General features: G+C 59.5%; 111 protein-coding genes and 2 riboswitches (1 of these 113 only partly in view). Of the genes, 63 read left to right on the forward strand and 48 right to left on the reverse strand.

The genetic code is table 11. The features are described from left to right. Window positions 1–646: 646 nt before the first annotated feature. Window positions 647–3514: an RNA polymerase-associated protein RapA gene (rapA, locus tag CF137_RS12260; RefSeq protein WP_139719302.1), complete on the forward strand. Its 2868-nt coding sequence runs from the start codon at window positions 647–649 to the stop codon at window positions 3512–3514. A 115-nt stretch (window positions 3515–3629) separates the two neighbouring features. Then, entirely contained in the window at window positions 3630–4286 is a 657-nt protein-coding gene (rluA, locus tag CF137_RS12265) for a bifunctional tRNA pseudouridine(32) synthase/23S rRNA pseudouridine(746) synthase RluA (protein ID WP_101326371.1), read from the forward strand. Between the two features lie 72 nt (window positions 4287–4358). Here the strand turns inward: rluA and CF137_RS12270 are convergent, their stop codons facing one another. Continuing rightward, on the reverse strand, window positions 4359–4547 hold the full coding sequence (locus tag CF137_RS12270) for a hypothetical protein (protein WP_005336040.1): 189 nt from the start codon (window positions 4545–4547) through the stop codon (window positions 4359–4361). Window positions 4548–4883: 336 nt separating this feature from the next. Here CF137_RS12270 and dhaK point away from each other — a divergent pair, with 336 nt between their 5' ends. From dhaK to CF137_RS12290, 4 genes are all read left to right on the forward strand, one after another. After that, window positions 4884–5954, forward strand: coding sequence for a dihydroxyacetone kinase subunit DhaK (dhaK, locus tag CF137_RS12275; protein ID WP_139719304.1), 1071 nt, complete (start codon window positions 4884–4886; stop codon window positions 5952–5954). Window positions 5955–5969: 15 nt separating this feature from the next. Beyond that, window positions 5970–6599, forward strand: coding sequence for a dihydroxyacetone kinase subunit DhaL (gene dhaL / locus CF137_RS12280; protein ID WP_068979379.1), 630 nt, complete (start codon window positions 5970–5972; stop codon window positions 6597–6599). 1 nt (window position 6600) lies between these two features. Then, window positions 6601–7317 carry a dihydroxyacetone kinase phosphoryl donor subunit DhaM gene (gene dhaM / locus CF137_RS12285; protein WP_139719307.1) on the forward strand — a complete coding sequence of 239 codons (717 nt, stop codon included), beginning with the start codon at window positions 6601–6603 and terminating at the stop codon, window positions 7315–7317. Between the two features lie 159 nt (window positions 7318–7476). Continuing rightward, window positions 7477–8559, forward strand: a complete 1083-nt coding sequence (locus tag CF137_RS12290; RefSeq protein ID WP_139719309.1) for a glycerol dehydrogenase — start codon at window positions 7477–7479, stop codon at window positions 8557–8559. 94 nt (window positions 8560–8653) lie between these two features. Here the strand turns inward: CF137_RS12290 and dhaR are convergent, their stop codons facing one another. Continuing rightward, a complete protein-coding gene (gene dhaR, locus CF137_RS12295) occupies window positions 8654–10555 on the reverse strand; it encodes a dihydroxyacetone kinase operon transcriptional regulator DhaR (RefSeq protein WP_139719508.1) in 1902 nt (633 codons plus the stop codon). A 478-nt stretch (window positions 10556–11033) separates the two neighbouring features. Between dhaR and CF137_RS12300 the strand changes: the two genes are divergently transcribed. Then, the gene (locus tag CF137_RS12300) at window positions 11034–11921 is read left to right on the forward strand and encodes a bacteriophage abortive infection AbiH family protein (protein WP_139719311.1); all 888 of its coding nucleotides are present in this window, start codon (window positions 11034–11036) and stop codon (window positions 11919–11921) included. A gap of 131 nt (window positions 11922–12052) precedes the next feature. After that, window positions 12053–12991 carry a hypothetical protein gene (locus CF137_RS12305; protein ID WP_139719313.1) on the forward strand — a complete coding sequence of 313 codons (939 nt, stop codon included), beginning with the start codon at window positions 12053–12055 and terminating at the stop codon, window positions 12989–12991. Between the two features lie 484 nt (window positions 12992–13475). Here CF137_RS12305 and ydiK read toward each other — a convergent pair whose 3' ends face one another. Both ydiK and CF137_RS12315 read right to left on the reverse strand, forming a co-directional pair. After that, a complete protein-coding gene (gene ydiK, locus CF137_RS12310; RefSeq protein WP_162515925.1) occupies window positions 13476–14561 on the reverse strand; it encodes an AI-2E family transporter YdiK in 1086 nt (361 codons plus the stop codon). Next, window positions 14558–16000 carry a bifunctional NUDIX hydrolase/phosphatase PAP2 family protein gene (locus CF137_RS12315; RefSeq protein WP_139719315.1) on the reverse strand — a complete coding sequence of 481 codons (1443 nt, stop codon included), beginning with the start codon at window positions 15998–16000 and terminating at the stop codon, window positions 14558–14560. The genes ydiK and CF137_RS12315 overlap by 4 nt, the downstream gene beginning before the upstream one ends. A gap of 185 nt (window positions 16001–16185) precedes the next feature. On the opposite strand from CF137_RS12315, the gene CF137_RS12320 reads away from it, so the two are divergent. From CF137_RS12320 to CF137_RS12360, 9 genes are all read left to right on the forward strand, one after another. Further along, window positions 16186–16566 carry a hypothetical protein gene (locus CF137_RS12320; protein ID WP_101320613.1) on the forward strand — a complete coding sequence of 127 codons (381 nt, stop codon included), beginning with the start codon at window positions 16186–16188 and terminating at the stop codon, window positions 16564–16566. Window positions 16567–16826: 260 nt separating this feature from the next. After that, window positions 16827–17225 carry a ribosome-associated heat shock protein Hsp15 gene (gene hslR / locus CF137_RS12325; protein WP_101320617.1) on the forward strand — a complete coding sequence of 133 codons (399 nt, stop codon included), beginning with the start codon at window positions 16827–16829 and terminating at the stop codon, window positions 17223–17225. Window positions 17226–17315: 90 nt separating this feature from the next. Next, on the forward strand, window positions 17316–18200 hold the full coding sequence (gene hslO, locus CF137_RS12330) for an Hsp33 family molecular chaperone HslO (protein ID WP_162515926.1): 885 nt from the start codon (window positions 17316–17318) through the stop codon (window positions 18198–18200). A 149-nt stretch (window positions 18201–18349) separates the two neighbouring features. Next, window positions 18350–19975, forward strand: coding sequence for a phosphoenolpyruvate carboxykinase (ATP) (gene pckA, locus CF137_RS12335; protein WP_068979391.1), 1626 nt, complete (start codon window positions 18350–18352; stop codon window positions 19973–19975). A 204-nt stretch (window positions 19976–20179) separates the two neighbouring features. Further along, window positions 20180–20845 (forward strand): GntR family transcriptional regulator, encoded by a 666-nt coding sequence (locus CF137_RS12340; protein ID WP_101320621.1) that lies wholly within the window; start codon window positions 20180–20182, stop codon window positions 20843–20845. Window positions 20846–20878: 33 nt separating this feature from the next. After that, complete coding sequence (locus CF137_RS12345) at window positions 20879–22681, forward strand: aminopeptidase P family protein (protein WP_101326355.1); 1803 nt, start codon at window positions 20879–20881, stop codon at window positions 22679–22681. Window positions 22682–22767: 86 nt separating this feature from the next. Next, on the forward strand, window positions 22768–23172 hold the full coding sequence (locus CF137_RS12350) for a nitrous oxide-stimulated promoter family protein (protein WP_139719317.1): 405 nt from the start codon (window positions 22768–22770) through the stop codon (window positions 23170–23172). Window positions 23173–23285: 113 nt separating this feature from the next. Beyond that, window positions 23286–23750 (forward strand): GNAT family N-acetyltransferase, encoded by a 465-nt coding sequence (locus CF137_RS12355; protein WP_139719319.1) that lies wholly within the window; start codon window positions 23286–23288, stop codon window positions 23748–23750. Window positions 23751–23881: 131 nt separating this feature from the next. Further along, complete coding sequence (locus tag CF137_RS12360) at window positions 23882–24349, forward strand: outer membrane lipoprotein (protein ID WP_139719321.1); 468 nt, start codon at window positions 23882–23884, stop codon at window positions 24347–24349. An 83-nt stretch (window positions 24350–24432) separates the two neighbouring features. On the opposite strand, the gene amt is transcribed toward CF137_RS12360, so the two are convergent. Continuing rightward, the gene (gene amt / locus CF137_RS12365; RefSeq protein WP_139719323.1) at window positions 24433–25860 is read right to left on the reverse strand and encodes an ammonium transporter; all 1428 of its coding nucleotides are present in this window, start codon (window positions 25858–25860) and stop codon (window positions 24433–24435) included. A 505-nt stretch (window positions 25861–26365) separates the two neighbouring features. On the opposite strand from amt, the gene CF137_RS12370 reads away from it, so the two are divergent. Further along, a complete protein-coding gene (locus tag CF137_RS12370; RefSeq protein WP_139719325.1) occupies window positions 26366–27289 on the forward strand; it encodes a GGDEF domain-containing protein in 924 nt (307 codons plus the stop codon). Window positions 27290–27379: 90 nt separating this feature from the next. On the opposite strand, the gene CF137_RS12375 is transcribed toward CF137_RS12370, so the two are convergent. After that, entirely contained in the window at window positions 27380–28003 is a 624-nt protein-coding gene (locus tag CF137_RS12375; RefSeq protein WP_139719510.1) for an outer membrane beta-barrel protein, read from the reverse strand. A gap of 251 nt (window positions 28004–28254) precedes the next feature. Between CF137_RS12375 and CF137_RS12380 the strand changes: the two genes are divergently transcribed. After that, complete coding sequence (locus tag CF137_RS12380; RefSeq protein WP_162515927.1) at window positions 28255–28893, forward strand: exopolysaccharide biosynthesis protein; 639 nt, start codon at window positions 28255–28257, stop codon at window positions 28891–28893. 66 nt (window positions 28894–28959) lie between these two features. Here CF137_RS12380 and CF137_RS12385 read toward each other — a convergent pair whose 3' ends face one another. Further along, a complete protein-coding gene (locus tag CF137_RS12385) occupies window positions 28960–30234 on the reverse strand; it encodes an amino acid permease (RefSeq protein WP_139719329.1) in 1275 nt (424 codons plus the stop codon). A gap of 757 nt (window positions 30235–30991) precedes the next feature. Between CF137_RS12385 and CF137_RS12390 the strand changes: the two genes are divergently transcribed. Both CF137_RS12390 and CF137_RS12395 read left to right on the forward strand, forming a co-directional pair. Beyond that, window positions 30992–31309, forward strand: a complete 318-nt coding sequence (locus tag CF137_RS12390) for a DUF6968 family protein (protein WP_139719331.1) — start codon at window positions 30992–30994, stop codon at window positions 31307–31309. 25 nt (window positions 31310–31334) lie between these two features. Further along, on the forward strand, window positions 31335–31970 hold the full coding sequence (locus CF137_RS12395) for a Vat family streptogramin A O-acetyltransferase (protein WP_139719333.1): 636 nt from the start codon (window positions 31335–31337) through the stop codon (window positions 31968–31970). An 89-nt stretch (window positions 31971–32059) separates the two neighbouring features. Here CF137_RS12395 and CF137_RS12400 read toward each other — a convergent pair whose 3' ends face one another. Continuing rightward, on the reverse strand, window positions 32060–32641 hold the full coding sequence (locus tag CF137_RS12400; RefSeq protein WP_139719335.1) for a penicillin-binding protein activator LpoB: 582 nt from the start codon (window positions 32639–32641) through the stop codon (window positions 32060–32062). Between the two features lie 465 nt (window positions 32642–33106). Here CF137_RS12400 and CF137_RS12405 point away from each other — a divergent pair, with 465 nt between their 5' ends. After that, window positions 33107–35719, forward strand: coding sequence for an AAA family ATPase (locus CF137_RS12405; RefSeq protein WP_139719336.1), 2613 nt, complete (start codon window positions 33107–33109; stop codon window positions 35717–35719). 247 nt (window positions 35720–35966) lie between these two features. Here the strand turns inward: CF137_RS12405 and thiH are convergent, their stop codons facing one another. From thiH to CF137_RS12450, 10 genes are all read right to left on the reverse strand, one after another. Further along, window positions 35967–37196, reverse strand: coding sequence for a 2-iminoacetate synthase ThiH (gene thiH / locus CF137_RS12410; protein ID WP_139719512.1), 1230 nt, complete (start codon window positions 37194–37196; stop codon window positions 35967–35969). 17 nt (window positions 37197–37213) lie between these two features. Further along, window positions 37214–37981, reverse strand: a complete 768-nt coding sequence (locus tag CF137_RS12415) for a thiazole synthase (RefSeq protein ID WP_139719338.1) — start codon at window positions 37979–37981, stop codon at window positions 37214–37216. Window positions 37982–38066: 85 nt separating this feature from the next. Beyond that, complete coding sequence (gene thiS, locus CF137_RS12420; RefSeq protein WP_139719340.1) at window positions 38067–38273, reverse strand: sulfur carrier protein ThiS; 207 nt, start codon at window positions 38271–38273, stop codon at window positions 38067–38069. Further along, window positions 38270–39046, reverse strand: a complete 777-nt coding sequence (locus tag CF137_RS12425) for a HesA/MoeB/ThiF family protein (RefSeq protein ID WP_139719342.1) — start codon at window positions 39044–39046, stop codon at window positions 38270–38272. Before CF137_RS12425 ends, thiS begins: the two co-directional genes overlap by 4 nt. Before the next feature lie 62 nt (window positions 39047–39108). Next, window positions 39109–40737, reverse strand: a complete 1629-nt coding sequence (thiE, locus tag CF137_RS12430; protein ID WP_139719345.1) for a thiamine phosphate synthase — start codon at window positions 40735–40737, stop codon at window positions 39109–39111. Then, the gene (thiC, locus tag CF137_RS12435) at window positions 40734–42815 is read right to left on the reverse strand and encodes a phosphomethylpyrimidine synthase ThiC (RefSeq protein WP_139719347.1); all 2082 of its coding nucleotides are present in this window, start codon (window positions 42813–42815) and stop codon (window positions 40734–40736) included. Before thiC ends, thiE begins: the two co-directional genes overlap by 4 nt. A 291-nt stretch (window positions 42816–43106) precedes the next feature. Continuing rightward, window positions 43107–43220: riboswitch (TPP riboswitch) on the reverse strand. A 77-nt stretch (window positions 43221–43297) separates the two neighbouring features. Continuing rightward, complete coding sequence (locus tag CF137_RS22190; RefSeq protein WP_204787371.1) at window positions 43298–43480, reverse strand: MerR family transcriptional regulator; 183 nt, start codon at window positions 43478–43480, stop codon at window positions 43298–43300. After that, entirely contained in the window at window positions 43474–43659 is a 186-nt protein-coding gene (locus tag CF137_RS22195; RefSeq protein WP_204787372.1) for a MerR family DNA-binding transcriptional regulator, read from the reverse strand. Before CF137_RS22195 ends, CF137_RS22190 begins: the two co-directional genes overlap by 7 nt. A gap of 56 nt (window positions 43660–43715) precedes the next feature. After that, window positions 43716–44201, reverse strand: a complete 486-nt coding sequence (locus CF137_RS12445) for a hypothetical protein (protein WP_139719350.1) — start codon at window positions 44199–44201, stop codon at window positions 43716–43718. An 87-nt stretch (window positions 44202–44288) separates the two neighbouring features. Further along, window positions 44289–44711: a hypothetical protein gene (locus CF137_RS12450; protein ID WP_139719352.1), complete on the reverse strand. Its 423-nt coding sequence runs from the start codon at window positions 44709–44711 to the stop codon at window positions 44289–44291. Window positions 44712–44799: 88 nt separating this feature from the next. Between CF137_RS12450 and CF137_RS12455 the strand changes: the two genes are divergently transcribed. Then, a complete protein-coding gene (locus CF137_RS12455; protein ID WP_139719354.1) occupies window positions 44800–45468 on the forward strand; it encodes a response regulator transcription factor in 669 nt (222 codons plus the stop codon). Continuing rightward, entirely contained in the window at window positions 45465–46682 is a 1218-nt protein-coding gene (locus CF137_RS12460; RefSeq protein WP_139719357.1) for a sensor histidine kinase, read from the forward strand. Before CF137_RS12455 ends, CF137_RS12460 begins: the two co-directional genes overlap by 4 nt. 122 nt (window positions 46683–46804) lie before the next feature. Here the strand turns inward: CF137_RS12460 and rimK are convergent, their stop codons facing one another. Beyond that, complete coding sequence (rimK, locus tag CF137_RS12465; protein WP_042024591.1) at window positions 46805–47701, reverse strand: 30S ribosomal protein S6--L-glutamate ligase; 897 nt, start codon at window positions 47699–47701, stop codon at window positions 46805–46807. Window positions 47702–47940: 239 nt separating this feature from the next. Then, on the reverse strand, window positions 47941–51657 hold the full coding sequence (metH, locus tag CF137_RS12470; RefSeq protein WP_139719359.1) for a methionine synthase: 3717 nt from the start codon (window positions 51655–51657) through the stop codon (window positions 47941–47943). A gap of 182 nt (window positions 51658–51839) precedes the next feature. Between metH and CF137_RS12475 the strand changes: the two genes are divergently transcribed. Both CF137_RS12475 and CF137_RS22100 read left to right on the forward strand, forming a co-directional pair. Then, window positions 51840–53117: a cation:proton antiporter gene (locus CF137_RS12475; protein ID WP_139719362.1), complete on the forward strand. Its 1278-nt coding sequence runs from the start codon at window positions 51840–51842 to the stop codon at window positions 53115–53117. A gap of 486 nt (window positions 53118–53603) precedes the next feature. Next, on the forward strand, window positions 53604–53780 hold the full coding sequence (locus CF137_RS22100) for a hypothetical protein (protein ID WP_098980954.1): 177 nt from the start codon (window positions 53604–53606) through the stop codon (window positions 53778–53780). 160 nt (window positions 53781–53940) lie between these two features. Here CF137_RS22100 and CF137_RS12485 read toward each other — a convergent pair whose 3' ends face one another. The 8 genes from CF137_RS12485 to lptM all read right to left on the reverse strand — a co-directional run bounded on the left by CF137_RS12485 (window position 53941) and on the right by lptM (window position 60510). Next, the gene (locus CF137_RS12485; RefSeq protein ID WP_139719365.1) at window positions 53941–54438 is read right to left on the reverse strand and encodes a GNAT family N-acetyltransferase; all 498 of its coding nucleotides are present in this window, start codon (window positions 54436–54438) and stop codon (window positions 53941–53943) included. A gap of 128 nt (window positions 54439–54566) precedes the next feature. Further along, a complete protein-coding gene (locus tag CF137_RS12490; protein WP_101320688.1) occupies window positions 54567–55388 on the reverse strand; it encodes an HDOD domain-containing protein in 822 nt (273 codons plus the stop codon). A gap of 109 nt (window positions 55389–55497) precedes the next feature. Beyond that, window positions 55498–56208, reverse strand: coding sequence for an HAD-IA family hydrolase (locus CF137_RS12495; protein WP_139719367.1), 711 nt, complete (start codon window positions 56206–56208; stop codon window positions 55498–55500). Window positions 56209–56241: 33 nt separating this feature from the next. Beyond that, the gene (gene xerC, locus CF137_RS12500) at window positions 56242–57207 is read right to left on the reverse strand and encodes a tyrosine recombinase XerC (protein WP_139719369.1); all 966 of its coding nucleotides are present in this window, start codon (window positions 57205–57207) and stop codon (window positions 56242–56244) included. Continuing rightward, window positions 57200–57880, reverse strand: coding sequence for a DUF484 family protein (locus CF137_RS12505; RefSeq protein WP_162515508.1), 681 nt, complete (start codon window positions 57878–57880; stop codon window positions 57200–57202). The genes xerC and CF137_RS12505 overlap by 8 nt, the downstream gene beginning before the upstream one ends. A gap of 76 nt (window positions 57881–57956) precedes the next feature. After that, window positions 57957–58787: a diaminopimelate epimerase gene (gene dapF / locus CF137_RS12510; protein ID WP_042024577.1), complete on the reverse strand. Its 831-nt coding sequence runs from the start codon at window positions 58785–58787 to the stop codon at window positions 57957–57959. Between the two features lie 263 nt (window positions 58788–59050). Then, window positions 59051–60301 (reverse strand): diaminopimelate decarboxylase, encoded by a 1251-nt coding sequence (gene lysA / locus CF137_RS12515; RefSeq protein ID WP_139719372.1) that lies wholly within the window; start codon window positions 60299–60301, stop codon window positions 59051–59053. A gap of 32 nt (window positions 60302–60333) precedes the next feature. Then, window positions 60334–60510, reverse strand: coding sequence for an LPS translocon maturation chaperone LptM (gene lptM / locus CF137_RS12520; RefSeq protein WP_139245159.1), 177 nt, complete (start codon window positions 60508–60510; stop codon window positions 60334–60336). Window positions 60511–60583: 73 nt separating this feature from the next. On the opposite strand from lptM, the gene cyaY reads away from it, so the two are divergent. Continuing rightward, a complete protein-coding gene (gene cyaY / locus CF137_RS12525; protein WP_042024573.1) occupies window positions 60584–60898 on the forward strand; it encodes an iron donor protein CyaY in 315 nt (104 codons plus the stop codon). Then, window positions 60895–61548, forward strand: a complete 654-nt coding sequence (locus CF137_RS12530) for an alpha/beta hydrolase (RefSeq protein WP_139719374.1) — start codon at window positions 60895–60897, stop codon at window positions 61546–61548. Before cyaY ends, CF137_RS12530 begins: the two co-directional genes overlap by 4 nt. A 64-nt stretch (window positions 61549–61612) precedes the next feature. On the opposite strand, the gene CF137_RS12535 is transcribed toward CF137_RS12530, so the two are convergent. Continuing rightward, window positions 61613–64132, reverse strand: a complete 2520-nt coding sequence (locus CF137_RS12535; protein ID WP_139719376.1) for a class I adenylate cyclase — start codon at window positions 64130–64132, stop codon at window positions 61613–61615. A gap of 323 nt (window positions 64133–64455) precedes the next feature. On the opposite strand from CF137_RS12535, the gene hemC reads away from it, so the two are divergent. Genes hemC through CF137_RS12555 form a run of 4 tightly spaced genes read left to right on the forward strand, consistent with a single transcriptional unit; the run spans window position 64456 to window position 68336 of the window. Continuing rightward, a complete protein-coding gene (hemC, locus tag CF137_RS12540; protein WP_139719514.1) occupies window positions 64456–65385 on the forward strand; it encodes a hydroxymethylbilane synthase in 930 nt (309 codons plus the stop codon). Beyond that, window positions 65382–66116, forward strand: a complete 735-nt coding sequence (locus CF137_RS12545) for a uroporphyrinogen-III synthase (RefSeq protein WP_139719378.1) — start codon at window positions 65382–65384, stop codon at window positions 66114–66116. Before hemC ends, CF137_RS12545 begins: the two co-directional genes overlap by 4 nt. After that, window positions 66113–67162, forward strand: a complete 1050-nt coding sequence (locus tag CF137_RS12550; RefSeq protein ID WP_139719380.1) for a uroporphyrinogen-III C-methyltransferase — start codon at window positions 66113–66115, stop codon at window positions 67160–67162. Before CF137_RS12545 ends, CF137_RS12550 begins: the two co-directional genes overlap by 4 nt. A gap of 10 nt (window positions 67163–67172) precedes the next feature. Continuing rightward, a complete protein-coding gene (locus CF137_RS12555) occupies window positions 67173–68336 on the forward strand; it encodes a heme biosynthesis HemY N-terminal domain-containing protein (protein ID WP_139719382.1) in 1164 nt (387 codons plus the stop codon). Between the two features lie 80 nt (window positions 68337–68416). Here the strand turns inward: CF137_RS12555 and CF137_RS12560 are convergent, their stop codons facing one another. Both CF137_RS12560 and glpX read right to left on the reverse strand, forming a co-directional pair. After that, window positions 68417–68668: a YkgJ family cysteine cluster protein gene (locus CF137_RS12560; RefSeq protein ID WP_042024562.1), complete on the reverse strand. Its 252-nt coding sequence runs from the start codon at window positions 68666–68668 to the stop codon at window positions 68417–68419. A gap of 141 nt (window positions 68669–68809) precedes the next feature. Then, on the reverse strand, window positions 68810–69820 hold the full coding sequence (gene glpX / locus CF137_RS12565; RefSeq protein ID WP_139719385.1) for a class II fructose-bisphosphatase: 1011 nt from the start codon (window positions 69818–69820) through the stop codon (window positions 68810–68812). 218 nt (window positions 69821–70038) lie between these two features. On the opposite strand from glpX, the gene CF137_RS12570 reads away from it, so the two are divergent. The 16 genes from CF137_RS12570 (at window position 70039) to CF137_RS12645 (ending at window position 87680) form a co-directional block, all read left to right on the forward strand. Next, entirely contained in the window at window positions 70039–71139 is a 1101-nt protein-coding gene (locus CF137_RS12570; RefSeq protein ID WP_139719387.1) for a porin, read from the forward strand. Window positions 71140–71261: 122 nt separating this feature from the next. Further along, complete coding sequence (locus CF137_RS12575) at window positions 71262–72146, forward strand: ABC transporter substrate-binding protein (protein WP_139719389.1); 885 nt, start codon at window positions 71262–71264, stop codon at window positions 72144–72146. A gap of 33 nt (window positions 72147–72179) precedes the next feature. After that, entirely contained in the window at window positions 72180–73055 is an 876-nt protein-coding gene (locus CF137_RS12580) for a DMT family transporter (RefSeq protein ID WP_139719391.1), read from the forward strand. A gap of 419 nt (window positions 73056–73474) precedes the next feature. Continuing rightward, window positions 73475–74941, forward strand: a complete 1467-nt coding sequence (gene yjeM, locus CF137_RS12585) for a glutamate/gamma-aminobutyrate family transporter YjeM (RefSeq protein ID WP_139719393.1) — start codon at window positions 73475–73477, stop codon at window positions 74939–74941. A 259-nt stretch (window positions 74942–75200) separates the two neighbouring features. Next, window positions 75201–76088: a D-alanyl-D-alanine endopeptidase gene (gene pbpG / locus CF137_RS12590; RefSeq protein ID WP_139719395.1), complete on the forward strand. Its 888-nt coding sequence runs from the start codon at window positions 75201–75203 to the stop codon at window positions 76086–76088. A gap of 243 nt (window positions 76089–76331) precedes the next feature. Then, a complete protein-coding gene (locus CF137_RS12595) occupies window positions 76332–77369 on the forward strand; it encodes an acyltransferase (RefSeq protein WP_139719397.1) in 1038 nt (345 codons plus the stop codon). Window positions 77370–77663: 294 nt separating this feature from the next. Next, a complete protein-coding gene (locus tag CF137_RS12600; protein WP_139719399.1) occupies window positions 77664–79712 on the forward strand; it encodes a TonB-dependent receptor in 2049 nt (682 codons plus the stop codon). Between the two features lie 403 nt (window positions 79713–80115). Next, entirely contained in the window at window positions 80116–80475 is a 360-nt protein-coding gene (locus tag CF137_RS12605) for a transcriptional regulator (RefSeq protein WP_139691144.1), read from the forward strand. Window positions 80476–80492: 17 nt separating this feature from the next. Beyond that, complete coding sequence (locus tag CF137_RS12610) at window positions 80493–80858, forward strand: glycine-rich SFCGS family protein (RefSeq protein WP_139719401.1); 366 nt, start codon at window positions 80493–80495, stop codon at window positions 80856–80858. After that, on the forward strand, window positions 80858–81154 hold the full coding sequence (locus tag CF137_RS12615) for a DUF4312 family protein (protein ID WP_101320724.1): 297 nt from the start codon (window positions 80858–80860) through the stop codon (window positions 81152–81154). The genes CF137_RS12610 and CF137_RS12615 overlap by 1 nt, the downstream gene beginning before the upstream one ends. A gap of 39 nt (window positions 81155–81193) precedes the next feature. Continuing rightward, on the forward strand, window positions 81194–81970 hold the full coding sequence (locus CF137_RS12620) for a DUF4311 domain-containing protein (protein WP_101346092.1): 777 nt from the start codon (window positions 81194–81196) through the stop codon (window positions 81968–81970). A gap of 11 nt (window positions 81971–81981) precedes the next feature. Next, the gene (locus CF137_RS12625) at window positions 81982–82632 is read left to right on the forward strand and encodes a DUF4310 family protein (protein WP_042024540.1); all 651 of its coding nucleotides are present in this window, start codon (window positions 81982–81984) and stop codon (window positions 82630–82632) included. Window positions 82633–82674: 42 nt separating this feature from the next. Continuing rightward, window positions 82675–83814 carry an amidohydrolase/deacetylase family metallohydrolase gene (locus CF137_RS12630; RefSeq protein ID WP_139719403.1) on the forward strand — a complete coding sequence of 380 codons (1140 nt, stop codon included), beginning with the start codon at window positions 82675–82677 and terminating at the stop codon, window positions 83812–83814. Continuing rightward, window positions 83798–84913, forward strand: coding sequence for a DgaE family pyridoxal phosphate-dependent ammonia lyase (locus tag CF137_RS12635; protein ID WP_139719405.1), 1116 nt, complete (start codon window positions 83798–83800; stop codon window positions 84911–84913). The genes CF137_RS12630 and CF137_RS12635 overlap by 17 nt, the downstream gene beginning before the upstream one ends. After that, entirely contained in the window at window positions 84913–85656 is a 744-nt protein-coding gene (gene dagF / locus CF137_RS12640) for a 2-dehydro-3-deoxy-phosphogluconate aldolase (protein ID WP_139719408.1), read from the forward strand. The genes CF137_RS12635 and dagF overlap by 1 nt, the downstream gene beginning before the upstream one ends. Window positions 85657–85775: 119 nt before the next feature. After that, window positions 85776–87680 (forward strand): BglG family transcription antiterminator, encoded by a 1905-nt coding sequence (locus CF137_RS12645; RefSeq protein WP_139719410.1) that lies wholly within the window; start codon window positions 85776–85778, stop codon window positions 87678–87680. A gap of 17 nt (window positions 87681–87697) precedes the next feature. Here the strand turns inward: CF137_RS12645 and npr are convergent, their stop codons facing one another. The 10 genes from npr to CF137_RS12695 form a co-directional block, all read right to left on the reverse strand. Next, window positions 87698–87970 carry a PTS phosphocarrier protein NPr gene (npr, locus tag CF137_RS12650; RefSeq protein ID WP_042024530.1) on the reverse strand — a complete coding sequence of 91 codons (273 nt, stop codon included), beginning with the start codon at window positions 87968–87970 and terminating at the stop codon, window positions 87698–87700. Window positions 87971–87990: 20 nt separating this feature from the next. After that, a complete protein-coding gene (gene rapZ, locus CF137_RS12655; protein ID WP_101320736.1) occupies window positions 87991–88857 on the reverse strand; it encodes an RNase adapter RapZ in 867 nt (288 codons plus the stop codon). A gap of 46 nt (window positions 88858–88903) precedes the next feature. Further along, entirely contained in the window at window positions 88904–89350 is a 447-nt protein-coding gene (ptsN, locus tag CF137_RS12660) for a PTS IIA-like nitrogen regulatory protein PtsN (RefSeq protein ID WP_042024527.1), read from the reverse strand. A gap of 2 nt (window positions 89351–89352) precedes the next feature. Further along, window positions 89353–89640: a ribosome hibernation promoting factor gene (gene hpf, locus CF137_RS12665; RefSeq protein WP_042024526.1), complete on the reverse strand. Its 288-nt coding sequence runs from the start codon at window positions 89638–89640 to the stop codon at window positions 89353–89355. A 21-nt stretch (window positions 89641–89661) separates the two neighbouring features. After that, window positions 89662–91101, reverse strand: coding sequence for an RNA polymerase factor sigma-54 (locus tag CF137_RS12670; RefSeq protein ID WP_042024524.1), 1440 nt, complete (start codon window positions 91099–91101; stop codon window positions 89662–89664). Window positions 91102–91166: 65 nt separating this feature from the next. Further along, window positions 91167–91892, reverse strand: coding sequence for an LPS export ABC transporter ATP-binding protein (lptB, locus tag CF137_RS12675; RefSeq protein WP_005336333.1), 726 nt, complete (start codon window positions 91890–91892; stop codon window positions 91167–91169). Window positions 91893–91895: 3 nt separating this feature from the next. Beyond that, entirely contained in the window at window positions 91896–92423 is a 528-nt protein-coding gene (lptA, locus tag CF137_RS12680) for a lipopolysaccharide transport periplasmic protein LptA (RefSeq protein ID WP_042024523.1), read from the reverse strand. After that, a complete protein-coding gene (gene lptC, locus CF137_RS12685; RefSeq protein ID WP_098971859.1) occupies window positions 92410–92970 on the reverse strand; it encodes an LPS export ABC transporter periplasmic protein LptC in 561 nt (186 codons plus the stop codon). The genes lptA and lptC overlap by 14 nt, the downstream gene beginning before the upstream one ends. Further along, window positions 92967–93521, reverse strand: a complete 555-nt coding sequence (kdsC, locus tag CF137_RS12690; RefSeq protein ID WP_139719413.1) for a 3-deoxy-manno-octulosonate-8-phosphatase KdsC — start codon at window positions 93519–93521, stop codon at window positions 92967–92969. The genes lptC and kdsC overlap by 4 nt, the downstream gene beginning before the upstream one ends. Next, window positions 93521–94516: a KpsF/GutQ family sugar-phosphate isomerase gene (locus CF137_RS12695; RefSeq protein WP_042024520.1), complete on the reverse strand. Its 996-nt coding sequence runs from the start codon at window positions 94514–94516 to the stop codon at window positions 93521–93523. The genes kdsC and CF137_RS12695 overlap by 1 nt, the downstream gene beginning before the upstream one ends. Before the next feature lie 207 nt (window positions 94517–94723). Here CF137_RS12695 and mlaF point away from each other — a divergent pair, with 207 nt between their 5' ends. Genes mlaF through murA form a run of 7 tightly spaced genes read left to right on the forward strand, consistent with a single transcriptional unit; the run spans window position 94724 to window position 99247 of the window. Continuing rightward, the gene (gene mlaF, locus CF137_RS12700; RefSeq protein WP_042024519.1) at window positions 94724–95524 is read left to right on the forward strand and encodes a phospholipid ABC transporter ATP-binding protein MlaF; all 801 of its coding nucleotides are present in this window, start codon (window positions 94724–94726) and stop codon (window positions 95522–95524) included. Beyond that, window positions 95524–96303, forward strand: a complete 780-nt coding sequence (gene mlaE / locus CF137_RS12705; RefSeq protein ID WP_068978662.1) for a lipid asymmetry maintenance ABC transporter permease subunit MlaE — start codon at window positions 95524–95526, stop codon at window positions 96301–96303. The genes mlaF and mlaE overlap by 1 nt, the downstream gene beginning before the upstream one ends. A gap of 7 nt (window positions 96304–96310) precedes the next feature. Then, window positions 96311–96808 carry an outer membrane lipid asymmetry maintenance protein MlaD gene (mlaD, locus tag CF137_RS12710; protein WP_101346083.1) on the forward strand — a complete coding sequence of 166 codons (498 nt, stop codon included), beginning with the start codon at window positions 96311–96313 and terminating at the stop codon, window positions 96806–96808. 2 nt (window positions 96809–96810) lie between these two features. Continuing rightward, window positions 96811–97446 carry a phospholipid-binding protein MlaC gene (mlaC, locus tag CF137_RS12715; RefSeq protein ID WP_139691136.1) on the forward strand — a complete coding sequence of 212 codons (636 nt, stop codon included), beginning with the start codon at window positions 96811–96813 and terminating at the stop codon, window positions 97444–97446. After that, window positions 97443–97715, forward strand: a complete 273-nt coding sequence (locus CF137_RS12720; RefSeq protein WP_101320746.1) for an STAS domain-containing protein — start codon at window positions 97443–97445, stop codon at window positions 97713–97715. The genes mlaC and CF137_RS12720 overlap by 4 nt, the downstream gene beginning before the upstream one ends. Further along, complete coding sequence (gene ibaG / locus CF137_RS12725; protein ID WP_005306001.1) at window positions 97715–97972, forward strand: BolA family iron metabolism protein IbaG; 258 nt, start codon at window positions 97715–97717, stop codon at window positions 97970–97972. Before CF137_RS12720 ends, ibaG begins: the two co-directional genes overlap by 1 nt. An 18-nt stretch (window positions 97973–97990) precedes the next feature. Next, window positions 97991–99247 (forward strand): UDP-N-acetylglucosamine 1-carboxyvinyltransferase, encoded by a 1257-nt coding sequence (gene murA, locus CF137_RS12730; protein ID WP_042024513.1) that lies wholly within the window; start codon window positions 97991–97993, stop codon window positions 99245–99247. Window positions 99248–99357: 110 nt separating this feature from the next. Here murA and pmbA read toward each other — a convergent pair whose 3' ends face one another. After that, a complete protein-coding gene (gene pmbA, locus CF137_RS12735; RefSeq protein WP_139719415.1) occupies window positions 99358–100701 on the reverse strand; it encodes a metalloprotease PmbA in 1344 nt (447 codons plus the stop codon). Between the two features lie 114 nt (window positions 100702–100815). On the opposite strand from pmbA, the gene yjgA reads away from it, so the two are divergent. Further along, entirely contained in the window at window positions 100816–101340 is a 525-nt protein-coding gene (gene yjgA / locus CF137_RS12740; RefSeq protein ID WP_101320752.1) for a ribosome biogenesis factor YjgA, read from the forward strand. A 395-nt stretch (window positions 101341–101735) separates the two neighbouring features. Further along, window positions 101736–102518, forward strand: a complete 783-nt coding sequence (locus tag CF137_RS12745) for a gamma-glutamyl-gamma-aminobutyrate hydrolase family protein (RefSeq protein ID WP_139719417.1) — start codon at window positions 101736–101738, stop codon at window positions 102516–102518. Window positions 102519–102529: 11 nt separating this feature from the next. On the opposite strand, the gene CF137_RS12750 is transcribed toward CF137_RS12745, so the two are convergent. After that, window positions 102530–102943 (reverse strand): hypothetical protein, encoded by a 414-nt coding sequence (locus CF137_RS12750; protein WP_139719419.1) that lies wholly within the window; start codon window positions 102941–102943, stop codon window positions 102530–102532. Between the two features lie 114 nt (window positions 102944–103057). Between CF137_RS12750 and CF137_RS12755 the strand changes: the two genes are divergently transcribed. The 3 genes from CF137_RS12755 to CF137_RS12765 all read left to right on the forward strand — a co-directional run bounded on the left by CF137_RS12755 (window position 103058) and on the right by CF137_RS12765 (window position 105389). Then, window positions 103058–104584, forward strand: coding sequence for a mechanosensitive ion channel family protein (locus CF137_RS12755; protein WP_139719421.1), 1527 nt, complete (start codon window positions 103058–103060; stop codon window positions 104582–104584). Window positions 104585–104630: 46 nt separating this feature from the next. Beyond that, window positions 104631–105029, forward strand: coding sequence for an STY0301 family protein (locus CF137_RS12760; RefSeq protein WP_139719423.1), 399 nt, complete (start codon window positions 104631–104633; stop codon window positions 105027–105029). Between the two features lie 96 nt (window positions 105030–105125). Further along, entirely contained in the window at window positions 105126–105389 is a 264-nt protein-coding gene (locus CF137_RS12765) for a hypothetical protein (protein WP_042024501.1), read from the forward strand. 100 nt (window positions 105390–105489) lie between these two features. Here CF137_RS12765 and aphA read toward each other — a convergent pair whose 3' ends face one another. Together aphA and CF137_RS12775 are read right to left on the reverse strand one after the other, a co-directional pair. Then, complete coding sequence (gene aphA, locus CF137_RS12770; RefSeq protein WP_162515928.1) at window positions 105490–106209, reverse strand: acid phosphatase AphA; 720 nt, start codon at window positions 106207–106209, stop codon at window positions 105490–105492. A gap of 106 nt (window positions 106210–106315) precedes the next feature. After that, window positions 106316–106990: a Dph6-related ATP pyrophosphatase gene (locus tag CF137_RS12775; RefSeq protein WP_139719518.1), complete on the reverse strand. Its 675-nt coding sequence runs from the start codon at window positions 106988–106990 to the stop codon at window positions 106316–106318. A gap of 166 nt (window positions 106991–107156) precedes the next feature. Between CF137_RS12775 and CF137_RS12780 the strand changes: the two genes are divergently transcribed. Next, the gene (locus CF137_RS12780) at window positions 107157–108473 is read left to right on the forward strand and encodes an MFS transporter (RefSeq protein WP_139719425.1); all 1317 of its coding nucleotides are present in this window, start codon (window positions 107157–107159) and stop codon (window positions 108471–108473) included. Window positions 108474–108614: 141 nt separating this feature from the next. On the opposite strand, the gene CF137_RS12785 is transcribed toward CF137_RS12780, so the two are convergent. Next, a complete protein-coding gene (locus CF137_RS12785; protein WP_139719428.1) occupies window positions 108615–109601 on the reverse strand; it encodes a sodium:calcium antiporter in 987 nt (328 codons plus the stop codon). Between the two features lie 87 nt (window positions 109602–109688). Continuing rightward, a riboswitch (yybP-ykoY riboswitch) is annotated at window positions 109689–109796 on the reverse strand. Window positions 109797–109966: 170 nt separating this feature from the next. Between CF137_RS12785 and CF137_RS12790 the strand changes: the two genes are divergently transcribed. Beyond that, the gene (locus CF137_RS12790; protein ID WP_101323428.1) at window positions 109967–110554 is read left to right on the forward strand and encodes a superinfection exclusion B family protein; all 588 of its coding nucleotides are present in this window, start codon (window positions 109967–109969) and stop codon (window positions 110552–110554) included. A 97-nt stretch (window positions 110555–110651) separates the two neighbouring features. Here the strand turns inward: CF137_RS12790 and CF137_RS12795 are convergent, their stop codons facing one another. Continuing rightward, a complete protein-coding gene (locus CF137_RS12795; protein WP_139719520.1) occupies window positions 110652–111506 on the reverse strand; it encodes an AraC family transcriptional regulator in 855 nt (284 codons plus the stop codon). Window positions 111507–111510: 4 nt separating this feature from the next. Then, window positions 111511–112008: a GNAT family N-acetyltransferase gene (locus tag CF137_RS12800; RefSeq protein ID WP_139719430.1), complete on the reverse strand. Its 498-nt coding sequence runs from the start codon at window positions 112006–112008 to the stop codon at window positions 111511–111513. Window positions 112009–112169: 161 nt separating this feature from the next. Between CF137_RS12800 and CF137_RS12805 the strand changes: the two genes are divergently transcribed. Next, window positions 112170–113574 carry the 5' portion of a catalase gene (locus CF137_RS12805; protein WP_139719434.1) on the forward strand. The gene runs 44 nt beyond the window's last position, so the window shows 1405 of its 1449 coding nt (coding positions 1–1405); its start codon is at window positions 112170–112172; its stop codon lies beyond the right edge, outside the window.

The following is a 113574-nucleotide window of genomic DNA, read 5'->3' on the forward strand; positions in this document are numbered from 1 at the left end:
CGCCAGCGTTCAATCTGAGCCATGATCAAACTCTTCAATTTAAGTTTGGTTTGCGTCGTGTCATTACCGAAGTAACAACATTCAGCGGCTCAATGAATTGCTGAAATAAACTGTTCGACTTCTTATTGCTAAGAAATCGTCTTGGTCACTTCACCAGACATTGAAAATCAAAAATTAATTTTGATGCTCGATGCTGTGAGTGCCCACACAGATTGCTTGATTCAAATTGTTAAAGAGCGGCGCAACAGTTCGTTGCTGCGGGAGTGGAATTCTACTCAACCGCCTTCTCGAGTCAAGCCTTATTTTCAAAGGCTTTTCGAGGTTACCGACCGGGCTGTTTGCGTTGCCGCTTGCCCTGTCGATGTGGCGCATTATAGGGATCTGGATCACGCTTGCAAGAGGCATTTAGAATTAAATTCGAGTTTTTAGCTCAACCGTTCACTAATTACCCAAAAAGTCGATTTATCCTGCAACAACACGCTCATTTGACAACGCAGACCTATTATCAGTCGGCACTGGCAGGCCGTAGATCAAGGTTATGGCGATTAGGTATCACCACTTCTATATGCATGGTGATCGAGATCACGGCTTCGGGTAACATAGCGCCCCTTTGCGATTCACACACTCTTGGGCTTTGGAGAGTTTAATGCCTTTTGCACTTGGCCAGCGTTGGATTAGTGATACAGAGACGGATCTGGGGTTAGGGACTGTCGTTGCTGTTGAAGGACGCATGGTTACCCTGTTGTTTCCGGCGACCGGTGAAAACCGTATGTATGCCAAAGAAGAGGCGCCGGTAACCCGGGTCAGCTTCAATGTGGGCGACCAGATCGCCACTCACGAAGACTGGACCATGACGGTCGAAGAAGTGCAGGAGAAAGATGGCCTGCTTATATATGTAGGTGTTCGCACCGACAATGATGAGCCCGTTGCCCTCAAGGAAGTGTTCCTCAGCAACTTTATCAAATTCAACAAACCGCAGGAGCGCCTGTTCGCCGGTCAGATTGATCGGATGTCTCGCTTTACCCTGCGCTATGAAGCGTTGATCCATCAGCACAAGCGTCGCCTTAATCCGACCCGTGGGCTGGCCGGTGGCCGGGTCAGCCTGATCCCGCACCAGATCTATATCGCCCATGAAGTGGGTCACCGCTATGCCCCGCGCGTACTGCTGGCAGATGAAGTGGGTCTGGGCAAGACCATCGAAGCAGGCATGATCATTCATCAGCAGCTGCTCTCCGGTCGCGCCCATCGGGTGCTGATCCTGCTGCCCGAAACCCTGCAGCACCAATGGCTGGTCGAGATGCTGCGTCGCTTCAACCTGCACTTCTCCCTGTTTGACGAGGAGCGCTGCATCGAGGCATTCGCCGATGCGGAGAACCCCTTCGAGACTGAACAGCTGGTGATCTGCAGCCTCGACTTCCTGCGCAAGAAGCGTCGTCGCTTCGAGCAGGTGCTGGAAGCCGAGTGGGATCTGCTGGTTGTCGACGAAGCGCACCATCTGGGGTGGAGCGAAGATGCCCCCAGCCGCGCCTACGAAATGGTGGAAGCGCTGGCCGAACAGGTGCCGGGCGTGCTGCTGCTGACCGCTACCCCGGATCAGCTGGGCCACCAGAGCCACTTTGCCCGTCTGCGCCTGCTCGATCCCGAGCGTTTCTACGACTACGAGGCCTTCCTCGCCGAAGAGCAGGCTTATGGCCAGGTCGCCAGCGCAGCGCAAGAGCTGCTCGATGGCGAAACCCTGAGCGATGAAGCCAGGCAGATCCTCGCCAGCCAGCTGGAAGGACTGGATCTCGGCGATGCCGCTGCCCGTCAGCAGGCGGTCGCCAAGCTGCTGGATCAGCATGGCACCGGCCGGGTGCTGTTCCGTAACAGCCGCGCCAACATTCAGGGCTTCCCCGAGCGTCACCTCAACGTCTACCCCATGCCGCTGCCGGAGCAGTACAAGACCGCCATCAAGGTGATGGGCATGATGGGTGGCAACGGTGGCGATCTGCAGACCCGCGCCTTGCGCTACCTCTACCCCGAGAAGATCTTCCAGCAGTTTGAAGGCGACAACGCCACCTGGACCCAGTTCGACCCCCGCGTCGAGTGGCTGCTGGGGCTGCTGCTCTCTGCTCGCCAGCAGAAGGTGCTGGTGATCTGCTCCGAAGCGGCCACCGCCATTGCGCTGGAAGAGGCGCTGCGTACCCGTGAAGGGATCCGTGGTGCCGTGTTCCACGAAGGGATGACCATTCTGGAGCGGGATAAGGCCTCTGCCTATTTCGCCCAGCAAGAGAGTGGCGCTCAGGTGCTGCTCTGCTCCGAGATCGGTTCAGAAGGTCGCAACTTCCAGTTTGCCAGCCATCTGGTGCTGTTCGATCTGCCGCTCAATCCGGATCTGCTGGAGCAGCGTATCGGCCGTCTGGATCGTATTGGCCAGCAGAACATCGTCGAGATCCACGTCCCTTATCTGGAAGGCACCGCCCAGCGCGCCCTGCAGCTCTGGTATCACGATGGTCTGGATGCCTTCGAGCAGACCTGCCCGACCGCCCGCCCGGTGTTTGAAGCGGTGCGTGACGAGCTGTTTGAGCTGCTGGCCGCCAACACTGGCGATCAGGCGACCCTCGATGCCCTGCTGGTCAAGACCCGCGAACTGCATGAGCCGCTCAAGGCCCGGCTGGAACAGGGTCGCGATCGCCTGCTGGAGATCCACTCCAGCGGTGGCGCCGCCGCCCAGCAGCTGGTCGACAAGCTGGCTGCCGAAGACGGCGACACCGGCATGATCTCCTTCGCCCTCAAGATGTTCGACGAGATCGGCGTCAATCAGGATGACCGTGGCGAGAACGCGCTGGTGCTGACCCCGGGGGATCACATGCTGGTCTCCAGCTTCCCGGGCCTGCCGCAGGATGGCATGACCATCACCTTCGATCGCCCGACGGCATTGTCGCGGGATGACATGGCGCTGCTCTGCTGGGATCACCCCATGATGCGCGGCGGTATCGACCTGATCCTGGGCTCCGAGATCGGTGCAACCTCAGTGGCACTGCTTAAGAACAAGGCGCTGCCCATCGGCTCCATTCTGCTTGAGCTGATCTTCGTCGCCGAGTCTGCGGCTCACCCCCAGCTCTACCGCTTCATGCCGCCAACGCCGATCCGGCTGCTGATGGACAAGAATGGCCAGAATCTGGGCGAAAAGGTGGCGTTCGATGCCTTCAACCGCCAGCTGACCCCGGTCAACCGCCATCTTGGCAGCAAGCTCGTGACTGCATCCCAGCCGGTTATTCACGGTCTGATAGGCAAGGGGCAGCCGATTGCCGAAGAGTTGAAAGCCGTGATTGTCGACAAGGCCCGTGCCCAGATGGCGCAGACCCTGCAGCAGGATCTCGATCGTCTGGAAGCGCTCAAGGCGGTCAATCCAAGCGTGCGCGACAGCGAACTGGATTACCTTCGTGATCTGCAGGCAGAATTGCACCACCTGATCGACCAGACCCAACTCAAGCTGGATGCCATCCGCTTTATCGTGGTCACCCATAACTGACGCGATATTGAGAAGGCATGCGCTGATCCGGCTCACGCTGGATGCCATGCCCTTTATGATTGTGGTTACCCATAACTGATGGGGGCTTGCCCCCACCTTCTGATGCGAGACATTTATGTTTGAATACTCACCGCCGCTGGAACCCTGGCTCGAGATCCTGTTCAAGGACAAGGACATCATGGTGGTCAACAAGCCCACTGGCCTGCTGAGCGTCCCCGGGCGCGGCCCCGAGAATGAAGACAGCGTCCTGCATCGGGTGAAACAGCAGCACCCCAAGGCGGCGGCAGCCCATCGTCTCGACATGTCTACCACTGGCGTCATTGTCATTCCTCTCAACCCCAATTCTCATCGGGAGCTGAGCCGACAATTCCGCGAGCGGGAGACCGAGAAGCACTACCTCGCCTGGGTGTGGGGTGAGCCAGAGGCAGAGTCAGGTCAGGTTGACCTGCCGCTCTGCGTCGACTGGCCCAACCGCCCGAAACAGAAGGTGGACCACGAGGAGGGGCGTCATGCCCTGACTCTGTGGGAAAAACTGAAGGTGGAGAACGGCAACAGCCTGATCAAGCTGACCCCCATCACAGGTCGCTCGCACCAGCTGCGCGTTCATATGCTGGAGCTGGGGCACCCGATTCTGGGTGACAACCTCTATGCCCATCCGGATGCGCTGGCTGCGGCCCCCCATCTCTACCTGCATGCAGCGATGCTGACCATCAGCCATCCCCGCAGCGGCGAACGGATGACCTTCGAAGCACCGGCCCCCTTCCCGCTCTGATCCGAATGGATGCGAAGCAAATCGCAGATATAAAAAAGCCCCCATCGCGAGATGGGGGCTTTTTCATTAGGGTCAGACACGAATATCGATCTTGCTTCCCAATGAAGCGCTGGCCGATGTCGGTGCAACCGGCGCTGATTGCGCTGCGTTTTGCAGCAGCTTCAGCGCAGCTTCGCCCTCTTGAGTCTGCTGTTTTTTAGCCAGACTGGCCGTCATCAACGCAGAACCAAACGACGCATTTGCAGAACTTGATATATCCATAGGGTTCCTCCTGCACTCAACAGTATCGGCCAACCAGCGCAGAACATAAGTACTGAATGCAAAACAATCTGAAAATGGCTTTTCTATCAACCAGATTGATTTAGCACACAGTGGGTAATCTATGGCTCTAACCCAGCCAGCCCTTTTCATGGCTGTGAGGTCGCTAACAGTTTCCCGCCCGTTTGCCCCGCACCGTTTCAGATTGAAACGCCGATCCCCTCTCTGCTGTTTCAAATCCGAACCGAACAGGCCGTCATTTTTCTCCCGATTTATCCCGTTAGACTGGGTCCATCAACCATTTGCCCACCCGTGCGGTGGCAAGCCAAGGAGTGAGCTATGAAGAAACTGATCAATGCCGTCGATGCCGTGGTCCGTGAACAACTGATGGGGATGGCAGCCGCCCACCCCGAGCTCAAGGTCCGTATCGAACCCCACTACATCACCCGCGCCGACTCCCCCGTGATGGGCAAGGTCGCGCTGGTCTCCGGCGGTGGCAGCGGCCACGAGCCGATGCACGGCGGTCTGGTGGGCAAAGGGATGCTGGATGGCGCCTGCCCTGGCGAGATCTTTACCTCCCCGACCCCGGATCAGATGTACGAGTGTGGTCAGGCCGTTGATGGCGGCGCGGGCGTGCTGTTTCTGGTGAAGAACTACACCGGTGACGTGCTCAACTTCGAGACCGCGGTCGAGCTGCTGCACGGCGACGGGGTCAAGGTCGGCTTCTCGCTGATCGATGACGACGTGGCGGTGAAAGACAGCCTCTATACCGCCGGTCGCCGTGGCGTTGCCACTACCGTGCTGTGCGAGAAACTGGTAGGGGCCGCTGCCGAGGCGGGCTATGACCTGACCCGCTGTGAAGCGCTGGCCCGCCGCATCAACAACCAGAGCCGCACCATTGGCGTTGCCATGCATGCCTGCACCGTGCCTGCCGCTGGCAAGCCCTCCTTCACTCTCGCCGACAACGAGATGGAGTTCGGCGTGGGCATCCACGGTGAGCCGGGCATAGCGCGTCGCCCCTTCACCGACCTTAATACCCTAGTGGACGACATGTTCAGCGAGCTGGCTGACAACACCCCCTATGGCCGCACCCTGCGCCACTGGGACAGAGCCTCCGGCAGTTGGCAGGAAGAGCACACCTTTATCGAAACGCTGAATGCGGGCGATCGGGTCATCGCGCTGGTCAACAGCCTCGGCGGCACCCCCATCTCCGAGCTCTATGGCGTCTATGGTCGCCTCGCCACCCTGTGCGAAGAGGCGGGCATCCATCTGGTACGCAACCTGATCGGCCCCTACTGTACCGCCCTCGACATGACCGGCATCTCCATCACATTGCTCAAGGTGGATGATGAGCTGATGACCCTGTGGGATGCCCCCGTTCACACCCCCGCCCTGCGTCGCGGTTGCTAAGGAGCCTTTACTCTCATGCTAAGCAAACATCACATCGTCAACTGGCTGCTCGACTGCGAGCACATCTTTACCGAGCAGCGTGACTACCTCACGGCGCTGGATACCGATATCGGCGACGGCGACCACGGCCTCAACATGCAGCGCGGCTTTACCAAGGTGGCCGAAAAGCTGCCTGCGGTGGCAGACAAAGACATAGGTCAGGTGCTGAAAACCACCGGCATGACCTTGCTCTCCTCGGTCGGCGGCGCCAGCGGCCCGCTCTACGGCACCTTCTTTATCCGGGCGGCGGCCAGTACCGATGCCTGCCAGAGCCTGAGCCTCAGTCAGCTGTGCAAAATGCTGAGCGATGGGGTCGAGGGGATCGTCTCCCGCGGCCGCGCCGAACCGGGTGACAAGACCATGTGCGACGCCTGGTGGCCAGCACTGGCCGCCCTGCAACAGGCGCAGCAGCAAGAGTTGCCGCTCAACGATGCGCTGGATAAGGCGGTGGCTGCCGCCGCAGCCGGAACCGAGGCCACCATCCAGATGCAGGCTCGCAAGGGGCGCGCCAGCTATCTTGGCGAGCGCAGCATCGGCCATCAGGATGCCGGGGCCACCTCGACCCTGTTGCTGCTGACCGCCCTGCGTGACAGAGCGAGGTTGTAGCATGATCGGAATCGTAGTTGTCTCTCACAGCGCCATGCTGGCGGCCGGTTTGAAAGCACTGGCCGACCAGCTCGGCAGCCCGGCCAAACTGCTGCTGGCGGCCGGGGTCGATGACCCCGACCACCCCATAGGCACCGATGCCATCGCGGTGATGAGTGCGATAGAAGAGGCGGATGACGGCAGCGGCGTACTGGTACTGATGGATCTGGGCAGCGCTCTGCTTAGCGCCGAGACCGCCCTCGAACTGTTGCCCCCCGAGTTAAGCGCCCGGGTGCGACTCTGCCCCGCCCCGCTGGTCGAGGGCACCCTGGCCGCCGTGGTGGCGGCCGGTTCCGGCATGACGCTGGATGAGGTAGCCACCGAGGCGCTCGGCGCGCTGGGCCCGAAACAGGCGATGCTGCCTGCCAGCGCGGCGCAGACCGCCACTGAGACCGCCCCCGTTACCGACGACGGCTGGCTGCGCTGCGAGGTGCTGGTGGATAACCCCCACGGCCTGCATGTGCGCCCCGCCGCCCGACTGGTGGCTGCCCTCAAGCCCTTTGCCGCTGAACTCAAGCTGCAAAAGGGGGATAAAGAGGCCAACCCCCGCAGCCTGACCCGGCTCACCATGCTCAACGTGCGTCAGGGCGACACGCTCACCCTGCTGGCGCACGGGGAGGATGCCAGCGCCGCATTGGCCTGCTTCCAGCAGCTGGCAGCCGAGCGTTTCGGCGACTGACGCCGCACGCCAACCCGTTTCCAGGCGCGGCACCGACCGAATGGGCCAGCTGCCGCGCCACTGTAATACAAGTAAAGACGAAGGACTCCCCGGCACTGCCGCCCCTTCGCCCCTGTTAGTTTCAAAAGAAGTCTTATGAACTAGAGAGAGGGATAAAAAATGGACCGCATTATCATCAGCCCCAGCAAATACGTGCAAGGCAACGGGGCCCTCGCCAATATCGGCAACTACGTCAAGGCGCTCGGCGCCAAGCCGCTTATTCTGGCCGACGCCTTCGTCACCAAGCTGGTGGGCGATACCGTGGCCACCAGCTTCCACAGTGTGGGCATCAAACCCGAGTTCGACTGCTTCAACGGCGAGTGCTCCCGCCCCGAGATCGACCGCCTGCTGGCGCGCTGCAACCAGACCCCGTTTGACGTCATCATCGGCATCGGCGGCGGCAAAACGCTGGATACCGCCAAGTCGGTCGCCTTCTACCAGAAGGTGCCGGTGGTCATAGTGCCCACCATCGCCTCCACCGATGCCCCCACCAGCGCACTGGCGGTCATCTACACCCCGGAGGGGCAGTTCAGCGAATACCTGATGATCCCGACCAACCCCAACATGGTCATCATGGATACCGGCGTGGTCTCCCGCGCCCCGGTGCGGCTGCTGGTCTCCGGCATGGGGGATGCGCTCTCCACCTACTTCGAGGCGCGCGCCAACAAGGTCTCCGGTTGCCAGACCATGGCCGGTGGCGCCTCTACGCTGGCGGCGCAGGCCATCGCCGAGCTCTGCTACAAGACTCTGCTGGCCGACGGCTACAAGGCCAAGCTGGCGGTGGAGCAGGGGCTCTGCACCAAGGCGGTGGAGAACATCATCGAGGCCAACACCTATCTGAGCGGTATCGGCTTCGAGAGCAGCGGGCTGGCCGCCGCCCACGCCATACACAACGGCCTGACCCAGCTCACCGAGTGTCACCACCTCTATCACGGTGAAAAAGTGGCGTTCGGTACTCTGGTTCAACTGGTGCTGGAGAATGCGCCGATGACGGAGATCGAGACAGTGCTGGCCTTCTGCCGCTCGATCGGCCTGCCGACCAACCTTCATATGATGGGGGTCAAGGAGCTGGATATGGCGCGCCTGATGGCGGTGGCAAAAGCCTCCACCGCCGAAGGGGAGACCATCCACAACATGCCGTTCAAGGTCACTGCCGAGGATGTGCTGGCGGCCATCGTCACCGCCCACCAGTTGGGGCTGTAACCGCACCACGGCTGACCTTGCCAGATAACACGGCCCCGCAACTGCGGGGCCGTTTCATTTTCAGCGGGCCGGTTCGCAACGGCCTGAATAACCGTCAACCGTGATAGTCGGCGGGATCGATCTCGAGCAGTTTGAGCCGCCGCCACAGGGTGGTGCGACTGATGCCAAGATGCTGGGCCATCTGGCTCACCTGCCCCTTGCAGGCGTGGGCGCAGCGCAAAATGGCTTGCCGCTCCAGCTCTGCCAAGGTGAGCAGCGGTTGCCCCACCACCTCATCCGCCACCTGCTGATAGCCGTGGCGGATGGCGGCGGGCAGCGCCTCGGACGGGATCAGCCCCTGACCGGAGTGAAGCAACGCATGCTCGACGGCGCTGCGCAGCTCCCCGAGATTGCCGGGCCAGGGATAGGCGAGCAGACAATCGAGGGCTGCCGGACTGAACTGGCGCACTGGCTCGCGCCCCTGCGCCGCCAACTGCTGGCTGATCAGGCCCGGCAGATCCGCCGCGCGCTCCCGCAAGCCCGGCAGCCACAGCTCGCACGCCTGCAAGGCATAGAGCAGCTGGCGACCAAACAGCCCCTCCTGCACCAGCTGCTCCAGCGGGGCGCTGCTGGTGGCGACGATCCGCACCTTGAGCGGCAGAATGCGGGCCGAATCGAAGCGCTGGATGCGGCCAGTCTTGAGCAGCTGCAGCAGCGCCGCCTGCATGGGAGCAGAGAGGCACTCCACCTGCTCCAGCACCAGCGTGCCGCCGTGGGCCAGCTCGAACTTGCCCGCCCGCTCCTGCCCCGCCTCGTCGGAGCCCATCAGCTCCAGCGCCATCCGCTCGCTCGGCAGCGCCTTGCAGTTGAGGGTAATGAGCGGCCCGGCAGCCCGTTCGCTGCCAAAGTGGATCGCCTCGGCAAGCTGGGCCTTGCCCACCTCCTCCTCACCGCGCAGCAAGATCGGCCCCTGACTCTGGGCCGCCTGCCGGGCGTAGCGAAGCAGCTTGCGCATGGCGCTCGACTCCCCCACCAGCGCCGACAACTCGGGCACCGTCTGCCGTAGCTGGTGAATGGCCCGCAGCCGATCGACCGGATGCAGCAAGGCGATAAAGCTGACCCCCTCCGGCCCCGGCAGCGGCTTGAGGCTCACCAGCGCATTGATAAACTCCCCCTGCTGAGCGCCGAGCCGCTCCAGCGTCACCTCCACATGACTAAGCGGCGTCTGCCCCTTGATGGCCAGCTGCAACCGCTGGGGTAGCAGCAGATGTTGCTCCAGCGGCTGACCGAGACAGAGCGCCGGATCGAGCCGCAGCCGGTGGGCCGCCAGCGCATTGAGGTAGCGCAGTCGGCCCTGTGGATCCCAGGCCAGCACGCCGTCATCCATGCCATCGAGCAGGGCGTAAAGCTCGCTCAGGTGGTGCTGGGACTCCTGCATCAGAGTCTCCATCTGCAGCAGATGGGCCAGCTCGCGCCCGGCGCTGACGGCGAGCGCCAGATCGCCGGCGCTCGCCTCTTCCACCTTGCAGATCAAGGCGATGATGGCGACCTGACGGCCATTGCTGTTGTAAACCGGACTGGCACAGCTGTGCCAGGGGTGCAGGGTCTGGTTGAAGTGCTGGGGGCCGCTGACGCAGAGCGGCACTCCCTCCAGCGCCGCCAGATTGATGGCATTGGTGCCGATGCGCCCCTCGCTGAAAAAGGCGCCGGGGCCAAACCCCAGCGCCGCCAGCTCCGCCAGCGTGTCGGGGTGGCCGGTGCGGGCCAGCAGACAGCCGCTCTCGTCGGTGAGCAGCAGGGCGCAGGGGCGCCCCTCCATAAATTCGTAGAGATCTTCGAGGGCCATCTCGCCGGTGGTGAGCAGGTCCCGCTTGCGCTGGCGCAGGCTCTGCAAGGTCTGCCCCTTGGCGCTGTGGGGCGGATGCCAGAGGGTTGCGCTGGTCTGGTGGGCGCAGCGCAGCCAGGAGGCCTGCAGATAGTCAGGCCAGGGCTGCAGGTGCTGGTGGTCAGATGGCATGGTCACAGCAATATCCGGCAAAAAAGATAAGCTGCCATTTAACCATGCCCTCCCCGCAGATTCAGTGACCTGCCTCAGAGGGTGGCAACCCCGCCCTCCTACCGGTCGGGTTTGCCCCGGCAAATTGCTGGCCGAGCCTGTGGCAGAAGGCGCAGCACTCCTTCGCTCTCTTGATATATCGCCCCAATCACACTCCTGACTTGTTTATGAACAGGAGGTCGAATGGCGCTTTCCATTGCCGCCCCTTACGTGTATTTTTGCTCAGTGACAAAAAGTAGAGCCAAAAGAGGATGTTGATCGAGTACGTTCAGCACTATAGGCTGGTCGGGAAAATTCTGATTTAAAATGATTTTTTCGTGGAATCGATCATGGCGAACCTGAGTTATATGGAAGGATCTATTAACGGATTAGTACCGCCTTTCATCTAATCACTGTTATATGCACGTCAAGATATTACCAATAGTAGATGGAGGTGTAAGTGTCTACTTTATTTATAATAGGAAACGGGTTTGATATCTGGAATCGGTTGCCGACCAGTTATTGGTACTTTCATCAGAAATACAAAGATCGTCTAGATGAACATATTCATTACTTTGATGATTTCTGTGACGTTGACTCTGAGTGGGCTAACTTTGAAGAGTCACTGGGCTCATTTAATCAAGATGAATTTCACGATAATGCTGCAATGCAGCCATCTTTAGAAGAGTTGGGTGACGATCCTAAGTTACTATATGGCTTTGAGGATGAAATCGCGATAAAGAAAGAAGAGCTTGTTGATGACATAACAAGTGCTTTCAATGCTTGGATTCGTTCGGTAGACGTAAATGAAGCGCAAAAGCTAATACACTTCAACCTACCTGCATATTTTGTAAACTTTAACTATACGACTACTTTGCAAGATGTTTATAGCATTCCTGAGCACAACGTACTTCACATACACGGAAAGGTAGGCAGAGAAATAATATTTGGTCATGGTCGCAATCTTATATCACCTGCTATTAACGAGGAACGTGATGAGCCGTGGTTTCACGAATCAGCGAAAGCTGTAGCACAAGTGTACGGTGTTTTTCATAAGCCGGTCGATGAAATTTTAGATCGTCACCGTCAAACTCTTAATAATTATGATGATATTGAGAATGTTGTAGTGATCGGACATTCAGTTAATGCTATTGACGCGCCATACTTTCAATGTATCTTGGACGCTTACCCTACAGCTAATTGGCAAAATTATAACTATGAAAATCTATACGATGGCATTGATGAAGTATCGGAAACACACGATAGACTTCTAGCTCTTGGAGTCCCAGCTGATAAGTTGAGTTCATTCTCATCAGATAAATTAAAAGAACTTTACCCATTGCTATAGTGTGCATATAACAAGGTATTTAAGAGTGATTCCCAACACTTGGCATTTTTCATTCCGTCGTTGGGTTTCATGTTTACGGTGGTATGGTTAAGTATCGTGGTAGCGTTGCTCACACCTTAATGAGGCGTTAAATGCTAGGAGGTAAAAAGTTGGTTCGTCATGAAATGTGGAGAAATGAATATAGATCTCACAGATATATGGATTTTTTATCGAAAAGTGAGCTGGAAGACCGGACAAAGCAAATTATTTCCAATATGACAATTCTTTCCGCTGAAGGAAAGATTGGCTTACATGGTACTAACGAACATGGCATATACTGGCTTCAAGTGTGGACTCATGTTTTGGAAGAGTTTTTTATTAGGTACGGACCTTATCCAAATGGTTTTGCAGATGGGTCAATGTCAAATGCAGAAATCGTCAAAGCATCTTTTCCCGAACCTCCAAAAGCTGCAACAGCTTTAGAACAATCTGGAGGGTTTAGTGAAGGGGCTATTTGTAAGTTTGGTAAGTATGAACATTTAGATGGGATGTTCAATAAGGGACATATTCGCATTGCTCCGGCTTCATATTATAAAGACCCATCATTAAATAATGCAATCCGCGATGATGAACTATCCTTTGAAGTTCAAACAAGAGCTGATGGGCTAGTTTTTGAGGACGTACAAGGCGTTAAAATACCTGCCTTTGGTCAAGTTAAATTTAAATTAGAAAGCAACACAAACTATTACGTTCATTGCTTTGCTTCTAAATATACGTTTAGGGAGTATGATGATTTTGATGCTGATTGCTGTATTATCATCGATAAGCCGCGGGAACTATTTCAAAAGATGATGAAAGCTGTGAAAAAGGTTAAGTCTGATTTTAAAGGCTTTGCAGCACCAGTAAAATACCTTGATCCATTAAATGTAAGCCCTGATGATGTAAATGTATTTTTAGCTAAACATTTTAAATATAGCTATCAAAATGAAGTTAGGACTATATGGTTGCCAGAAGAACCTCAAATGCAACTGGAACCTTTCTTCATAAACGTAGGCTCTATGGCTTCGTACGCTCGGATGGTGCGTATTTAACAAACGCTTCAAGAGGGAAAGCCCCACGTCGTAATACTTGGCGCAGGCGCTAGTTATGCGGCGCTCCCTGGTGGCGACAAGCACGGGAGAAAGCTCCCGTTAATGAATAATCTCATTGAGACGCTTGGTCTCTAGGATTTGATTGCCAGCCCGTAGGTTCGATTAGCCGTAAGGCGTAATCGGACCTTCGCGTAACTGGGTTCTCCCGCTATAACGGCCAGCCGCATTTTCGCTCTGGCAGGTGCCGCTGACCCACAAAGACAACCGGGGCAGCGGCATCTCGATCGTCCGATTACGCTTCGCTAATCGAACCTACATGAGGCGGTAATATGTGGTGAATGCCGGTTGGTGCGGATCAGCCAATCTGACGCCATCGCCATAAACCACGATAGCCAAAAACAGAAGAGCCGCCCGATGGGCGGCTCTTTGCATCAGCGATGGTGACTGATTCGTCTTGTTACCGAATCGTCTTTTTACTGAATCGTTATTGGGCCTTGGGCGCTTCAACCGCAGCGGCTGCCGGTTGGTCATCTTCCTTGATCCAGGCATCCAGCAGGGTGTAGCCCACCGCCAACACTACTGGACCGATAAACAGACCGATGATCCCCATGGTCAGCAAGCCGCCGATAACACCCACCAGAATAAGGATAAGCGGCAGGTCGGCGCCACGCTTGATCAGGAAGGGGCGCAGGAAGTTGTCCATGGTGCCCGCAATCAGTGACCACACCAGCAGGAAGGTGCCCCAGGTGGTGTCACCGCTCCAGTAGAGATAGCCAACGCTGGCCATCAGCACCGGGAAGGGGCCAATCTGGGCGACGATCAGCAGGAACATCACCACCACCAGCACCATGGTGTAGGGGATGCCGGCAATCAGCAGACCAACACCGGCCACCGAGGATTGCACCAGCGCAGTCACCACCACTCCCATCGCCACGGCACGGATCGCCTGTGAAGCGAGCACTGTGGCATTGTCACCCCGCTCGCCCGCCAGTCGGTGGGCGAAGCGGCGAATACCGGTCGCCACCATTTCACCGGAGTGATAGAGCACACCGCAGATACCGACCGTCAGCAGGAAGTGGACGAACAGCAGCCCCAGATTGCCAGCCTGGGAGGCCAACCAACGGGCGGTCTGGCCAAAGTAGGGGGTCAGCTTGGCAAACAGCACCTGACCACCGCTCGCCAGGATCTGCTGCCAGAACTCATACAACTTGGTACCTACCAGCGGGATCTGCTGCAACCAGAGCAGCTCGGGGGGCGGTGACTGGCTGATAGTGGTGCCCAGCTCGATCAGCATGGGGGCTTTCTCCGCCACATTGGCCAGAGTCATAAAGAGCGGGATAACAAATATCAGCAGCAGCACCAGCGTCATAAACAGCGCGGCCAGCGAACGCTTGCCCCACAGCAGCCGCTGCATCATCAACATCAGTGGCCAGGTGGCGATGGTGATCATGGTGGCCCACACCAGCGCAGGCAGGAAAGGTTGCAACACCATGAAGCAAGAGATAATGAGGATACTGATAAACAGCACCCCCAGGGTTATCTTGGCCAAATCCACTTTTTTCACATTCATAAAATTCCCTTGTTCGGGCATTTGCCCTTGGGTCGTGTGTTGTTTTTCAAGAAAGAGAGTATCCACCAGAGGCCAGCGCTCAACCAGAGCCCCAGCCCGAAAAAGAGCAATAACTGGCCGAGCAGGATAGTGAGCGAACTGCTGGTCAGCAGCGGCAACCCCCACAGCATGGCACCGATCACGGCGCCACCCGCCAGCGTCACACCACCGGTCAACAGCGGCGAATAACCGTCACGGGGCAAGGGCGCCAGCCCACCGAGCCAGAGGCCGACTGCTGCCAGCCCAATCCCGGCCAGATGGGCCGATTGGGCCCAGCCTGCGATCAGCAGGCTGGTTGCAATCAGTAGCAGCCAGCCTGCCACACCCCCATCCAGTCGCCAGCAGGGGCGAGCAGCCAGCAGCAAGCCGCCTATCAGCAGCCCAACCGCCACATCGGAGATAAAGTGCACCCCAAGCCAGATCCGCGCCAGACCGGTGACCAGCGCCAGCAGCAGAGCCAGCGAGATCGCCCGCCAGCGGTGGGTCGGCCACAGCCAGCCAAGCAACGCGCCCCAGAACAGCAGGGCCGAGGCGGTATGGCCGCTCGGCATGCCAAAGCCCTGGGCACTGTGGGCAGCCAGCAGCGGTTGCAGATGGAAGGGGCGCGGCCAGCCGATCCCCTCCTTGCCCGCTTGCACCAGCAGCCCAAGCCACAGCATGGCGAACAGCAACTGGCGCAACCGTGGCCACCCCAGCAGCGGGAGCAGCAAAGGTATCAGGGCAAGCTGAAAGCCGCCTGAACCAAACAGATTGCTGACCGACAGCCACCAGACATCGGGCCCCAACCACTGCTGTAAATCCATCATTAGCGGGATCTCGGCCTGATGCAGCGCGCTGCCCTGGGCCACGAAATCGGCATGCCAGCGCACCTCGCTCTCGGGCACCTGATCCAGCCGGGATTGCAGCCAGTCGAGCTGATCCGGGAAGCGGCGCTGCTCGCGGGGGAGCTGGTCGATGGCGATCAGCCGGGCGTTGAGGATCTCCCCACCCAGATTGGGAGCCTGCAGGATGGAGACAAAACCTGCACCCTGCTGGGCGGCTGAGTTTCGCTGCGCGGCTGGATCTCGCTGGGCAGCTGTATTTCGCTGCGCGAGAATGGGCTCAAGGGTGCGGCAGGCGAAGATAACCGCCCGTTGCCAGCGGCCCAGCTCCTGCCCCACCTCCCCCTGCAAACCGGTCTCTTCATAGAGCTCGCGCAGCGCCGCCTGCTGCGGACTCTCGCCGCCATCGATATAGCCACCGCTCAGGCTGTAGCGGGAGGAGATACGATCCTGCACCAGCAACAACTGATCCTGATGACGGATGGCACAGGCGGCCGCCGTAGGGGCCGCAGGCTCGGCACTCAAGGCTGGCGCAGCGGCAATCAGCGTCAGCAACAGTAAAAAGAGGGTTCTCGACATCAATTTGCTTTCCCTATGCTCAATGGCGACAAGCCTCCCAGAAATCAGATAGTTGGGCAATGGTAGCGGCCGGATCGCCGCAGTTCCCACGGCGATGGCGGTGCACGGAAGATTGCGATGAAGCAGAGCACTCCCTACTATTGGCGCCTATCTTCAATTTCATGCAGCAAACGCTGGAGCCCTCCATGAGACAGTTCGGCTTTTTCATCGGCATCGCCATCGGTGTCATTTTGATACTGTTCGGCAGCATCGTCATCTTCCAGGCACTCCCTGCCGCACTGGATGTACTGGAGATGCCAAGCCGCATCCCGTTTGTGCGCGAGGTTTACACCTGGCTGATGACCAGCGCCAACGGCCTCACCGCCCAGCTGGAGCAAAACTTCCTGGAAGCCTTCCAGACCGTGCTCAAGCTGATCCTGCTCATTACCTTCATGTGGGTCTGCGTCAAGCTGGTCAACATGGGGGTGTTGCTGATCCGCGCCGGGGTTGATCTGATCCGCACCGCCATCGCCCACAGCGAAGGCCCGCACGACCAGAAGAAAGCGGATCAGCAGGATCACTTCTAATCCCGCCCGTGGTCGATTGATGTGAGAGATGCCGCGCCAAACAGGGGCGGCATCTTTTATACACTATATAAGCAGCCCCCACCGACAACCCGGTGCAGACGCCCCCAGTCACCGACTTTTCCTTGTGAATCAGTACACTGCCCATATGTTGCAGCACATAGGCATAAGTTGCCCACCCGCGCGGCTGCCGCCCGGTTGCTATCCCGGCCCCGGCCTCTGATATAATCGATAGCCACTTTTCCCCGTTATGGAGCCTGTTCATGCCCAATCATCCAGAAAGTACCCTTGAGGTTCGTCTCGACAAGTGGCTGTGGGCAGCCCGTTTCTACAAGACCCGCTCCGTGGCGCGGGATCAGATCGACGGGGGCAAGGTGCACTACAATGGTCAGCGCAGCAAACCGGGCAAACAGGTGGAAGTGGGGGCACTGATCCGCCTCTGGCAGGGTCAGGATGAACGGACAGTGCGGGTGCTGGCCATTAGCGAGCAACGCAAATCGGCTCCGCTCGCCCAGCTAATGTATGAAGAGACCGCCGAGAGCCTGAAAAAGCGGGCAGAAAACAGTGAAGCCCGCCGTTTCAACAGCCAGTTTGCCCCCAGCCCCGAGCGTCGCCCCGACAAGCAGGAGCGACGCCAGCTGATCAAGGTCAAGCAGTACTGACCGACCCCGTTAACACAAGGCTGATGAGGCACCCTGCGGTCACTCGCCAGCCGAACCGATTTACCTCACCGAACAATCCAGGAATCAATGATGAGTAACCAAGATCTGCTGTATCGCTATCTGTTTGAAGAGTACGAAGTGCGTGGCGAGCTGGTCCAGCTGGATCACACCTACCGCCATGTGGTGGAAGCCCAGAGCTACCCGGTACAGGTACAAAAACTGCTGGGCGAGCTGCTGGTAGCCACCAGCCTGCTGACCGCCACCCTCAAATTTGAAGGCTCCATCACGGTGCAACTGCAGGGCGATGGCCCGGTGCGTCTGGCCGTTATCAACGGTGACAACAACCAGCAACTGCGCGGCGTAGCCCGTTATGAAGGCGATCTGCCGAGCGATGGCAAGCTGCAGAGCCTGATCGGCAACGGCCAACTGGTCATCACCATCACCCCGGAGCAGGGCGAGCGTTATCAGGGCATCATAGCGCTGGACGCCGACACCCTGGCAGGCTGCCTGGAGCGCTACTTCGAGCAATCCGAACAGCTGGCCACCAAGTTGTGGATCCGCACTGGCTATCATGAGGGTGAACCCCGCGCAGCCGGTATCCTGCTACAAGCCTTGCCTGCCCAGAACGAAGACCACAGCCATGATTTCGAGCACCTGACCCAGCTCACCAGCACCATCAAGGATGAAGAGCTGTTTGGTCTGGAAGCGGAGGAGATCCTCTACCGTCTCTACCATCAGGACAAGGTACGGGTATTTGACCCGCAGGCGGTCGAGTTCCGTTGCACCTGCTCCCGCGAGCGCTGTGAAGGAGCTCTGCTGCAGATCGAAAAGGAAGAGGCGATGGCGATGGTGCAGGAGCTCGGCAACATCGATATGCACTGTGACTACTGTGGTGCCCAGTACCAATTTAATGGGATCGATGTCGAAACCCTGTTCAGTAGCACTCCTGGTAATGATGCAAACAAGTTACACTAATTAAAGGCGGGCAAAACCCGCCTTTAACTTTAATAACAAAAATAAGCCATATTTTATAAACTTTGATGGTGATCGCTAAACTCTACCACCTAAGTGATAGGATGGCTCTCAGATAGAACCCTACACACCTCTGAACCCAGGAGAATACAATGACAATCGTGGCAGAACCCACCCTGGCCCAACAATTAGGACTGGACCAGTACGGCATCAAAAACAGCCAAGAAATCGTTCGCAACCCCTCTTACGACCAGCTTTTCGCCGAAGAGACACGTTCTGACCTGGAAGGGTTCGAGCGCGGTGTCGTCACCGAGATGGGCGCAGTCAACGTGAACACCGGGATCTTCACCGGTCGCTCACCAAAAGATAAATATATCGTCAAAGATGCCACTACCCAGGATACCGTGTGGTGGTCTGACCAGGGTAAGAATGATAACAAAGCCATTAGCCCGGCGGTGTGGTCAGATCTGAAAGCCCTGGTGACCCAGCAGCTCTCCGGCAAGCGGCTGTTTGTGATCGACGGTTTCTGCGGCGCCAACCCGGATACCCGGCTGGCGGTGCGTATCATCACCGAGGTGGCCTGGCAGGCACACTTCGTGAAAAACATGTTCATTCGCCCGAGCGATGACGAGCTGAAAACCTTCAAGCCCGACTTCGTGGTGATGAACGGTGCCAAGTGCACCAACCCGAACTGGAAGGAGCAGGGTCTCAACTCCGAGAACTTTGTTGCCTTCAACATGACCGAGAAAATGCAGCTCATCGGTGGCACCTGGTACGGTGGCGAGATGAAGAAGGGCATGTTCTCGATGATGAACTACTTCCTGCCCCTGCGCGGCATTGCCTCCATGCACTGCTCTGCCAACGTGGGTCAGGACGGCGACGTTGCCATCTTCTTCGGCCTCTCCGGCACCGGTAAAACCACCCTGTCTACCGATCCCAAGCGTGCGCTTATCGGTGATGACGAGCACGGCTGGGATGACCACGGCGTGTTCAACTTCGAGGGTGGCTGCTACGCCAAGACCATCAAGCTGTCTGAAGAGGCAGAGCCGGACATCTACCACGCCATCCGTCGTGATGCGCTGCTGGAGAACGTGACCGTTGCTGCCGATGGCACCATCGACTTTGATGATGGCTCCAAGACCGAGAACACTCGGGTCTCCTACCCCATCTATCACATCGAGAACATCGTCAAGCCGGTCTCCAAGGCGGGTCATGCCAACAAGGTGATCTTCCTGACTGCCGACGCCTTCGGCGTGCTGCCCCCGGTCTCCAAGCTGACCAAGGAGCAGACCAAGTACCACTTCCTGTCTGGCTTCACCGCCAAACTGGCCGGTACCGAGCGTGGCATCACAGAGCCGACGCCGACCTTCTCCTCCTGCTTCGGCGCAGCCTTCCTCTCCCTGCACCCGACCAAGTACGGTCAGGAGCTGGTGAAGCGGATGGAAGCGGCAGGGGCAGATGCCTATCTGGTCAACACTGGCTGGAATGGCACCGGCAAGCGCATCTCCATCAAGGATACCCGCGCCATCATCGACGCCATCCTGGATGGTTCCATCGAGAAGGCCGAGACCAAGGTGCTGCCCATCTTCAATCTGGCAGTGCCAACCGCGCTGCACGATGTGAACCCGGCCATCCTTGACCCGCGCGACACTTACGCCAACAAGGCCGAGTGGGATGCCAAGGCACAGGATCTGGCAGGACGCTTTATCAAGAACTTCGAGCGTTTCACCGATAACGACGAAGGCAAGCGTCTGATCGCCGCCGGTCCGCAGTTGTAACAGACTCGCTTCGCGTAAGTTCGCGTAAGAGAGACGATGCCGGTCAGCCTTGCTGACCGGCATTTTTGTTATGGTGCCCCGCTATTTTCGTGACCAAGCCCCGACCGGCCGCGCCACCAACCTTGCCTTGCCACACCGGGCGGGGTAGATTCAGCCAAACTCGCTCCTATCGACCATGTTGCAACGCCCAATCGTGACCCGACCATGACCCCCCCGTACCAGACTCGCACCCAGATGGTGATGGAAAACCTCCGCGGCCGGATCCTCCGTGGTGAGTTCCCCGCCGGCGCCCCGCTGCGACAAGATGCCATTGCCAAAGAGCTGGCGGTGAGCCGCATTCCGGTGCGCGAAGCCCTGATGCAGCTGGAGGCACAGGGGCTGGTCAAGTTCGAGGCCCATCGCGGCGCCGTGGTCACCATGCTGGACGCCTCGGCCATCGACGAGCTCTTTTATTTGCGAGCACTGCTGGAAGCCGATACCCTGTTTCACGCCGTCGACAAGATGACGGAAGCCACCTTCGCCCAAGCGGAGACGATCCTCAGCCAATTTGATCACGCCCTGGAGTCAGGCACCCAGATCGAACATTGGGCCGAGTTGAACCACAGCTTTCACGCCACCCTCTATCAGGCAGCCGGTCGCCCCCAGGCACTTGAACTGATCGCCCAGATCAATCTGAGCTGTGACCGCTATGTCCGCTTCGAGCTACTGTTTGCCCAGGGCGGAGTGGACAAGGCGGAGCGTGAACACGCCCAACTGCTGGAGTTGTGCCGCGCCCGGCGCAAGCATGAGGCGGTGGTACTGCTCAAACAACATATCGAAGCCGCAGGCCAGTCGATCAAACGGATCCTGGATAGCGGCCATAAAAACTGAACACTCATATAGCAACCATCTGGCACTAACGACATGATTAATTTCGAGATAATTGAAACCCGCGTCGCCCAAGTCAGGGCCGAGCTGGCCATGCAGGAGTTGGACGCATTTATTGTCCCCCACGATGATGAGCACCTCGGCGAGTACATCCCCGCCTATGCCGAGCGACTTGACTGGATCACCGGTTTCAACGGCTCTGCCGGGGTGGCCATCATCATGGCGCAGCGGGCCGCCCTCTTTGTCGATGGTCGCTATACGGTACAGGCGCGGATGCAGACCCCCGCCGAGCTATTCGAATTCCTCCACCTGAACAACGATCCCCATGTGCAGTGGCTGGCCGAACAGCTGCCGTCAGGCTCCCGGGTTGGCTTCGATGCCCGCCTGCACAGCCTGACCTGGTACAACAACGCCAAAGCCGTGCTGGCCGAACGCGGCATCGAGCTGATCCGTATCGAGCAGAACCCCATCGATCTGCACTGGTGCGATCGCCCCGAGCCGACCAAAACTCCGGTCATCCTCTACAGCGAGGCGCTGGCAGGGCAATCGAGCCAGGCCAAACGGGAGTTGCTGGCAGCAGATCTGCGCAAGCGCGGGCTGGATGCGGTGCTATTGACCCAGGCCGAGCCCATCAACTGGCTGCTCAACCTGCGTGGCCGTGACATCGAACGGCTGCCGGTGGTGCTGGGTTTTGCGGTGCTCTACGCCAACACCACCATGGATTTTTTCGTCGATGCCGACAAGATCGACTGCTTCGCCTTCAGTCAGCACGTGGGGCAGGATGTCTCGGTTTACCCCATCGACAAGCTGGGCGATGTGTTGCGACGTATCGGTGAAGATCAGCAGAAGGTGCTGGCCGATCCCGACAGCGCCAACGCCTGGACCCAGCTCATCATGGAAGAGGCGGGCGCCATTCTGGTAGCGGGCCAAGACCCGACCATGCTGCCGAAAGCGTGCAAGAACGAGGTTGAGCTGACCGGCATGCGCGCCGCCCATCTGCGCGATGGCGTCGCCATGACCCGCTTCCTCGCCTGGCTGGATCGACTGATCGCCTCCGGCGAGTTCGAGGGGGTGGATGAAGGCACCCTGGCCGATCAGGTGGAAGCGTTCCGCCGCGAGCAGGAGCACTACGTCGAGCCGAGCTTCGACACCATCTCGGCGCTCGGCCCCAACGCCGCCATGTGCCACTACCACCACACCAACGGCACCCCCCGTGCATTTGGTCAGGACAGCCTCTATCTGCTCGACTCCGGCGCCCAATATATGGATGGCACCACCGACATCACCCGCACCATCAAGGTGGGTGAGGTGAGCGACGAGCAGAAAGCGATGTTTACCCGGGTACTGCAGGGCCATATCGCCCTGGATCAGGCCCGCTTCCCCCGTGGCACCGCCGGTATCCAGCTCGACGTGCTGGCCCGCATGCCGCTGTGGCAAGCCGGTTACAACTATGACCACGGCACCGGTCACGGCGTCGGCCACTTCCTGAGTGTCCATGAAGGGCCCCAGCGCATCGCGCCGAAAGGGAACATGGTTGCCCTGCAGCCGGGCATGGTGCTCTCCAACGAGCCGGGCTACTACCGGGAAGATGGTTTTGGCATCCGCTGCGAAAATCTGGTGATAGTGGCCGAGCTGGAACAGGTGGGCGAGCTGCCGATGCTGGGCTTCGAGCGACTGACCTACGTGCCGTTCGACACTCGCCTGATCGACCGCAGCTTGCTGAGTCAGGCAGAGTTTCGCTGGATCAACGATTACCATATCGAGGTGTTCCGCCGCCTGAGCCCGCTGCTCGAGGGCGAGGATCTCGCCTGGCTGGAACAAGCGACCAGTCTCATCTGATAACACAGGGCCTGCGGGCCCTGTTTTTTGTCCCCCTTTTGACCTGTATCAACACCCCAAACGAACAGGTCAGGACAATGGCGGCCATGAAAAGTCATCATGTCAGCCCAGCAAGGGGCCCACACGCCGCAATCAGCAAAAAGGCGAGTGACCACCCCAGACTCATGCGCGAGAAGAAGACCGTCAGCGCCATGATCCGCCTCTACTGCCAGCACCATCATCAGGATCCCCACTGCCGCCACTGTCGTCAGTTGCGGGAGTTCGCCCATCAGCGGCTCAATCGCTGTCGTTACGGCCACGGCCATAAACCCACCTGCGCCAACTGCAATATCCACTGCTACGCCCCGGCGATGCGCAAACAGATCCAGCAGGTGATGAAGTGGAGCGGCCCGCGCATGTTGCTGCGCCACCCCTGGCTCGCCATCCGCCACCTGCTCGATGGCTGGCGCAAGGCCGCCAAACTGCCCCAGAGCCGACCCCTTCCCCCCTGAACGCCAATCCCTTGCATCCGGCAGGGGATGACCACTACCCTGTGACTTCTTTTGCGCCGTTGACCTTGGGGTCAGCGGCCCTAGCCGCCCCTCTTGCTGTCGATGGAGTCCTGATGCACCACAACCCGCCCCTGCTACGTACCGCTACCCATGCCGATATGCACGCCATCTGGCAGATCGATGCCAAAGTCTTTGGCGAAGATGTCTATCCGGCCTTCTTCTTCCGTCAGGCGATGGATTTGTGGCCCGAGTTGTTGCTGGTAGCCGAATACGAGGGAGAGCTGGTGGGTTATGTACTGGGTGGCTTTGGTCAGGAGCGATCGCAAGGCTGGGTGCTGTCGCTGGCGGTGCTGCCAGAAGCGCGCGGTTTTGGCCTCGCGGAGCGAATGATGCGCCAGATGGAGCTAAACCAGCAGGCGTTGCAGATCAGCACGTTGCGACTCACCGTCGATCCCGCCAATCCGGCCCAGCGCCTCTACTACCGGCTCGGTTACACATTGCAGGCGGAAGTAGCCGACTATTTTGGCCCCGGAGAAGACCGCCTGCTGCTGGTCAAAACCCTCTCTGGTACAGCGTAGATTCAAGGACAAAACCGGTAACAGAACGCATAATTGGTTACATTTTGCCGATTTCATGTGTGACGAGGTTGGAGTAGAGTTCTGCTCATCAACCGGATTGTTCAAATTCCATGCAGCCCAGGAGGCCCACCATGTTGAAGCGTATGACCCTTATTGCCCTGCTGGCCGCAACCACCATCACGGGTTGTGCCAATAGCGACGTTTACTCCGGCGATGTCTACACCAAAGACCGCGCCAAACAGGTGCAGACCGTCAGCTACGGCACCATCATCTCCACCCGCCCGGTGAAGATCCAGGCTGATGAGAACTCCCTGATTGGCACCATCGGCGGCGCCGTGGTCGGCGGCCTGCTGGGCAGCACCATAGGTGGCGGTACCGGACGCGATATCGCAGCTGCAGGCGGCGCCATCGCCGGTGCGGCGGCAGGCAACGCCGTCGGCAACAAGATGAATCAGGTTGACGGCGTCGAGCTGGAGATCAAGAAAGAGAATGGCGAAGCCATCGTGGTGGTACAGAAAGCCAGCCCCACCTTCACCCCGGGCGCACGCGTTCGCATGACCCAGGGCAATGGCAGCATCAACGTGGCCGTCGTGAATTAAGAGTGTGAACTAAACGCGCCACCGCTCGCGAGCCCTAAAAAAACCGCCGGAACCGGCGGTTTTTTGTTGTCTGACGTTCGGCATTACATGCTGTAAGCCTTCTCGCCGTGGGAGGTCACATCCAGCCCTTCCCGCTCGGCATCGCCGTTCACCCGCAGTCCGACCAGCATATCGACGACCTTGAAGGCGATCGCCGCTACCACACCGGACCAGAGGATGGTGACACCCACCCCGATGGCCTGGATCTTCACCTGAGTCAGGATGGAGTAGCCCCCGGCAACCTGATTGGTGACATAGTCCCACACCCCGGTACCGCCCAGATCCGGGCTGGCAAAGACGCCGGTCAGCAGGGCACCGAGAATGCCGCACACTCCGTGCAAACCAAACACATCGAGACTGTCATCGGCCCCCAGCAAACGCTTGAGACCGTGTACGCCCCACAGACCCGCCACACCACTGATAAGCCCCATCACCAGACCACCGCCCACACCGACGAAACCGGCAGCCGGAGTAATCATTACCAGACCGGATACCGCGCCAGAGGCAGCCCCCAGCAGGGAGGGACGCCCTTTCATCACCCACTCGGCCAGAGTCCAGGAGAGTGCCGCCGCCGCCGGAGCCACCCAGGTATTGATAAAGGCGAGCGCCGCCACGCCATTGGCTTCCAGCGCGGAGCCAGCGTTGAAGCCGAACCAGCCAAACCAGAGCAGGGAGGCACCGATCATGGTCATAGTCAGGCTGTGGGGGGTCATGGGATCACGACCGTAGCCCAGACGCTTGCCCACCAGATAGGCCCCCACCAGACCCGCCACCGCGGCGTTGATGTGCACCACGGTACCGCCCGCAAAGTCGAGCGCACCATGCTGGAACAGATAACCGGCAGTGGCGGTCGCCGTGGCGGCGGCCTCGGCGCTGGTGTAGGCATCCGGCCCCGCCCAGTACCACACCATATGAGCCAGCGGGATGTAGGCGAAGGTGAACCAGATCACCGAGAAGAGCAGCACGGCGGCAAACTTGATGCGCTCGGCAAACGCCCCCACGATAAGACCGCAGGTGATGGCGGCAAAGGCCCCCTGAAACACCACATAGATCAGCTCGCTGATGCCAACGCCCTTGCTGAAAGTGGCAGCGATGGAGTCAGGCGTGACACCTTTGAGCAGCAGCTTGCTGAAAGATCCGTAGACGCCATTCCCCTCAGTGAAGGCCAGCGAATAACCGTAGATCACCCACAGCACGCAGATAAGGCAGAACAGGGTAAAGACCTGCATCAGCACGCTCAGCATGTTTTTGGCCCGCACCAGACCACCGTAGAAGAGGGCCAGACCGGGGATCGACATCAGGATCACCAGCGCCGCCGACAGCAGCATCCAGGTGTTGTCACCCTTGTTGATTGTCACGCTGGCAACCGGTGCCACCGCAGCCTGCACTTGAGCGACCTCTTCGGCCCAACTTGGGGTAACCAGCAAGGCAGGCAACATCGTCAGACCTGCCATCATCCATTTTTTGACCATAGTGCACTCTCCTTCCCTGTCGTACCGGTACAAGACCGGCTCCGTTTCCCTGATTGAATCTGTGGCAAGCCGCAAGGTGTTGCTGCGACCCGCCAGAATCACACCCGTGCCCGGCACGGGGATGTCTCTTGCCACTTCACATCACTGCGTCTGCCGCCGATGACCGCAAGAGACCGTCTGACATGTAAAAAGCATAAAGCGGGCCATAAATTTAAATCCTTTAAAATCATAAAATTAACTATCGACGAAACCCCGCTTGCACCAACATGGCGCGCTGACTGCGCCAACCTGCCCAGGGCCGCCCTGTCACAGGGCAGGCAATAACGTGCGCACCAGAAGTGCGCAAACCCGGAGCCAGCCCACAAGCTGATGCCATTACCATCGCACTGCCCGGGTCAGCTCGTTTACACTGTCAGACCCGTCACTTGCTGTTATCTGCCCAAGGCACACCATTACGCGAGCCCTTGGTTGCAAGGTGATGGCAAGCCCACATCCGAGGAACCCCATGCAGTTCGATCGTCTCGACATCAGCCTCTCCCACTACCGCATTCTCGATGGGGAGCACCGCGCTCACATCGCCTTGCTGGGAGTGCTGATGCTGACCATCATGCTCCTGCATCTCGGGCTGCTGCCCCACTTTCCCTACGAGCGCTTTTACGCCGTCAGCTTTGGCTTCGAGGTGATCAACTGGTTCACCATGCTGTTCCTGTTCTGGGTGGTACAGTGCGCCCATCTGCCCGCCAAGACCTACCGCCTGCTCTCCTGCGGCCTGATGCTGTGGATCATGGGGGCCACCGCCGACATCATGGATGAAATCGTGCAGCAACCGCTCTGGCTCGCCATCTACGCCGAGGATCTGCTGCGATCCAGCGGCATTCTGCTCAGCAGCATCGGCATCCTGAGCACCATGCACCACCTCTTTCATATCAATGCCCAGCTCAGACAACAGGCGCTGTTTGACGATCTGACCCGACTGCCAAACCGGCGCTACTTTCATCAGCAGTTGTTTCTGGAGCGGGGGGTTTACCATGCCCTCATCCTGCTGGATCTGGATCACTTCAAGGGGATCAATGACAACTACGGCCACGATATCGGGGATTGGGTGCTGCAGCAGTTTGGCGAACTGTTGCAGCAACACTGCCCGCCCGGGGCGCTGGCGGCCCGCATTGGTGGTGAGGAGTTCGTCCTGCTGCTGCCCGTCGCCAACGAAGCACAATTGCAACAACTGACCAGCACACTGCTGGCGGCGACCCGCACCATAGCCCCCGATCCGGCCAGCCCCCTGACGGTCAGTCTGGGGGTGGGGATCCGTGAGCCCAAGGAGCCGGCTGTCTCGCTGTTCAAGCGGGTGGATCAGGCGCTCTATCGCGCCAAAGAGGCGGGCAGAAATTGCGCCGTGTGGGCAACCCCAGCCAGTCACGAGACGTGAGCATCTGCCAGCGCAATGATGAGCACAGCAGCAAACATCCAGATAAAAGGGGCCAGACGGCCCCTTTCTTCAGCATGAAATTGTTGCGGCTTAAAAGCGGAAGGTAAGACCGATATTGGCCTGCCACTGGGTCACCAGCTCTCCGCGCACCTTGAACACGCACTGATCCGGGTTACAGAGAAACTGGTTGCTGTCGTTGACCAGCGAGCCATAGCCGCGCACCTCGGCCCGCAGCGCCAGATGCTCGGTCAGCCGGGGCTGCACCCCGAGCGCCAGCGACATGGAAGGTGTCACCTCGCTGTCGTAGGCGGCAAAGCGGGTCACCCCGATACCGGCACCGATATAGGGCGCCATCAGGTTGTCCGACAGGGTCAGCGCCCCGGCAAAGTGCAAGGTATCCACCGTCAGGCGATCCGGCTGATCGGGAGATAGGGTGGTGGACTGGTGGCTGTAGAGCAGCTCAATCATGCCTGGGTCATCCACCTCCTTGCTGATAAAGAGGCCCCAGCTGCCGGAGCGCTGCCCCTGCAGTGAATCGAGCGAGGCCGAACGCGCCACCGGCTCCACCACATCGTCGCTTTTCTCGAAGTCGATGGCTGAGCTGTAGCCGAAAAACGGCGTCAGCTGCCAACCGGATGTGGTCGCGGCCTCGCTACTCCAGGCCTGCCCCAGTGGCAACAACAGCCCCACCATCGCTATCCCGGCTCGCTTCATCATCATCCCCTGCTCCCTGTGTGATTGTTCATAAAGCATACCAGCTTCATTCTGCGCCACGCCTAAACGGCTGCTGTACCGGATCACATTCATGGCACGACTGCCCTCAGCTGTTGCGGCTCCAGAGCCGTGCCACAACCGCCGTTATGCGCCGGCCGCCACCATTCATCGGCGGTTAACCTCTGCCACGTATGCTGGCGAAAAATCGGGTCATCGGGGCCCGCCATCACCACTCAGAAGGACATCAGGGAATGGTTGCCGCGCAACTTCACGACCCCCAAACCACCCTCGCGGATACCCTGCGGGCCACCGCTCACGCCATCGACGAGAGCCACGTCAGCCTGCGCCAGATGCTGGAGCTGGTGGGCGAGCAGGGAATGCTGCTGTTCTGCGTGCTGCTCACCGTGCCTTTCCTGCTGCCGGTCTCCATTCCCGGGGTCAGCACCCCGTTCGGCCTGCTGATCCTCTTTATCGGTATCGGCATCACCCTCAACCGGGTGCCCTGGCTGCCAGCCATGCTGATGGAGCGCCGCTTCGCTGCCGACCAGCTCAAGCCGACCCTGCACAAGGGGGCGGATTTGCTGGCCCGGGTCGATCGCTTTATCCGCCCGCGCCTGCTGATGCTGACCGGCAGCAGCGTGGTCAACCGCTGTAACGGCCTGCTGATCATGCTGGCCGCCCTGTTGCTGATGCTGCCCCTTGGCGCTATCCCCTTCACCAATGCCATGCCTGCCTGGGCCATCCTGCTACTTGCCACCGGCATGTTGCAGCGGGACGGTCTGTTCGTCGCCAGTGGCTACCTGCTGGTGAGCGCGACCCTGGTCTGGTTCAGCGTGCTGGCGTTCGGCTTGCTGATGGCAGGCCAGAGCGCCAGCGGCCTGCTCGGCTAACCCCGACGCCAAGAAAAAGGGCGACCAACTGGTCGCCCTTTTTGATTTGTGCGGGATACAGCCCGGTCAAAGCAGATCGTAGATAAGGGCCGAGATGGCAAGCAGCCCCATCACCAACACAAAAAGGGTGCTCGGCCCGCGATAACGCTTGAGTGCGGGCAAGCGATAGATGGAGCAGGCTGGCAGCAGAAACAGGATCACCGCGATCAGCGGGCCACTGACCCGCTCGATGATATCGAGCACATTGGGGTTCAGATAGGTGATGACGGCAGTCACCATAAACAGGATCACCGACGACACCCGGGCGATAGTCGACTCCTTGAGGGAGAGCCCCAGCCCCTGACAGGCACCGCTCACCATGCTCACCGTCCCCTCGCTCACCCCCATGGAGGTGCCGAGGAAAGATTTGGACATGGCCAGAATGGCGATGAGCGGCCCCACATAGGCGATCAACGGATTGGAGAACTTGTTCGCCAGCGCCGACAGCACAGAGATATTGTCGGTGCGGGCCAGCGCCATCTCCGCCTGACTCAGGCTCATCACGCAACTCACCACAAAAAAGAGCACGCTGCCGCAAATCAGCAGGCTGCTGTACTTGATGATCCGCTTGGTGCGCAGGTCGGCACTCTCCTGACAACGCTTCTTCTGCGCCGCACTGAAGGAGGAGATAATGGGCGCATGGCTGAACGAGAAAACCATCACTGGCACGATCAGCCAGAGGGATTTCCAGAACGCCGGATCACGCCAATCCACCGCCTGACTCTCGCTGAAATAGGAGAGGCTCCACTGGGGCAGCAGATAGACAGAGAGGCCAATCAGAAAAGCGACCATCGGCAACGCCAGCACGCTGATGGCCGACACCACGATCTGCTTGCCGGCCAGCAGGATCAGATGCAGACCCAGCATCACCCCCACAACCAGCAAGCCACGCGGCAGCTCGGCGTGCCCCAGCTGGTGAACCACGAAGCTCTGGATCGCATTGGTGATGGAGATGCTGTAGACCAGAATGATGGGGTAGAAGGCCATCAGATAGACCAGCATCAACAGCTTGCCCGCTTTGGCACCGAAGTGCTCCTCCACCACATGGGTGATGTCCCCTTCCCGATGGGAGCTGGAGAGCACAAAGCGACTCAATGCCCGATGGGAATAATAAGAGAGCGGAAAAGCCAGCAATAAAATAAACAGCAAAATAACCGGGGAATTACTGCCAACAGTAATAGGGAGAAATAAGGTACCGGCACCGACAGCAGTGGCATATAAGCCCATGGTCCATACCGAATCGCTTTTCTCCCATTTCAACTTTGAAACAGGGTTACTCTTTTCAGCAATAGAAACACTCATTGCAATATATACCTTATTAGTCTGTCATCATTATTTTTATTGGCCCGAATAACAGGCTTGAGATATGTCGTTGCATATCGCCCTGCACACGAAAAAACAACACCGCCAGCGGCCAACAGGGCCACTGGAGGGAAACGGAGCTGCCACGCTACCATCGTTGAAATCGCTATCCGGGTCAAGGTTAATAATTCATGACTGTTTGAATCGGATTGTTTCAAAAGACAACGAGATGTATCACATTCGTCATCCAAAACCCGATTCAAGCCTGTTTGATAACATACCGATAAAACCTCATCCTGTTGCCCAACAACACAAATAAGACCAGCGATCAGGCCGATAATATTAACACCATCGCCAGTGGAATATGAGCTAAATAATACGACCAACTTTTCTACTAATTGACAGTGATGTCAGCCAAATTATTTATGGCAAGAGAACAGGTGATTTCTGCCAATAACAGGGCCGAGAAGCTCAGCGCGCCGGGCAGTGCGCCACCCGATTGCGGCCCGCCCGCTTGGCCCGGTAGAGCCACTCGGCGGCACGGGCCAGCCGGGTTAGTCCACATGCCACGCCTCACGCCCTTGCGCCCGATCACAGCTACGCAACCCCCCTCTTCCAGACCATGGATATCTCATTGTTTCAACTCACCAGTTCATTTACGCTGGCCGTCCTGAGTCCACATTTTCACCTCATCAGCCATCAGGGATACCAGCCACCCGCAACCGCAGGGGCTGTACCACGGAAAAGGAATCGCCAGATGAAAAACGCCATCGTCACCGCCCGTTTCGACGCCATCAGCACCGAAGGGGAGCAGCTCACCCTCAAGATCGCCATCAAGGCCCCCGAGCCAGATCCCAAGTCTGCCAGCGGTGACTGGCGCTGCAAGGTGAAGCTGGCGGGGCTCAGCGACAAGACCTTTATCTACGGCGTCGACAGCCTGCAGGCCCTGAGCCTTGCCATCAAGTTTGTCGAGACCGAACTGCGCGCATTCTCCGATGCGGGCTGGCAATTCTATCAGCCAGGCTGCCCCGACCACCCCATCGACATGAGCGCCTGCTACTTCCCGGCGATTTAATACCCGGCCAACCCAAGGAGCCCAGATGCACGGACCCGATCCCGCCAATCCACACCCCATGAACGGCTTCCCCCAGGTGTGCTTTATCAAGAACACCATCAAGGGGCCCAATATCGAAGTGGGTGACTACACCTATTACGACGACCCGGAGGATGCGGCGGGCTTTGAGCGCAACGTCCTCTACCACTTCCCCTTCGTCGGCGACAAGCTGATCATCGGCAAGTTCTGCGCCATCGCCCGCGGGGTCAAGTTCATCATGAACGGCGCCAACCACCAGACCTCCGGCTTCTCCACCTACCCCTTCTTTATCTTCGGCAACGGCTGGGAGAGCGCCGCCCCCGCCCCGGGCAGCCTCCCCTACAAGGGCGATACCGTGATCGGCCACGATGTCTGGATTGGCTATGACGCCCTGATCATGCCGGGGGTAAAAGTCGGCAACGGCGCCATTATCGCCGCCCGCTCCGTGGTCACCGGCGACGTGCCCGCCTACGCCGTGGTCGGCGGCAACCCCGCCAAAGTGATCCGCTACCGCTTCGACGACGACACCATAGAGCGCCTCAACGCCCTCGCCTGGTGGGACTGGCCGGTGGAGCAGATCAGCCAGAATTTGCCGTTGATCAGCGGCGGGGAGATAGCCGCGCTGGAAGCGGCAACCCGCTAGAGACAAGCCCTATCAGGCATAAGGCCAGAAATGAGAAGAGGGCTGAGCGCACAGGCACTCAACCCTCTTTTTGATCGGTCGCAGGCCGCTCAGTGGCTGGCAGAACGACTGCCGCTCCAGAGCAGCTCGCCGCTGCGCAGCTCCATCAGGGTCATCGACAGCCGATAGCGGCTGCCCTCGGCAACCAGATCCCCGTACAGCATGTAGCGAGCGCCGGTCTGGCGACCGAGCCGTACCAAGGAGGCCGGGTTCATCCTGCCCTGCTGATACTCAAGCTGGCCGGTGATGCCGGCCACCTGACCTGGGTCGACAAAGCGAAAACCGCTCTTGCTCATGATGCGCTTGCTCATGGCCGCCACCATGGCGCGGGTATCCACCGGCTCGCCGGTACCGTTTCGGGGCGGAGTGAGCAGCAGCACCGGCTGACCGGTTTGCGTCAGCTCCCGCACCTCGGGAGCCTGCACAAAGGTGTCGGCCATGGCCAGCGCCAGCCCGGTCGGCGCCACCGGCTTGGGCAGCGGTGCCCCGGCATCCGGCTTGGTCACCGGCTTGTCCGGCTGGCTCACTGGCTGGTCCGGCTCACTGACAGGAGCCTGGGTGCCACCGTAGGGATTGACCGCACAACCGCCCAACAGCAGGGCCCCCACCATCAACAAGGAACGCAGCTTCATCTTTTCTCTCCGCCAGAAGTCCGTAAACGGGCATCAACCACCGCCCGCATGGCGGAGCCCCTGCCCGCATTCTCCTTATGCTAGAGACAAACCCCGGCAGGGTCGATGCGCCACCCGCCGTCAGACGACAGAGGTTGGCCCAGAGAACCCGCACCGGTATCCGAGAGTGAGGATGGAAATATGAGAAGCCAGCAAGGCCGCACATCAAACAGACAGGAATAGTGCGAGGTCGCCGACAATCCCCCACCATCCACCTTGACCATCCAGTACCACCTAGTCATGGTGATCACTCTTCATCTGGAACTGAGCCAGATGCAACTGACCGCCCTCAGCCACACCAGTTTCCAGGCCCGACCCTTCTACCGGGAATAGGATTATTCCATTCTTGGCGAACTGCCGGATATACCACCGGGGTATGGCGGTAATTTTCTGAAAAAGCAGATGTGAGCAACAAGGTGCAAATTGATGAGCATTATTCAAGAGATCTATGCGTGGTCCAAGGGACTCGCAGCTTGGCAACAAGATGCTATTGCTAGGCTCTACCAAGACCGCTTACTTAGTACTGCGGATCTGGAAGACCTCTATGCATTGGCCAAGGCAGAAGTGGGGATTCCAGATCCAGATGGCCGGATATCCAAGAAGCTTCAAGACGCACAGGTTGCTCCGCCTGCCGATCCAGCCCGATTAGTTCAGTTAGCCGCGATCAAGGGGCTTGTGAACGTCAATGCATTGGCGAACGGCGGGAGCGTCCCGATCGCTTTAGCTGGTCTAACCGTCATCTACGGGGAAAACGGAGCCGGGAAGTCGGGATACTCCAGAATATTCAAGCACGCGTGCCGCGCGAGAGATCGGCGCGAGCCCATCCTACCCAACGCCAACCTAGATCCCAAGGACGTTGGCACCGCTCAGGCTGTGTTCGAGGCTGTAATCGATGGCACAGCGATTGACCTTCCTTGGCAGTACGGTGTGATAGCGCCTGAACCACTTTCGGATATCTCAATCTTCGATACCCACTGCGCCCGAGCTTACATCGATAACCACGGGGACTTTGCTTACACCCCATATGGGCTGGACATCTTGGAGGGGCTGGTCGGTGCCTGTACCAAGCTCAAGGCGCGGGCTACGCAAGAGAAGGCTGCGAATGCTCCAAGTGACGCAGCGTATGCCGTGCTGATGAGAGAGCAGACTGCGGTCGCCACAGCACTACTTGGTATCCCGACCCAGACAAAACCAGAGCACATTGAGGATTTGGCCACGCTTAACCAAGCCGAGCTGGATCGGCGGGCCCTACTGACCAAAACCCTCGCAGAGGCTGATCCTAAGCAAAAAGCCCAGGCGACTCATCAGAAGGCAGCGCGCCTTACGGGGTTGAAGGATCGGATTACCGCCGCGATAACACTGATCGACGATGAAAAGGTCACAAAGCTTAAAGGGCTTATTGGTAAAGCAAAATCGGCCAAAGCTGCCGCAGACCTGGCGGCGACCGAGTTCAAACAAACTCCGGGTCAACTTGCTGGTACTGGAAATGAAGAATGGAAAACGCTGTTTGAAGCAGCCCGAACTTTTGCCAAAGTAAGCCACCCAGACCATGGATTCCCGGTGCTTCCCGAAGACTCTGCATGTCCCCTCTGCCAAAACATGCTTGGACAGGATGGGGCTGCGCGTCTGGTGCAGTTTGACACCTTTATCAAGCAGGCAGCTGAAAAAGCTGCGGCCGAGGCACGCGAGGTAGCAGCAACAGCCTACAAAGTGATCAAGAAAGCGGCCTTGGACATCATATTCCGTGATGGTTTGGTGGAAGAGTTGACGGAGATTGCTCCTGAACTCGCTGCTGGATGCTCGACGATGCAGAAGTGCCTGAATACCCGTCAGAAATTGGTGTTGCAGGCAGCGGCGACCGAGCTCCCGTGGGGAGAGGTTTTGGCACTGCCGAATGACCCTCGACCGGGGTTGGTAAGCATCATTGAAGGTCTACAGGAACAGGCCAAGGCTTTGGAGGCCACGGCCGATGAGAAAGTTCGGGCTGATATGATGGCTGAGAAGCGAGAGCTTGATGCGCGGGTGCGCCTGGGGGAAGTCAAGACCGCTGTCTTAGAGGCAATCACCAAGCATGAGGTCTGCCGTAAGCTTCAGGCGTGCATTGATGGTTTGGATACGCGAGCAATCTCCAGAAAGTCTACCGAGCTTTCGCGGACAACGGCCAGCAAGGAGCTGGCGGACGCTCTCAACGATGAACTCAAACTCCTCAAGGTGCATCAACTTCAGGTCGTAATGAAGCCAGAGTCTCCAGGGGGAAAGACCCAATTCAAGCTGGTCCTTCAATTGCCTGGTGGAGGTTCGCCTGCCGCCATCCTCAGTGAGGGGGAGCAGCGAGCTATTGCCATCGCCTCCTTCCTAGCGGAGATAAAGCTTGGCAAAGGACGTGGCGGGATTGTGTTGGATGACCCAGTGTCATCACTCGATCACAGGCGCCGTTGGGAGGTGGCGTATCGTTTAGCCCTTGAGTCACTCACCCGGCAGGTGATCGTCTTCACCCACGACATCTACTTCCTCTGCATCTTGGAGCAGAAGATCGAGGAACTTGGGTCAATGCTGAGCAAGAACTACATTCGCAGAACTGCCCAAGGATATGGTGTGCACTCGCAGGATCTGCCGTTTGACGTTGTGGGCACCAAAGATCGTCTGGCAAGGCTCCGGCAAGAACTCGTGGAGGTTCGTAGAGCGCAAAAGGATGGGGATGAGGATGAACATCGTCGTCTGACTGCATTTTGCTACGGCCGGCTACGCCTGGCTTGGGAGCGGTGTGTCGAGGAGGTGTTGCTGAACGGCGCGGTCCAGCGGTTCGGTGAAGGTGTGTCAACACAGCGCCTTAAGTCTGTCGTTGTGACCGATGATGACTACCGGGAAGTTGATGCAGGAATGTCTAAGTGCTCCAAGTTCGAGCACGATGCCGCAACAATTGTTGGAAGGCTCCCAATCCCAGAGCCTGATGAACTTGAGCAAGACATAGCGAGACTGGCGGCATGGCGAGACACTGTTAACAGGCGTCTGATCGATACGGCCAAGACCAGAAGCTGAGTGTCTACTGGTGACATAAACCCACTTGGTCAAGTCTGAATGGTGGGTACGCTTTTGGTTTCCCCCTCTTATTCGCTGAGGCGAACCCGCTTGTCCATCTCGTATGTTGGGCTTCGCTACGCTCAGCGCCAACCTACCACAGATGTAGGTTGCGGCTGAGCTTGCGAAGCCCAACGTTTACCGCGAATAGCTATTGTGTTCCTGCATCACTCTCCCCGATCTGCGTATGGCAAAGGGAAATCACCCTCTATCTCCCCAAAAACGGTTCCCAATCCTTAAACACCGGCTGCAACCCCGCCTGCCGCACTGCGGCGGCTACTTCCCCCACCGGACGGTCGTCGTGGATGGCGAACTGCTCCAGCTCCTCTGCATCCCCCTCCGCATAGCCACCCGGCTGGGTGCGCGACTCGGCCGACATCTGGGTGATGCCAAGACGCACCGCGCCGTTGCGAAAGGTGGCCGACTCGCGGGTGGAGAGCGACAAGTCCAGCGTTGGCGAGAAGAGGCGCCAGGCGCAGATCAGCTGGGCCAGCTGGCGATCCGACATGACCACGGCAGGCTCTAGCCCGCCGGTGCAGGGGCGCAGGCGCGGGAAGGAGAGCGAATAGCGGCTCTGCCAGTGGTGACGCTCAAGCCAGGCGAGGTGCTCGGCGACAAAATAGCTGTCGGCGCGCCAGTCCGAGGAGAGACCGATCAGCGCACCCAACCCTATCTTGTCGATACCGGCGCGACCAAGCCGATCCGGCGTGGCAAGGCGCCATGCTATGTCCCGCTTGTTGCCGCGTAGGTGGTGGCGGGCGTAGGTGGGGGCGTGGTAGGTCTCCTGATAGACCATGACGGCGTCGAGGCCGAGGCTCTTCAGCTCGGCATAGTCGGCCTGCGAGAGGGGCTGCACCTCCATCCCCACCGTGCTGAAGTGGCGGCGGATGATGGGCATCACCTCGCGAAAATAGGCGAGCCCCACCTTGTGTTCGTGCTCGCCGGTCACCAGCAGCACGCTGTCAAAACCGCGCGCCTTGATGGCGAGACACTCGCGCTCTATCTCCTCTGTATTCAAGGTCTTGCGCTTGAGGCGGTTGCTCATGGAGAAGCCGCAGTAGCTGCAGTCGTTGGCGCACAGATTCGACAGATAGAGCGGCACATAGAAGCCGATGGTGTTGCCGAAACGCTGGCGGGTCAGGCGCTCGGCCTCGGCTGCCATCTGCGGCAGATACGCCTCGGCGGCTGGCGAGATCAGCGCCATAAAATCGCTCAGGGTGCGGCGTGGTGCGCTCAGGGCACGCGCCACATCGGCGGCGGTCTTGGCGCGGATCTGCATGCCGATATCGTCCCACTCCAGTTCGTGCCAATGGTCGAGAAAGGAAGGCTCTTTAGCCCTCACTCCCGGAGCCCTCACCCCCAGCCCCTCTCCCAGAGGGAGAGGGGGGCTATCACTCGGGCGCACTTGGGGTTGTGCAAAAAGTTCGGAGCTACCCATCGCACCAGCATCATGACTCATAACGCCCCCAGAAAATCGGTGAGCGGGCTGGAGGCTTGCGCCTGCAGGGCGCGGGCGCCGAGGCCTGCCTCATAGGCGCTGCGCCCGGCGCTGCAGGCCAGCGCAAAGGCGCGGCCCATGGCGACTGGATCGCCGCTGACGGCGATGGCGGTGTTGACCAGCACGGCGTCGGCGCCCAGCTCAAAGGCAGCGGCGGCGTGGCTCGGGGCACCGATCCCCGCATCCACCACCACCGGCACATTGGCCTGCTCGATGATGATGGCGAGAAACTCCCGGGTCACCAGCCCCTGATTGGAGCCGATAGGCGCGCCGAGCGGCATCACGGCGGCGCAACCCACCTCTTCCAGCCGCTTGCAGAGCACCGGGTCGGCGCCGCAGTAGGGCAGCACCACAAAGCCCTCTTTCACCAGCTGTTCGGCGGCTTTCAGCGTCTCGATGGGATCGGGCAGCAGATAGCGGGGATCGGGGTGGATCTCCAGCTTCAGCCAGTTTGTTCCTAGCGCCTCACGGGCGAGGTGGGCGGCAAACACCGCCTCGGCAGCGGTCTTGGCGCCAGAGGTGTTAGGCAACAGCTTGACCCCGAGTTGCCGAAGGGGCGTGAGAATATCGTCGTGGGCCTTGCCCGGTTCAAGCCGCTTGATGGCCATGGTAACCAGCCGGGAGCCGCTCGCCTCGATGGCGGCGGCCATCAGATCCGGGCGGGCAAACTTGCCGGTGCCGGTAAAGAGGCGCGATGAGAAGGTGTGATCGGCAATTGTCAGCATGTCAGCCTCCCGCCACAGTGGTAAGAAGAGATGAAGTTCCACCGCAAGGCAGAACGCTCGAATATGGGACTGTGAGCATCATGGATCAGCCTCCGGCAATGGCGGTGAAGAGGTGAAGTTCATCCCCGTCATTGAGACGGGTCTCGGCCCAGCGGCCACGGGGCAGCACGGCGCCATTGAGGGCCACCGCTACGCCATGTGGATTGACCCCCTGCGCGGCCAGCAGGTCGGCCACACTCTGCCCTGCCGCCAGCGGCTGGGCTTTATCGTTGAGTCGAATGGTCAAGGTCATGGGGTGATCTCCTTATCGTGTGTCGGGCATCGGCGCTGCCCGCAGACCGGGCAATCGGGATCGGGGGCCAGAGTGAGGGTCTGCCACTGATGGGTCAGGGCATCGAAGCGGCGCAATGTGCCAGCGACCGGGCTCGGCATCCCAAGCAGCAGTTTCAATGCCTCCAGGGCCTGCAGGGAGCCCATCACCCCGACCAGCGGGCCGGTGACGCCGCTGGTCTGGCAGCTCTCATTGATCTCGGTATCCTGCGGATAGAGGCAGGCGTAACAGGCGTGATCCGTACCTGTGCGCGCCATCAGCTGCCCCTGCCAGCCCACTGCGGCGGCGGAGATCCAGGGCTTGCCCTGAGCCACGCAGGCGACGTTGATGGCGTGGCGGGTAGGGAGGTTGTCGCAGCAGTCGACAACCAAATCCACCTCGGCCACAAACTCCGGCAGGCTGGCGGCATCGAGCCGCTGGTTGATGGCAATCAGCTCCACCAGCGGGTTGTGGGCCGCCAACCGCTCGCGGGCCAGCTCCGCCTTGGAGTGGTTAACCGCCTCAGAGTCGAACAGGATCTGGCGCGGCAGATTGCTGGAATCGACCGTATCGCCATCGGCCAGCCACAAGGTGCCCACACCGGCCCCGGCCAGATAGAGCGCCAGCGGCGAGCCAAGCCCGCCCAAGCCCACGATCAGCACAGATTTATCCTTGAGCCGCGCCTGTCCGGCCTCCCCCACTTCCGCCAGCATCAGCTGGCGGCCGTATCTCAGGTATTCAGCATCAGCCAACATCAATGCCTCCCCATCCGGCCAGCGAGGTAAGCTGGCGGGCTGAATCGCGCAAATATTCCGCATCAGAGAGCATGTTCCACCTCCCTTATGGCAGTGGCCGAGCGCGGCTCATCCCCTGCCCCCACGGCAGCGAGCAGCCGTTCGGTCGCCCCCTGCCAGTCGTCGCAGGCAGTAATGGCCGAGACCAGCGCGATACTGCCGACGCCGCTTGCCTTGACCGCCGCCACCCGCTCCTCGCTGATGCCGCCGATGGCCACCGTGGGCCACTCCGCCATCAGGGCGCGGTAGCGGTGCAGCCGCACCAGCCCCTGTGGGCGCGAAGGCATCGCCTTGGTATTGGTCGGGAAGATATGGCCGAGCGCGATATAGGAGGGGGCCAGCTCGCGCGCCCGCATCAGCTCGAAGTAGCCGTGGGTGGAGATGCCAAGGCGCAGCCCCGCAGCCTGAATGGCGGCGAGATCGGTGGTCTCCATATCCTCCTGCCCCAGATGCACGCCCCAGGCGCCCGCCTCGATGGCTTGCTGCCAGTAGTCGTTGATAAAGAGCCGCGCCCCATGGCGGCGACCGAGCGCGACAGCATCACAAATGGCCGGTGCTACCTGAGCGGCGGGCAGATTCTTGATCCGCAGCTGGATGGTCTTGACCCCCTGCCCCAGCAGGCGGCGCAGCCACTTGACCGAATCGACCACCGGATAGAGGCCGAGGTTGTGCTCGGTCGCGGCAAAGGGGCCCTGCGGCAGGCGGGCACTGCTTGTTTCATAAAGTCCGAAACGGCGATCGAGGGTTGAACCCGCCAGCACGGCACGGGGGAAGTAGGCAAGATCGGCTGGCCAGCCGAGATGGGCGATGGGCCCCGGGCCCGCCCCCACTCCTTGCGCCGCCGCCAGCCCCTGTTGCAGATAGGCACGAGCGAGGGTGATGGCGTCCTCCACCGGATAATCCTGCGCCACCACGGCGGCGATGGCGCTGGCGTAGCAGCAGCCGGTGCCGTGACCGTGGCGGGTATCGAGGCGCGGCGCCGCCAGCCAGAATTCGCGAGTCTCGTCCTGGTAGTAGTCGAGGCAGAGATCGCCACTCCAGCCCAGATGGCCGCCCTTGACCAGCACGGCGCGGGTGCCCAGTTCGCGCAGTCGCGCCGCCCCCGCCCGCACCAGTTCAGGGCTGCTGGCGGGAATGCCAGTCAGCGCCTCCAGCTCGGGGCCGTTGGGGGTGATGAGGGAGAGGCGTGGCAGCAGCTGTTCGCGCACCGCCACCAGCATATTGGCTTCGGCCATCGGGGTGCCGGTGCTGGCGATAGCCACCGGGTCATAGACCACAAAGGGCGCCATCAGGGTGTCGAGCCGCCTGGCCAGCACCTCGACGTGGAGCCGGGTCGGCAACAGACCTATCTTGATGGCCGCCGGGGGCAAGTCGACACCGAGGGCATCGATCTGGGCGGTGAAGGTCTGCATCAGTACAGGGTCGACCATCTTCACCGCCACCGAGTTCTGGGCAGTGATGGCGGTAATAACCGAGCAGCCGTGCACGCCAAGATCGTGCATGGTGTGCAAGTCGGCCTGAATGCCAGCGCCGCCGCCGGAGTCGGAACCGGCGATGGTCCAGACTCGCATTTTGAGATCACTGCCCAAGGGTCGCGCCTCCATCACTGTTGGCAGGTCGGCGGGGCTAACAGCCCCGCTTGCGCTGCTCACGCCTCCTCCCCTGCGGCCTGTTTCAGCGCCGCCACCTGATGGTAGATCTCGCCGCCGGTCTCCTTGAAGGTCTCTGCCATCCGCTCCATGCCGCGCACCACCTCGGCCTGCTTGAAGGTCTCTGTCTCCTTACGAGCCATGCCGCTCTCCACCTGAGCCACCACCTGCTCCTGCTGGCCGTCCATGCCGACCAGCTTGATCTCGACCGCCTCCAGTTTCGCGGCATTCAGTTCGGCGGTGTAGGCGCGCACATCCTGAGTGATCTTCATGGAGCAGAACTTGGGCCCGCACATGGAGCAGAAGTGGGCCACCTTGCCGGACTCCTGCGGCAGGGTCTCATCGTGGTAAGCGCGGGCGGTGTCAGGATCCAGCGCCAGATTGAACTGATCCTCCCAGCGAAATTCAAAGCGCGCCTTGGACATGGCGTTGTCGCGAATTTGGGCGCCCGGATGCCCCTTGGCCAGATCGGCGGCGTGGGCGGCAATCTTGTAGGTGATCAGCCCCTGCTTCACATCCTCCTTGTTGGGCAGCCCCAGATGCTCCTTGGGGGTCACGTAGCAGAGCATGGCGCAGCCGTACCAGCCGATCATGGCGGCGCCAATGCCGGAGGTGAAGTGATCGTAACCCGGCGCGATGTCGGTGGTGAGCGGGCCCAGGGTATAGAACGGCGCCTCGTGACAGTGCTCAAGCTGCTCGGTCATGTTGCGCTCGATCATGTGCATCGGCACGTGACCCGGCCCCTCGATCATCACCTGCACATCGTACTCCCACGCAATCTTGGTCAGCTCGCCCAGGGTGCGCAGCTCGGCGAACTGGGCCTCGTCGTTGGCGTCATAGACGGAGCCCGGACGCAGACCGTCGCCCAGCGACAGGGCCACGTCATAGGCCGCGCAGATCTCGCAGATTTCGCGGAAGTGCTGGTAGAGGAAGTTCTCCTTGTGGTGGGAGAGGCACCACTTGGCCATGATGCTGCCGCCGCGGGAGACGATGCCGGTGAGGCGCTTGGCGGTCATCGGCACGAAGCGCAGCAAGACGCCGGCGTGGATGGTGAAGTAGTCCACCCCCTGCTCGGCCTGCTCCAGCAGGGTGTCGCGGAACAGCTCCCAGGTGAGGTCTTCGGCGATGCCGTTGGTCTTCTCCAGCGCCTGATAGATGGGCACGGTACCGATGGGCACCGGGCTGTTGCGCAGGATCCACTCGCGGGTCTCGTGGATGTAGCGACCGGTGGAGAGATCCATGACGGTATCGGCGCCCCAGCGGGTCGACCAGACCAGCTTCTCAACTTCCTCTTCGATGCTGGAGCTGACCGCCGAGTTGCCGATGTTGGCGTTGATCTTCACCAGAAAATTGCGGCCGATGATCATCGGCTCCGCTTCCGGGTGGTTGATGTTGCTGGGGATGATGGCGCGACCGGCGGCCACCTCATCGCGCACAAATTCAGGGGTGATGTTCTGGGGCAAGCGGGCACCAAAACCCTGCCCCGGATGCTGGCGCAGCAGTAGCTCGGAGCGCACCCGCTCACGCCCCATGTTCTCGCGAATGGCGATAAATTCCATCTCGGGTGTGACGATACCGGCGCGGGCGTAGTGCAGCTGGGTGACCCGGCGCCCCGGCTTGGCGCAGCGCGGCTTATGTTGCAAAGAGTTCAGGTGATCGAAGCGCAGGTGATCCAGCCCCTCGTCAGCCAGACGCTCCTGAGTGAAGGTGGAGCTGAGCCCCGGCAGGGCGTCGGTATCATCCCGCTCCAGCACCCAGTTCTCCCGCAAGCACGGCAGGCCGCGGCGCACGTCGATGGCGACCCCCTCCTCCCCGTAACGGCCAGAGGTGTCGTAGACCGGCACCGGCTCGTTGGGCTCGAACTGGGGAGCTTCCTTATCGCCACTGACAGGGCCACCAACGAAGGTATCGGCCAGCTGGATCTCCCGCAGGGGCACCCGGATATCGGGGCGGGAGCCTTCGATAAAGATGCGGCGGGAGTTGGGGTGAGCCATCCCCTTGAGGCTGTCGATAAAGGCCTGAGCGCTGGAGCGCTGCTCGCGGCGGCTGGATTTGGCGGTATCAGATACAGAAGTAGACATAGCAAAACTCACATTAACTGGTTGAAGTTATGGGTGTTTGCTTGTCTGGAGTTCGAGGAGAAGATGAACTTGCAGCGGGGTGTTTATCTCAGGAGGGAGTGCGTGCGGGATGGATCTCCGCTCTGCTGTGCTGCCGCTTCCCGCTCTCTGCACGCTGTGGGCAAGGCGCCCCACGTGCTGGACAACCGGACGGGACAGACTCCCTCCTGTGCGCCCTGACCCATCTTGGGTGATCCCTTCGATGAGCGGGGGCTTTGCTCTCTATGAACATGACGCCCCCGGCGCGGTAACCCGCAAGTTACCCTTGTTTCCCTTCGCAGGTTTTAACCTGATCAGGTTCCACGGATCCCGAATTAACGGTCTCAGCTTTGCGTCGTTCGACGGTCAGCACTCCGACAAGATGGCGCCAGTATAAGCGCGAAAATGTAAAGCACAAGCCGTTAACAATATGGTTCAACGGCTGGCGCTGTGATCAGACGGAGTTACTCCCCGCGCGACCAGGTGCGGATGGCTGCGATCTCCGAGGCGGGGATCTGCAGGGATTCGAGGAATTCCTGATGGGCCTGTGGCTCCATCTTCTCGAACTGGATATGCCAGTTGCGCATCATCTCTTCGGTCATGCCTGCAGCCTGCATAATGGCAACCCAGCGTGCCTTGTCTACCATGGGGATCTCCTCGTGTGTCTGTTGGCGATCTGCAGCCCCCGTTCCAGCTCGGCCTCGCCATAGCGGCGATAACCGTTCTCCCCGCGCAAGGCGGGAAGCCGCAGACCGAGACGTTCGTAATAGAGCAATGTGGTGCGGCTCAGACCCAGTTCTCTGGCCAGCAGGGTAATCGTCAACATAGGGGTTCCTTCATCCAACGGGCAGAGGATAAACCCGCCTATCGTAGACGGGTCAACTACTCCTCCGGATTGACCACCAGGATTTCGCTTAAGCGGCCCTGTTCGTCGCGGATCAGCACCAGCTCGCTGCCGGCGTGCAGATCGGCGGCCGAACCGTTAACCCAGCGCACCTCGGAATTGAGTGGCACAGTGCCCAGTGCTGCCAACGTGAGTTGCTGTTTATCAAAGGATTGCAGGCGATCTTGCGCCCGCTGCCAGGGCTGATTGGCCAGCGGCGCTCTGGCGGCCAGCAGCTCGATCCGGGTGGCCACCCCGTCGGCCACCAGCAGGGCGAGGCGGTCGCCCGGTTTGAGCGGCTGATCCCAAACCACTCCCTGCCGCCAGACGGCGGCACTGCCCTGCTCCACCTCGGCCCCCTGAAATTGCAGGCGGATGCCATCGCTGTGCTCCAGCTCCACCAGCCACAATTCGTCGGCGCCCGCCTGCACCGCCCAGAGCGGCACTCCCAGCATCCATGCACACCATTTTCTCGCTTGTTCCATCTTGGTTCGTCCCTGAACAAAAAAGCCCATGCTGGACAAGCATGGGCTTCATTCGGTGTCATTGCGAATTCGTCAGGGCAGATCGGATCAGTCATCCTCGCGGCAGCGGCTCAGGCGCATGCCGTCAAACTTGCACTCCAGCTCGAGCCAGCGCCCTTCGAACGGAGTCAGACTGTTGTCCGAGGTGGTGTAGCCCCAGATCCGCCCACCCTCGACCGGCCCTTCCAGATCCATCTCGCCCTTGTCATCTTCATCGAGCGCTTCGACCTTGCGCACATAGCGCACGCCGTTTTCCACCACCCCCTTCATCTCGACCCAGGTACCGCCGAGGTCATCTTCGTTGAGCCAATCCTTGAAGCGAGTCTGGTCGTCGATCATGAACGGCATGCCGTTGACCATCAGCTGGCCAAGCTGCCAGGTGGTACGGCCGGTCAGCTTGAATTCGGTCGCCTGTACGGTGCCAAGTGGCAACAAAATCAGCAACAGGAGCGCGCAGAGAAACTTCTTCATCGGGGATCCTCGGGGTTACACTGGCAAACAGGATGCCGTATCCGGTGTGAAAAGAGCGTGAAGCGCTCACCAACCAGGAGAGCAAAGCATGAAGATTTTGGTTGTGGAAGACAATCCTCAGGTAGCGGAAACCATCATGGATTATCTGGAACTGGCCGGTCACCGCCTCGATTGTGCCTATCACGGTCAGGCGGCGCTGCAACTGCTGGAGGAGCAACGTTTCGACGTCATCATCATGGATGTGATGATGCCACGGCTCGATGGCCTCAGCACGGTGGCCCGCCTGCGCGAGCAGGGGATCCCGACCCCAGTGCTGTTTCTCACCGCCCGCGACAGTCTGGAAGACAAGCTGGCGGGCTTCAAGGCGGGAGGGGATGACTATCTGGTCAAGCCATTCGCTATGGAGGAGCTGGAGGTGCGGCTGCAAGCCCTCAGTCTGCGTGGCCCGCGCGGCGATGTAGGGGCCATCAGCTTCGGCGATCTGACGGTCGATGTCGCTAGCGGCCGCGCCACCCGTGCCGGTGAGCCCCTCAAGCTCGGCAAGATCCCGTTCCAGATCCTCACGCTGCTGGCCCGCCGCGCCCCCGCCATCGTCAGCCGTCAGGAGCTGCTCGACACCGTCTGGGGGGATGAGGAGCCCGACTCTGATGCCCTGCGCAGCCACATCTACGCCCTGCGCAACGCGCTGGACAAACCCTTCCCCACTCCCATGCTGGAAACCCTGCACGGTCAGGGCTACCGACTGGTGAGCGCATGAGTCTGCCGAGCCTGCGCCGCCGCCTGATCATGGCGCTCGGCGGTGCCGGGGTGGTGCTGCTGATCCTGCTCTCCGGCCTGATGCTGGTGGCCGAAGACAAGATGGAGGAGCTGAGCCTGCGCCACTGGCTGGAGGCGGAGGTGACCCGCTACAGCGATGACTGGCTGCGACTCGGCCCGGCGGCGGCCGCCCCGAGCCCCAGACAGTTCTCCAGCTACTGGACCGAGGCGGGCCGCCTGCCGAGGTGGCTGAAGCCCTACCAGACCTCGGGCTTTTTCGAACACCAGCTGGGCAAGGAGGACAAACACTTTCTGGTGGCCCGTCACCCCTCCGGCGAGGGACTACTCTATCTGGTGTTCAACGACGACGCCGATGACTACCTCGACCCCTACGAAGACAAGCTGCATCTGGCGACCCGGCTGATCGGGCTGGCGCTGCTGCTCAGTTCGCTGGGCTTCGGTATCTGGCTGGTGCGCCATATCACCGGGCCGCTGCAACGGCTGCAACACAGGGTTGCCCACCTCACCCCGGATCAGGCGGATTTCGAGCCCGACGCCCCCTGGCAGGAGCTGCGGGATATCGAGCTGGCGCTGCTGGCAGGAAAGCAAGAAGTCAGCGCTGTGTTCGCCCGCGAGCAGGAGTTCAGCCGCTTCGCCAGCCACGAGCTACGCACCCCCAACATGGTGATCCAGGGCTCGGCCGCCCTGCTCGGCAAGGTGACGGATCTGCCCGCGCCAGCTGCCCGCGCCACCATCCGCATTCGCGCCGCCGCCGACGAGATGGCGCTGCTCACCGAGACCTTCCTGCTGCTGGGCCGCAAGGAGGCGGTGGAACGACCACTGCAACAGGTCACCCCGCTGATCCGTCAAGAGTTGGCCCGCCTCGCCCCGCTGCTACAGCGGGAGGCGCTCGATATCCGGCTGAACCTGGACGAGAGCAGCGCAGTAAATGCCCCCCTCTCCCTGCTCGCCATCGCCCTCGGCAACCTGCTGAAAAATGCCCTGAGCTATGCCGACGGACATATCGAGATCGAGCTGTGCGGCCCGGTGCTGACCATCAGCAACCCGACGGCAGCGGCGCCGGATCAGATCCTCGGCTACGGCTGCGGCCTTACCATCATCCAGCGCATCTGCGAGAAGCTGGGCTGGCAGATCGACACCCGGCTGGAGGATGGGGTGTTCAGCGCCCGGTTGGCGATGATTAACGCCGAATAGCTCCCTCTCCCTTTGGGAGAGGGTCAGGGTGAGGGCGCTGTACCAACGCCAACCAACCAGCCAGATAGCAACAAGGCGCCCGAGGGCGCCCTGTTGTTATCTGACGGCTGTAAACCCGAGGCTCACTCCGCCGGTTTGTTCTTGCGGCTCGCCTTGAGTTCGAGGAACTCGATGATCTTGCCGGCCACATCCTTGCCGGAGGCGGCTTCCACCCCTTGCAGTCCGGGGGAGGAGTTGACCTCCAGCACCAGCGGGCCACGGGCACTGCGCAGAATATCCACCCCCGCTACATCGAGCCCCATAATCTTGGCGGCCTGCACGGCGGTGGCGCGCTCTTCCGGGGTGATCTTGATCGCCTCGGCGGTGCCGCCACGGTGCAGGTTGGAGCGAAATTCTCCCGGCTGGGCCTGACGGCGCATAGCTGCCACCACCTTGCCGTTGACCACCAGACAGCGGATGTCGGCGCCATTGGCCTCGCGAATATACTCCTGCACCAGAATGTTGTTATTGGTCTGGATAAAGGCCTCGATCACGCTCTCGGCGGCTTTTTGGGTCTCACAGAGCACCACACCAATCCCCTGGGTTCCCTCCAGCAGCTTCACTACCAGCGGCGCACCGCCCACCATGGTGATGAGATCAGGCACGTCGTGGGTGCTGTGGGCATAGCCGGTGATGGGCAGGCCGATACCGTGGCGAGAGAGCAGTTGCATCGCCCGCAGCTTGTCGCGGGAGCGGCTGATGGCCACCGAGCTGTTGAGGGCCATGGTGTTCATCATCTCGAACTGGCGCAGTACGGCGGTGCCATAAAACGTGATGCTGGCCCCGATCCGGGGGATCACCGCATCGTAACTTTCCAGCTCCCCGCCCTCGTAATGGATCGAAGGATTGTGGGAAGCGATATTCATATAGCAGCGCAGGGTGTCGAGCACCTCGACTTGATGGCCGCGCGCCTGCGCCACCTCGACCAGACGGCGGGTGGAATAATTTTTCGGCTCACGGGATAAAATGGCAATCTTCATGAAAATTCCGCTAGAAGGCAACGCCTGGGCAGGTTGGGGCGGGAGAGTATAAGGCGCCACAGCGCCAAGACAACGCCAATTGTTTCTCCTGACAACAAGACAAACCACACAAAACAGCACGCTGCCAAATGAGAGTTATCAACACGGCAAACGGCGGCTCCATGCGGTTCATCAAACCAGTGCAAGGATGCCGCCGTTTGTTGTCAAAGATCAACCTGTGACACGTCGAGAATCGTGATTCAGCTCAGATTCGGCCCCAACCAGCGTTCTGCTTCTTCAAGGGTCATCCCCTTGCGGGTGGCGTAATCCTCAACCTGATCTTGCTGGATCTGCGCCACCGCGAAGTATTTGCTGTCGGGATGAGAGAAGTACCAGCCCGACACCGCCGCCCCCGGCCACATGGCGTAGGACTCGGTGAGTGTCATGCCGATGGCCTGCTCCACCTCTAGCAACTCCCAGATGCTGCCCTTCTCGGTGTGCTCCGGGCAGGCCGGATAACCGGGGGCTGGGCGAATGCCCTGATAGTTCTCGCGGATCAGCTCTTCGTTAGAGAGCGCTTCATCGGGAACATAACCCCAATGCGCTTTGCGCACCTGCTGGTGCAGGTACTCGGCAAAGGCCTCTGCCAAGCGATCGCACACCGCCTGGATCAGAATGGCATTGTAGTCATCGTGATCCGCCTTGTAGGCATTGGCGATGGCCTCTTCACCGATACCGCCGGTCACCGCGAAGGCGCCGATCCAGTCCGGCTTGCCGCTCTCTTTCGGCGCCACATAGTCCGCCAGACAGTAGTTGGGGAAGCCCTGCTTCTCGCTCTGCTGGCGCAGGTGGTGCAGCACCTTGATGACCTCGATGCGGGACTCGTCGCTGTAGACCTCGATGCTGTCCCCCACCGCGTTGGCCGGGAACAGGCCGATAATACCGGCGCAGCGCACGCTCCCATCCTGCTCCAGCTGGTCGAGCATGGCGTTGGCATCGGCAAACAGGGTGGTTGCCTCCTCGCCGATAATCTCGTCCTCGAGGATGCGCGGATACTTGCCCGCCAGCTCCCAGCTCAGGAAGAACGGGGTCCAGTCGATGTAGGGGCGCAGCACCGAGATGGGCACGTTTTCGAACTTTTGCACCCCAAGCTCGCGGGGCTTGGGTGGCTGGTAACCGACCCAATCCAGCTGCTGGCGGTTGGCACGGGCATGGGCCAGGCTGACCGGTTTGGATCTGGGTTGCTTGCGGGCATGTTGCTCGCGGGCAATCTCGTACTCCTTGTCGATACGGGCGACAAAGGCGGGCTTGAGCTCGGGGTTGAGCAGACTTTGGGCCACCCCCACCGCACGAGAAGCGTTGGAGACATAGACCACGGGTTCGCTGTAGTTCTGCTCGATCTTCACCGCAGTGTGCGCCTTGGAGGTGGTCGCGCCGCCGATCAGCAGCGGCAGCTTGAAGCCCTGACGCTCCATCTCCTTGGCCACGTGCACCATCTCATCCAGCGACGGGGTGATCAGGCCCGACAGACCTATGATATCGGCACCGACCTCCCGCGCGGTTTTGAGGATGGTCTCGCAGGAGACCATGACCCCGAGGTCGACGATCTCGTAGTTATTGCACTGCAGCACCACCCCGACGATGTTCTTGCCGATGTCGTGCACATCCCCTTTGACGGTGGCGAGCACTATCTTGCCGTTGCTGTAACTGCCCTGTTTTTCAGCTTCGATATAGGGCTGCAGATAGGCCACCGCCCGCTTCATCACCCGCGCCGATTTGACCACTTGTGGTAGGAACATCTTGCCCGCACCAAACAGATCACCGACCACGTTCATGCCATCCATCAGCGGCCCTTCGATGACGTGCAGTGGCTTATCAGCCTCGGCCCGCGCCTGTTCGGTATCCTCTTCGATGAAGTCAGTGATCCCCTTGACCAGGGCATGCTCCAGCCGTTTGCCCACCGGCCAGCTGCGCCACTCCTGATCCCGCGGATCCTCCGCCTGAGCGCCAGCACCGCGATAGGTCTCGGCAATGGCCAGCAGATCCTCGGTGGCGCTGTCACTCAAATTGAGTACCACCGCCTCGACCTTGGCCTTCAGATCCTTCGGAATGTCTTCATAGATGGCGAGCTGACCGGCGTTGACGATCCCCATGTCCATGCCGTTCTGGATGGCGTGATAGAGGAACACCGCGTGAATGGCTTCGCGCACTGGCTCGTTGCCGCGAAACGAAAACGAGACGTTGGAGACGCCGCCGGAGATCATGGCGTGAGGCAGGTGCGTTTTGATGTCCTTCACCGCCTCGATGAAGTCCACCGCGTAGTTGTTGTGCTCATCGATGCCGGTCGCCACCGCGAAGATATTGGGGTCGAAGATGATATCTTCCGGCGGGAAACCGACCTGATCCACCAGAATGCGGTAGGCGCGCTGGCAGATCTCGAACTTGCGGGCGCGGGTATCCGCCTGCCCTACCTCATCAAACGCCATCACGATCACGGCAGCGCCATAGCGGCGCAGCAGTTTGGCCTGCTCGATAAATTTCGCCTCCCCCTCCTTCATGGAGATGGAGTTGACCACCGGCTTGCCCTGCACGCACTTGAGGCCCGCTTCCAGTACCTCCCACTTGGAGGAGTCGATCATCACCGGCACCCGGGCGATATCCGGCTCACCGGCAATCAGGTTGAGGAAGCGCACCATGGCCGCTTCGGCGTCCAGCATTCCCTCATCCATGTTGATATCGATGATCTGGGCGCCACTCTCTACCTGCTGCTTGGCGACATCCAGCGCCTCGTCGTAGAGCCCCTCCTTGATCAGCCGCTTGAACTTGGCCGAACCGGTAACGTTGGTACGCTCACCCACGTTCACGAACATGGATTCGGGGGTAATGATCAGCGGCTCGAGGCCCGACAGGCGACAGGCTACCGGCAGCTCGGGCAGTGCGCGCGGCTTGATGCCCGCCACGGCGTCGCTCATGGCACGAATATGGGTCGGGGTAGTGCCGCAGCAGCCGCCCACCATGTTGAGAAAGCCGCTCTGGGCCCACTCGCGGATATGGGCCGCCATTTCACCCGCATCGAGATCGTACTCGCCAAAGGCGTTGGGCAGACCGGCGTTGGGGTGGGCGCTGACATGGCTTTCGCTGATGCGCGAAAGCTCCTCCACATACTGACGCAGCTCATCGGGCCCAAGCGCGCAGTTAAGACCGAACGAAACCGGTTTGACGTGGCGCAGGGAATGATAAAAAGCTTCGGTGGTCTGGCCGGAGAGGGTACGACCGGAGGCGTCGGTAATGGTGCCGGAGATCATCACCGGCAGGCTGTAACCCAGCGCCTCGAACACCCCCTCCACCGCGAAGGCGGCCGCCTTGGCGTTGAGGGTATCGAAGATGGTCTCAATCAGGATGATGTCGGCGCCGCCCTCGATCAGGGCGTGGGTCGATTCGGTGTAGGCCGCTACCAGCTGGTCATAGGTGACGTTGCGTTTGCCGGGATCGTTCACATCCGGCGAAATAGAGCAGGTGCGGTTGGTGGGGCCCAGTACCCCGGCGACGAAACGCGGCTTGGCGGGATCTTTTGCCGTCCACTCGTCTGCCACGGCGCGGGCCAGACGAGCGGCTTCACGGTTGATCTCGGCCGAAAATTCCTCCATCTCGTAATCGGCCATGGCGATGCGAGTGGCGTTGAAGGTGTTGGTCTCGAGGATGTCGGCGCCGGCGGCGCAATACTGATCGTGGATCTCGCGGATCACCGCAGGGCGGGTCAGCACCAGCAGATCGTTATTGCCCTTGATGTCGGTATGCCAGTCGGCAAACCGCTCACCGCGATAATCCGCCTCACCCAGCTTGTAGCCCTGGATCATGGTGCCCATGGCCCCGTCGATGATCAGGATCCGTTCCTTGAGACAGAATTCCAGTTTCTTTGTGATGTCCGACTTTATGCTCGGCTTCCTGTTCGCCACGACTCGCTCCTCTACATCCATGCAACTGCGTAACAAGCATCCTAACAGCAAACAAAAAAAATGGAAATCTAGCCGTCTATCAGTCTAAACATAGCAAGATATACTCATTTATAGGTAATGAGTAACATAGGGCCCGAGAGTACCCTATGCCCGTCCCGCATGGGGATACGTGCTTGCTGTCTACTAATGAGAAAAAAATAACTATGAGCGTCTACTACACACTCTGTTTTCTGGCAGCGTTGGCGATTTTTATCGCCTTTGCCAACCAGTATGTTGTGAAGATCCAGACCACCATCGCCATCACCGCCGGTTCCATGGTGATCTCCGCGTTGCTGGTGCTGTTTGGTAAACTGGGTTGGTTCAATCTGGAACCTCTTGCCGTCAAAACGATGCAGAGCATCGACTTCCAGAACTTCCTGCTGAAAGGGATTCTGGGCTTCCTGCTGTTTGCTGGTGGCCTCGGCATCAACCTCAAGGCGCTGCGCAGCCAGAAGTGGGAGATCACCATTCTCTCCATCGTGGCGACCCTGCTCTCCACCTTCATGATTGGCTACGGCTTCTGGTTTATCGCCAAGCTGCTGGGTTGGGATCTGCCGCTGGTCTACTGCATGCTGTTCGGGGCGCTCATCTCCCCCACTGACCCGATTGCGGTGCTGGCCATCGTCAAGAAGATGCAAGCGCCACCCCAGATCGCCATCCAGATCGAAGGGGAATCCCTGTTCAACGACGGTGTCGGCCTCGTCATCTTCGCCACCGTGTTTGCCGTGGCCTTTGGCGGTGTCGAGCCCACCTTCGGCAGCGTGGCCGGTCTGTTCCTGCATGAAGCCCTCGGCGGCATTCTGTTTGGCGCCGTGCTGGGCCTGATCGCCCACGTGATGATCAGCGCCACCGACGATGGTTCCCTTGAGCTGCTGCTGACCCTCTGCATCCCGACCGCCGGTTTTGCCTTCGCCAACATGATCGGCGTCTCCGGCGCGCTGGCCATGGTGGTAACCGGCATCATGATCGGCAACTGGACTCGCCACTCCGGCTTCTCCGAACAGAGCCGTCATCACCTGGATCACTTCTGGGAGTTGATGGATCAGTTCCTCAACGCCCTGCTGTTCCTGCTGATCGGTCTGGCGCTGGTGCTGCTGGAACTCTCCTGGCATGACTGGGTGCTGTTGGTCATCGCGGTGCCACTCTGCCTGGCCGCCCGCTTCATCAGCGTGTCGTTGCCTTATATGGCCTTCCGCAGATTCCGCAGCTACAACACCTTCTCGGTACGGATCCTCACCTGGGGTGGTCTGCGCGGCGGTCTGGCCATGGCGATGGCCCTGGCGCTCCCGTCAGGCGTCATGATGATCCCCGAACACGGGGTGGATCTGCGGGAAGTGATCCTGGTGATGACCTACTCGGTGGTGATGTTCTCCATCGTGGTGCAAGGCATGACCATCACCCCGATGATCACTGCCGCCAAGAAGGCCTGTGGTGACTACTGAGTCACTCCGGAACTTGCTTGTAGAATAAGAGAGGGCTCCCATCGGGAGCCCTCTTTGTTACTGCCAGCTGGTGGTTTAACGCACAGAAAAAATGATTTTCAGCGAGTATCGCCAAATTATTGTTTGCTTTTTATTCATTTCGAGGAGAGAATGCGCCCCGGCTAGTTAATCAGCCCTGTTTATGTTCGCAATGTTTCAACGTTAGATGAATCCTGCCAGTACCCACATAACCTTCCTCTGATTTACTCGCCTTGAGAACCGTCAGGCTGTCTGCCTGCGTTGCCCGGCTCTCACGGTGCAGACCCGATCTGCCCACTACATTGAACTATGCATCCGCATACTCTTTGGCGCATTCCTTGAAAAGTGCAGACGCCCCTGACCGGGCTGGGTATTCCTGCGCGCTTGTTGATCCAAAATCAACCGCGTCCATTAACCTGACATTTGCCAATACAAGGAGCAAACACCTAATTTATATAGAGAAATACCATGATGAAAGCCATACATACACACAAGCCCCTGCGTCGCAGCAAACCCATCAACCTGCCTCCACAAGAGCAGGATTCCGATGCGTTCCTGATCCAGTTCAGCACCCGCTTCAGCGGCGGTTTCGCCATCTCCTGTGATGGTATCGCTGGCGAGTTCTCCATCGAAGACCTCAACTGATCCTGCCTGCCCACCGGCAGCGCCCGATGCAGACAGGCCGCAACTCACGGCGGCCTCTTTGCTTCTCCCTCTCTCGCCCTTTATCCAGACCCACTCTCTTGCTTGTCGTTCAACCTGAGCAGCACTTCACTAGTCGTTTTCCCATTCTCTGACTTGCCGATCACTGCTCCAGCAGCAGGCATTCGTCAGCATCTTCGCTCAACTTGACCAGACGGCTGCGCACCAGCCCCAGCTTGGCCAACAGGCCGATGGAACGCGCGTTGCCCGGGGTGACGATGGCGACGACTTGGCCGATCCCCAATCGGCTTTTGCCATCGGCAAGGGCAGCCTGCGCCGCTTCAATGGCATAGCCCTGACCGCGATATTGCGGCAGGAAGGCATAACCGATATCGACCTGCTCCAGGGTATCGCGCTTGATCAGGCCGCAAATGCCGAGGCAGGCACCATCTTCCTTTCGCTCAACCAGATAAAGGCCATGGCCGTAGCGGGCATAGCTCACCGCAGGCCCCTGCTGGATATACTCCTGCGCCTGCTCCAGAGTGCGAATGCCCCGATCGCCGATGTAGCGATAAAAGTCGCCATCATTGAGCAGCTCAAGAATGAAGGGGGCGTCGGTGGCGATCATTTCGCGCAGGATCAGGCGGGAGGAGGCAATCATGGCAAAGGCTCTCAAACGGAAAGTGAAAGGCAAAGAGTGCCCCGTCACTCCCGGGCTGACAAGCCTGCAGATTCTTTAGTCATGAAAAAGGAGCCATATAGGCCCCTTGTAACATCAAATGAAGCGACTCAGGCTGCCAATAACCCCGCATAGCCGTTGCCCTGCTCCCGCAGCGCGCTGAACTGGGCAGCACAATCGGCCCATGTCAGCCCCAGTTGTTCCGCCACTTTCTGAGGCCACTCGGGGGGGGCTTCTTCCCCCACATCGGACTGGGCCGCCAACACGATGGCCAGATGGATAAACCCTGCCTCTGAGGAAAACTCTTTCGCCTTCATGGGGTTGTAGTGATACTCCACCGCATTGCTGATGGTGTCTGGAAACTTCCAGTATCTGGCCATCGCCGCCCCGACCTGAGCATAATTGAAGCCAATCACCAGCTCCTCCGCCTTCGCTCGCCCTTTATGTTGCTCCAGATCGTGAATGTGATTCACCGTATTTTCTGGCAGTCCCACATGCATGATGAGGCGACCAAGATCGTGCAGCAGTGCGCAGGTAAAGACCTCCTCCCCCTTCATCCCTTTCTTGACCGCCAGACGACGGGCCAACTCCGCTACGTTGAAAACACAACCCCAGAAGTGTTGGAGATTGATGCCGGGCACCGCTTTGACTGATTCGGTGAGCCCGCAAGCCAGCACCATGTTGCGCACCATCGCCAACCCCAGCCGAACAGCCGCCTCATTGACGGTGGCGACCTGACGACTGCTGCCAAATTTGGCCGAGTTGGCCAAGCGCAACAACTTGGCAGAGATGACCGGATCCTTGTTGATCAATTTACTGATCTTGAGCAGATCAGGGTCTTTTTCGTTGAACGTCTGAATCAAGTCGCGCATCACTTCAGGGATCTGGGGTAGCAGTTTGGGTTCCGCCAGCAAGGAGTCGATCGTAGGCATAGTGATGTCCATCCATGTTATGAGTATTCCAATCTGTTTGCCGAAGCAAACTGCTCATAATTATGGGTCACCAGATCAATACAGCAAGCTGCCAAGCTCCTAACCACCCTCAAAACAGCAGCCCGGCCAACTCCTCCAGCCCATTGATCTCGACATCTGGCAGCAGTTGCACTGAATGCCACGGCTGCTGCCGCTCATTGAGCCAGGCGGCACGAAAGCCATGCAAGCGAGCGCCCAGCACATCGGTCTCGGGATGGTCCCCCACATGGAGGATCTGCTCAGGTGGCAGTTTGAGGGCGCTGCGGGTCTGCTCAAACATATCCGCCGCCGGTTTCATTCTGGTGCCCGCGCCCGCCTTGCAGATCAGCGTGAAGTAGCGATCCAGTCCGGCTTGCGCCAGATCCAGATTGCCGTTGGTGATCACCACCAGCGGGTAGCGTTCCGCCAGGTTGGCCAGCAGTTTATGGGTCGCTTCACTCACCTCGATCTTCGAGCGCTCCACCAGAAACGCGGCAAATACCTGCTCCGCCTCACGGCTGGCCTGCTGGTCAGCCATGCCCCCCGCGACCATGGCGGCGCGGATGGTCTGCTGGCGCGCCAGACTGACATCGTGGTGCAGCTCGGGCATCTCTTTCAACACGCTACGCTTGAGCGCCAGCCAGCGTGCCTGGTCGAGCATGGCGGTGGCCAGATATTCGCTGCGCAGATGGTTGAGCATCCACTGCTCGGCGCGCACGATGGCGGGGCCGTTGTCATAGAGGGTGTCATCGAGATCAAACGAGATGGCAGCAACCGGCTGCCAGCGGCGATAGAAGTGCATGGGCTCTCCTCTGCGACGGGGGCTCAGGGCCCGTTATTCATCTTCCTGCGCATCCGGGTCACGCTTGGCCCTTGGGTGGGCGCTGTCATAGACCTTGGCCAGATGCTGGAAGTCGAGATGGGTGTAGATCTGGGTGGTAGAGAGGTCGGCGTGCCCCAGCAGCTCCTGCACCGCCCGCAGATCGCCGGAAGACTCCAGCATATGGGTGGCAAAACTGTGGCGCAGCTTGTGGGGATGGACATGGGCATTGAGCGCCTGTTTGTTGCCCCAACCATCGAGGCGGGCCTGCACCGAGCGAGCCGACAGCCGCTGCTTGCGACTGGAGAGAAACAGCGCCTCGCTCTCGTCCCCGGCCAGCAGCGGGCGCACTTTAAGCCACTTCTGCAGCCACTCGACCGCCATCCGGCCGATGGGCAGCACCCGCTCCCGCGAGCCTTTGCCGGTCACCTTGAGTTGACGGTCATCAAGCTTCAGATCCACCAGATTGACCCCCACCAACTCGGCGAGACGCAGCCCTGACGAGTACATCAGCTCCATGATGGCGCGATCCCGCACCGCCAGCGGATCCTGCTCATCAGTGATGTTGAGCAGTTGGTACATCTCGTCCACATCGAGGTTTTTCGGCAGCGGCCGCCCCTGCTTGGGGGTGACGATGCCACGGGCCGGATTGGCGGTCAGCCGCCCCTGCCGCACCTGCCAGTCGCAGAAGCTGCGCAGCGCAGAGACCTTGGTGGCCAGCGAACGGGGCGCCAGCCCCCCTTTGTGCATCCGGGTCACCAGACTGCGCACCTGACTCGCATCGAGCTGGCCCCAGTCGCAAAGACCCAGTCGCACCAGCTCGGCGGTCATGGCGTCGAGATGCCCCTGATAGTTGGTACGGGTATGAGGGCTGAGCTGGCGCTCGACCCTCAGGTATTCGATAAAGGCCGCCAGCTCGTCCGCCAGTGCTGACGGCAGCGGCTCAGAGGCTGGCGGTGTATTGGCCGATTCCCTAGCCACGGGTCAGCTCGGGCAGACGCAACTGCAGCAAGCGACCCAACTGGCCCAGCAGCAGGGTGTCGTTGTGCGGGCTAAAGTGGCTCGGATCCGAGCTGGCGAAGGCCAGCATCCCAAGATCGCCGAGCCGCATCAGGGCGACCGAGTTGACCAGCACATCGTGGCCGAACAGCGCCTGCTTCTCGCTCTGGCTCAGGCGGCCAAAGTAGTAATCCTGCCCCGGAAGACGCTGCCCCAGCAGGGATTCGAGCTGCTTGCCCTGTGCCAGAAAGCGCTGCTCTGGCCCGCTCAGGGCAAAGCGCTTGGGATTGAGCCAGAGTCGCAACCCGGTCAACCGCAACCGCTGGACAAAGGCCTTGCCCATCACGGCACTCACCTCAAACAGGGTCTGGCAACCGTATAGCTCGCCATAGAGATCGGCATAGACCCGGAAGATCCGCTCGTTCTCGCTGGCAATGCCCATCAGCTCGGTGATCTCCAGCTCCAACTGCTCAATCCGCTCGCGCTGACGATCCAGCTGGCGCTCTACCAGCGAGACGGAGCCCTTACGTTCATGGGGAATACGGATCCGGTCCAGCACGGTGACATGGCGCTGGAAAAATTCGGGGTAACGGGACAGGTACTCCAGCACAGCGGCTTCGTCCACCGCTTGCTCCTGCCGTTTGAGCTCGCTCATAAATTGGGTGATCCATTAGAAAAACAGGGCTTGCTGCCCCGATAACATGGGCAAAGGGGGCATTCGCCCCCTCTACCTAAACCTCTATCTGGCCGTCAAACACATGCTCGGCTGGCCCGGTCATATAGACCGGTTGCCCCGGCCCCTTCCAGGCGATGGTCAGCTTGCCGCCCGGCAGGGTGACAGTGACCCGCTCCTTGAGCTTGCCCTGACTGATGCCGACCACCACAGCGGCGCACGCGCCGGTACCACAGGCCAGGGTCTCACCGACCCCGCGCTCGAATACCCGCAGCTTGATCTCGCTGGCGTTGACCACCTCGGAGAAGCCGACATTGACCCGCTCGGGAAAACGCTCGTTGCGCTCCATGATGGCCCCCAACACGGCGACCGGTGCATCGGCAACCGACGGTACATCAATGACGCAGTGAGGGTTGCCCATGGAGACAGCGCCACACATCACGGTATGCTCCTGCACCCGCAACAGGTAGGTTTTTTCTGCTTTTTGAGCCCGAAACGGGATCTTGCTCGGCTCGAACTGGGGGACACCCATGTTGACCGTGACCTGATTCTCCCCTTCGAGCTGCAGCATAATGCGGCCACGAGAGGTGCTGACGGCGATGCGATCCCGGTTGATCAGCCCCTTGAGGCGGACGAAGCGGGCAAAACAGCGGGCGCCGTTGCCACACTGCTCCACCTCGCTGCCATCGGCATTGAAAATGCGGTAGTGGAAGTCGAGTTCCGGATCATAGGGGGGCTCAACCAGCAACAGCTGGTCAAAGCCGATCCCGAAGTGGCGATCTGCCAGCTTCTTGATGACATCATTGCTGAAAAAGACCTTCTGGGTGACGCCATCCACCACCATAAAGTCGTTGCCCAAGCCATGCATCTTGGAAAAATCTATCAACATCGTGCATTCCTGTGCTGTTAGGGCTGTAAAAATTCACCGAACCAAGGGGCGTCAGTCATTGTCCACAGCCCCATGCATCCCGGAAGAATCGATCCACATCGTGCATTACTGTACTCTGCTGTCAGGGCTGTAAAAATTCACCATCAACCACTATGAAGTCATTGTCCATAGCCCCATGCATCCCGGAAGAGTCCATCAACATCGTGCATTGCTGTACTCTGCTGTCAGGGCTGTAAAAAACTCCGTCGCCTCTATCTACTGCATCAGGGCAGCAGGTGCTCACCGCGCCAGAGATCGGCCAACTGCTCCCGCTCACGGATCAGGTGCGCCTCGGCGCCATCCACCAGCACTTCGGCAGCGCGGGGACGGGTGTTGTAGTTGGATGACATGGTAAAGCCGTAGGCACCGGCCGAACGCACCGCCAGCAGCGAGCCCTCGGCAATGGCCAGGGTGCGCTCCTTGCCGAGGAAGTCGCCGGTCTCGCACACCGGGCCCACCACGTCATAGAGCGCGGGGGCATGACCGGCACGGCTATCTACCTCGATGATGTTCATCCAGGCGCCGTAGAGCGAGGGGCGCAGCATGTCGTTCATGCCGGCATCGATCAGCGCGAAGTTGCGGGTCTCGCCCGGCTTGAGGTACTCGACCCGGGTCAGCAGCACCCCGGCATTGGCGACGATGGCGCGGCCCGGCTCGAACAGCAGGGTCAGATCCCGACCCGCCAGCTTCTGCTTGAGCGCTTCGGCATACTCGGTCGGGTGCGGTGGCTGCTCGGCGCCATAGTTGACCCCGAGGCCGCCGCCCACGTCCAGATGGTGAATGCGGATCCCCTCCGCCGCCAGCTCGTCGATCAGCCGCAGCAACTTGTCAGCCGCTTCCATAAATGGATTCAATTCAGTGAGTTGCGAGCCGATATGGCAATCCACCCCGACGATCTCGATGTTCGCCATCGCCGCCGCCTTGCGGTAGATGGTTGGCGCCAGCTCGATGGGGATGCCGAACTTGTTCTGCTTGAGGCCGGTGGAGATATAGGGGTGAGTACCGGCATCGATATCCGGATTGACCCGTACCGAGACACGGGCCTTCTTGCCCATGCTGCCCGCCACCCGATTGAGGCGCTCCAGCTCGGCTTCCGATTCCAGATTGAAACAGAGGATCTCTTTATCCAGCGCGAGGCGCATCTCGGCTTCGCTCTTGGCCACCCCGGAGAAGACCACTTTGGCCGGATCACCGCCCGCCGCCAGCACCCGCGACAGCTCGCCACCGGAGACGATATCAAACCCCGAGCCCAGACGGGCCAGCAAGTTGAGCAGCGCCAGGTTGGAGTTGGCCTTCACCGCATAGCAGATCAGATGGGGGATGTTGCCAGCCGCCGTGTCGAAGGCGTGCCAGTGGCGCTCGAGGGTCGCACGGGAGTAGACGTAAAGCGGGGTACCGTACTGCTCGGCAAGCTGCTGCAGCAAGATTTGCTCGGCCTGTAGCTGGCCGTCGGCGTCGTAGTTAAAGTGATCCAAGGGGGCGGTTCCTTCCTAGAATGGGTGCGGCATTAGTGCGGCGCGGCCTCAGTGGCTGCCTCGGAGGTCGCAGGCGGTGCCGATTGCGGTGTACTCTGGCTCTGTGGCTGCTCGGGGGGCGGCATATAGAGCGGCCCCGTCAGACCGCACGCGGCCAACCCGAGGGACAGAAGAGTGGCAAGCAGACACTTGGTGAACTGGGTGATCATAATGGTTCGCTGCGAAAAAATTTTTGGCCCTCTATAATCGCACTCACATTGTTAAAAGCAACAGGATAAACCGATGAAGGATCACCAGTATCACGCCCTGACCGACACCTTTTTCCAGTATGTGGAAGACATTATCGACGAGGGGTATCCCGATATCGATTGCGAACGCAACGGCGGCGTATTGACCCTCTCTTTCGAGAACAAGACCAAGGTCATCATCAACAAGCAGGAGCCACTACACCAGATCTGGGTCGCTACCCGCGAGAACGGCTTCCACTTCGAACTACAGGGTGAAACCTGGATCGACAACCGCTTTGGTCACGAGCTGAAAGCCCTGCTGAGCCGCTCCTGTACCACGCAGGCGGGTGAAACTGTGGTGTTCCCATGATCGACCTGCACCCGCAGGATGCCCGTCACGCGGTGATCTGGCTGCACGGGCTGGGGGATTCCGGCGCCGGTCTCGCCCCGCTGGTGGACGCGCTGGACCTGCCCACCGAGCGGCCGGTGCGTCACCTGCTGCCGGATGCCCCCGAGCGGCCGATCACCATTAACATGGGCTACAAGATGCGCGGCTGGTACGACATCAAGAGCTTTGAGGATCCCGCCGAGCGAGCCGTGGAGTCCCATGTCCGTGACTCGGCCGACCAGATTGCCGCCCTGCTCGATCAACTGGTGGCCGACGGGTTTGCCCCCGAGCGTATAGTGCTGGTGGGCTTCTCTCAGGGCGGGGTGATTGCCTCCTTCACCGCGCTGCGCTACCGCGCCCGGCTGGCTGGCCTGCTCTGCATGTCTACCTATCTGGCCGCCGCGGACAAGCTGCTCGGCGAGATGAGCGAAGCCGCTCGCACACTGCCCATCTGCTACATGCACGGCATCTATGACGATGTGGTGAGCCTGTCGCTCGGTTGGGATGCCAAGAACCAACTGGAAAGTGCCGGGCTCACCCCCGAGTGGCACGAGTACCCGATGCGTCACGAGATCTGCCGTCCGCAGCTCGATGATATTCGCCACTGGCTGCTGGCCCGTCTCGGCGCCTGATCTGCCTCAAAAGCAAACGGCCTGCAATTGCAGGCCGTTTTTTATGGCGATGCCAACTGGTGGATCAGCCCACTTCCCGGGTCGGCGGTGCCTGCTCCCGCAACATGCCCTGACTGCGGTAGGAGATCACCGCCAGCTCGCCACCCTGCTGCACTATCTCGTAGTACTGGGGCAGGTTGAAGTTGATGAACTGACCGTCATCGCTGAACCGCTCGTGACTGGAGGTGTAGAAGCGGTTGACCCCCGCCACCAGCTCATCCTTGTTGCCGGCAAAATGCTGGTAAATCTCCACCCGGTTCGCCTCATCGAGGATGTAGATGTTGGTGCCCGCATCCCGGGTATCGAAGAAGAACTGCACCAAGCCTTCACTGGCGTAGGCATCGACGATGCTCGGCAGATGCTGGCTGTGGGTCTTGTCGAGCCGCAGCGGCAGGTGATCCAGCTTGTTGTGAGAGATGTGGCGGTAAAAATCGATGGCGTTTTCCAGCTTCTTCACCGATACCCCGCGCCGCTCAAAGAAGATGCCGTACTTCTCCTTGCCGAGCGCCATGGTCTTGACCAACTGCTGCTTGTCGCGGGCTAGGCGCAGATCGATACACTCAGCGACCAGGGTCTCGAAGCGGGATCGGAGCAATGAGCGGAAGTGTTGGCTGTAGCAAAACACCTCGATCATCTCGGGAGCGGCGGCATCCTGGTGCATCTTGCCGAGGATGGTGGTGAGGGCATCGACCACAGCTTCATCCCCCTGGAAGTGCAGGGTGCGGATCTCGCTCCAGGAGTTGCGATAGACCAGATCCACCGAGCCCACCAGACACTCCTGATTGCGGCCAAACGAGAAGACATCCACGGTGTTGGCATCAAATTCGATTACCTGACCGACCCAGTGGCTGGTCGGGTCCATCTCCAGATTGAGGAAGATGGAGAGCTGACGGATCTCGCACGGGCGGCTGAGGGCCAGGTTGGTGGCCAGCGGGTACTTCTCGGGGAAGCAACCGGAGAGATCGCGGCAGAACTGGTGCAGATTGTCGATGTGCAGATCCGAGCCCTGATTGAACAGGTGCACCCGCGACTGGGGGGTCAGCAAATCGTTGAAGTAGGCCCAGGAGACCAGCTTGCTGATGTAGCCGTTGAACTCGAGCGGCGCGCGACCAATGATGTCCGCCGGCTCCAGCGAATGTTTGTAGAGGTACCAACCGGCACGATTCAGACGACCATGGGGCACCTGTACCAAGCTGAGATCCGGCTCGCTGAGATCCGGCGCAATCTTGAGGTTGATCCGCTGTACCTTGCCCGGCAGGCTTTCGAAGGCAGCATAGAGCTTGCGTGACAGAATGCCGATATCTTCCGGGTTGATCGACTCGCTGATGTTGTTGCGGCGGGCGAACTGGATCAGGTTGCGGTAGCTCTGCATCAGGGCCTCCAGCAACTCGGCGTGGGCAATCTTCACCTCTTCGATCTTCCACTCGTGGCGGTGATCGAGCTGATACAGCTTCTGCTGACTCCACCCCCAGTAGGAGACCAGCTGGCTCATTTGCCCACGGCGCCACTCGGGGGAGTGATCATCCTTGGGATGGCTGAGGCCGTCACACACCTTGAGGTAGAAGCAGCGGCGCACCAGATCGAGCCGCGCCATGTCGCCGATGGACTTGAGGTAGTTGGTCACCTTGTCCAGCATCAGAGAGTAGTTGTCGAGCCGGTAGTGCATCCCCTCGTTATGCTGGAACCAGTCGCGACCGATCATCGACAGCAGACGGGTATCGGGATACTCGTGGGAGTAGGCCTCCATCAGCACCGACTTGAGCACCGCCTTGTAAGGAGAGTCGATCCCCTTGTAGAGCTGCCACAAAGCGGAGCCGAAGTACTCCTCGGCCGGAATGCGGTCAAAACTGCCCAGATCGAGCCAGTCATCCTGCTTGAGCTTGCCGCTCTCGAACAGTTCGTTCACATAGGCGTCGTAGTGGTCATCACAGGCAATCGGCACCAGATACCAGATCAAGCGTTTGCCCGCGATATGCATGGCACTGCGATAGAACTCGTCGAGCAACAGCAGGTGCTGGGCACTGCCGCAGCTCTCCCCCTGCATCTGGGCATCGTTGGTCTGGCGGAACTTGTCTTCCGGGATCAGGAAAAAGTTGAGATCGACCCCGCGCTGCTCGGCCCACTTGGAGAGTTGCTGACACTTCTGATCCAGCAGTTCAAGCCGCTCCTGCGACAAACCGGCCACGTGGCAGACCCAGATATCGAGATCGGAGTGGCAGCATTGGCCGATGGAGGAGGTACTGCCCATGGAGTAGAGTCCCTGAATCGCGCGATCCTGGGTTGCCAGACCATTCAGGCAGTTGGCGTTGCGACAAAGGTCATCGATAAAGGCTTGCTGTTCGGCAGTGGCGCTGAAGCTCCAGATACCATGAGGGACATCGCCAGAAACATAGCCTGGCAGCAGGGGGTGATTGAAGTGCAGCATAACGGGCAGCAGTTGAAATACCTGCTGCCCGTAGCGACTCATGAGGCCTAACGCCCGTTGCGTCTTGAGACGGGTAATGTCGTCATAACGCGCAACCAGCGTATCTATGTGTTCCTGCAATGCCCTGCCTATCACCAAGGTAAAAATGACGCACCAAAAGGGGGATACGTCAAAAAAGTGTGATCATGTTAACAATGCCAGCAGCAGTGGTAAACAAGCCCACCGCGAATCACCGGATTATTTCTGGTATGACCACATTAAGTATCAAGGGATATCTTTAAATTTAAATATTTTCAATACCTTAGCCTTCTACAAACTCTTAATGAAAATCATTTTCAACCTGCATTTTTGAGCCTGTCCGCGCTTTTGCCGGCTGCGCCATGAAAGCCCGGGCAAAGGGTGGTAATATCGATTTCCTCCTAAAAATGAAACAACTGATTGATATGGCAGCCCGAACCCTGAAAATTGCCACTCGCAAGAGCCCGCTGGCCCTGTGGCAGGCCAACTTTGTCAAAGACCGGCTCGAAGCCCTGCACCCGCAGCTGCAGGTCGAACTGGTGCCCATGAGCACTCAGGGTGACAAGATCCTCGATACCCCGCTGGCCAAGGTCGGTGGCAAAGGGTTGTTCGTCAAGGAGCTGGAGACCGCCATGCTGGAAGGGCGAGCGGATATCGCCGTTCACTCCATGAAAGATGTGCCGGTGGAGTTCCCTGAGGGGCTCGGCCTGCACACCATTTGTGAGCGGGAAGATCCCCGCGATGCCTTCGTTTCCAACCGTTTCAAGGCCATTGCCGAGCTGCCGCAAGGGGCCGTGGTCGGCACCTCCAGCCTGCGTCGCCAGTGCCAGCTGCGTGCCGCCCGCCCGGATCTGGTGATCCGCGACCTGCGTGGCAACGTCAACACCCGCCTGGCCAAGCTGGATGGCGGTGAATATGACGCCATCATTCTCGCCGCCGCCGGTCTGAAACGACTGGAGATGGCACACCGCATTGCGGCCTTTATCGAACCGGAACAGAGCCTGCCTGCCAACGGCCAGGGGGCCGTCGGCATCGAGTGTCGCCTTGACGATGCAGAGCTGCACGCCCTGCTGGCACCGCTGGAGCACGCCGAGACCCGCGCCCGGGTGCTGACCGAACGCGCCATGAACCGCGCCCTGCAAGGGGGATGTCAGGTCCCTATAGGTGCCTATGCCCTGATCGATGGCGACCAGATCTGGCTGCGTGGTCTGGTGGGCAGCCCGGATGGTACTCAAGTGATCCGTGACGAGATCCGTGGCTCGGTGAGCGACGGCGAAGCCCTCGGCGAACAGCTGGCCCAGCGCCTGCTGGCCGCCGGTGCCGACGTGATTCTGGCCGAGGTCTACCGCGGATGATCCCGCTGGTGGTGCGTCCGGCCGCTCAGGCCGCCGAGCTGGTGCAGTTGCTGCGCCAGCACGGTCATGCACCACTCTGCTGCCCGCTGCTGGAAACCGTGGCGGGCAGTGAACTTTCCCGCCTGCCCGACCTGCTGCACAGTGCCGACATGGTTATCGCCGTCAGCATCCATGCCATTCATTTTGCACACGATTTTCTGTTGCAAACTGGTCAGACCTGGCCACATATTGAGTACTTTGCCGTAGGTCAGGCCAGCGCAGATGGGTTTGCTGCCATCGGTATCGCGGCGATCTGCCCGGATGACCCGCGCAGTGAGGGGCTGCTGGCGTTGCCCGCCCTGCAGCAGTTGGTTGACAAACGGGTGCTGATCCTGCGTGGCAATGGCGGACGGGAGCTGATCGCCGACACGCTGGCCTCACGCGGTGCTCTGGTGCACTATTGTGCGGCCTACGAGCGCCACTACCCCGAGTTCGACGGGGAACAATTAACCCACCACTGGCAAGCAGCCGGGCTGGATAGCCTGCTGATCACCAGTGGTGAACTGCTGCAACGGCTGCTGGCACTGGTGCCCGACCACCAGCGGCCCTGGCTTTTTGACCGCCAACTGGTGGTTCCCAGCCCCCGGGTGGCCGAGATGGCCAGCGCGGCGGGCTTTATCCATATCACGATTGCCCAAGGTGCATCCAACCAGGCCCTGATGGCCGCACTGGAACTGAGGAAGATGGAATGACAGAACAACAAGAATCCCAGGTCAAACCCCAGCCCACCGCTGTGGTCAATAACAGCAAGAGCCGCTCCGGTACCGTATTGGGCGGAGTCGCCATTCTGCTGGCCCTTGGCCTGACCGGTGGTCTCTATCTGCACGGTCACCAGAATGCCATTGCCCAGCAGGCCGAATTGGCCCAGCTCAAGCAGCAGCTGGCGAGCGCCCTGAGCAAGATCGACCAGACCAGCAGCAAGGATGCCGCACAGCTGGCCACGCTGGATCAAACCCAGCAACGACTGCAAGGGGAGATGCAGGGGCTACAAAACCGGGTGCTGGATCTCAACGACAAGCGCCCCAACGACTGGATGCTGGCCGAATCCGAGTATCTGGTACGGATGGCAGGCCGCAAGCTGTGGCTAGAGCACGATCTAATCTCCGCCATCACCCTGCTGGGTAATGCCGACGAGCGGATCAGAGCCCTGAACGACCCCAGCCTGATGCCAATCCGCAAGGCATTGGCGGAAGATATCGCCAAGCTCAAGGGGATGCCGCGTATTGACCGTGAGGGGCTAACCCTCAAACTGGCCGCCCTCGAAGATCAGATCGAGCTGCTGCCCCTCTCTACCGTCAGCATGCCGGAAGCCAAGCTTGAGGCGGATCAGGCGGTCACCGCCAATCCCGACGAGTGGGAGAGCAACCTGAAGAAGAACTGGGTCAAGTTCACCGAAAACTTCGTCACCATTCGTCGCCGCGATGGCGCGGTGGAGGCGCTGCTCTCGCCGCAACAAGAGATCTTCCTGCGTGAAAACCTCAAAACCAAGTTGCTGCAGGCACAAATCTCGGTTTACCGCGAGCAGCAAGCGCTCTATGAAGACAGCCTGGACAAGGCCCAGCGCTGGCTGACCCAATACTTCGACACCGAAAACAGCGCTACCCGCTATATGCAGGGGGAGATCGACAAGCTCAAAGGCGAACAGATCCAGATCGATTATCCGGAACAGTTCAAGACTCAGGCCATGCTGGAACAGGTACTGACCGAACGCCTGCAACGCATTCTGGCCAGCAACTGAGGAGGGCACCATGATCCGTATAATCATTCTGGTTGCCGTGATGGTCGCAGGGCTGATCTTTGGCCCACAAGCGTCCGGTAACAAGGGCTATGTACTGATTGCCCTTGGCAATTACACCATCGAATCCTCCGTCACCAGCGCGGTGATCCTGGCCGTGCTGTTCTACGGTGCCCTGCTGCTCATCGAGTGGCTGCTGGGCCGGGTATTCGGCCTGCGCCGCAAGACACAAGGCTGGTATGGCTCACGCCGCCGCCGCAAGGCCAATCAGCAGACCGTTGCCGCCACTCTGGCCATGGCCGAAGGGCACTACAGTCAGGCAGAAAAATTGATGATCAAGGGGGCCAGCAACAGCGACACCCCGCTGCTCAACTACCTCAGCGCCGCCAAGGCGGCACAAGCCCGTGGTGACGACGCCCGCCGGGATCAATACCTGCAAAAAGCGCAGGAGGAGAACCCCAAGGCCGAGCTGGCGCTCACCCTGACCCAGACCCAGCTGCAGATCGAACAGGGCCAGTACGACACAGCGCTGGCAATGCTGGAGTCGGTCTACGCCCTCAACCCGCGCCACCCCATGGTGCTGGATCAGCTGCGTCAGGTGCATCTGGCCCGTCAGGACTGGAGCGCCCTGTGCGACCTGATCCCGGCACTGCACAAAGTGGGCAAGCTGACCCCGAAACAGGAAGAAGATCTGCTGCAACAGGCATGGAGTGGTCGCCTGCAACAGGCGGCAAGCAGCCTCGAAACCCTCAAGGCGGTGTGGCAGGATCTGCCACGCAAGCTGCGCCTCGAGCCGGAACTGCTGGCCTGCTATGGCGACTTGCTGCGCCAGCTGGGTGCCGACAACGAGGCCGCCACCTTGTGGCAGGAGGCGCTGCGCAAGCAGCCGGTGCCACAGCTGCTGACGCGCCTGCCCAAGCTGAAACTCGACAACTACCAGCCGCTACTGGCACTGCTGCAAAAGCAGCAAGGGCAACCGCATGTCGATACGGCGCTGGCCCAACTCTATCTGCTGGCTGGCCAGCTGGACGATGCCCAGAAGCTGCTGGAGCAGGAAGTCGTCAGCGCCCCCAGCGCCGCCGCCTACCATGCCCTTGGCCAGCTGATGGACAAACGTCGCCTCACCAACAAGGCCAACGAGTACTATCGTCAGGCGCTAATGCTGGCAGGGATTTGATCCCGACGCACAGAGACGCGAGAGGCCGCATGATGCGGCCTCTTTTTTTATGCTCGATCCAGTGATCTTTTCAGGTCGCGTCAACCGGTCAGCCGCTCCAGCTCGCCGATCAGCCAAATGGCCTCGGCACGATGGCTGCCACACACATCCATCATGGGGCGAAAGCCACCACATACCGCTGGCCGCTCAGGCAGACCGAAGATCTTGCAGCCAAGCACGCCATCAAGCTGGACACAGGGGATACCCGCCGGCTTGCCATCTGGCATACCGGGAATGGCACTGCTGATACTGGGGGCGATGCAACAGGCAGCGCAGCCGCTACGACACTCCATACACTCCACTCCTTTGGGACGGGGACGGTCTGAGCCACCATAGCCGAAGCGGTGGCACAAACGTAGCTGGCGCACAATAAAAAGCCCGACCGCACTGGCGATCGGGCTTTGAGGCAAAACAGCCGATTCAGCGAAACATCATCACATGATGATATCGCGTACCACGCTGTCTTTGCGCTCAAGGTAGTGGATCGACTTGATGCGGCGGATGGTGCGCGACTTGCCACGGATCAATAGAGTCTCGGTGGTCGCCATCACACCATCGCTGCTGATGCCGTCCAGCAGATCACCCTTGGTGATGCCGGTGGCGGAGAAGATGACGTTGTCATTCTTCGCCATATCTTCCAGCTTGAGCACCTTGCTGACATCGATACCGAGTGCTTCGCAGCGGGCAATTTCCTGTTCGCCCAGCGCACGCACTTCCGGGCTGTCGCCCTTGACCCGGTGACGCGGCACCAGACGAGCCTGCATGTCGCCATCCAGCGCGCGGATCACCGCGGCCGAAATCACCCCTTCCGGTGCGCCGCCGATGCCGTAAAGCATGTCGACTTCGCTGTCCGGCAGACAGGTGAGGATGGAGGCAGCAACATCACCATCAGGAATGGCAAAGACGCGCACGCCCAGCCCCTGCATCTCCTTGATCGCCTTGTCATGACGCGGCTTGGCCAGGGTAATGACGGTCAGGCGGGAGAGCGGCTTGCCCAGCGCCTTGGCCACCGACTTGAGGTTCAGCTCGAGGGCCTGATTCAGGTCGATCGACCCTTTGGCCTTGGGACCGACAATGATCTTCTCCATGTACATGTCAGGCGCTTTCAGGAACGAGCCCTTGTCACCCACCGCCAGCACCGCCAGCGCATTAGACTGACCCATGGCGGTCATGCGGGTGCCTTCTATCGGATCAACGGCGATATCGACCGCATCACCGTGTCCGGTACCCACTTTTTCACCGATATAGAGCATCGGTGCTTCATCAATTTCACCTTCGCCGATCACAATCTCACCATCGATGTCGATCTGGTTGAGAATGTGGCGCATGGCCGCTACGGCCGCCCCATCAGCGATATTCTTGTCTCCACGCCCGAGCCACTTGTAGCCAGCCAGTGCAGCCGCTTCCGTCACTCGGGAAAACTCGATTGCCAGTTCACGTCTCATCGCATATCCAACCTATGGGGCCCGAAAACGGGCGGCATTCTACCACAAGGGCAAACCTTTGCGCACAAAAGTAGCCGTTGCGGACAAGATTGTAGCCAATTCATCTAATTGCAACCTAACTGCAACTAACTCTTCATCCCGCTGTCACCCCGCTGTCATCGCCACTGCCTAGCATGGCCCCGTCTTCAAAACAAAAGCTTGCAACACAAGGGATTAAAATGAAAAAGCTGACTGTAGTGGCACTGGCTCTGACCGCCGCATTCCAGGCTCAAGCCGTTGAAGTGTATAAAAATGACACCGCCATGCTGGATCTGTATGGCCGTATCTATGCCGGTCAATTCTTCGGCGACAAGAAAGAAAACGTCGATACTGCCAACCCAAATGGCACCAAGGATTACAGCGCCAAGCAGGGAGCCAACCAGTTTGTCCGCTTCGGCGCCAAGGCCGAGACCCAGATCCAGAGCGGTCTGAAGGCACTGGCCCAGTACGAAGTGCAGATGTATATCAACGACAGCGAAAAAACCCTTGCGGGTACCGTAGATTCAAAAGGCCAAATTAAAGAAAGCGAAAACCTGCGTACTCGCTTGGCATTTGCCGGTGTCGGCGCTGACTGGGGCACAGTGACTTTCGGTCGCCAGAAAGGGGCCCCGGGTTTCCTGGCCGACTGGACTGATGTCTCCCTCTCCGACGGCTACGGCAACGAGGCGCTGGGTGCCAAGACTGACACTTTTGCCACCAACCGCGCCGGTTCCGTGCTGAAATACTCCGGCCTGTTCAATGGCTTCCAGATCGATACCAGCTACAAATTTGATGGCGGCCAAGAAGAAGACAAGAGCAGCAGCAAGACCTCCGCAGCTGACCCTGCCTATGGTGCAGCAGTGGCTTATACCTTCCCGTTCAATCTGTCGCTGGGTACCGCCTACAACGTTGGCCAACGTCAGGAAAAGAATACCGAAGACGCCAAGTTGTGGCTGATCTCCGCCAAGTACGACAACAAGGCCGCCTATGCAGCCCTGAGCTATGCCGATGGCTCTGACTTTGTCCAAAGCGGCACCGACCACACCGGCTGGGAAGCGGCGCTGGGTTACAACTTCGAGAACGGCTTTGGTCTGATGGCTTTGTGGAACAAGCAGGAACAAGAAGTCACTGGCGGCAAGAAAACCGACGCGATTGACTACTACACCCTGGGTGCCCAGTACAAGTTCAACAAGAACCTGCGGGTCATCGGCGAGTACCGCATTAACAATCTGGACAGCGTTGCCGGTAAAGCGACCGCCAACAAGGATGACTTCCAGCTGGCCGCCCGCTACGACTTCTAATCGAGGTTCTGCGGATACCAAAAGCGCGATGGCTTGCCATCGCGCTTTTTGCTGGGCGTCGTTTACCGCCAGAGGAAGTAGCCTAAGCTCATCAGACAAGGGTCTGCACGGGAGAGGAGAAAATGAGGGTTCAACTGCTTGCCACACTGCTGTTGCTGCTGTCTCTACCTGCTCACGCTCTTTCTATTGCCATGGTGCTGTGGCGCGGCGAAACCGCAGCCGAAGCGGGCTTTCGGGCAGAGCTGACCCGCCTTGGCTATCAGGCCACCATCACCACCTACAATGCCGATCAGGATCGCACCGCGCTGGCGACCATGTTGCGCCAGCAGATGCTGCCGAAACTGGCGGAGTACGACTACATCTACACCTTTGGCACCACGGCCACCGCCATGACCAAGAGCCTGGTGGCTAACCGCAAGCCCCTTATCTTCAACGTGGTCTCCGATCCGGTCGGGGCAGGCTTTCTATCGGAAGATAAAACCCAGAACAGCATGGTCGCCGGGGTGAGCAACATGGTGCCGATGGCACTGCAACTGGCCAACGCCAGTAAGCATCTCCCCACCGGCAAACGGCTGTTGCTGCCCTTCAACCCGCGCGAACAAAATACCCTGCTGGTGGCAGATATGCTGCTCAACGAGGCGAAGCGCTATCAGTGGCAGATGGTCACCTGGCGGATGGCCCCTGACCCGCGGCGGCTGGACAACGAACTGAAGCGACTGCAACAGGATGCCAAAAGCGACATCGTCTTTCTGGCCGCCGACAGCTATCTGCTCTCCATCGCCCCCCGTCTGCTCAATGCACTCAACGAGGCTTCCATCCCCACCATCTGCAGTGCCGAACTGTTCGTTGAACACGGCTGCACCGTCGGCACCATCAGCAGCTACGAGGGGCTGGGCAAGATGGCCGCCGGGATCATCCATCGCCACCAGCAGGGCACACTGCTGCAAGATATTCCGCTGCAGACCGATCCCCATCCCAAGCTGGTGCTGGGGCAGCTGAAGCCTTGATGGAGATCTCAGCCCGCCCCCGTTAGGGCGAGTATGCTATTGGCCCCTGTCGCCCGAGAGCCCCTTCCCATGACTACCACCGTCTTTTTTGCCGTTCTGCTGGCAGCCCTGCTTCACGCCAGCTGGAATGCGCTGGTCAAAATTGGCGAGGAGCGACTGGTTGGCGTGTCGCTGGTAGCACTCTTCTCCGGGCTTATCGCTGCCGTGGCGCTGTTGCCAATGGGCCTCCCCTCTGCTGCCGAATTGCCCTGGCTCGGCCTCTCGATCCTGCTCCATACCGGCTACTGCCTGTTTCTCAGCCGCGCTTACAACCACGGGGAGTTTGGCCAGGTCTATCCGCTGGCCCGTGGCTGCGCCCCCTTGTTGGCAATGATCCTGGGTGCCGCAATACTGGCTGACTATCCGGGTATTCACGGCGTACTGGGGGCGGTTGTATTGATCCTGGGGGTCTTGTTGATGGCCTGGAGGGGCGGACGAGCACGCCTTAGCAGCAAAGCGATCAAGGCGGCACTGATCACTGCCATGTTTACCGCTGGCTACACCCTCTCGGACGGTGCCGGGGCTCGGGTTGGTGGTGAGCCGATCCGCTACACCCTCTGGCTGTTTGCCTGCAACGGGCTGGTGATGCTGGTAGTACTGCTGATCCATCAGCGGCGCAACGCCTGGTGTCAGATCCGCCAATACGCGCTGATCGGTATCATAGGAGGAGCCATGTCACTGCTTGCCTATGGCATCGTCATCTGGGCCATGACCAAAGCGCCCATCGGGGTAGTGGCGGCCCTGCGTGAAAGCAGCGTGCTGTTCGCCATGCTGCTCTCGGTCTTGCTACTGAAAGAGCCACTGGGGCGAGTGCGGCTCACTGCGGCGGCCATTATTACGGCCGGGGTGTTGTTAACCCGCCTGGGATAATCAAAGCGACGTTCTTGCTGTTTATTTATCCAACCGAGAGGCGCCATGCTCCCATGGTGAGGATAATGCCATCAACAGCGTAAATATTTACATCCGTAACGTATCAAATTACTGGCATTGCCATGTTTTCTTGAGCGGCCTCACACCAGTGAACTTACCAAGCCAGTACGACTAGTGATAAAATTATTCACATCTGGTTACTGATGCACCTCACCTAATATCGCTCGCAGTCATCGCCATAATCATAGCCGTCCAAATATTGATGAATCACTGGGCAGATTTACCGATCCAGCCCCCACCGCCAGACCCTTTACCTCCAGTGGTGGATGAGGTTGCCACCCCTGATTTATTAATCAAATAAAGGTTTTTTGTTTAATTTTTGGTTGTTTTAAATTCAACACAATAATGGAGTGTCAAATATGTCAGCAAAAAAGCTGAAATTGGGTGCCTTTATATTGATGATATTAACATCGGTATTTGGCGTCACTAATATCGGGATCGGTTTTTACCGCATGGGGTATGCAGCTATTCCGATGTTTGTGGTCGGTGGTCTTTTTTTCTTCATCCCTTTTATTTTAATGATGATTGAATTTGGCACCGGCTTTCGCAAAGAGGCGGGCGGCATCTTTACCTGGATGCGCCATTCAGTATCAACCCGCTTTGCCTTTATCGGTCTGACCATGTGGTTTGCCTCGTACGTCATCTGGATGTTTGGCAAGGCGCTCTCCATGTGGGTGCCCCTCTCCTTTATGCTATTTGGCCGCGACATCACCGTCATCCCGGTCACTTTCGGCACCGGCATCGACTTCGGCCCCTTCATGCTGGGAGTGGTCGCCATCGCACTGGTCGCGACCGTCACCAAACTCATCACCTTGGGCAGCGCCCGCTTCGCCAAGGTGGCTGCCATCGGTGGTCTCTCCGTAGTGGCCCTCAACGTGCTACTGCTGGTGGGTGGCGTCTTCACCTTCGCGGTAAGCGGCATGACCCTGCAGGAGCCCCTTACCGGAGCATCGCTGACCGCGTCACCGAACGCCGCCTTCAACGACATCATCCCTTTCCTCGGCTTCATGGTGTTCGCCATCTTCGCCTACGGCGGGGTTGAGGCGATGGCCGGCGTAGCGGACGAGCTGGAAGATCCGGAGCGCGATCTCAAGCGTGGCATCTTCCTCTCCGGTGGCTTCATCGTGATCTGCTACATCATCGGCTTTCTGGCGGTCGGCTCCATCATGCGCTGGAGCGACTTCCCGGCCGAAGGGATCACCTCCCTTTCCGCCCTCTTCATCATCATGCTGGAGCTGGGGCGCCATCTCGGTGGTGAGTGGCTGGGCCAGATTTTCATGCGCTTTGCCGGTCTTGGCATGTTCTTGAGCTATCTGGGTGCCTTCATCGCGCTATCTTATGCGCCGCTGCGCCAGTTAATCACCGGCACCCCGAGCTACTTCTGGCCGGAGCGTTTCCAGAGCGAAAACAAGAATGGGGTCAGGATTGAAGCGCTCAAGGTGCAAGCCTGGGTGGTCTGTGCTTTTATCGCCGCCAAATCCATCTTCACCCTGATCAACCCGGAAGGGGCCGCCGCCCTCTATGAACTGATCATCACCATGACCAACGTCAGTATGACCCTGCCCTATATGTTCCTTATCTACGCCTGGTATCGCTATCGTAACAATCCGGCGCTGGGCAAGGATCTGATCTTCTTCAAGAGCGCGGGCTCGGTACTACTGGCCACTATCATCAGCCTGGTTCTGGTCGCCTTCGGTAACGTCTTCACCGTGGTCGCCCCCTTTATCTCCGGGGATATTTCTACCGGTATCTGGACCATCATAGGCCCGCTGCTGTTCGTGGTGATCGCCATGCGCTTCAAGATCAAGCAGGACGATATCCACTAAACGGTGTTGTTTTTGTCATGTAAATCGGGACCTTTCAGGTCCCGATTTTTTTAGCCTGACATCGCATGCATCACCACCATCTAGCAGCCCTGTCGGTCATGAAAAAGACCCTAAAGAGACCTCTATTACCGATTCTGGGCCACCAAAAGGCGCTGAATGCCGTAAATTATCAATATCAAGGTGAGAATGATTGTGAAGCGCCAGTTCACGACATATAACTTAGCCAGATATCCCTGTATTTCGTCCGATAGAGCAGATCATCATGATGCGTTTCCTCCTTCCCCTGTTGCTTGGTGCAGTGATGCTGCCAGCCACGATAGACAGTGCCCATGCCAACCCCTTCTCCGCCAGCAACAAGGGCAGCAGCGGTTTTCTCGAACGACGGGATGTGCCCAACCTCAGTTCAACCGCCTTCGTAGTCGCAAATCACAGGACCGGGGAGGTGATCTCCGAGCGCAACGGCAACCGGGTGATGCCTATCGCCTCCCTCACCAAGCTGATGACAGCGCTGGTGGTACTGGATGCCAACCTGCGCCTCAACGAAATGCTCACCGTAACCAATGCCGACATAGATCGCATCAAGGGAACCGGCTCGCGACTGGCCATCGGCTCCAAGCTCAGCCGCGCCGAGATGCTCCATATCGCCCTGATGTCCTCTGAAAACCGCGCCGCCTCAGCACTGGCCCGCCATTATCCTGGCGGCCAGCGCGCCTTCATTGAAGCGATGAATGCCAAAGCCCGCATGCTGGGAATGTGGAATACCCGCTACGCCGACAGCACAGGTCTCAACCCGCGCAATGTCTCCACTGCCCAGGATCTGGCCAAGCTCGCTGCTGCGGCCGCCTCCTATCCGCTGATCCGCCAGTACTCCACCGACGAGCAGAGCTATGTGCGCACCAACAAGCGCCAGCTGCACTACCTCAACTCCAACCGGCTGATCCGTGAAGGCCAGTGGGAATTCACCCTCTCCAAGACCGGCTATATCCGCGAGGCAGGACGCTGTCTGGTGCTCGGCACCAAGGTCAATCAGGAGCCGGTGATCATAGTGCTGCTAAATGCAGACACCACCAACGAGCGAGTCGCCGATGCCAAGCGGATCAAAACCTGGCTGGAAGGCTCGGGTAACACCACCTTGGCCGCAAACTAACCGCTCATACTGACTCCGCCATATCCCCCACCAAACAGCAGCGAGGCACCCGCCTCGCTTTTTTATCTCCGTGACCGCGTCCAAAAAACGGGATCCAGCTCCTGTTACAGGTAACACCTCCCGCCATCCCGTTACAAAACGTAACCACTCAATAATGTGTTTCACACTAATAAAATCAATTGGTTGTAAGTTGCCAGTAAGGGTTCTAGCGTGCAGTCACAACTCCTGTAACGACGAGCCACCATGCGAATTTCCAGTATCGAGTGCGGGCGGGTGCTGGCCATGCTGGCCGTGATGACCATTCACGTCTCCCCCTTCGCCAACCCCTTCAACCCCGCCCTGTGGGGCGGTGAGTCATGGCTCTGGCTGAGCGGCACCATCAACCAGCTATGCCGCTTTGCCGTTCCGCTGTTTTTCCTCTGTGCCGGTTACTTTCTGCAGCCGAGACTGAGTCGCGAGGCATCGCTGACCGTTGCCTGGCACTACTGCCGCCCCTTGCTGCTGCTCTGGCTGATGTGGAGCCTGGTCTACCTGCTGGTGCCGTTCAATCCGCTGGATGCCGTGCAGCAAGGCTATCTGGCCTCCCTGCGCGGGCAGTGGCAGTTCCAGCTCGCCGATCCCCTCAACGGCTGGCTGGTGGGGGGCATGATCCATCTCTGGTTCCTGCCAGCCCTGATCATGGCAGTGACCTTGCTGGCGCTCTGCCACCGGCTTGGCAGGCCGAGGCTCGCCCTCTGGCTGGGTCTTGGCCTCTACCTGCTGGCGTTGCTCGGTGGCTCCTATGCCAAACCGCTGCTGGGCGCCGAGTGGCCACTGCTCACCCGCAACGGCCCCTTCTTCTCCCTGCTGTTTGTGGCGCTGGGCGCCCTACTGCGCCAGCGTCAGTGGCAGCCAACTGCACGCAGCAGTTGGGGATTACTGACAGTGGGCATGGCCATCTATGCCCTGGAGGCGATCGGGCTCTACCTGCTCGATAGCGTGCCGCTCACCCGCCACGACTTCCTGCTCGGTTCCCTTCCCTGGGCTCTCGGTCTGTTTGGCCTGCTGCTGGCCAACCCCGAGTGGGGCAAGGGAAGCTGGCTGGAGCGTCAGGCCCCCAAAGTGCTAGGGCTCTACTGCCTGCACATGATGATAGTGGTCTGGCTCTTCATGTTCGGCCCCCACAGCGCATCCGTCCTGTGGGAGATCGCCAAGGTGCCGCTGCTGCTGGGATCGTCTCTGCTGGTCTATCGCCTGCTGGCGGCCCTCCCCCTCACCCGCCGACTGCTGCGCACCCACTGAGCCCTGTATCCGGCCCGACACCTCGGGCCGGATATCTCTTCACGTTTCGTCCCTTTCTCTTCCGCTTCGCCCTTGTTCCTCTCGCTTTATTCTTGCTGTCTATGGCAGGGGATCTTCATTTCAGCAGCGCTCCCCCAACCGCAACAAACCACCCTCACAGATACCTCCATTTTCACCTTGCCAGATAAATGAAAATCAATATCATTGGCATCCCGCTTTGGTGGGTCAGGCTAATTATAATTAAATCAATATGTTCGAACCGTCAGGTCGACATTCAAAGAGTCAATATTGAATATGCAGCACCCTCACTTTCGCAGAACGCTGGTCTCGCTAGCACTGCTGGGCACCGGCTTCACTGCCCAAGCCGCCGATGAAACCATGACCGTGATTGGCAAACGCTCCCAGCATCAGGAAGTCGCCACCGCCACCCGTACCAATACGCCAGCCAAACTGGTTCCCCAGACCATCGACAGCGTCAAGGTCAGCGAGCTGACCGCCTTCGGCCAACCCACCCTGAGTGAAGCTCTGGTCGGTATCCCTGGTGTTGATGCAAGCGGCGATACCCGCTTCGACGGCGTCACAATCCGCGGCTTTAGCGCAGGCACAGATTTCTATCTCGACGGGTTCCGCGACGACATGCAGTACACCCGGGATCTCGGCAATATCGAGCGAGTAGAAGTGCTGAAAGGCCCGGCAGCAGTGCTCTACGGTCGTGGTAGCAGCGGCGGCATCATCAACCGCATCAGCAAAAAACCGCAGAAAGGGCAGGAGTCCAGCGTCACAGTGCGCGTGGGCAGTTACGATTACCAACGCATGGCAGCAGACCTGAGCGCCGAGCCGAGCGATGCGGTGCAACTGCGCCTCAACGTCGCTCAGGAAGACAACGACAGCTTCCGTAATGGCGTACACGGCAGGCGTACCATGGTGGCGCCAGCCATGAACTGGGACATCACTGATCGATTGAGTTGGCTGCTGCAATACGAACGCAATGAATCGCACCGCACGCCGGACCGCGGCATTCCCGGCCTTAACGGCCGTCCGGCAGATGTGCCACGGGACGCCGTCTATAGCGATGTACGCCGCGACTACATCAACGATCTGGCACAGTCGGCACGTTCTCGCTTCACTTGGGATTTAAACGACGACTGGCAGGTGCGCCAGCAACTAAGCCTGATCGATCTCTCGAGCCAGTTCGATAACACATACGTCACTGAAGTAACCAGCAAAGCGACTGTGAAGCGTTCCCGTTGGCAACAAGACTTGCAGACCCGCAACCTCGCCTCCAACCTGGAGGCGGAAGGTCAACTGCAAAGCGGTCAAATAGCCCACACTCTATTGGTAGGAATTGAACAGGGATGGCAAGAGCGCAGCCCGAAACTGTGGAACAGCCCCAAGTCAGCCATGCTTGAGGGTGATATCTACAACCCAGACAGCCTTCCTACCTATAACGGCAAGATGCCCCTCTTCTCTGACAAGCAACATAAAATCCGCAGTATCGGGACTTATGTACAAGATCAGCTCTCAATGGGCGACTGGACACTGCTGCTAGGACTGCGTTATGACCAATTCGAGGTCAACAGTCGTGACAATAAAAACCCGGCTGAGGAGACAATCTCCAACCACAGCCTGAGCCCGCGCGCAGGATTGGTATGGAATCCGATAGAAGAGCACGCTTTCTATCTCTCTTACAGTAAAAGCTTTATGCCCAATGGCGGTGGCGTGACAGGCCTTAACCAGATAGGTGATAAAAACAACACGCTAGACCCAGAGCTTACCCGTCAATATGAAACCGGCGTCAAGAGCGACTGGCTAGATGGCAAACTGGCAACCACCCTCTCCATCTACCGACTGGAGATGTATAACAAGCGAACCAAGGATCCACTGGATCCCAGCAAGATACTCCTCACTGGCCTGCAACGTACCGACGGTATCGAGCTCAGTGCACGAGCTCAGCTGAGCGACGAGGTCTATCTGCGCGGCGGTATAGCCCTGCAAGATGCAGAAATGGTGGAAGACTCCATCAATCAGGGAAATTGCCCAAGTAGCGTATCACGCCTAAACGGCGAACTGTTTGCCGGTTATCAGCAAGGAAAACTCGGCTGGTTCGGCGAGAGTGGTGTTACCGCTGTGGGAGATCGCTTTGCCGACAACGCCAATACCACTGTACTCCCCGGCTATGCCCGTGTTGATGCCCGCGCGGGCTATCGCTGGCAACATTGGGAAGCGCAGTTCGGCATGGAGAACCTGTTTGACACTCACTATTACGTAAGCGCTACCGGCGCCTCTCAGATCATGCCCGGCTCCCCACGGCAGGTTAATCTGACTACGTCCTACCGTTTTTGATCCCTGTGACAACTACCCCGACTGGCCAGCCCTTGCTGGCCAGTTTTTTATGAGGCCCCCTCTTCATACCAAGCGAAACCGTCACCGCCACGCCATGTTGTCGCACTTTGGCCACCACCAGAGCGGGAGAGCGCCCGTGGTCACTTCATTTCGTTAAATTCTGCGATAAATATCACAATTTCACACAATGCTGTCCCCACAGTGGCCCCCGGCGAAGTGAGTCACAGGTCACATTAAATGGGTCTCAATAAATTCCCTTGTTGCCTTTCCCCCTGCCAAAAGGCCCGTTTTCGACGATTTATTCAGGAATTTCCGCTTTGAATCGGAAAAACGCTGCCTCCTCTGCATCGCCGCGTGGGCTTAGGGTAAGCCCATACCTTCTGCCAGCCTTGGAGAGCAGACATTGCAAACAGAGACTCACGACCAGACCCTGACCCCGAACAGCCCGGAGCTGTTGCGCCAGACCGACCATATGCTGGCACGCATCCATCCCCTGCTGGCCGAACAGGGCATCATCCCTAACGAGGTGCAACGGCAGATGCTGGCCTCCCACGTCAAGGCCATGGTGTGGCGCTCCTACAGTGGCGAGCCACTGCCAGAGGTCGACCTCAGCCTGTTTGACGAGATCTCCCCCCTTTCGCTGCGTCTTGCCGAACAGGTCGTCAGCTGGCTGGAAAGACTCGCCTACGAAGAGGCACACCTCTTGTCCGTCCACTTCGAAGTCGCCAAAGAAAACGAACTCAGCGCAGTGCTGCACCCGTAACAACAGGAGAAATCAATATGACAACCATCAAACTCGTGATTGGAGATCGTCTCGGCAAGGGCCAAAAAGTAGGGGCTGGTGCAGAAACCGCTGGCGCCACAGTAACCGTCATTCCCGGCATGGCCGCCGACATGAAGCTCGGTGACGTGATGAACAAGGAGCAGGCGGATATCGGCATCTCCTTCTGCGGCAGCGGCGGCGCCGGCGCCATCACCGCCCAGACCAAGTACGGCTACAAGTGCCGCTACGGCATGCGCTCCGTTGAAGAGGGCGTCACCGCCATCAACGAAGGGTGCGTGGTGCTGGGCTTCGGTTTCATGGACAAGGAAGAGCTGGGCCAGAAGCTGGTTGAAGCCTTCGCCAAGAAGCACGGACGCGCCTGATGAAAGAGAACTTCACCACCCAGGTCATCGTCAACGGCAAGGGGGCGACCCGCCAACAGGCGTTTGCCGCCGCCCTCAGTCAGGTGCAACCAACCCTGCTCAAGGATAACCCGCTGGTGATGCTGCGAATTGAGCCGCTCGAGGTACAGGTGCTCAAGGCAGAAGAGTCGGTCCGGGTGGAGAAGTTCCTGTTCTTCTTCCTGCCGCGCCAGCGCTGCGAATACCGCGTTGAGCTGGAGATCAAGGTTCAGGTCACCAGTCTGGATGTCGCCAAGGTGGCATTCACTCAAGCGTGATGCCTGCGCAGGCACAACCCCACAAGAAGGATACGTTGGATGTTTCTAATCATTTTTATCAAGTCTCTCATCATTGGCGGCCTGGTTGGCGTCGGGGTGGGGGCCGGCGCGGCGCGGATGTTCCACGCCCCGACCGTACAGGGCATGGGTGCCTTCCGTACCCTGGGCGAACTCAACTCCTGTGAAGGGGATCCCGCCTCCCACTTCTCGTTCGGCCTTGGCTTCTTCTTCAACGCCTGGGCCTCGACCGTGGCAGCGGGCGCCTTCACCCAGGATGTGGATCACCGCATCATCCCGCACTGGGCCACAGCAGCACTGCTGTTCAAGAACCGGGATCTTGCCACCACCCTGCATGACCCGAAAAAGATGGCGATCGCCAGCGGCATCATAGGTGCCATCGTGGTCGCTTTCCTCAACAGCACCGCCGCCGCAGTGCCGGAAGCCCTGCAAGTCACCGCCGTCAAGGTGCTGGTGCCAGCGGCCAACCTGCTGGTCAACACCGTCATGCCGGTGATCTTCTGGCTCGCCGCCATCGAAGCGGGCAAAAAATCCGGTTTCTGGGCCACCATCTTCGGCGGTCTGGCCCAGCTCATCATGGGCAACGCGGTACCGGGTCTGGTGCTTGGCATCCTGATCGGCAAAGGGGTGGAAGAGAGTGGTTGGAACCATGTCACCAAGGTGATGATGGCCGCCATCGTGCTGCTGTTCGTGCTGAGCGGCTTCTTCCGCGGCTTCGATATGAAACTGATTGAATCCTTCCATATGGGCATTCCCCTGTGGCTGGAAAACGTCCACAACCTGCTTAGCGGCAAATAAGGGGCCATGCCATGGATGAGAAACTGAGAAACAACTTCTGGTACGCCGACTGGTCATTCCCCATCTTCGTCGGTTTGCTGTCAGCCGGGGTGTTTGCCGGTACCCACATGTTCTACCTGTACGGGGTCGGCGCCTTCAACGAGGTGGCCTTCGTCGCCATGCTGAAAGCGGGTATGGACACCGGCGCCTACGGCGCGGTCGCCGCATTCGGTGCCAGCTTCCTGTTTGCCCGCATCATCGAGGGCTCGCTGGTGGGGATCCTCGATATCGGCGGCGCCATCCAGACCGGAGTCGGGCTGGGCGTTCCCGCCCTGTTGTTGGGCGCTGGTATCGTCTATCCGGTGGAGAACTTCGGCGCCTCGCTGGTGACCGGCATGGTGATTGGTCTGGCTATCGGCTACGTGATCATTCTGGCGCGCAAGTTCACCATCAATCAGAGCAACTCCACCTACGGTGCTGACGTGATGATGGGGGCTGGCAACAGCTCCGGCCGCTTCCTTGGCCCCTTGATCATCCTCTCCGCCATGGGCGCCTCCATCCCTATCGGCCTGGGCTCCCTGCTGGGTGCACTGCTGTTCTACGTGTGGGGCAAGCCCATCACCGGCGGCGCCATTCTGGGGGCTATGCTGCTCGGCACCTTCTTCCCGGTCGCCCTTGTGTAAGCACCTGCTGCCCTGCGGGGCAGCACTCTAGAGGTCATCACCATGTACGACATGATTATCAGAGCCGGGCGCCAGGGAGATGGCCAGCTCATCGATATCGCCATCAAGGAGGGCAAACTGGCGGCCATTGGTCACCTGCCTGCTGAGGCGGTTGCCAGAGAGACCCTTGAGCTCGCCGGTCGTATTCATGTGAGCGCAGGCTGGATTGACGGCCACACCCACTGCTACCCCGCCTCCCCCATCTATCACGATGAACCGGACAAGGTCGGCGTGGAATCCGGCGTCACCACCGTCATCGACGCGGGCAGTACAGGGGCGGATGACGTGGACGACTTCCAGCGGATCGCCGCTGGTTGCAAGACCCGGGTGCACGCCCTGCTCAACCTCTCCCGAATCGGCCTGCTGCGCCAGAATGAGCTGGCCGATAGTCGGGACCTGGATATGGATCTCGCCTCGGCAGCCATTCGCCGCCACCCCGAATTTATCGTCGGCATCAAGGCGCGCATGAGCGGTAGTGTGGTCGGCGAAAACGGCCTGCAACCGCTGCGCATGGCCAAGGCGCTGCAACAGGCCCACGGCCAGCTGCCGCTGATGGTACACGTGGGTAACACGCCGCCGGAGCTGGACGAGATTGTGACCCTGCTGGGGGATGGCGACCTGCTGACCCACTGCTTCAACGGCAAACCGAACCGCATCCTGACACCGGCTGGCGAGCTGCGGGTCGCGGTGCGCGAGGCGATGCAACGGGGCCTGTTGCTCGACATTGGCCACGGCGGCGCCAGCTTCAGCTTTGAAGTGGCGGAGCTGGCCATTGCTCAGGGGATCCTGCCCCACACCATCAGCTCGGATATCTACTGCAAGAACCGCATCAAGGGGCCGGTCTACAGCCTGGCCCACGTGATGTCGAAGTTTCTCACCATCGGTATGACGCTGGAGCAGGTGCTGGCCTGCGTCACCCATCAGGCGGCCGATGCATTGCGGCTGACCGGCAAGGGGCGACTCGAGGTGGGCGCCGATGCCGATCTGACCCTGTTCGAGGTCGCCAGCGGCCCGACCCTGTTTATGGATACCGAAGCCCAGTCCCGCAGCGGTGACCAACAACTGCAGCCTCTCGCCGCCCTGGTGGGGGGCGAACTGGTTCTGACTCACAATGGGAAATCACACCATGCCTTCTGTTTATGAGAAATATCAGCTCAAACCGGTGATCAACGCCTCCGGGCGCATGACCATTCTCGGCGTCTCCACCCCTGAGCAGGAGGTGGTCGATGCGGTCAACTTCGGCCTCGGCCACTACTTCGAGGTCAAGGATCTGGTCAACAAGACCGGCGCCTATCTGGCGGGCTTGCTGGATGTGGAGGATGCGGTGGTGGTCTCCTGCGCCAGCGCCGGTATTGCCCAGTCGGTCGCAGCCATGATAGTGCGCGGCGATCACTACCGCCTCGAGCAGTTGCATGCCCACCCCCATGACGTGCCGAGTGAAATCGTGCTGCCCAAGGGGCATAACGTCAACTTCGGCGCCCCGGTCGGCACCATGGTCAATCTGGGTGGCGGCAAGGTGGTGGAAGCGGGTTATGCCAACGAGTGCTCCCCGGCCCAACTGGCCGCAGCCATCAATACCAATACCGCCGCCATCCTCTACATCAAGTCCCACCACTGTGTGCAGAAGAGCATTCTGTCGGTGGCCGAGGCCGCCGAGGTGGCCCGGGCGCACAACCTGCCGCTGCTCGTCGATGCGGCAGCCGAGGAGGATCTGCGGCTCTATTACAACCAGGGGGCGGATCTGGTCATCTACAGCGGTGCCAAGGCCATCGAAGGGCCCACCAGCGGGCTGGTACTCGGCAAGCGCCAGTATGTGGAGTGGGTCAAACAGCAGGCCAATGGCATCGGTCGTGCCATGAAGGTAGGCAAAGAGGGGATCCTCGGCCTGACCCACGCCATCGAGCGCTATCTGGCTAAAGAGAAGGAGAGTGGTGCCGCCATGGTCGCCAAGATGAGCCCCTTCATCGAACGCCTCAACCAGCTGCCCGGCGTCACCGCCAAGGTGGTGTGGGACAGTGCAGGGCGTGACATTGCCCGCACCGATATCGCGTTTGACCATCAGCAGATCGGCATGACCACGGTGCAGCTCGTCACCCGCCTGCAGCAGGGCAATCCCGCCATCTACTGCCGTGGCTACAAGGCCAACGAGGGGCACATCGAGATCGACGTACGCAGCGTCACCGTGCCCCAGCTCGACCAGATCCATTCTGCCATTGCCAACCTCGTTCAGGAGAATCGCTGATGTCCCTTACTCCCAACTACTACCGTGATCGTGTCTGCCTCAACGTACTGGCAAGTTCCAAAGAGAATGCCGTCGCTGTGTACGACGCAGCTGAAGGCCATGTGCTGGTCGGCGTGCTCTCCAAAAACTACCCGGACATCCCCGCTGCGGTCGCCGATATGAAGGAGTACGCGGCCCTTATCGACAATGCGCTCTCCATCGGGCTGGGAGCCGGCGATCCGCGCCAGTCCGCCATGGTGGCCGAGCTGGCTCGCCAGCTGCAGCCCCAGCACGTCAATCAGGTGTTCACTGGAGTCGGCGCCAGCCGGGCGTTGCTCGGCCAGCCACACACGCTGGTGAATGGGCTGATCTCCCCCACCGGCACGCCGGGCATGGTGAAGATCTCCACCGGCCCCCTCAGTGCCCTGCAGCCGGACGGCATTGTCCCCATCGATACCGCCATCGCCCTGCTCAAGGACATGGGCGGCAGCTCGGTCAAGTTCTTCCCCATGGGCGGGCTGGCCTGCCGCGACGAGTATCAGGCGGTGGCCGAGGCTTGTGCCCGCCACGGTTTCTGGCTGGAGCCCACTGGCGGTATCGATCTGGAGAACTTCGAGGAGATCGTGCGGATCGCGCTGGACGCCGGGGTTGAGAAGGTGATCCCCCACGTCTACAGCTCCATTATAGACAGCAAAAGCGGCCAGACCCGCACCGAGGATGTGCGTACCCTGCTGGATATGGTAAAGCAGCTGTTGTCTGACTAAGTAGGGAAAAGCTGATATGCCGCCAGCCACTGACTGATCGATCTGTCAGTGGCTGGTTTGTTGATAGTCCCGTGGTTAACATTGAGCCTTTATCTCGCGACAGGAGTCCCATCCCCCTCATGATCAAGCTGCCCCACCCCAGACTCCATCAACTGCTGACCCAACTCCATGCCGAACCACTGCCCCAGGAGGAGCTGGCACGTCGTCTCAATGTCTCCACCCGCACGGTGCGCACCGATGTAGCGACCCTAAACGAGCTGATTGCCACCCACGGTGCCCACCTGATCCATCAGCGCGGCAGCGGCTACCAGTTGAAGATCTACAATCAGGGACTGTTTGATGGGTTGCTGGCCGCACAAGAGCAGGAGAGCGCACTGCCCCGCACCAGTCGCGAGCGCGTGCTGCATCTGCAGATCCTGTTGCTGACGGCGGAGCAGGGGATCAAACTCGATGATTTAGCCGATACCTGGTATCTGAGCCGGACGGCGCTGCAAGGGGACATGGCGGAGGTACGCGAGCAACTTGGCCACTTCAGACTCGGGGTCGAGAGCAAACCCCGGCTGGGGATGCGCATTCATGGAGATGAAACCGCAATCCGTGCCTGTCTGACCCAGCTGCTTTATCAGGAGTTGCTGCACAACACCCAATTGCAGAGCCTGCTGCCCAACCTCTGTCCCAGCAAGACGATGGAGGTGGTGGGCAATCACATCCACGCCCAGCTCGCTCGCCATCAGTTACGCCTCGCCGATGAGAGCCTGCAGCAACTCACGATCTACTGTGCCGTCGCCCTGCTGCGGCAAGCTTCGGGTCACGATCTGCACCACTTCGCCAGCGAAGATCTGACCACACAGCTGCTGGCGGTGGCCCGCGATATTTATGCGGAACTGCCAACCCTGACGCCGCCAACAGATGACGAGATCGCTGGCCTCGCCATCCAGATCCAGGCACGTCTGATTGCCGACAGTCCGAGTCTGAGCCCGGCCATGGCGGCGGAGAGCGCACAACTGGTCGAGCATCTGCTCTGCTACATCCATCAACACTACCCGTATGACCTGCGTGGCGACCAGCAACTGCGGGCCGATTTGCAGAGCCATATCAGCGCCATGCTGCTGCGGGTCAAATACCAGATTGGCAACCACAACCCGCTGGCTGATCACATCAAGCAGTACTATCCCCTCGCCTATGACATCACACTGGCCGCCATTTCGGCGTGGATAAAGCAGACCCCTTACCGGCTGACCCACCACGAGATCGGCTATCTGGTGATCCATATCGGGGTCGGTCTGGAGCGCCACTACGACATCGGTTATACCCGCCGCCCACAGGCGCTTTTGCTGTGCGATGCAGGCAACGCCACGTTCCGGGTACTGGAGGCTCGCATCAGGCGGGAGTACCCCCAGCTGCAACTGACCATGCTGGAGTCGGTACGGGATTACGAGGGATTGGCGCAGATCGAGCAAGACTTTGTCATCAGCACCATCAAGGTAAATGAGAAGAGTGCCCCCGTGGTACAGGTCGATCCCTTCCCGACCCAATACCAACTGGAGCAACTCGGCAAACTGGTGCTGATCGACCGTACCCGCCCCTATATGCTCGACAAATATTTTGATGCCGACCACTTCATGGTGGTGAATGAACCACTCAGCCAACGCCAGCTTTTTGCCAGGGTTTGCGATCAGCTGGAACATGAAGGGCTGGTCGAGCAAGATTTCCGCGCTTCACTGCAGGAGCGGGAGAGTATCGTCTCCACCATGCTGGGAGAGGGTATCGCGCTGCCCCATTCCCTCGGTCTGCTGGCACGCCGTACTCTGGTTTACACCGTGCTGGCGCCGCAGGGTATCGACTGGGACAATGGTGAAATCGCGACGCTTATTTTCGTACTGGCAATCAGCAAGGCCGACTACGAAGAAGCCATGGGTCTCTACGACCTGTTTCTGGCACTGATGAACGAAAAAGCCAGCAAAAATCTGCTGGCTTTTCGGGACTTTGCCAGCTTCAAAGCGCTGGCTCGTACTGGCTCATAATTCGGAACGGGAAGGGATTACTCCTCGTTAAAGCCGGAGGTAAACAACTCCACCACAGCAGCCAGGGCTTCCTCCTCTTCGGGGCCCTCGACCTGTACCTCCACCTGCCGCCCTTGGGCAGAATCCAGCATCAGCAGGCCGATGATGCTGTCAGCATCGGCCTCCACACCATCTTCATTGCGCAGCAGGACGTGGGCATCGAAACCCTGCACCAGCTCGAACAGCATCATGGCTGGTCTGGCGTGAATGCCCAGCTTGTTTTTCACTTCAACCGAGGCGGAAACAGTCATCGGGTCGTCCTATTGGTCCATCAGGATTGGGGGGCACTCTTGTCGAGAGTTCGGTGCCGGATCTGCACGTTCTTGCCGAGCAAACGGAAGGCGCTAGCCAGCCGTTCTGCGATAAAGACCGAGCGGTGCTGACCACCGGTACAACCGATGCCAACCGTCACATAGCTGCGATTGTTACGCTCCAGATGGGGCAACCAGGTCACCAGCATATGCTCGATCTGCTGGGTGAACAGCATCACGTCGGCCTGTGCAGAGAGGTAGTTGGCGACCGGTTCATCCTTGCCGGTAAACGGCTTGAGCTCGGGGACCCAATGCGGATTGGGCAAGAAACGGGCATCGAACACGAAATCCGCGTCCTTGGGAATGCCGTACTTGAAACCGAACGACTCGAATACCAGCACCAGCTCGTTCTCTTTCTTGCCGAGCACCCGGGTTTTGATGAGTTCGCTCAGGTCATGAATGCTGAGGGTGGTGGTGTCGATCCGCAGATCCGCTGTCGAGGAGATGGGCGCCAGCAAATTGGTCTCTTCACGAATCGCCTCATCCAGCGATAGCTTGTTACGCGACAGGGGGTGCAAGCGGCGGCTCTCGCCATAACGCTTGAGCAAGGTGCCGTTGTCGGCATCAAAGAAGAAGCTGGAGAACGTGACTCGTCCTTCATTGCGCACCTGGGCCAACAGGTTTTCCAGCTTATCCGGATCGCTCGGCAGGTTGCGCACGTCGATGCTGACCGCCAGCTTGTCATACTGGCTTTCGACCGAGACAATCAGCTGGGGCAGCAAGTTAACCGGCAGGTTATCCACACAGTAGTAACCCAGATCTTCCAGCACACGCAGGGCTACCGTTTTACCGGAGCCCGAACGCCCACTTACCACGATTAACTGCATCTTGTTCCCTCACGCCAAAACAGGTGGTTCATTCCAAGCCTGAGTATCAGGCCGAGGTCATGATCTGATAGAGCTCTTCATCGCTGGTTGCCTGACGCAATTGGCGACAGACCGCCTTGTCACCCAGCTTGGAGGCCATCAGGGAAAGGGTCTTGAGATGCTGCTTGCACTCGCTTTCCGGTACCAGCAACGCAAACAACAGGTCTACCGGTTGGTTGTCGATGGCATCAAAAGGGATGGGATCAGCAAAGGTCATCAGAATCGCGGTTGGCGGGAACGCATCATCAATACGACCGTGGGGAATCGCAATACCGGCACCGATACCGGTACTGCCCATTTTTTCGCGGGCCAGCAAGCATTCGAACAGCGCCTGACGGGAGGTGCCAAGGCGTTCGGCGGCCAACTCGCTGATGATTTCGAGGGCGCGTTTCTTGCTGGTACAAGGGACTGCACTTTTGGTGCAGTCCCGACTCAATATATGTTCAAGTTGCATAGTTATTTTTTATTTAACTTATCTTTGTGCTTGATGATCTGCCTGTCCAGCTTGTCGAGCAAGGTGTCTATCGCAGCATACATATCAGCATGCTCAGAGGTAGCAAACACTTCGCCGCCACTGACATGCAATTTAGCTTCCGCTATCTGGTTCAGTTTTTCCACACTAAGCACCACATGGACATTATTAATGTGGTCAAAATGACGCTCGAGTTTGGCAAATTTGTTACTCACGTATTCACGCAGAGCTTCGGTGATCTCGACATGGTGTCCGGTCAGGTTAATTTGCATAACATCATCCTTTTGTTTTGCCTAAACCAGGCGTTTACGCTGATTGGAAGGTGCGATAAACAAGGATTCGCGATACTTAGCGATCGTGCGTCTCGCCACCATAATACCCTGTTCGGCCAGCAAATCCGCGATCTTGCTATCACTTAACGGCTTGGCAGGATTCTCTGCCGTGACCAGCTTCTTGATGAGCGCGCGAATTGCGGTCGATGAGCACTCTCCTCCTCCTTCGGTGTTCACATGGCTGGAGAAAAAAAACTTCAGTTCAAATATGCCCCTTGGGGTATGCATGTATTTCTGGGTTGTCACCCGGGAAATGGTCGATTCATGCATCTCCACCGCTTCGGCGATGTCGTTGAGCACCATCGGCTTCATCGCCTCTTCACCATACTCGAAAAAGCCCTGTTGTTGCTCGACAATACAACAGGCTACTTTCAGCAGGGTATCATTGCGACTCTCGAGGCTCTTGATGAACCATTTGGCTTCCTGCAGATGGGAGCGAATAAATTGGGTATCCGTGCCACTGCGCGCATTGCGGGCCATGGCAGCATAAGTCTCGTTGACCCGGATACGCGGGGAAGAATCAGGATTGAGCTCAACGACCCACTTGCTACCCTTCTTGACCACAGAGACATCGGGGATCACGTACTGGGAGTCACTCTGGATGATGCCATTGCCGGGGCGCGGCTCCAGCAGCTGGATCAGATCCAGCACCGACTTGAGATCGCTCTCTTTGAGTTTGGTCTTGCGCGCCAGAGTTCGGTAGTCACGATTACCGAGCAGATCCATATGTTCGAGGATCACCTCCTTGGCCTCATTGAGCCAGGGTGTCTGCGGGTCATACTGCCCCAGCTGGATCAACAAACACTCCTGCACCGAACGGGCAGCGATGCCGACCGGATCGAAATGCTGCACCCGCTTGAGCACAGCTTCGACCTCATCAAGCTCGACCTCCAACGCATCGCTACTGACCGCTTGCAGGATATCCTCCAGCTCAACGGTCAAATAGCCAGACTCGTCGATAGCATCGATGATAGCGAGGGCGATGGCGGCATCCACATCGCTGAACGGGGTCAGCCGCATTTGCCACAACAGATAATCCTGCAGGTTTTCGGTGGTCTCCCCCTGATAAACGCTATCTTCCCCATCGTGGATAGGGCCAGCGCTCTGGGCGGTCCCGGCAGAGTAGACTTCATCCCAAGTGGTATCTACCGGCAGCTCGTCCGGCATCTGCTCCTGCGCCATGGCATCGCTGGAATCCAGCTGGCTGGCATCAACAGGCTCTTCCGGACTGGTCTCTTGTACTTCACTCTCTTCCTGCTCCAGCAGGGGGTTATTCTCGAGCGCTTGCTGAATTTCCTGCTGAAGTTCCAAAGTGGAGAGCTGGAGCAGACGAATCGCTTGTTGTAATTGCGGCGTCATGGTCAGGGACTGACCGAGACGCAACTGTAATGTCGGCTTCATCTACGTCGGGATATCCTTATGTTCAGCGAGGCATTCGTCAAAGAGAATGAAGGCATGCCCCCTTACTATAGACTGAATTGATCGCCCAAATAGACGCGCTTGACCTGTTCATCGGCAAGGATATCTGCCGGTGCACCTTCGGCAATCATCTTGCCGTGGCTGACGATATAGGCCTTTTCACATACGTCCAGAGTCTCTCTGACGTTGTGGTCGGTAATCAAGACGCCAAGGCCTCTATCTTTCAGATGCTGAATGATCTTCTTGATGTCTATCACAGAAATCGGGTCGACCCCGGCAAAGGGTTCATCCAGCAGAATAAAACGCGGCTCGGCCGCCAGTGCGCGGGCAATCTCGACCCGACGGCGCTCACCGCCGGAGAGGCTTTGACCCAGGTTATCGCGAATGTGGGTGATGTTGAACTCTTCCAGCAGTTGCTGAACCTTGTCTTCCCGCTCTTCGCGGCTCAGCCCTTTGCGGGTCTGCATCACCCCCATCAGGTTGTCGAATACCGACAGCCGGCGGAAAATAGAGGCCTCCTGCGGCAGGTAGCCGATGCCATTGCGAGCCCGCACATGCATCGGCTGCAGGCTGATGTCCTGATCGTCGATAGTGATGAGGCCAGCATCCCGCTGCACCAGCCCCACGATCATGTAGAAGGAGGTGGTCTTGCCCGCCCCGTTGGGGCCCAGCAGGCCGACAATCTGGCCAGTGCCCACTTCCAGGCTAACGTCGCTGACCACCATGCGACGTTTGTAGCTTTTTTGCAGCCCAACTGCTTTTAACACTGCCATGGCTTATTTTCCCTGCTTCTTCTGGTCGGCGGGTTTGTCGAAGTTTTCTACCTGATCCGGCAAGAACTCGGTCCTGACTCGCTGGGTCGGGTTCTTGCTCTCGGCAGTCATCTTCTGTTTGTCGATGTCATAACGGATCAGGTCGCCAGTGACCAGACTATCTTCCTGCTTGAGCTGACCGTTGCCGGTAATGGTGACCAGCCGGTTTTTCAGCTCGTAACGAATGCTATTGCCATGAGCATTGACCGGCTTGCCGTTATCCATGATCTGGAAGAAGGTCGCTGGCTTGCCGTAGGCAGTCATCACCTCGGCCCCTTTCTCACCGGAACGGGTCACCACCACCTTGTCGGCATGGATCTTGATGGTGCCCTGAGTGATGATGACATTCTGTTCAAAGGTGATGCGATTATCCTGCATCTCGGCCACCTGCTTGACGGCATCGACATAGACCTTCTCGGCAAAATCGGACTCTTTGGCGGTCACAGCACCACACAACAGCAGGGCTGCGAGGGCCAGATTAGCGTTTTTCATTGAAATAGATGGCATGACCTTGATCCAGTAACTCAAAATATTTGCGGTCCAGATGGCCCTTGAGGCCAACCCCTTGGGTCTGGAAATCCCGACCCAGAATATTTACTTCCCGGTTGCTGCGCACATCCTGCGTCACCAGATCCAGCTCCAGGTAGGGCGTATCGAGCGTGGAGATGAAGCTAGTTGGCAGTAGCCCATCCAGATGCACCTTATCCCGCAGGATCACGTTGTCACCGGTGTTGAGCACGCCGGTTTCGGCAGTGATCTTCCACTCGGCACTCCCCTGCTCGTCATACATATAGACCACCGGCTGGTCGAAGGTCGCCTGCTCGAGCAGCTGGTAATACTCGGCGTAGTCAGACTCCAATCGCTCGGTACGTTTACCATTCACATCAAAACGGGTGGTCACCAGATTCCTGGCGACAAAATCCGGCTGATAGTTTTCGATTTTGACGGCGCTCTCCGGCACCAGCTCCACCTTGCCCAACTGCCAGGCGACCAGCGCCACCAGCAGCAACAAGGCAAACAACAGGGTCTGTCTGCTCATACCGACGCCTCGGGCTGATAATCGTCATGGCACTGCGCCTGCAGGATCAGGTCGCACACCTCGCGCACCGCCCCCATGCCACCGCCAAGACGAGTCACCATATCGGCACGGCTCAGCACCAGCGGATGAGCATCCGCCACCGCGATGCCAAGGCCACAGGCGGCCATCACCGGCAGGTCTATGGTGTCATCGCCCATATAGGCGGCCTGCTCCGGGGTCAGTCCCAGCTTGGCCAGCAGCGCCTCGAAGTGGGGCAGTTTCTTGTCAGCCCCCTGCACCACGTGAGCCACACCCAGGCTTTTCATCCGATCGCTGACAATGCGAGAGTTGCGCCCGGTGATGATCGCGATCTCGATCCCGGCATTAAGCAACGCCCGCATGCCCGCACCATCGCGGGTGCAGAAGGTTTTCAGCTCTTCGCCGTTGTTTCCCATATAGATGAGGCCGTTGGAGAGCACCCCATCCACATCGCACACCAGCAGGCGGATTTGCGCCGCCTTGTCGTACTGGCTGCGCGTCACCGGACCATAGAGGGTCGGTACGTTTTGCATCAAATTACTCCGGCTTTCAGCAGGTCGTGCATGTTGAAGGCGCCGAGCGGGCGCTTCTCCTCATCCACCACCAGCAATCCGTTAATCTTGCGGGTTTCCATCAGTTTGACAGCTTCAGCCGCCATCATCTCTGGCCCTACGGTAACACAGTTGGTGGTCATCACACGGCTGATGGGGGTGTGATGGATATCGATCTGCTGGTCGAGAATACGGCGCAGGTCACCATCGGTAAACAGCCCCGCCAGCACGCCATCGACATTGATGATCGCCGTCATCCCCAGACCTTTGCGGCTCACTTCCAGCAGCGCCTCGCTGATGGTGGCATCGATGCCAACCCGGGGCAACAGCTCACCACGATGCATCAAGTCACCGACCCGCAGCAGCAAGCGCTTGCCGAGCGATCCACCCGGGTGAGAAAGGGCAAAATCATCGGCAGTAAAGCCGCGCGCTTCCAGCAGGGCCACCGCCAGTGCATCGCCCATCACCAGGGTTGCCGTGGTACTGGAGGTGGGCGCCAGCCCCAAGGGGCAGGCCTCTTTATCCACCTTGATGCACAGGTGCACGTTGGCCTCTTTGGCCATGGTGGAGGCCGGATTGCCGGTCATGCAGATGAGCGGAATGCCGCGGCGTTTGAGCACCGGCAGCAGGGCCAGGATCTCGTCGCTCTCGCCGGAGTTGGAGATGGCGATGATGAGATCGCCACTGGATACCATCCCCAGGTCACCGTGACTCGCTTCCCCCGGATGGAGGAAGAAGGCTGGCGTGCCGGTGCTGGCGAGGGTCGCGGCAATCTTGCTGCCAATATGGCCCGACTTGCCCATGCCGGTGACCACTATCTTGCCGCCACAGCGCAACACCATCTCGCAGGCCCTGTCGAAGGTATCGTTCAGGTACTGATAGAGTCCATCTATCGCTTGTTTTTCAATGTCCAGCACCGCGCGGGCACTGCGACGAAAATCGAACAGTTCAGACACTTTCTCAGGCTTTACAGACATAAAGACACAGCTCCGGGCCGAAATTAGCTGCGGGATTATAAAAAAGTCTGCCCGGATAAGCGAATCGGATGGTGAACCCCACGATGAATGACGCACTTTGTTACAGAAAACTGTCGTGCAAATAGGCGGGCAACCTGTTCAATAGTTGTTCCTTGCTGTTGCTTACACCTAGACTACCCCATAAAATTCGCACCTTATTTACACTGGATGGACAATTGTTTGAACAATGATCTGATCACCATCTCCGACCTGAGTTTCAGCCACGGCAATCGGCTGCTGTACGACGGGATCAGCCTGACCATTCCCCGTGGCAAGGTCACCGCCGTCATGGGCCCGAGCGGTATCGGCAAAACCACCTTGCTGCGCTTAATCGGTGGCCAAATCAAACCTGAGTCCGGTCACATCCTGTTCGATGGGGAAGATATCCCCACCCTCTCCCGCAGCCGTCTCTACGAGGTGCGCAAACGGATGAGCATGCTGTTCCAGAGTGGTGCCCTGTTTACCGGCATGACGGTCTACGACAATGTGGCCTTCCCGCTGCGGGAGCACTCCGGCCTGCCGGAGGAGCTGATCCACACCATCGTCATGATGAAGCTGCAAGCGGTAGGCTTGCGCGGCGCGGCACAATTGATGCCGTCCGAGCTCTCCGGCGGCATGGCGCGTCGGGCGGCACTGGCCCGAGCCATCGCCCTTGACCCCGATCTCATCATGTATGACGAGCCCTTCGTCGGGCAGGACCCCATCACCATGGCGGTGCTGGTCAAGCTAATCAAGGAGCTGAACGATGCCCTTGGCATCACCTCCGTCATCGTTACCCACGATGTGAAAGAGGTGCTCAGCATCGCGGACTATGCCTACATCATTGCCAATCGCAAGGTGGTGGCACACGGCACACCGGCTCAATTGCGCGAGGAGCACAATCCCGAAGTCGAGCAGTTCCTCAAAGGGTTGCCCGACGGTCCTGTTCCGTTTCATTTTCCGGCAGGCGATCTGCTACAGGATCTCTGATGTTGATAAGTCAAATAAGCAAGCTGGGTCGGGTCGGGGTGCGTGTTATCAGCTCCGTCGGCCGCGCCTCCATCATGCTGTTTCATGCTCTGGCGGGCAAACCCGAACCACGCAAGCACTTTCCCTTGCTGGTGCAACAGCTTTACGTAGTGGGCGTGCAGTCGGTGGCCATCATTCTGGTCTCCGGCCTGTTTATCGGCATGGTGCTCTCGCTGCAGGGTTACAACGTATTGAAGGATTTCGGCGCCGAGCAGAGCCTCGGGCCGCTGGTCTCCCTCTCCCTGCTGCGGGAACTGGGGCCTGTGGTGACCGGCCTGTTATTTGCCGGTCGCGCCGGGTCTGCCCTGACCGCCGAGATCGGTCTGATGAAGGCCACCGAACAACTCTCCAGCCTCGAGATGATGGCGGTCGATCCGCTGCGCCGCGTCGTCGCACCGCGCTTCTGGGCCGGGGTCATCAGCATGCCACTATTGGCCTTTATGTTTAGCCTGATCGGTATCTTTGGCGGCAAACTGGTTGGGGTGGATTTGCTGGGGGTTGATGAAGGGAGCTTCTGGTCCGCCATGCAGGCCTCCGTCGACTGGCAGGATGACATCATGCAGGGGGCCATCAAGAGCCTGATTTTCGCCCTGGTGATCACCTGGATTGCGCTCTTTAACGGCTATGATGCCAAGCCGACCTCGGCCGGGATCAGTCAGGCCACGACCCGTACCGTGGTCCACTCCTCCCTCGCCGTACTCGGCCTGGATTTTATACTCACCGCAGTCATGTTTGGATAAGGTAACGATGAAGTTCAGCAAAGTAGAATTCCTGGTTGGCACCTTCATGCTGGCTGGCCTCGGCGCCATTCTGGCGTTGGCACTGCAAGTGGCCGGTTTGAGCTTCAAACCGGAAGGAGAAACCTATACCCTGCGCGCGCATTTCGATAATATCGGCGGCCTGAAAGTCCGCTCGCCGATCAAGGTCGGCGGTGTGGTGGTGGGTCGGGTTAGCGATATTGCGCTGGACCCGAAAACCCAGGTGCCCGAAGTCACCTTGCTGATGCAAAAGAGTGCTGGCGAGTTTTCCGATACCAGCTCGCTCTCCATCCTGACCTCGGGTCTGCTGGGCGAGCAGTACATTGGTCTGGCGCCCGGCTTCAGCGATGAGGAGATGGGAACCGGTATGCTCAAAAATGGTGATCTGATTGAAGACACCAAATCCGCCATCGTGCTGGAAGATCTGATTGGCAAATTCCTCTACAGCCAATCCTCCGACAGCAAACCTGACAGCAACAAGGAGTAACCATGTTCAAGAAAATCGCCCTGCTGCTGGGTCTGATGACCAGCATGCTGTTTTCCCTGTCGGCCCAGGCCGCGGTCGATGCAACGGACCCCAACGCACTGGTTGATCAGGCTGCCAAGCAGACCTTTGCCCGCCTGAAAGCCGATCAGGCCCAGGTAAAAAGCAATCCGGATCACCTGCGGGTGATCATCCGTGAAGAGCTGTTGCCCTACGTGGATAACCGCTTTGCCGCCTACAAGGTGCTCGGCAACCAGATTAAAGAGACCACCGAGGCGCAGCGCAATGCCTTTGTCGAGGTCTTTACCGAATACATGGTGAGCTCCTACGCCGACGCGCTGGCCCACTTTGACAAGCAGACCGTCAAGGTCGAGCCGGGCAAAGCGGCCGGTGACAGCAACATCACCGCCGTCAGCGTCAGCGTAAAAGAGCCCGGCAAGCCGGACATCTTCCTCGAGTTCAAGCTGCGCAAGAACAATAAAACCGGCGAGTGGAAAGCCTTCGACATGGTCGCCGAGGGGATCAGCCTGCTCTCTGCCAAACAGAGCGAGCTGGGCGGCCTCATTCGCCAGAACGGCATCGATGCGGTGATCGCCCAGTTGCGCGAGCACAACGCCAAACCGCTAGTGATCAAGCCATGATCCTGAGCGGTGAGCTGCAGGCGCCACAGGTCAATGAGCTGTGGCAATCCCGCGCCCAGTGGTGGCAGAATGACCGGCTCGAACTCGGTGGCGTCACCACCCTCGACTCCGCCGGGCTGGCGCTGCTGGTCAAATGGGCCAAAGCCGTATTAGCGCGAGGCGCCACACCGCAACTGGTGGGCGCCTCCAGTGATTTTTATACCCTGGCCACCCTCTACGGGGTGGCCGGGCTGTTTCAGTCAACCCCGCTCACAACTGAGGACGCATAATGCAAGTCTCTGAAATTGAAGCGATACTCCTCGAGGCTCTGCCATTGTCCGAAGTCCATGTCAAAGGGGACGGTAGTCACTACCAAGTGATCGCCGTCGGTGACATGTTTGACGGCATGAGCCGGGTCAAGAAACAGCAGGCCATCTATGCCCCGCTGATGGACAAGATCGCCAGTAACGCCATTCACGCCCTCTCCATCAAGGCGTTCACCGACGCCGAGTGGAAACGCGAACGTAAATTCCTATTGCCCTCCTGATTTGGTAACGAAGTAAAAATGGACAAATTCAAAATCGATGGTCGTTGTACTCTCAACGGCGAAGTGACCATCTCTGGCGCCAAAAACGCCGCCCTGCCGATCCTGTTCGCCACCCTGCTGTGTGATGAAGAGGTGCACCTCTCCAACGTGCCACGCCTGAAAGATGTGGGCACCACCATCAAGCTGCTGGAGATGCTGGGCGCAACCACCAAGGTCAACGGCAACGTCACCGTGCTGACCGGTGCGGTGAACAACCACGTCGCCCCCTATGAGCTGGTGAAGACCATGCGTGCCTCCATTCTGGCGCTGGGCCCGCTGGCCGCCCGTTTCGGGGCTGCTGACGTCTCCCTGCCCGGCGGTTGCGCCATCGGTGCCCGTCCGGTCAACCTGCACGTCCACGGTCTGGAGCTGATGGGTGCCAAGATCACCATCGAAGATGGCTACATCAAGGCCCGTGTCGATGGCCGCCTCAAAGGCGCCCATATCCTGATGGATATGGTTTCGGTCACCGGTACCGAGAACCTGATGATGGCCGCCACCCTGGCAGAAGGCCGCACCGTGATCGAAAACGCCGCCCGTGAGCCGGAAGTGGTCGATCTGGCCAACTTCCTCACCACCCTGGGCGCCAAGATCCAGGGTGCAGGCACTGACACCCTGACCATCGATGGCGTCGAGCGCCTGCACGGTGGCGACTACAGCGTGCAGCCTGACCGCATCGAAACCGGTACCTTCCTGGTGGGCGCAGCGGTTACCGGTGGCAAGGTCACCTGCCGCAACACCGACCCGACTCTGCTGGAAGCGGTACTGGTCAAGCTGGAAGAGGCAGGCGCCTTGATCGAGAAAGGGGCTGACTGGATCACCCTCGACATGACGGGCCGCACCCTCAAGCCGGTCACCATCAAGACCGCCCCCTACCCGGCCTTCCCGACCGACATGCAAGCACAGTTCACCGTGCTGAACGCAGTCGCCAAGGGCACCGCCATGGTCACCGAGAACATCTTCGAGAACCGCTTCATGCACGTGCCCGAGCTGGTGCGGATGGGCGCTGACATCGAACTGCAGGGCAATGTAGCCATCTGCCGCGACACCGAGCAACTCAAAGGTGCTCAGGTGATGGCGACCGATCTGCGCGCCTCCGCCAGTCTGGTGCTGGCCGGTTTTGTAGCCGAAGGCACTACCATCGTCGATCGTATCTATCACATCGACCGTGGCTACGAAGACATCGAGCAGAAGCTGCAGGGTCTGGGTGGCCGCATCGAGCGCATCAAGGGCTGATAGCCCTTCGCTTGCCAGCAGATCACTGATCGCCAGCTGACAAAAAGGCCCCCTCGCGTTGGCGAGGGGGCCTTTCTCATTTCATCCCGTCAGGCAGGATAACTACCGGATCAATGACCCGCCAGCTTCATGTTCTCAACCAGAACCGAACCGGTCTTGAGGCTGGAACGCTCGTCCTCGTCACAGCCCACCGCCACGATATGGCTGAACATCTCCGCCAGATTGCCAGCTATGGTGATCTCCTCGACCGGATAGGCTATTTCACCATTCTCGACCCAGAAACCGGCGGCGCCGCGGGAGTAGTCACCGTTGACGATATTGACCCCCTGCCCCATCAGCTCGGTCACCAGCAGGCCGGTGCCCATCTCTTTCAGCATGCCCTGAAAGTCCTGGCCGGAGTTGGAAACCTGCCAGTTGTGAATGCCACCGGCATGACCGGTGGTGGTCAACCCCAGCTTGCGAGCAGAGTAGGAGGTAAGCAGCCAGCTCATCAGCTCGCCGTTACGGATGATATCCATATCACGGGTGCGCACCCCTTCACCATCGAACGGGCTACTGGCCAACCCGCCCAGTAGATGGGGGAATTCCTGAATAGTGAGCCACTCGGGCAGGACCTGCTTGCCCAGCTTGTCCAACAGGAAGCTCGACTTGCGATAGAGATTACCGCCACTGATCGCCATCACCAGATGGCCCCACAGGCCAGAGGCAGTGTCAGGGTGGAACAGCACAGGCGCATGGCGGGTGGAGATCTTGCGGGCACCAAGGCGGGAGACGGTACGCTCGACCGCCTCATCGGCGATGCGCTGCGGGCTCCACAGCCCGGCCAGATCGCGACTGGATGAGTAACCGTAATCCCGCTGCATCTCACCATCCTGCTCGCCGATCAGCACGCAACTCAGGGAGTTGCGCGAGGCAGCATAGCCCTTCACAAAGCCATGGCTGTTGCCATACACCTTGATGCCGAGATGGCTGGAGAAACCGGCACCGTCGGAGTGCTTGATGCGGGCATCGCGGCCCAGTGCCAGCCGCTCACACTCGATGGCCAACTCGATCCCCCGCTGGGGATCCAGCTCAATCTGGTGACACAGTTGCAAGTCAGGGGCATCCCAGGCTAGCAGCTCGGCGGGCGCCAGCCCGGCGCAATCGTCAGCAGAAGTATGGCGGGCGATCTCGATGGCGGCTTCGACAGCGGCGCGGATCGCCGGTTTGCCCAGGTCGGTGGTCGATGATGACCCCTTGCAGCCATTGCGGTAAACCGCGATGCCGAGTGCCCCATCCTTATTGAATTCAATGCTTTCCAGTTCACAACCCCGGGTATTCACCGACAACCCGGTCTGCTTGCTGATGGAGACTTCGGCCAGCGAGGCGCCCAGTCCTTTGGCTATCTCCAGGGCTTCGGCAACCACGGCCTCGAGATGGGCTTGATCCTGGCGGATTTGGTCTTGCTGATCCATAACTCACATCTGTATGAAGGAAGGAAAGGGGACTAAGCATATCAGACCCCTGCGCCCAGCGGGAGAAGCTGGTAACATATCCACCAAACGTGAAAGACAGGAATCAAGAGACCGATGAGTCAATATCAAGACGACAACGAGTTAGAAGACTGGGGCCCCAGCAAGAGCCAGCTCAAGCGCGATGCAGAAGCGTTGCAAAAACTGGGTGCAGAGATTGTCTCCTTAAGCCACAGTGAATTGGAAAAAATTCCTTTGGATGAAGAGCTTGCCGATGCAGTCGAGCTGGGCCGCAAGCTCAAGCCGAACAAAGACGAGTCATTCCGCCGCCACTTGCAGTTTATCGGCCGCCTGATGCGCAGCCGTGATATCGAGCCGATCGTCGAAGCCCTGTCGATCTTCAGAAACCGTCACTCTACCGTGAATGCACGTCTGCATCGTCTGGAGCAGTGGCGGGAGCGCCTGATCACCGAAGGTGACAGCGCCCTCAACGAACTGCTGTCACAGTTCCACGAGCTGGATCGCCAGAAGCTGCGCCAACTGATCCGCACAGCTAACAAAGAGCGGACCCTCAACACGCCGCCGATCGCTTATCGCGAGATATACCAATATCTACGCGGCGAGATCGAAGACCTGCTGTGATCCCCGAAACACGCCTCCCCTTGCGGAGGCGTGCTTCTATTGACGCCTTTGCCTTTCCCCATCCCCCGCAGCCCCTGCGCGTTTAATATATCCACCATTCTGGCGACCCAGCCATGAATACCCATCTACTCCACCCCGTTAAATCGCTGTTTCAGAGCAGATCAAGACAAATCCGTTAACAATTTAGCATCATTTTGTTTGACATATTGAACGGCCTTGGCAGACTGAACAGAGGATCCAGGCTGTCGCTGCCCAGGCTGGCCGACGATTCTGCACCCTGCCCGACCCGGGATCCCATGACCATGCCTTGAGGCATGCCCTTGCCCACTGCGTATGCAAGGGCCTGCCCAAGGCGCAGGATGAGACTTCAACGCCAAGGATAATCAAGGTGCCCTATGCCAAATCCCCTCCCCCCATCCAACCGTAAGCCTGTGGTGCTGATGACCATGGGGGCCCAACCCCGCAACGGCCACGCCTATCAGGTGATGACCCACAAATACATCATGCCGCTGGTGGAGATCAGTGACTGCGTCCCGTTGCTGGTGCCCACCTGCTGCAGCACCGCCGATCTGCAGCAATATCTGGATCTGGCCGATGGTGTCTATCTGAGCGGTGCCGGTTCCAACATAGACCCGGGCCTCTATGGGCAAGAGAACCTCACCCCGGAAAAACAGCAAGATCGGGATCGCGACCTGTTTGATTTGTCACTGATCAATGCCGCGATTGCGCAGGGGTTGCCGATCCTCGGAATTTGTCGTGGCATGCAAGAGATCAACGTGGCACTGGGTGGCGATATTCATCAGAAGGTCTACAACGAGCCGGGCTATGACGATCACCGGGAGGATGCCGACGATCCGGTCGACGAGCAGTATGGGCCGAGCCATCAGATTGAGCTGCTGCCGGGCAGCTGGTTTGCCGAGCTGATGGGGGCTGAGCGGATTGCGGTGAACTCCCTGCATGGACAGGGGATTGATCGACTGGGTAGCGGGCTGGAGCCGCTGGCCCACGCCGAAGATGGGCTGATCGAGGCACTGCATGCCCCCGCACTCTCCCCCTTTCTGCTGGCAGTGCAGTGGCATCCGGAGTGGAAAGCCAATGAAAACCCCCACTCCATCAAGATCTTTCAAGCCTTTGGCGATGCCTGCCGCCAGCGCTGTAGGCTGACAGGCAAAGGTTAAGCCGGAGCAGGTCAGTCGCCGAAACCGCGCGCCTTGAGCTTGGGCAAGCCACCCCGCTCGGGGCGCATAGTTCGGCATATATCCATTCCCTTGAGCCCACGCTGGATATGATCCGGGGACTGACCGAACACCATGCCGTTGCTGCGGTAGAGGTTGTTGTCATCCAGCTCGAACTTCTCACCGCCGATCAGCAACTGCTCCCGGCCATTGACCTTGTCACCGCGTTTGATCGGCACTTTCATATCGCTCAGCACTTCGCCGGTGGCACACCCCTCGCGCCAGCGCGCATCGCTGGAGAAGGGGGTGATGGCTATCTCGCGCCAGGATCCATCCCTGAACTCGACCCGATACTTATCCACTAACAGGTCACAACCAGCAAGTGGCAACAATGCCACCAACCAGATGATTTTCTTTGAAATTGACACTAGATCGCACTCCTTTGCCTGGTTCTGCACAGGATAAATAAATTGCTGTACCAACGCACCATTTCCCCTCGCTACAGCAACTATGCTGGTGGTAAACCACAAGAAGGGGCTGCTATGTCTGGCGATAACCTCACGGTACTACCTGCCATCATCTGGATCATGGAACACCCATTCTGGACTCTGTTCACCCTGTCACTGATGCTGATCCACCTCTGGCGTCGTCCGGGCCAGCGCCGGGAGCTGCTCTCCGAGCTCAGTTTCGTGATGATAAGCGCGGTGATGATCCTGCTGATCCAGCTGGAAGGGGGCTGGTTCAAACTGCCGTTGCCCCATCAATTGCTGATCGAGATCTCCACCCTGCTGGCGGGTCTGATACTGGTCAAGGTGTGGGGAATCCTGCTGTTCGAGTTTCTGCTCCCCCTCTGCCATGTGCGGATCCCGCGGATTATCGCCGATATTGTCATCACCATCGGCTACATCGGCTGGGGGCTGTTTCGTCTCTATGCCTCCGGGATGGCACTGGGGGAGATAGTCACCACCTCGGCGGTGATCACCGCCGTCATCGCCTTCGCCATGCAGGATACCCTGGGCAACCTGCTGGCCGGGGTCTCCATTCAGCTCGACAACTCCATCGCCATCGGTGACTGGCTGCAGGTAGATACCACTCAGGGCCGGGTAGTGGAGATCAACTGGCGTGCCACCACCATCGAGACCCGCAACTGGGAAACCGTAGTCATCCCCAACAGCCATCTGCTCAAGCAGCGCTTCACCGTCCTGGGCCGCCGTCAGGGTGAACCCTTGCAGTGGCGGCGCTGGGTCTGGTTCGATCTGACCCTGGATACCCTGCCGACCCAGATCATCGCGCTGATCGAAAAATCCCTGCGAGAGACCAAGCTCCCCTGTGTCGCCAAGCATCCGCAACCGGACTGCCTGTTGATGAACGTCGAGGGGGGCATTGCCCGCTATGCAGTGCGCTACTGGCTGACCGATCTGGCTCGCGACGACCCGACCGACTCCATGGTGCGCAGCCTCATCGATGCCGCCCTGCGCCGTAACGATCGCCGACTCACCCCGCCGATCTTCAACGTCTTTATGGCCAAGGAGAAGCAGCATCTGGATGCCCGCCACAAACGCCACACTGCCGAGCGTACCGACACCCTGCGCAAGCTGCCGCTGTTTGCCATGTTGCAGGAGAACGAGTTGCTCCAGCTGGCCGATCAGGTGAAGTTCGCCCCCTTCGTCAGCGGCGACATCATGCTGGAGCAGGGGGAGACCTCCGGCTGGCTGTTCGTACTGGTCAAGGGGGAGGCGGAGATGCTGATCAACGTCGATGGACGGGAGCTGAAACTGGGCTCGTTGGGGGCGGGTGATTTCTTTGGCGAACTGAGCCTGCTGACTGGCGAGCCCAGCTCCTTCACGGTACGGGCACTTGCTACCGTGGAAACCTATCGCATTAATCAGGGGATGTTTCAGGAACTGGTGATGCAGCGCGAGTCGCTGGTCGAGCCCCTCTATCGGGTACTGAGCGCCCGCCAGCAGGAGCAGCAGGCGTTGCTGGAGCGGGAGGCTGAGTCCATGAGACAGCCACCACAACAGCTTGATCTGCTCGACAAAATGATGAAGCTGTTCAGTAGCAGGTGACATAGCATGGGGACGGGATTGATGGAATGAAGAGAGATCCGAGATCATGTTACTGACCACCCTGGCCCTTGCCGCCAGCCTGCAATTTGATTGCCCGTCCGCCATCGAAGTTAGCCAGCAACTGCTCACCCCGCAGCAGGGCTGGCAAGCCGTTACCCGCAACGCCAGCGGCGAGCAGCGCGATTCCCTCAGCCTGCGGCTCGACAAACTCGCCCTGTTCGACGGGGATCCCGCTGATCAGGCCCAGCTCAAACCGGATAACGGCGACAACGACGAGACCCACTACTGGAGCCAGCTTGACGGTAGCCTGCGCCCGCTCTATCTGGTCTGTCACTATCAGCACAGCGCCATCACCCTGCAGCAGGCGCTCCCCAGAGGCATCAGCTACTGCCGCGTCAACCAGCACGATCGCTACACCCTGTTCGGGCTGATTTGCCGTACCTAACCGCCACGCACCGCGGGTAGTTTATTGCCTGATTGTGCAGGGAGTGGAGGCGGTTAGGGCTATACTGGCCGCCACATTTACTGTTGTGGATAGCCCATGAACGACACTCAGGAATTTTTTGACGAAGAGACGCTGCTGGAGATGGTGGAGAACCAGCTCAACGATGGTCACCCGCCCCATGTGAAGGCGACCCTGATGCGGCTGGTAATGAAGGGCACACCGCGAGCAGAGGCGCTACAGTATATCGCCTGCGCCCTCGGGGCCGAGCTGATGGCGATGGAGGCCGATCAGGGCCCCTTCAATCTGACCCGTTACGGCGAGTTCCTCGACAGCCTGCCCGAGATGCCGTGGGCTGACTGATACCGTGAGCTGACTAAGGCGCCACGCCTTTGCATGACTCCTTAAACGCAGAAGGGCGGGTGCCAATGGCCCCGCCCTTATTACATGGATCCGCTGTGGATCAGAACTGGGAGTTGATGATCACCTCTTCCCCCAATGCCCCTGCCAGCGGCAGCGGCCGGTAGCTGGAGTTGGCAGCCCGCAGCAGCCGAATGCCGCGAATGCCGATCTCCTGCGCCGCCTTGATATCCCCGTCGGCATCGCCGTAGAAGAGCTTCATCTGCTTATCCTTGAGCCACTGCACCTTGGTGTTCTGGCCCGGCTGATCACCGGCGAAGATCACCGGATTGAGCTGGTCGGCCGGAATATTCATGGTCTGCTGCAGAGTCTGGCTCACGGTTTCAGTCTTAGTAGCCGAGCGACCGGTGACAAAATAGATGTGGTCACCGCGCTTGAGATGCATGGCGATGAGCGCCTTGCCCACCTCTTTCGGCATGCTGAACGCATCCCAGCCGTTGTTCATCTTCTCCCAGAAGGCCGGGTTCTTCAGATAGCTCTCGTCGTTGGGCGAGAACTGCTGCTTGCCGCGATAAAAACCGGGGCTGGAGAAGAGCAGGGTATCGTCGATGTCAAAACCGACCGCCATCGGCGGCAGACCATCCAGACTCTTGGCAATCTGTTCCACCGAGACCCAGTGGATCGGCGCCTGCTGGGCCAGGGTGACGGTGGTGACACCGGCAGGGATCGGCTGAACGGTTGCGGCTTCACCTGCCACGGCAGGCAGAGCGAGGGCGGCAGCCAGCAAGGAGGCAAGCAGCGCCGGACGAGAGAGGTGTTTCATAAGGCAGGTTGTCATCTTCAAGCAAAAGAGGGGGCCAATAGTGCCCCCATCCCGCCCCTCAAATCTGTGAATGCTCCAGCAAAAGGGAGCATTTGACGCCCGATAATTAATCTTCGATTGGCAACAGATCGGTAAAGACAAAGCCGTCGCGCAGCACTGTCTCCCCGACCCGAATGCCGAGCGGACGGGCGAACATGGGGCCATCATAGGCCAAGGTGTGAAACTCGCCGTTCTCACCGCACGGGTCAACCCCCTCCGGCAGCGCCGCCAGCAGCGCCTCATCAAAATCGTGGCCACCCAGACTGGCATCCAGCTTGTTCGGGTCGAGGGCACTGATCCGCGCCTTCAAGCCAGCGGCCATCATCTGCGGCGCCAGTTCACCGGTATTGCTGCCCCACAGCGGGAACAGCGGCTCGATGCCAGTGCCTGCCAGCTGTTTTTCACGGTAGGCGCGCACATCCTCAAGAAACAGATCGCCAAAGGCCATATGGCGGATCCCCTGCGCCACCACATCGGCGATAAAGCCGGTCATGATGCGGGCGTAATCCTCGTTGCTGCAGGGCCAGGGCAGATCGATGGTGATGAGGGGCAGCCCGACGCAGGCAGCCTGCTCGGTCAGCAACTGCTTGCGCACCCCGTGCATCGCCACCCGCTCGAATGCCTGATTGAGGGTGGTAAACAGCCCCACCACTTCGATGGCGGGATCTTGCCGCAACTGATGCAGTGCCCAGGCGCAATCCTTGCCGCTGCTCCAGGAGAGCAGTACCCGTTTCTTTTCCATCATTCCTCCGCCAACGGGGCATTCGGATTGCCCCAAAAAGATGCAAGACAGTGTTGCGAATTGCGCGATTTACACACAAGAGGCTGGCAGCATACTCTCGAACACCTGTATATGCCCCTTGCGCGGGCTGACAATAACTAAAAAAACCGATGGGAAACATACGGATATGAGCACAACCGCACAACAACACGATCACGCCCGCCCCCTCAATCGACAGGATTACAAGACCCTGAGTCTGGCCGCCCTCGGCGGTGCGCTGGAGTTTTACGACTTCATCATCTTCGTCTTTTTCGCCGTGGTTATCGGCGAGCTGTTCTTCCCGGCCGACATTCCCGAGTGGCTGCGCCAGTTCCAGACCTTCGGCATCTTCGCCGCCGGTTATCTGGCCCGCCCGCTCGGCGGCATCATCATGGCCCACTTTGGCGATCTCATCGGTCGCAAGCGGATGTTCACCCTCAGCATCATCATGATGGCGCTGCCGACCCTGCTGATCGGTCTGCTGCCCACCTATGCGGTGCTCGGCATCGGCGCCCCCATCGCCCTGCTGGGACTGCGCATCCTGCAAGGCGCCGCCATCGGCGGTGAAGTGCCGGGCGCCTGGGTATTTGTGGCCGAGCACGTTCCTGCCCGTCGGGTCGGGGTCGCCTGCGGCACGCTCACGGCGGGATTGACGGCCGGCATCCTGCTCGGCTCCCTCATCGCCACTGCGGTCAACAAGAGCCTGACCCCGGCCGAAGTGAGCGAGTGGGGCTGGCGGGTGCCCTTCCTGCTGGGCGGTATCTTCGGCATCGTCGCCATGTACCTGCGTCGCTGGTTGCACGAAACCCCGGTCTTCGCCGAGATGAAAGCCAACAAGACCCTGGCCGACGAGCTGCCCCTCAAGACTGTGCTGCGCAATCACAAGAGCAGCGTGGTGGTCTCCATGCTGCTGACCTGGCTGCTCTCCGCCGGGATCGTGGTGGTGATCCTGATGACCCCCACCTACCTGCAGAAGGTCTATGGCATCAGCCCGGCTGACGCCCTGACCGCCAACTCGCTGGCGATCGTGGCCCTGACCCTCGGCTGCATCGTCTATGGCCGACTGATCGACCTGCTGGGCAGCGGTATCACCTTCATGCTCGGTTCCCTGCTGCTGGCAGGCTCCAGCTACGCCTTCTATCACGGTCTGGCGGCAGGCACGAATCAGCTGGTGCCGCTCTACATGCTGGCGGGCTTTGCGGTCGGGATTGTCGGTGCCGTGCCTTACGTGATGGTCAACGCCTTCCCGCCGGTGGTGCGTTTCTCCGGTCTGTCGTTCTCCTACAACGTGGCCTACGCCATCTTCGGTGGCCTCACCCCGATGGCGGTGACCCTCTGGATGAAGAACGACATGCTGGCCCCTTCCCACTATGTGGTGAGTCTCTCGGTGCTGGGTTTTGCCATCGGCCTCTGGCTCTGGTTCCAGCAACGCACCTCGCAACAACAGCTGCCCCAGCCCACCTGAAACAGGCTCGGAATTTAAGGCGCGGGGCCGCCTGACCCACAGCCCGGCAGGCATGTCTTGCCGGGCTGTGTCGTTGCTACTTCAGGGGCACCCAAGAGTGACTGCCTTGATGCCCCGACCGATCCGCCGTTCGCATCCCGCTCACATCACTAACAGCCAGCCGCAGAAGCACAGATAGAGCAGACCTATCAGTGCCAGACGACCAGCCGTCATCGCCCCCCGGCGAAAAACCCACCAGAGCAACACCATCGCCAATACAGTCACGATCGCCGAGGCCAGCATGGCACCACTCAGCAACCAGGGGGTAAACAGCAGACAGAACGCCTTGGGGATGGTGCCCTGGATCATCATGGCCCCGGATATATTGGCCAAGGCCAGCCGGGTCTTGCCCTGTCGCACCCAGATCAGCACGTTCATCAGCTCCGGCATCTCGGTCGCTACCGGGCTCAGCAGCAGGGCCGCCAGCACTGGCGAGAGGCCAAACAGCTCGCCCATGCTCTCCAGCTGATGGACAAACAGCTGGGCCGCCAGCGCCACCACCACCAGCGCACCCAGCGTCTGCAGCAGCACCTTGCCAAGGGGCGGGATCCCGGCATCAGGTGCCAGTTTGAGGGGCTCCGGCAGCTCGACCTCGTGGCTGTCGCTCTGTTTCAGCTCGCGCCGCACATAGACGAGGTAGACCAGCACAAACAGCGGGGCCAGCCAGCTCTTGCCGCTAAAGGCGACCAGACCCAGCGCGGTCGCCACCAGAAAGATACCGATAAACCAGCGCTGATCCCGGCCAATCTCACGCTGCACCTCACCATCAATGGCCCGTTCGGTACGCCCCATGCAAAGCAGCAGGGTGAGACCGACCGCAGCATAGCCGATGGTCGCCAGCACCAGCGGCCCGCCGAGGGCGGCACCAATGCCGATCTCCTGCTGGGCGGCCGTGTTGCCCATCAGCAGGGCGGTGAGGGTGACGATGCACTCGGGCAGGGCGGTGCCGAGCGCAGCCAACAGCGAGCCGGTGGCACTTTGGGAAAGTTTGAAGTGGTGGCCGGTCCACTCGATGCCGTTGACGAAGTATTCGCAGGCAAGGTAGATGGTGACCGCAGAGGCGATAAATAACAGCAGGGTAATCAACATAATAGATACCGCCAGGCGAGCAGAATAACCAATGGACCCGACATGGCTCGCCCGGCTGGCGTGCATATCGAGGCCAAAGGTCTTGCAGAGCGATAGTGCCTATCGCCGCCCATGCCATGGATGCGAGGACCCAAGAGTGTTGACATGGGCCCGGCCCAGAATGCGGGCGGGTTGCTACTCCCCAATGACTGAGGGGGCTTTTTAGCAACGCGGCGGCCGGTTCACAAGACAAACAATTCATCACTCACTGACTGAGTTGTAAGGGAATGTAACCCGGCCCGCCCCACTCCCCTCCAAATTGCGCTCTTGGCACACCGCTTGCTGTAGGTAGTTCACTATCCACAACAGTTTAGGAAGGATGAACGATGAAACGGTGGATCCAACATTTCTATCAACTGAACCGCCTCAACTGGCTGATGGTCTGGTTGTTGCTCTGCTGCAGCATCATCTTGCTGTTTCCGGCCGGGCTGATGAAAGGGGCTGTCAGCCAGTGGGCAGCGGATCACGCGGCCTGGCTGGGCGTCGGCATGCTGATCGCCATCTCCTACTTCTGCAGTCAGGGCTTTTTGATCGCCTGGGAGTGGGCCTGTGAGGAGTGGCAGGCGCGTCGTCAGCAGGACCAGCTGACCCAGATGATCGGCTTCCTCGACTTCAACGAGAAGGCGGTACTGCGCGAGTTCGTGCTGCAGCGTAAAAGCGTCATAAACTTGCCGATCACCGAGCCCGCCGTCAAAAACCTGATGGATGCCGGCGTCCTCACCTACGCCTACGGCAAGCCGGTGCGGGAGAAGGATGACGAGAACCAGATCCGTGCCCTGATGATCGCCCTGCCCGCCCGGCCGCTGCTCACCTACAAGGTGCTGGGGCTGTCGCGCGGCAAGATGAGCGACGAGCAGGTGGAGCAGATCATGAACGCGCGCCCCAAGTTCGCCCAGAAGGGGTTCCAGCGCTAAACGCCGCCCCAATCGCCAGATACACAAGAGCCGGACACTGTCCGGCTCTCTCGTTGCTGCACGGCGTTCTGCAACGCCCCTTCCGTCTTGTTGTGCCCTACCCCTTGAGGCTGGAGCAGAAGCTCACATCCGCGACCTTGGTCACCGGGTCATAGCTGTGATAGAGCTCGAAACAGGGTCGATCATCAAATTCGTAACCGGCCGCCACGATCTCGCCAACATGCTGCTGCCAGAGCGCGGGATATTGCGCCGGGTCGGTCACGGTGAAACGTGACTGACCATAACGGCCGCCCGCCAGCTGCTGGATCTCCACATTGCCGCTGCCTTTGGCACCCGCCGGCACGGTGACGCAGATATCGGTGCGGCACTGCTGGGGCGCGGTGATCTCCGGGTTGTCGTGGTAGATGAAGATCCACTCCCCCTCGGCCAGCCCCTGCTCGGCCGACCACTGGTAGAGCTGATCGCATACCGGCTCATAGCCAGTGCCATAAGGGCCGGTCACCCGGATATAAGCCAGGGTGCGCGGGGCCATCTGTTCGGTTTTCATCGGTTGCCTCCTTTCATGGGAACAGCTTTCAGCATAACCAGACTCGCGGGGGGCGGCGTGTCCATTCTTGCTCAGTTGCAGCAGTGAGGGTTGCTGGCGCAGCGCCCCCGGCGTCATGGCAAACTGCTTGCGAAACGCCTTGGCAAAGGCCTGCGAGCTGGCAAAACCGGCCGAGAAGGCAATCTCGGTCACCGGATCCCGGCTGTAGCAGAGAGAGCGGGCCGCCCGCTCCAGCCGCAGGCGGCGTTGCATCTCGGCCGGGGTTTCGCCGGTGACGGCGGTAAAGACCCGGTGAAAGTGATAGCTGGAGAGCGAAGCGAGACTGGCCGCCTCACTGAGGCAGAGCTCGGGGTTCTGCTCCAGCGCCCGGATCACCGGGCGCAATCTGGCCTGATAATCGACCATGCCGTTAGCGACTGGCGCCCCCCGCGACTCTGGCCATATAGAACACATCCACATAGCGCCCGTGCCGGAAGGCATAGTCACAAGCCCGCCCCTCTTCCACAAAGCCGAACTTGCGATAGAGCGCCAGCGCCGCTTCGTTATCGACGAAAACCGTCAACTCAATCCGGTGCAGGTTGAGCCAGTTATCTGCCAGATCCAGCGCCGCAGCCATCAGGGCAGAACCAACCCCCTTGCCTGCCCAGTCATCCCGTACCCCCATGCCGATACCAGCCACATGCTTGCGTCTGGGATTGGGCTCCACATGCAATGAGATCTGGCCCACCAGCCGCCCCTCTACCTCCGCCACCAAGGCGACCACATCACTGCTCTCCAACCGCTTCTGCCACTGGCTAAGGGGAGGCATAGGCAGGTGCAGAGTGCCCGCCTGGGCATTGGGCAGGGCGTAGAGATCCCGCAAGGTGGGAGCATCGGTGGGTTCGGCATGACGGATAGTAATCTGCATATGAGGCTCCTTCTCGAAACCCCCATCATGCAATATTCGGCAGGTTTGCACATCCCCCACCCGCACCCATTTGTCTTGCCTATCAAAGTGCTAGGAAAGGCCCATTGGCCCGTCGCGGTGCCGAACCGTAGGCTGGCCCCATATCAACAAGGAGAGAAACCATGACTGACAAAACCCTGCACAGCGCCAACGGCGCCCCCGTCGTCGACAACAACAACAGCCTCACTGCTGGCCCGCGCGGCCCCGTCCTGATGCAAGATATCTGGTTGATGGAGAAACTCGCCCACTTCGACCGCGAGCGCATTCCCGAGCGGGTGGTTCACGCTAAGGGCTCCGGCGCCTACGGCACCTTTACCGTGACCCACGACATTAGCCAGTTCAGCAAGGCCGACCTGTTCAACGCCATCGGCAAGCAGACCCCGGTCTTCCTGCGCTTCTCCACCGTGGCTGGTGAGAAGGGCGCCGCCGATGCCGAGCGGGACGTGCGCGGCTTCGCCCTCAAGTTCTACACCGAGCAGGGCAACTGGGATCTGGTGGGCAACAACACCCCGGTGTTTTTCATCCGCGATCCGCTGAAATTCCCCGACTTCATCCACACCCAGAAGCGGGATCCGCGCACCAACCTGCGCAGCGCCACCGCCGCCTGGGACTTCTGGTCACGCCATCCGGAATCCCTGCATCAGGTCACCATACTGTTCAGCGACCGCGGCATCCCCAAGAGCCTGCGGGAGATGAACGGCTACGGCAGCCACACCTTCAGCTTCATCAACGACGCCAACGAGCGCTTCTGGGTCAAGTTCCACTTCAAGACCGAGCAGGGCCACAGCTTCTACACCGATGAAGAGGCGACCAATGTCGTCGGTCAGGATCGGGAGACCAGCCAGGCGGATCTGTTCAATGCCATCGAGCAGGGCGACTTCCCGCGCTGGAAGGTCTATGTGCAGGTGATGCCGGAGGCCGATGCCCAGACTTACCAGATCCACCCGTTCGACCTCACCAAGGTGTGGCCGCACAGCGACTACCCGCTGATCCCGATCGGGGTACTGGAGCTTAACCAGAACCCGGACAACTACTTCGCCCACGTGGAACAGGCGGCGTTCACCCCGGCCAACGTGGTGCCCGGGATCGGCTTCTCGCCGGATCGCATGCTGCAAGGGCGGCTGTTCTCCTACGGTGACACCCAGCGCTATCGCCTCGGCGTCAACCACGGTCTGCTGCCGGTCAACGCCCCGCGCTGCCCGTTCCATCACGGTGCCCATCGTGACGGCGCCATGCGGGCCGACAGCAATGGTGGCGCCAGCCCCAACTATCAACCGAACCGCTTCGGCACCCAGCAACCGAGCGAACAGCACGAACCGGCACTGAGTCTGGAAGGGGCAGCCCTGCACTACGATTTTCGTGACTACGACAGCGACTACTACAGCCAGCCGGGCAACCTGTTCCGCATCATGGACGAGGAGCAGCGTTCACGGCTCGCCGCCAACCTGGCGCGCTCCCTCATCAATGTGGAGGATGACGCCATCGTCGCGGCCCAGCTCAAGCACTTCGAGCAGGCCGACCCCGAGT

Source organism: Aeromonas sobria (genome assembly GCF_006243315.1).
Classification (GTDB): domain Bacteria; phylum Pseudomonadota; class Gammaproteobacteria; order Enterobacterales; family Aeromonadaceae; genus Aeromonas; species Aeromonas sobria_A.

Coding starts and splice junctions, on each gene's coding strand:
- CF137_RS12405 (WP_139719336.1), top strand. CDS start 33,107: ATGAGCATTATTCAAGAGATCTATGCGTGGTCCAAGGGACTCGCAGCT.
- CF137_RS12745 (WP_139719417.1), top strand. CDS start 101,736: ATGCCAAATCCCCTCCCCCCATCCAACCGTAAGCCTGTGGTGCTGATG.
- CF137_RS12575 (WP_139719389.1), top strand. CDS start 71,262: ATGAGGGTTCAACTGCTTGCCACACTGCTGTTGCTGCTGTCTCTACCT.
- CF137_RS12695 (WP_042024520.1), bottom strand. CDS start 94,516: ATGTCTGTAAAGCCTGAGAAAGTGTCTGAACTGTTCGATTTTCGTCGC.
- CF137_RS12475 (WP_139719362.1), top strand. CDS start 51,840: ATGAGCGTCTACTACACACTCTGTTTTCTGGCAGCGTTGGCGATTTTT.
- metH (WP_139719359.1), bottom strand. CDS start 51,657: ATGGATGTAGAGGAGCGAGTCGTGGCGAACAGGAAGCCGAGCATAAAG.
- dhaR (WP_139719508.1), bottom strand. CDS start 10,555: ATGCCATCTGACCACCAGCACCTGCAGCCCTGGCCTGACTATCTGCAG.
- CF137_RS12560 (WP_042024562.1), bottom strand. CDS start 68,668: ATGGAGTGTCGTAGCGGCTGCGCTGCCTGTTGCATCGCCCCCAGTATC.
- amt (WP_139719323.1), bottom strand. CDS start 25,860: ATGGTCAAAAAATGGATGATGGCAGGTCTGACGATGTTGCCTGCCTTG.
- CF137_RS12635 (WP_139719405.1), top strand. CDS start 83,798: ATGCCTTCTGTTTATGAGAAATATCAGCTCAAACCGGTGATCAACGCC.
- CF137_RS12625 (WP_042024540.1), top strand. CDS start 81,982: ATGGATGAGAAACTGAGAAACAACTTCTGGTACGCCGACTGGTCATTC.
- dapF (WP_042024577.1), bottom strand. CDS start 58,787: ATGTTGATAGATTTTTCCAAGATGCATGGCTTGGGCAACGACTTTATG.
- CF137_RS12595 (WP_139719397.1), top strand. CDS start 76,332: ATGCGAATTTCCAGTATCGAGTGCGGGCGGGTGCTGGCCATGCTGGCC.
- CF137_RS12390 (WP_139719331.1), top strand. CDS start 30,992: ATGAAAAACGCCATCGTCACCGCCCGTTTCGACGCCATCAGCACCGAA.
- CF137_RS12305 (WP_139719313.1), top strand. CDS start 12,053: ATGCTAGGAGGTAAAAAGTTGGTTCGTCATGAAATGTGGAGAAATGAA.
- thiS (WP_139719340.1), bottom strand. CDS start 38,273: ATGACCTTGACCATTCGACTCAACGATAAAGCCCAGCCGCTGGCGGCA.
- kdsC (WP_139719413.1), bottom strand. CDS start 93,521: ATGCAAAACGTACCGACCCTCTATGGTCCGGTGACGCGCAGCCAGTAC.
- rapA (WP_139719302.1), top strand. CDS start 647: ATGCCTTTTGCACTTGGCCAGCGTTGGATTAGTGATACAGAGACGGAT.
- CF137_RS12530 (WP_139719374.1), top strand. CDS start 60,895: ATGATCGACCTGCACCCGCAGGATGCCCGTCACGCGGTGATCTGGCTG.
- CF137_RS12760 (WP_139719423.1), top strand. CDS start 104,631: ATGTTACTGACCACCCTGGCCCTTGCCGCCAGCCTGCAATTTGATTGC.
- lptC (WP_098971859.1), bottom strand. CDS start 92,970: ATGAGCAGACAGACCCTGTTGTTTGCCTTGTTGCTGCTGGTGGCGCTG.
- CF137_RS12790 (WP_101323428.1), top strand. CDS start 109,967: ATGAAACGGTGGATCCAACATTTCTATCAACTGAACCGCCTCAACTGG.
- cyaY (WP_042024573.1), top strand. CDS start 60,584: ATGAAGGATCACCAGTATCACGCCCTGACCGACACCTTTTTCCAGTAT.
- CF137_RS22100 (WP_098980954.1), top strand. CDS start 53,604: ATGATGAAAGCCATACATACACACAAGCCCCTGCGTCGCAGCAAACCC.
- CF137_RS12385 (WP_139719329.1), bottom strand. CDS start 30,234: ATGAGTGTTTCTATTGCTGAAAAGAGTAACCCTGTTTCAAAGTTGAAA.
- hemC (WP_139719514.1), top strand. CDS start 64,456: ATGGCAGCCCGAACCCTGAAAATTGCCACTCGCAAGAGCCCGCTGGCC.
- hpf (WP_042024526.1), bottom strand. CDS start 89,640: ATGCAAATTAACCTGACCGGACACCATGTCGAGATCACCGAAGCTCTG.
- CF137_RS12615 (WP_101320724.1), top strand. CDS start 80,858: ATGAAAGAGAACTTCACCACCCAGGTCATCGTCAACGGCAAGGGGGCG.
- CF137_RS12375 (WP_139719510.1), bottom strand. CDS start 28,003: ATGAAGCGAGCCGGGATAGCGATGGTGGGGCTGTTGTTGCCACTGGGG.
- yjeM (WP_139719393.1), top strand. CDS start 73,475: ATGTCAGCAAAAAAGCTGAAATTGGGTGCCTTTATATTGATGATATTA.
- dhaK (WP_139719304.1), top strand. CDS start 4,884: ATGAAGAAACTGATCAATGCCGTCGATGCCGTGGTCCGTGAACAACTG.
- npr (WP_042024530.1), bottom strand. CDS start 87,970: ATGACTGTTTCCGCCTCGGTTGAAGTGAAAAACAAGCTGGGCATTCAC.
- CF137_RS12550 (WP_139719380.1), top strand. CDS start 66,113: ATGACAGAACAACAAGAATCCCAGGTCAAACCCCAGCCCACCGCTGTG.
- pckA (WP_068979391.1), top strand. CDS start 18,350: ATGACAATCGTGGCAGAACCCACCCTGGCCCAACAATTAGGACTGGAC.
- CF137_RS12720 (WP_101320746.1), top strand. CDS start 97,443: ATGATCCTGAGCGGTGAGCTGCAGGCGCCACAGGTCAATGAGCTGTGG.
- CF137_RS12455 (WP_139719354.1), top strand. CDS start 44,800: ATGAAGATTTTGGTTGTGGAAGACAATCCTCAGGTAGCGGAAACCATC.
- pmbA (WP_139719415.1), bottom strand. CDS start 100,701: ATGGATCAGCAAGACCAAATCCGCCAGGATCAAGCCCATCTCGAGGCC.
- dhaM (WP_139719307.1), top strand. CDS start 6,601: ATGATCGGAATCGTAGTTGTCTCTCACAGCGCCATGCTGGCGGCCGGT.
- CF137_RS12490 (WP_101320688.1), bottom strand. CDS start 55,388: ATGCCTACGATCGACTCCTTGCTGGCGGAACCCAAACTGCTACCCCAG.
- CF137_RS12505 (WP_162515508.1), bottom strand. CDS start 57,880: ATGAGCGAGCTCAAACGGCAGGAGCAAGCGGTGGACGAAGCCGCTGTG.
- CF137_RS12795 (WP_139719520.1), bottom strand. CDS start 111,506: ATGGTCGATTATCAGGCCAGATTGCGCCCGGTGATCCGGGCGCTGGAG.
- CF137_RS12620 (WP_101346092.1), top strand. CDS start 81,194: ATGTTTCTAATCATTTTTATCAAGTCTCTCATCATTGGCGGCCTGGTT.
- CF137_RS12785 (WP_139719428.1), bottom strand. CDS start 109,601: ATGTTGATTACCCTGCTGTTATTTATCGCCTCTGCGGTCACCATCTAC.
- CF137_RS12360 (WP_139719321.1), top strand. CDS start 23,882: ATGTTGAAGCGTATGACCCTTATTGCCCTGCTGGCCGCAACCACCATC.
- CF137_RS12370 (WP_139719325.1), top strand. CDS start 26,366: ATGCAGTTCGATCGTCTCGACATCAGCCTCTCCCACTACCGCATTCTC.
- CF137_RS12425 (WP_139719342.1), bottom strand. CDS start 39,046: ATGTTGGCTGATGCTGAATACCTGAGATACGGCCGCCAGCTGATGCTG.
- CF137_RS12270 (WP_005336040.1), bottom strand. CDS start 4,547: ATGGATATATCAAGTTCTGCAAATGCGTCGTTTGGTTCTGCGTTGATG.
- CF137_RS12645 (WP_139719410.1), top strand. CDS start 85,776: ATGATCAAGCTGCCCCACCCCAGACTCCATCAACTGCTGACCCAACTC.
- ydiK (WP_162515925.1), bottom strand. CDS start 14,561: ATGAATGTGAAAAAAGTGGATTTGGCCAAGATAACCCTGGGGGTGCTG.
- rimK (WP_042024591.1), bottom strand. CDS start 47,701: ATGAAGATTGCCATTTTATCCCGTGAGCCGAAAAATTATTCCACCCGC.
- CF137_RS12395 (WP_139719333.1), top strand. CDS start 31,335: ATGCACGGACCCGATCCCGCCAATCCACACCCCATGAACGGCTTCCCC.
- CF137_RS22195 (WP_204787372.1), bottom strand. CDS start 43,659: ATGTTGACGATTACCCTGCTGGCCAGAGAACTGGGTCTGAGCCGCACC.
- ibaG (WP_005306001.1), top strand. CDS start 97,715: ATGCAAGTCTCTGAAATTGAAGCGATACTCCTCGAGGCTCTGCCATTG.
- thiH (WP_139719512.1), bottom strand. CDS start 37,196: ATGGGTAGCTCCGAACTTTTTGCACAACCCCAAGTGCGCCCGAGTGAT.
- CF137_RS12600 (WP_139719399.1), top strand. CDS start 77,664: ATGCAGCACCCTCACTTTCGCAGAACGCTGGTCTCGCTAGCACTGCTG.
- CF137_RS12780 (WP_139719425.1), top strand. CDS start 107,157: ATGAGCACAACCGCACAACAACACGATCACGCCCGCCCCCTCAATCGA.
- lptB (WP_005336333.1), bottom strand. CDS start 91,892: ATGGCAGTGTTAAAAGCAGTTGGGCTGCAAAAAAGCTACAAACGTCGC.
- rapZ (WP_101320736.1), bottom strand. CDS start 88,857: ATGCAGTTAATCGTGGTAAGTGGGCGTTCGGGCTCCGGTAAAACGGTA.
- CF137_RS12355 (WP_139719319.1), top strand. CDS start 23,286: ATGCACCACAACCCGCCCCTGCTACGTACCGCTACCCATGCCGATATG.
- CF137_RS12545 (WP_139719378.1), top strand. CDS start 65,382: ATGATCCCGCTGGTGGTGCGTCCGGCCGCTCAGGCCGCCGAGCTGGTG.
- murA (WP_042024513.1), top strand. CDS start 97,991: ATGGACAAATTCAAAATCGATGGTCGTTGTACTCTCAACGGCGAAGTG.
- aphA (WP_162515928.1), bottom strand. CDS start 106,209: ATGAAACACCTCTCTCGTCCGGCGCTGCTTGCCTCCTTGCTGGCTGCC.
- CF137_RS12345 (WP_101326355.1), top strand. CDS start 20,879: ATGATTAATTTCGAGATAATTGAAACCCGCGTCGCCCAAGTCAGGGCC.
- CF137_RS12555 (WP_139719382.1), top strand. CDS start 67,173: ATGATCCGTATAATCATTCTGGTTGCCGTGATGGTCGCAGGGCTGATC.
- CF137_RS12495 (WP_139719367.1), bottom strand. CDS start 56,208: ATGCACTTCTATCGCCGCTGGCAGCCGGTTGCTGCCATCTCGTTTGAT.
- lptM (WP_139245159.1), bottom strand. CDS start 60,510: ATGATCACCCAGTTCACCAAGTGTCTGCTTGCCACTCTTCTGTCCCTC.
- CF137_RS12415 (WP_139719338.1), bottom strand. CDS start 37,981: ATGCTGACAATTGCCGATCACACCTTCTCATCGCGCCTCTTTACCGGC.
- CF137_RS12755 (WP_139719421.1), top strand. CDS start 103,058: ATGTCTGGCGATAACCTCACGGTACTACCTGCCATCATCTGGATCATG.
- mlaD (WP_101346083.1), top strand. CDS start 96,311: ATGAAGTTCAGCAAAGTAGAATTCCTGGTTGGCACCTTCATGCTGGCT.
- mlaF (WP_042024519.1), top strand. CDS start 94,724: ATGGACAATTGTTTGAACAATGATCTGATCACCATCTCCGACCTGAGT.
- hslR (WP_101320617.1), top strand. CDS start 16,827: ATGCCCAATCATCCAGAAAGTACCCTTGAGGTTCGTCTCGACAAGTGG.
- CF137_RS12485 (WP_139719365.1), bottom strand. CDS start 54,438: ATGATTGCCTCCTCCCGCCTGATCCTGCGCGAAATGATCGCCACCGAC.
- CF137_RS12290 (WP_139719309.1), top strand. CDS start 7,477: ATGGACCGCATTATCATCAGCCCCAGCAAATACGTGCAAGGCAACGGG.
- CF137_RS12400 (WP_139719335.1), bottom strand. CDS start 32,641: ATGAAGCTGCGTTCCTTGTTGATGGTGGGGGCCCTGCTGTTGGGCGGT.
- mlaC (WP_139691136.1), top strand. CDS start 96,811: ATGTTCAAGAAAATCGCCCTGCTGCTGGGTCTGATGACCAGCATGCTG.
- CF137_RS12610 (WP_139719401.1), top strand. CDS start 80,493: ATGACAACCATCAAACTCGTGATTGGAGATCGTCTCGGCAAGGGCCAA.
- CF137_RS12460 (WP_139719357.1), top strand. CDS start 45,465: ATGAGTCTGCCGAGCCTGCGCCGCCGCCTGATCATGGCGCTCGGCGGT.
- CF137_RS22190 (WP_204787371.1), bottom strand. CDS start 43,480: ATGGTAGACAAGGCACGCTGGGTTGCCATTATGCAGGCTGCAGGCATG.
- glpX (WP_139719385.1), bottom strand. CDS start 69,820: ATGAGACGTGAACTGGCAATCGAGTTTTCCCGAGTGACGGAAGCGGCT.
- ptsN (WP_042024527.1), bottom strand. CDS start 89,350: ATGCAACTTGAACATATATTGAGTCGGGACTGCACCAAAAGTGCAGTC.
- CF137_RS12450 (WP_139719352.1), bottom strand. CDS start 44,711: ATGAAGAAGTTTCTCTGCGCGCTCCTGTTGCTGATTTTGTTGCCACTT.
- CF137_RS12670 (WP_042024524.1), bottom strand. CDS start 91,101: ATGAAGCCGACATTACAGTTGCGTCTCGGTCAGTCCCTGACCATGACG.
- thiC (WP_139719347.1), bottom strand. CDS start 42,815: ATGTCTACTTCTGTATCTGATACCGCCAAATCCAGCCGCCGCGAGCAG.
- CF137_RS12580 (WP_139719391.1), top strand. CDS start 72,180: ATGCTATTGGCCCCTGTCGCCCGAGAGCCCCTTCCCATGACTACCACC.
- CF137_RS12315 (WP_139719315.1), bottom strand. CDS start 16,000: ATGTCGAGAACCCTCTTTTTACTGTTGCTGACGCTGATTGCCGCTGCG.
- CF137_RS12340 (WP_101320621.1), top strand. CDS start 20,180: ATGACCCCCCCGTACCAGACTCGCACCCAGATGGTGATGGAAAACCTC.
- dagF (WP_139719408.1), top strand. CDS start 84,913: ATGTCCCTTACTCCCAACTACTACCGTGATCGTGTCTGCCTCAACGTA.
- dhaL (WP_068979379.1), top strand. CDS start 5,970: ATGCTAAGCAAACATCACATCGTCAACTGGCTGCTCGACTGCGAGCAC.
- CF137_RS12775 (WP_139719518.1), bottom strand. CDS start 106,990: ATGGAAAAGAAACGGGTACTGCTCTCCTGGAGCAGCGGCAAGGATTGC.
- rluA (WP_101326371.1), top strand. CDS start 3,630: ATGTTTGAATACTCACCGCCGCTGGAACCCTGGCTCGAGATCCTGTTC.
- CF137_RS12765 (WP_042024501.1), top strand. CDS start 105,126: ATGAACGACACTCAGGAATTTTTTGACGAAGAGACGCTGCTGGAGATG.
- CF137_RS12320 (WP_101320613.1), top strand. CDS start 16,186: ATGAGACAGTTCGGCTTTTTCATCGGCATCGCCATCGGTGTCATTTTG.
- lptA (WP_042024523.1), bottom strand. CDS start 92,423: ATGAAAAACGCTAATCTGGCCCTCGCAGCCCTGCTGTTGTGTGGTGCT.
- mlaE (WP_068978662.1), top strand. CDS start 95,524: ATGTTGATAAGTCAAATAAGCAAGCTGGGTCGGGTCGGGGTGCGTGTT.
- CF137_RS12380 (WP_162515927.1), top strand. CDS start 28,255: ATGGTTGCCGCGCAACTTCACGACCCCCAAACCACCCTCGCGGATACC.
- CF137_RS12570 (WP_139719387.1), top strand. CDS start 70,039: ATGAAAAAGCTGACTGTAGTGGCACTGGCTCTGACCGCCGCATTCCAG.
- yjgA (WP_101320752.1), top strand. CDS start 100,816: ATGAGTCAATATCAAGACGACAACGAGTTAGAAGACTGGGGCCCCAGC.
- CF137_RS12445 (WP_139719350.1), bottom strand. CDS start 44,201: ATGGAACAAGCGAGAAAATGGTGTGCATGGATGCTGGGAGTGCCGCTC.
- CF137_RS12800 (WP_139719430.1), bottom strand. CDS start 112,008: ATGCAGATTACTATCCGTCATGCCGAACCCACCGATGCTCCCACCTTG.
- CF137_RS12630 (WP_139719403.1), top strand. CDS start 82,675: ATGTACGACATGATTATCAGAGCCGGGCGCCAGGGAGATGGCCAGCTC.
- hslO (WP_162515926.1), top strand. CDS start 17,316: ATGAGTAACCAAGATCTGCTGTATCGCTATCTGTTTGAAGAGTACGAA.
- CF137_RS12350 (WP_139719317.1), top strand. CDS start 22,768: ATGAAAAGTCATCATGTCAGCCCAGCAAGGGGCCCACACGCCGCAATC.